Genomic DNA, 115343 nt, shown 5'->3' with positions numbered 1-115343 from the left:
GCAGACATTGTTTGATCAAACTCTGATTTTCGCTGATCAACCATCTTCCTGAAGCGAACTTCCAGATAATCCATGCGCCGCTTAATGACAAGCCGGTCAGTAAAAATGAAGCGGTATTCCCACATGTTTTTGAAAGTCAGAAACTGAACAGTAAAAGCATGTGTCATAAAGTTTTCGGTTTTCACCTGAAGTAGTTTTTGCGAGCGCATTTCTTCATCATTAAGAAATTGGTCTACAAGCTGTCTGATAATACTGTCGCGGTTTGGGAAATGATAATGAAGGTTACCCAGACTGATTCCCAGATTCTTCGCCAAGGAAGAAGTAGTCACGCGTTCCACACCCTCTGTGTTGAATTGGAGCAAAGCTTGCCTAAGTATTTTATCTTTTGTTTTCATTTTTACGCACCTAAAATTAGCTAAAAATAACTAAATGCTTATTTTTGCAAATTAGCTAACATTAGCTAAAAATGATTTTATTTGGAAACCAATAAAATACAACGGTATGGCTGTAAGACGGAAATGCCCAAAATGTCAGAATTGGAATGGATCTGAGGATTATTGTCAGTTTTGCAATGAAGTCCTTTCACCACTTATCATCGAAGAGATTCGTGAAAAGGAGCGGGAAGAAAGAAGGAGGAATGCGCCTAAAACATCCCTGGATAATTTCATAGACTCCTGGGAAAAATCCCCGTCCTTGTTTCTAAGGATCCTCTATAAAGTTTGTTATACTGTAACAGCTATCGTAATGGGAATAGCATTCTTGTTTGCTTATTTGACAGTGGGATCCAATGGTTAAATATAAAAACAACTATTATTTTTTGGGTGGGACCGTATGGGTCTACCTGCTGATAAAACATGCGGGAATCCGTTATTTACTGCCGGATTTTATGGCATATCATTTAACCGATCTATTGTTCATTCCTTTGCAGCTTTACAGCTGTTTGTGGATAACGCGAATTTTGAAAAGAGACCGGGAGTTGCTTATTCCCTTACGTCTTATTTTGTTTGTGACCGTTTCGATGAGCATTTTGTTTGAATGGTATTTACCTCATTATGGGAGAGGTACGGCAGATTTAGTGGATGTATTGATGTATTTCACAGGAGGTACCATCTTTTATTTCGCTCAGCGCGTTTTATAGTAATTTTTCGGGGTTTTGTGAAAATGAAGTGATTTTTGATTTTTTAGGGGTCAATCCCAATCTTTACCCTACATTTGCACCGAATTATTCCTGGAATAATTGAGTTGGTTTGTAAACTTTTAAGAAAGATTTCCGTAACGCTGGCGCTAACCTTGCTCTGCCGAAGTGGCTACACAAAGGCAAGAGCTTTAGCGAAGGCGCGGAGGAGTGCAACGTTTAGCGAATGAGAACAAAATACATTGACCTTATCGATCAGACATTTGATTTCCCGCAAGATGAATTTCACTTGAGAGAAGATCGTTTGATGTTTCATGGTATTGATTTGATGCGATTAATTGAAGAATATGGCACGCCATTGAAATTCAATTATTTACCTCAGATTTCGCACAATATCCAGAGGGCCAAGGGTTGGTTTCGCGAAGCAATGAATAACTTAGGTTATTCGGGGAACTATTATTATTCGTACTGTACAAAAAGTTCTCACTTTTCCTTTGTCCTGGATGAGGTCCTCAAGAACGACGTCCATATTGAGACATCTTCGGCGTTCGATATCGATATTGTAAAGAACGTTTTAAATGCAGGAAAACTGAAAGAGGGAAGCTATGTTATTTGCAATGGTTTCAAACCGCCGCAGTATATAGAGAATATTGCCGATTTGATTGATGATAAACGATTGAACGTAATTCCTGTGGTTGATAACACAGCAGAAATTCACGACTTGATCGCAGCAACGGGTGAAAACGAACTAAAGATTGGAATCCGGATTGCATCCGAGGAAGAGCCGAAGTTTGAGTTTTATACCTCGCGCCTTGGAATCCGTTACCGGGAAATAGTTCCTTTTTACAAGGCATTTATCCAGGATAATCCGCGTGTGCAAATCAAAATGCTTCACTTTTTTATCAATACCGGGATTAATGATACTTCGTATTACTGGAACGAATTAACAAAGTGTCTGCGTATCTATTCCGATTTGAAAAAAGTGTGTCCGACTCTGGATTCGCTGAATATCGGTGGTGGTTTCCCGATCAAGAAATCACTTGCTTTTGATTTCGACTATGCCTACATGGTCCGTGAGATCCTGATGCAGGTGAAACGCGTTTGTTCGGATAATGACATTCCGGAACCGAATATTTACACGGAATTCGGATCATTTACAGTTGGTGAAAGCGGTGGTGCTATCTTCAATGTATTACACCAAAAACAACAGAACGACCGGGAAAAGTGGAACATGATTGACAGTTCTTTCATGACAAACCTTCCGGATACCTGGGCAATCAACCAGCGTTTCATCATGCTGGCGATCAACCGCTGGAACGATGATTATGAACGTGTGCTGCTCGGTGGCCTGACCTGTGATTCGGATGATTATTACAATTCCGAACAGCATTCGAATGCGATTTATCTTCCTAAATTCGATAAGAATAAACCACTCTATATTGGATTCTTTAATACCGGAGCATACCAGGAAACCATTGGTGGGTACGGAGGCTTAAAACACTGTCTGATTCCGGAGCCCAAACATGTTCTTATTCAACGTGATGAACACGGGAAGATCGTGTCGGAACTGTTTTCCAAGGAACAGACTGCCGATGATTTCATGAAGATTTTGGGTTACCAGCCATAAAATGGCTAAATCGAATTAGTTAGTTGGCTCTAGGTTTTTAGTTGGAATTGTTGTATTTTTCAATCTGAATGAGCGATGTGTTTAATTGTTTCAGAATCAAATGATTTCAGGATTATTGCATTGCTAATTTGAATAAAAAGAGGAATTAAATTCGATTTTAAACGGACTTTACTAAAAGTTTACAGTATTTTTGCACTCTCTTTTAAGAAACGTAAACGAAAAATAACAAATCAGGGAAGAATGACAACACATATTCAGACCATTTACACCGAAGAAAAAACACCGTTTGCTGAATCCGTAAATTCCTGGTTGGAAGGAAAAGGCTTTCATGTTTTGCCTTTTCAGGAGAACGAAGAATTCACTGAAAAGATCGACGCTGTTGTTATTTTTCACGATAATCACAACTTTGATAAACGCACTGCCGAACTGCGAGATCTGTTTGAAGTGCACCAGGCACCTATTCATAAGATCGATTTAAGCGGAACAATGAACGTTGCTTTATCGCATTTATCTTTATTCTTTGACCGCACAAAATGTAAAGATGTATTGTTTATCGGAAGCGAAGGAGTAAAAGACCACCCGAAAATGGAGCTTTTCAAAGAAAAGTGGAACTTGTAATTATAATTATCAATTTCATAATTATCAATTATTAAGAAGTTCCTTCTTGATAATTGTACCATTCATAATTGATAATTACTTGACATAATCTTGCTTCAAAACCAACATATACTGATCACCCTCCAGTTTCGTGTACCCTTGCTCATAACAGAAGAAATAAGTATTTCCCTTTTGGGTTTGATAAGTATTGGTGTAATAATGGAAGTTGAAACCCTCTTCCGCCAATGTGATAGCGTCCACGGTCCGTTTTCCGGTCGGGTTTAAAGCGGCTAAAACACGCCGGTTCTTTCGTAGAATATTGTTGATCCGCCTTACATATTTCGTGGCGTCTTCATTCTGCCTGTTGTTATAGGTGTTCCTGCAATAGTCCGAACAAAACTTTTGATCTTTCCGGCCGCTTAATTTTTGGCCGCATTCAAGACATTTCCGATCCGTCATAGTATCCAGTGATTTCGTGAATTGATGTTGAAAAATAGTCGATTTACACAAAAAGACGATAATAATCTGAAAAATAATTGATTGTTAACTCTTTAAGAGATAGCTTTGCTACTAAAACACTACTGATTATGAAGAAAATCCACTTTTTGCTGTTCGCAATTTGTCCCCTGTTGGCTTTCAGTCAAACAAAGGAAATTGCCTTTGCTGAATTAACACCCGGAAGCGGGATGTTTTTCGGGGCAGTCATGACAACTACAGACATTACTGTAACTGTGCAGGGACCGTCCGATCGCTTTATCGCCTTTGGTTTCGGAACAGGAATGGCAACCGGGAATGACGCTATCATCTGGTCGACTTTGGGAACCGGGGCTGCACCGCTTCAATTACGTGATCACCGGATGATAGGCCAGGGAGTCGAACCCTCTGTTGATGCCCAGCAAGACTGGACCGTTTCATCGAACACAGTATCAGCCGGAAACAGAACCATTGTAGCAACACGTGCTTTAAGTACCGGAGATGCAAACGATGTGACCTTCAGTTTTGCAGCTACAACCCAGAATTTATTTTGGGCGAAAGGACCAAGTGCGACGAATCAACTGCAATATCACGGAGCGAGCAACCGGGCCAGCGGAATTGTCCGAAACTGGGTTGTTCCGGATGTAACGCCGCCAACTATTTCTAGTTTCATACCTGCAGATAATGCTGTTGGGGTTAATGTAAATACAAACCTGACGATTAGTTTTTCAGAAGCGATTTCCTGGGGAACAGGATCCGTAATTCTTTACGACGGAAATGATAACGTGATTCAAACAATCTCTAACGGAACTCCGGGTTCAACGGTTTCGGGAAGTACATTTTTCTATAATCCGCCGGTAAACCTGGTAATCAACACCCCTTACTATGTGCAAATCGACGCTACGGCTTTTAAAGACGCAGCTAATAATTTTTTCGCCGGGATTGCAGACAATGTGACCTGGAATTTCAACACCAATGATATCACTCCTCCTGCTTTGATTGCCTCGCCTTTTGTACCGGCTGATAATTCGATTGGAGTTGCCCTTACAACACCGCTATCCATTACATTCAATGAAGCAGTTCAGGCAGGTTCAGGTGAAATCCAGTTATATGATGGTTCGGGAGTACTCGTTGAAGCTTATGATGTACTTACCAGCCCGCTGATTTCGTTTTCAGGAGCTGTAGTAACTATCGATCCGACGGATTTGGTACCGAACACGAATTATTATGTGAACATCCAGTCCGGCGCAGTGAAAGATCAATTTAACAACAATTACGCAGGATTTACGAATAACACAACCTGGAATTTCAATACCAATGATTTGGTTGCTCCTTTAGCAGTTGCTCCGTTCTCACCTGCAGACGATGCGGTGGATGTTCCTGCAACGGGAAATTTCAGTATCTCGTTTACAGAAGACGTACAGATTTCCACAACCGGTATGATTGAAATTTTCACTTCCGGCGGAACGCTTGTAGAGTCATTCGTTTCCGGATCACCCCAGATTACTGTAAGCGGAGATGTGGTAAACTTTGCGACGACGAACCCACTAACTGAAAACACTTCTTACTACGTAAATATTACTCCCGGATTTATTGAGGATCTAAGTGGGAATGACTTTGCCGGAATTACAACTAATACCTTGTGGAATTTTACGGTTGGTGATTTTACTGCACCTGTAATTTCCAATCTGGACCCGGCAGATAACAGTATCAATGTTCTTTTGGATGTGATCCCGACAATTACCTTCAATGAAAATATCGTAACAGGTTCCGGAAGCTTTTATTTGGTTTGTGAGAATGACGGAACAATCCAGGAATTCAGCACAGCGCTAAGCAACATCACTGTGACTGCTAATTCCGTTGCGTTGAATCAATCCGGATTAACGATTACATACAATTACCACGTCCTGATCGATAATGATGCAGTTATGGATGCGGCAGGAAATGCGTTTACAGGAATATCGGATACAACTGCCTGGTCGTTTAAAGCTGTTTTGGAAACCGGGCTTACCGAACTCAAAAAGGATGAATATTCCTGGAATGGGAAAGAATTCGTGATTAAAACGACTTATTCCTATGGAGAAGTTTTGGATGCCGGTGGAAGAAGAGTTCGTAAACTTGAGACAAACAAAACGGTATTGGATAACCTTCCTGCCGGAATTTATACGGTTCGGATCATTCGCAATAATGAACCTGCATTCCTGAAAATTTATGTGGATTAGATTTATGATTGTTTTGGGCTTCGGCTTGCTTTTGGCAAGTCAGGCCCATTCACAGGATGTGTTCGAAGCTGCACGAACCGGAAACATCAGGCAACTGAAGAAGCTCATTGCACTGAATAAAGACACTATTCAGAAAATGAATCACATGGGATTTGATCCCTTGATGATTGCGTGTTACCGCGGACAAACCAAATGTGCTGAATTCCTGGTACAGAGTGGAGCGGATGTCAACAGACCTTCTCCTGAAGGAAGTGCATTGCAGGCGGCATGTTATCAAAATAACACGGAGCTTGCCGCTGTATTGGTGAAAGCAGGTGCTAATCTGAATGTGCAGGGTCCGGATGGAAATACGGCTTTGATGTATGCGGTTTTAAACCAAAATGAGAAACTGGTGAAAACGCTGGTTGAAGCAGGCAGTGATTTAACCAAAAGAAATACGGATAATCAAACAGCTTATTCCCTCGCAATGACTCAGCCCAATACCGAAATCCAAAAATTGGTGAAGACTGAGAGTGTCCAACCCAGTCCGGGCAAGTGACTTAACATAATTTAACAGCAATTGGAAAGCCAAAAGCCCATTCTTTCACATATTTGCGACCTTAGGCTTAAAGATGATGGATATACCTAATTTATCTCCTTCCGAACAGTTGCAGGTAGTTGCAAATGAGATCAAAACGGAAGGATTGAAATACGACTTATTGCGACGAGAAATCGGGAAAGTAATTGTGGGACAGGAGAACATGGTTCGAAGTCTCTTAATCGCTTTGCTTGCCGACGGGCACGTTTTATTGGAAGGTGTTCCGGGACTCGCAAAAACACTGGCAATCCGTACACTTTCGAGTGCTGTTTCGGGAGAGTTTTCCCGCATTCAGTTTACGCCGGATTTACTACCTGCCGATGTGACAGGAACTTTGATCTATCAGCAGAAATCCGAACAGTTTGCCGTAAAAAAAGGACCGATCTTTGCCAATTTCGTTTTGGCGGATGAGATTAACCGTGCCCCTGCAAAAGTTCAGGCAGCCCTATTGGAAGCCATGCAGGAACGCCAGGTTACTATCGGAGATTCCACTTTTGAGCTGCCAAAACCATTTTTGGTCTTAGCTACGCAAAACCCGATCGAGCAGGAAGGAACATACCCGCTTCCGGAAGCCCAGGTGGACCGCTTTATGCTGAAAGTCTTTATGGGATATCCGTCCAAGCAGGAAGAACAGATGATCCTGCGCTCAAACGTAAGGCCGGAAGGATTGGAAAAGGTGTCGCATGTGATGCACCCGGAAGACCTGATCAAAGGAAAGTACTTAACACGCTCCATTTACCTGGACGAAAAAGTAGAACGCTACATTGTAGATATTGTTGATGCTACGCGTAATCCTGCTACAGCCGGAGTTTCCGAGATTTCGAAATATTTGGCGTACGGAGCCTCGCCTCGTGCAACCATTAACCTGGCATTGGCTGCAAAAGCAAATGCATTTTTGGAACAGCGTGGTTTCGTCATCCCGGATGATGTGAGAACCGTTGCGATGGATGTACTTCGTCACAGAGTAGGCTTGAATTATGAAGCTGAAGCAGACGGAGTGAAACCGGAGCAGATCATCGAACGTTTACTGCAGCGGGTAGAAGTTCCATAAATCGGTATGGATAAGGAAGCCTTACTAAAGCGTATTCGTACCATCGAGCTTCAAACTCGCGGTATGACCGAGCAAGTATTCGCAGGACAATACCAATCTGCGTTTAAAGGACGCGGCATGTCGTTTAGCGAGGTGAGGTCTTATCAGGTCGGGGATGACGTTCGGACTATCGACTGGAATGTGACGGCGCGCTTCAGGGAACCTTTCGTTAAGATTTTTGAAGAAGAGCGGGAATTGACCGTTTTGTTGATCATTGATGTTTCCGGCTCCATGTATTTCGGTCAGGGAAAAGACTCGAAAATATCTTTGGCCGTTGAATTGGCCGCTACTCTGGCATTTTCAGCAGCAAAGAAAAACGATAAGGTTGGAGCACTCTTTATTTCGGATGAAGTAGAGTACTACGTTCCGCCCAAAAAAGGGTTCGGACATGTACATTTCCTGCTGCGGAAGCTCATTAACCTGAAACCGAAATCCGGGGGAACAAGCCTGGATACCGGGTTGAAATATGCCCGGAATATTTTCAAGCAACGAAGTATTTGTTTTGTGATCAGTGATTTCTCCCAATCGGAAATGAGCAAAGAAGGATTCGCAAATACCGCCCGGAAGCACGATGTGGTAGCTCTTGGCGTGAGTGATCCGGGAGAGGCAAATCTTCCGAATGTGGGCTTTGTACGTTGGCTGAATGCCGAAACCGGAGCTACCAATTGGATAGACAGTTCTTCCGCGCAGGTTAGAAAGGATTACGAAAAAAAATACCAGCTTCGAAAAGAAAAGAATGAAGCCTTTTTCCTGCAATTGGGAATTGATGCCGCATTCTTCGAGGTCGGGGATCATGTATATTTACCATTGCTTCAACTGTTCAAACGCCGAAAATGAGAGTACTGCTTTCCATAGTGGCATGTTGGTGTTTTGCAGCGGGATTTGCACAAACAAAACGCGTTTACTGGGCGGAAGATTCCGTTCGTATCGGTGATAAGGCAAAATTGACCATCCTGGTAAAGCACAAACCGAAGCAGTTTGATTACAATCCGATTTCAGACGTATTTATCTGTGATGTCAGCCACAAGGGTCAAATGCTATGGAAGCCGGGCGGAGAATTGGAAATAGAATCGTTTAAGGATACTACGTATACCAGCAACGGGATCACGTATTGGAAAGGAACATATACATTGATCGCCTGGGATTCTGCCAAGTACCGTTTACCGGAGTTGTGGATGAGCTGGAAAGATTCCACTTTCTCGTTTCGGGCACCGAATCTGTATGTGGGCTTCGTGAAGAAGAAGGTAAAAGACGGGATCGAAGAAATTCCCATCGAACCGGAAAACGATTATTGGAGATGGATCAAAAAATACTGGTGGGCCATTGTCATGGTGGTAATCGGAATCATCATTGTAATTCTTTGGAACAAGCGCAGAACGATCAAAAAATCGGATGAACTGAGTTTGCGGGAACGGACACTGCAGGCTATTCAGCAGCTGCGGAAAAAGGAAGATTGGCTTCATGGAAAAACCAAATCCCATTATGTGGGGTTTTCGGCGATTCTGAAACAGTATTTGAGTTCGCGGTATGAACTGAACCTGATGGAACGCACAACTTACGAGACGATCGCTTTACTGAAAATCAAAGGTCTTGACCGCGAGATAGTCCGCAGAATTGAGGTGCTGTTGAGAGAATCAGACATGGTAAAGTTTGCCAAAACGGAGTTGAATGACATGCACATTCGTTCCAGTTTATTCCGTTTAGAAGAAATAGTCACCGAATTAAGTCCTTTGGAAATCCCTGAATGAGCCGTTATTTCAACATATTTTTTTGGGAATATGATTTCTACAATCCGCAGATGCTGTGGCTCTTGCTGGCTATTCCGGTTTTGTTGTTTTTGTGGGAATACCTGCAGAAAAGCCGCGCAGGTCAGTTGAAATATGCGAATTCCGAGCAGGAACAGCTGTCCTATTCCGTTGGTTGGGTGCGCTACGTCCGCTGGGGAATCAATGCCTTTTACGCACTTTCGATGGCTTGCCTGGTTTTAACGCTGGCAGAACCTTATAACACGTCGATAGATCCTCCGAAAATTGATTACAAGAACGGAATCGACATCATTTTATCCATTGATGCTTCAGGTTCGATGCTGGCACAGGATTTTGATCCGAACCGCCTGGAAGTGGCGAAACGTGTTGCTAAAAAGTTCGTGGATTCCCGGAAAGGTGACCGCGTAGGATTGGTCGTTTATGAAGGCGAAGCTTATACGGCTTGTCCGGCAACGTTGGATTACAAATTATTGAAGGAACAAATCGCTGCAATCGAGCCAGGATATTTGGAACCCGGAACTGCAATCGGAAGTGGTTTGGGAGTTGCTGTAACCCGTTTGAGAAGTGACAGCCTGGTTTCCAAGGTGATTATTCTCTTAACCGATGGAAGCAGCAATACCGGCCCGGACCCGATGGAAGCAGCTGAACTGGCAAAAGCAAAGAACTGTAAAGTTTACACAATAGGCGTGGGAGCAAATGGTATGGCCCCGACTCCGGTCCAAACTCCTTTTGGGATTATTTACCAGAACGTTCCGGTAGAAATTGATGAAGGAATTCTGAAAGACATTGCCAAACTGACGAATGGAAAATACTTCCGGGCGCAGGACGAGAAATCACTGGTAAAAATCTATGCCGAAATTGATAAATTGGAAAAGCGGAAAATGGAAGACCAGCATTTGGCTGCAGAACCTCCGCTAACGCTGTTTCCTTTTTTTGTCTGGAGTATTTTATTTTCAATAACAGCCTGGAGCGTGCAGCGCCTCAAATTCAAACTGGATGATTAAGAAGAATACATATAGTCATTTGGTGAGGTTACTGCTCATTTCGGAAGCAATCTGGTGGTCACTGGTGCTGCTCTGCTATGTACTTGTTCCTTTCGACAGGTGGGGAGTGAAACTGCTTCACAGCGAAGTACTCGGATTGTGGATGATTATTCCCGTTTTAGCTGCTGTATCCTGGATACAATGGAATTGGAAAGCAAAAATTTATGAAGAATACTCCGGTTACGGAGCCACACGGATGTTGTGGGTGAAATTCGAACCGTTGAAAGCATTTTTGCATTATTTCCTGTTGCGGAGCACTTATTTCTTCATCGTTCTGGCTATGGCTCAGCCTGTTGCAGGGTCGCGAAAAGTGAACGGTTCAAAACGGATCCTGGATTTGGTTATCTGCCTGGATATTTCGAATTCCATGAATACCAAAGATATGGGTGGGAACCAAACCAGCCGTTTAACGGCGGCTAAACATGCCGTCGGGGAGTTGTTGAACCAGCTGAAAGGAGAAAGGATTGCAGTAGTGGTTTTTGCCAATGATGCCTATACACAGCTTCCGCTGACAATGGATTATGGTGCTGCAAAATTGTTCGTTCCGGATATTGAAACTTCCATGATTTCCAGTCAGGGAACGAATATCGGACGGGCACTGGAAGTAGCGCAGGAACAGTTTAAAGACACGGAGTCCGGGAAAGCGATCCTGGTGATTACAGACGGAGAAGATCATGAGGCGCTTTGGAAGAAACAGCTCGAAGAATTGAAGAAAAAACAGGTAGAATTGGCTTATTTAGGTCTGGGTTCCACCAAGGGAGGACTGATACCGAATAATCCGTACGATGAATCAGAAGGTTACAAACGGGAAGGAGGAGTGGCAGTTGTTTCCAAAATCGATAAAGACGGATTAAAGCGCATGGCCGGTGAGTCAGGAAGTATTTTAGTAACTTCCGATAGCCCGTTCCCGAATATCTATGATATCGCCACAAATTACAAGAACACCAAAAATAAGCAGGTCTTAAAAGTGGAATTTAAAGTAGATAAAAACTATTTTTATATCCCCGCAATACTCGCGCTTTTGTCTATGATTTGCTACTTCTTTTTACCCATCATTATTAATCCCGATAAGTCATGAAAACAGCATTGATGATCTTTCTGTGTGTTTTCGCTTTCAAGTCTTTTGGGCAGGAATGGAAAGAAACACTCAACGAAGCCAGAACTTTATACAAAAAAGGAAACTACAAGGAAGCGTTAAAGTATTATAAAAGAGCCGAACAAATAGCTCCAAATGACGTAGATTTGTCACAGGAGATTGGTCAGACTGCATACCGTGCGAACGATTTTAAGACGGCCGCAGAAAACTTTGAGCGTCAGGCGAATAACGCTGAGACGAAAGAAAAAGAGATTCGGGCCAGAACAAGTTTGGGAGAATCCCGTATGAAACAGCAGGATTTTCAAAGTGCGGTGGATAATTACAAGCAGATCCTGAGAATGGATCCTGATAATGAAAAAGCAAGACAACGATTGGTTGAAGCAAAAAGATTATTGGAACAACAACAGAAGCAGCAACAAAACAAACAAGACAAAGAGAATAAAGAACAGAATAAAGACAACCAGAATCAACAGAATCAACAGAATCAACAGAATCAACAGAATCAACAGAATAATTCAAAGGATAAACAACAAAACCAAAACCAGCAAGATCAAAAGTCTCAACAACAAAAGAGCGAACAAAAAAAATTACAGGATAAAGAAACCGAGCGCAAACTCGATGAGTTTAGCAAGCAGGAAATGAATACGAAGAAAAGATTGGATGGTTCAAAAGGTACTACAGGTGGAAAAAGTGCAAGAAAAGACTGGTAATCAATGGCAATTTTTATTGCTTTTGTTCACGCTTGTGAGCCAGGTTTCTATTGCCCAAAAACCGGTGGTTGCTCTTACTTCCGATAAGAAAGAAGTGGGAGTGAGCGAGCATATGGGCTTTACCATTACTTCCAATGTGGAAGGCTCCATGAAAATTGATTTCCCGGTAGAATTTGAAGTGGATCTGAACGTCATGCATGGAATGGAACAGAAAATGGATCCGAGCGGTAAGATCAAAACTTACTACTACATGCAGCAAACCGGTTCTTTCAAGAAAGAAGGAACCTATTCTTTCTACGCCTATACCACTTACCGGAATAAAGTCTACAGATCGAACAAAATCACGATCAAAGTCAACGAAGCTTCGGAAGATGACAACAAAGTCAATTCCAACGATCCTGTTTTCGGATTTATCCAATGTAAAAAAACAAGCGTTTACGAAGGAGAACCGATTTTACTGAAAGCGAAAGTATTCTCTTATATCAATATCGAATACCTGGAAGGTTACTCCGATTTCAAAGCGGATCTTTCCATGGAAGAGCACGCCTTCCCGAACGGACGCGTAGAAGTAGAGCAGACGCGTGTAAACGGAAAAGATGCCCTGGTATTTGAGTACGGGAAACAGCTCCTGATTCCTGTCGGAACCGGGAAATGCCACATCAAACCATACGAAATGGCCCTGCGCTGTCACGGATCGCTGTTTTCCAAGACCATACGCTTCCGTTCTTCCGGTCTAACGATCAATATTAAACCTTTACCCGGAAATGCTCCGAAGGATTTCATCGGTGCAGTAGGGGAATACCGCCTTTCTCAAAAAAATCCTGCCAAAGAAGTAAAAGAAGGAGAAGTATTTACATTGGAACTCATTGTTTCCGGTGTAGGGAACCTTCATAATTCCAACGCTCCGAAATTGAAATTGCCGAAAGGTTGTTCTATTTACGGTGATCCGGAACGAATCGAAGATATTGAGTTTACGGAAAGCGGGGCTGAAGGAATGATTACTTACCGGTTCAATATCCAGGTATTGGAAGACCACGACCTGGCATTCACGGCTCCGTCAGTGAGTTATTTCGATCCGGAAAAGGAAAGATATGTCTCTATCAAAGGAAATGCATTCCATATCAACGTGATCCCGGATAAGAGCTTTAACCCGGTAGTTTTGTCGGATCCGACTGCAGGAACACAAACAGACATGGTTGATCTGAAAACTCAGCAGACAAAAAGCTCAGAAACAAAAGCAAGCTCATCTTCCAAATCCAAATTCTGGGTAGGAATTGTTGCTCCAACCAGTTTATTGGGACTTTTATTCCTGTTTTTGGCAGTGAGAAAACGCAAGAAAAAGGAAGCCGATAAAGTGGAAATTTCGGAAACAGAAGATCTTCCGGGAAAGCCCGTTTTCCTAAACGAAGTCAAACCGGAAGTACCTGCAGCAGTGATCGATTATTGGAAAGATGCTGAAATGCACCTGGAGGACCCGAGTGTATTTGCCATTGTTTTACCTAAAGCAATCATCCAGCGCATCGAACAATGTGAAAGATGCAATTTCCAGTCGCGTGAGAAGGCTTTTGACAGGTTACTGGATACCAATCCTGAAATAGCAAAAGGTCTGCGTGAGATTATCGAAATGTGCGATCAGTACCGCTATGGATTTGGCGCTGAGCACTTAGAAACGAGAGTTATTTTGGCAAACGCGGAAAACTTACTGAGCCAATTACCTTCTTAAGGTCTTTTTTTGACAGAAAAGTTGTTTTAAAAAGATTCACTTTTGATTTTTTTACTACTTTTACCCCACAAAACACAAATTAATAGATCATGAGCATTTTTGGTATCGTATTGTTTCTTTTGATCGGAGGTATGGCATTTTGGATGTTATTATTCCTTTTGGGATTTGTACTTCCTTTTTGGATTTCATTGGGAATCAACCAACAAATGCGTCCGAAGCGTGTATTTGAAAAAGACGACACAGAAGCAAACTAATTTTTGCGCACTATATTACAAGACCCTGACTTTCGAAAGAAACGTCAGGGTTTTTTGTTTTCAATTAAAACGCATGACTAAAAAATGATGAAAGGCAGAGAACTTTTCAATTGAAGCGTTTACCTTTGTTTCACTTACTACTTGCTATAAACATGAAAGGAATCCTTCTGTTCGTTACTGCATTTGCCTGGTTGAATGCATTTTCTCAAAATATGCTGCATTGCGGAAGCGATGAAATGGAATACCAATTATTCCTGGAACATCCTGAATACCGGCAGGCGTTTGAACGTTCCAAAAAGCAATTGGAATCATTTACCAAACAGTTCGAACAAAACCCTGTAAAATCCGGGGCCACCTATATTATTCCGGTTGTATTCCACATCATTCACAATAACGGACCGGAGAATATCAACGATTCGCAGATTCACGATGCCGTGGAGCAGGTCAATCTCCAATACCGGAAATTGAACCCGGATACCAATCAAATCGTTTCGGCATTTCAATCCATTGCTGCCGATGCACAGATTGAGATCCGTTTGGCGCAGATCGACCCGGATGGAAATTGTACTTCGGGAATTACGCGGACAGTTTCCACCTTAACTTACCCGGGAGACCACCAGGTAAAAGACCTGATCCATTGGCCGCCCGAAAAATACCTGAACATCTATGTGTGTTATGATGCTGCCGGATTAGCCGGTCATGCACTAATGCCTGCCGCTGCAGATACGATACCGGAATGGGATGGAATTGTAATGCGTCATGATTATGTGGGAACGATCGGAACATCGGATTACTTCAAACGAACAGTCCTTTCGCACGAAATCGGGCATTATCTGAACCTGTACCATATTTGGGGCGGGAATAATGTTCCCGACTTCTATTATTTACCGGTGGGTAGTGCAGGAAATTGTGCCTATGATGATGAGGTAACGGATACGCCCAATACCATTGGCTGGTCTTCCTGTAATTTAAATGCGAATTCCTGCAGCAGTTTGGACAATGTACAGAATTACATGGATTACGCTTATTGCGCATTGATGTTTACCGAAGGTCAAAAAGTAAGAATGCACGCCGCTTTGAATTCCCCGGTAGCACAACGGAATAATTTGTGGACTCCTGCAAATCTTGCCGCTACCGGAACGGATGATTTAAGCAACCAGCTTTGTGAAGCAAAATTTGAAGCGGCTAAACGTGTGATCTGCCAGGGAGATTCCGTTTTGTTTAAAGATGTCTCTTCGCATGGTGTAACGAGCCGATTGTGGAATTTTGAATCGGGAACCGTCAACGGATCTTCTACCGATGATACGGCAATTGTTGTTTACAACCAGGCGGGCACATTTGATGTTATGCTTACTGTAAGCAACGGAACAGATACACTTGAGTTGACACTTTCGGATTACATAACTGTGCTTCCGGCCGTTGGTTCCGACCAGGGAATTGCGGAGGGTTTTGAAACCACCCTGGCTGATTTTTCCGACAAGTGGAATGTACGGGAAGTGGGTCAGCCCTATAACTGGGAAATTTCAAACACCGGTTTTCAAAGCAGCCAATCGGCGATGATCAACAATTTTGAAGGCGGAGCAAACCAGGTATATGAGTTCTTTTCCGACCCGGTGGACCTTTCCGGATTCACCACTTTAGCCGTGGCTTTTGACTGGGCTTATGCACAGCAGATTTCCAGTAATACCGATCTGTTTCGCATATTTATTTCGAATGATTGTGGGGAGACCTGGGTAACTAAAAAGACATATGCAGGAACCAGTACGCTGAAATCCGTGAACCAGTTTGTAACTACCCCCTTCACTCCGGTTTCTCTGGCAGAATGGGCGAGTGATACGGTGTTGATAAGCGGAGCAGCGAACTTCACCGACCATACGCAGGTGAAATTCCGTTTTGAATCGAAAGGCGGGAACAACTTCTTTTTAGACAATATCCGCATTGGAAAATTGAATGAATTGGGATTGCACGAAGTAGGTTCTGAAAGATTCATGGAAGTTTATCCGAATCCGGCAGGGGGAACCACCCTGTTGAGATGGGAAAAACAAGTGAATCCGAAACGGGTTCAATTAGTGGATGCACAGGGAAGAATTGTTTATGAAAGGAGTGATTTGAAAGATTTGAATGCCCTTTCGATTCCTCTGGAAGGATTGGATTCCGGATATTATTTGGTGAAAGTAAGCGGAATAGATGGCCTTCTTTCGTTGCCATTGATAGTAGAATAAAAGGTTTCGTTGAAGAGTGAATAGTCGTTTTTTTGTCTATTTTAGACATAAATTGACTATCCAATGAAGCACCTTTTCGTTTTTCTCTTCTTAGTTTTTGTTCCAAAGATCTACGCGCAAGACACCCTGTTTAAAGCAGATCAAATCGGAAAACCAGAATACACTCAATTGGTGAGTTCCGATCGCATTTATCCGGTGATTAAAGGAATAGAAGAATCCTACATCGAGTTGCTTCCTACTGATTATTTTCACATGAATTACCGCTATGACACGATTAAAATCGAATTAATCCGTGCAGACGGAAAACTGAAATTGAATTGTTTGAATTGCATGTATATGCAGCTTGGCTTAACTGATAGTTCGGTGTTTTACATTGAAAGCGGGGCAGACCGTGTTGAATTTGACTGGCAATTGATGGCTAAACCGAATGGTGGAAGCGGACCTCCGTTAAAAGAAAAGCAAAAGCTGGATGAAACATTTGGCTATGTAAAACTAAAAAACAGGTTAACCCGTTATGTGCAAATTCAGAAAGATCCGCCATTGTTCTTAGCATTTCTCGATCGGAATTTTAACGGAAGAATTGACTCCACCGATTATGTTTCTCTATCAGAAACAACCTATTTCCCAACTGCAATCAATTCACGGGTAAATCTGGTTGGCAGAGTAGATACAATTTCTACCGATTGGTGGGATGCCACTTTTCAATTGGTTGATGACAAAGGTCAATTTGCGTTGCATAAAATCAAAGATTCTGTATTTTCACCAGCTTTATTGTTTTCAAAGGCAATTGGAAACTTCCAACTGGATAGTTTGACCGATCTGAGTTCGTTTTTGAAACGTTCAGACAAAGATTATACAATCATAACCTTCTGGAATGAGTATTGCCCGAATTGCATCAGTGAACTGGATTCACTTGAAAAACTTCAGGAACGCTTTCAGATTCTGACGTTTTATAACAGGGATGATTTGCAGAAACAGATGGAAAAAGGATCCTGGACATTCAATACCTATCTTAGCAGCCGTTTTGCAGAAGAAGCCTTCCGGCTGAATGGAATGCCGAACTATTGGGTTCTTGACAAACAAAGAGTTTGCTTGTTAAAAACAAGAAATTATTCGGATTTGAAGGTCTTTTTAAGTCAGTCGGAGAGTTTCAGGTAAGAAAAAACCTTTCAAGATGTTGATTCTTAAAAAAGTTTACTATCTTTGCCCTCCAAATTAAATTTTAAAACATCTGTTATGTACGCAATAGTAGAAATAGCAGGGCAGCAATTTAAAGTGCAAAAAGACCAAAAGATCTTTGTACACCGTTTGGATGCTGAGACAGGATCAAAAGTAGAATTTGATCGTGTTTTATTGGTTGACAACGGAGGAAAAGTGAACATTGGCGCCCCGGCTATCGCAGGAGCATTAGTTACTGCTCAAGTGAATGATCACGTTAAAGGTGATACAGTTATCGTTTTCCGCAAAAAACGCAGAAAAGGATACGTGAAAAGAAACGGACACCGTCAATCTTTTACACAAATTACAATTACAGATATTAAAGGGTAATTCTCTGTCAGTAGACGGATAAAAAATTAGAAAACATGGCACACAAAAAAGGAGTCGGTAGTTCTAAAAACGGTCGCGAATCAGAAAGCAAACGTTTAGGAGTGAAAATTTTCGGTGGACAAATGGCAATCGCGGGGAACATCATCGTTCGTCAACGCGGAACTGCTCACCACCCTGGAAATAATGTGGGTATTGGAAAAGACCATACATTATATGCATTGACTGACGGAACAGTTGAGTTCCGTAAGAAAAGAGATAATCGTTCGTTTGTATCGGTAGTTCCATTTGAAACTGCGGAAGCTTAATCGAATAATATAGATTTTTTGAAAAGGCGAGTTCCGACAGTTTCGGGATTCGCCTTTTTTTATTTTAATTTTACCAACTCCCGGAATTTAATCCGGATTTAATTCAATTCGTATGTTAGAAATGACTAAAATCCGCGCTGAACGTGATGAAATCATCACTGCATTGAAGAAGCGCAACATGGACGTGACAGAGACTATTGATGCAATTATTGCAAAAGACCAGCAATGGCGTGCAGCAAAAACATCCATGGAATCCATTGCATCCGAATTGAATAAGATTGCCAAAGAAATCGGTGAGTATTTCAAAACCGGTAAAACGGCGGAAGCAGAAGCCGCTAAATCAAAAACTGCTGATTTAAAGCAGGAAGAAAGCCAGTTAAAAGAGCAGGTAGATGCACTGGAGAATGAAATTACAAACTTGCTTTATCAAATTCCGAACGTTCCGAATGCATTGGTTGTTGCCGGAAAGAACGAAGAAGACAATGAAACGGTTGAAGTAGTGGGCGAGCCTGCTGTTTTGCATAAGGGAGCAGTTCCGCATTGGGAATTAACCAAGAAATTCGACCTGATCGATTTTGAACTGGGGGTGAAGATCACCGGAGCCGGATTCCCGGTTTACAAAGGAAAAGGAGCAAAATTGCAGCGTGCATTGATCCAGTTCTTCCTGGAAGAAGCGGAGAAAGCAGGTTATGAAGAATTCATTGTTCCTCACGTAGTGAATGAAGCGAGTGCATATGGTACGGGACAGCTTCCGGATAAGGAAGGACAAATGTACCACATGCCTGTTGACGATTTATACATGATCCCGACAGCAGAAGTTCCATTGACAAATATCTACCGCGATGTCGTGCTTCCGGATGAGAATTTCTCCATCAAAATGACCGGTTACACTCCATGTTTCCGTCGTGAAGCGGGAAGTTACGGAGCACATGTGCGTGGGTTGAATCGTTTGCACCAATTTGACAAAGTAGAAATCGTACGCATCGAACACCCGAGAAATACGGAACGTGCCCTGACAGAAATGGTGGACCATGTAAAAGGCTTATTGGAAAAATTGGGTCTGCATTACCGTATTTTGCGTTTATGTGGCGGAGATACCGGTTTCGCTTCGGCAATGACTTATGACTTCGAAGTGTATTCCGCAGCACAGGAAAAATGGCTGGAAGTAAGTTCTTGCTCCCGTTTTGATACCTTCCAGGCAAACCGTCTGAAATTGCGTTTCAAGGGAAGTGATAAGAAAAATTACCTGGCACATACCCTGAACGGTTCGGCTTTGGCTTTGCCAAGAATTATGGCATCCATTATGGAAAATTACCAAACACTGGATGGCATTGAAATTCCGGAGGTATTGCATAAATACACCGGATTCACAAGAATCGATTAATTAAATTCAATAGTTGAATGAATCGCACGGTAGAAATATCGTGCGATTTTTTTTAGTAGCCGGTTTCGGGTAAGATCCGAATGTCAAATATTCATTTGTATACCCGAAATATTCATGCAAAAGGGTAATTGATACAACAATTGTTTTAGCGTTTTTAGTTTGATTTTAGTGGATTTACAGGTCAAATTGCACTTACTGCAAGACCAGTGCCATTTTTTCATAGATTAAATTAAATTACGATCATTTTGTTTAAAATTAGACACCTCGTCTTTTTTTACGTCATTTGAACGTTGAGTTTAATGACTGTATTATGAAGACTAAGACGCCACTCCATCGTGCGCTGAACTTATTGTTTGGTGCATGTATTTTCGTCCCTTTTATTTCCTACTCGCAGTATTGCGATTCTATTACGCCGGCTTTCGTGGTAGATTTATCCGCAACTCCTTACATGACATGGGTGAGTCCAAACACAGACAGGGACGGGTTTTGCTGTGGAGCTTCTGCTCCGGATAAATGCCTGGAATTTATCATTACTTTACATCCTAATTCGTCGGCTATTGTATTTAATATCGCCTCAGGAGCAGTTCCGCCCGGAGCATTGTTCTATCAAATCGATTGTGGGGCACCTACACCTGTCGGTTCTCCTATTTGTTTATACGGACCAGGTCCGTTCCACCTTACGTTTTGTAAGCCGGGTAACAATTTCAATACCTTTTCGATAGAGACAATACCAAACCCGATATTCGGACCGAATCTTACCCTGGGTGACGGATGTTCCGATGAATTATGGGTCCAGTTTTACGATGAAACTACGATCACCTGGAATAGCATTAATCCGGGAGCTCCCGGATCGCAGAATGGCTTGCTATCCTGCACTGCAGCTTGTGATACGGTATTGGCTTTAAATAATTCACTGGCTCCTCCGGTGGTAGATTACCTCGTTTGCGGAATGGCTGCAAACGGATGTACTACCGAACCGATCTGCGATACGATGACAGTTACTTTTGCTCCCCCTTTAAGTGCAGCAATTTTTGCTCCTGACACCATACTTTGTCCGAATGAATCAACAGTTTCCGCAACAGCTCAGGCTTCCGGAGGAACTCCCCCGTATACTTATTTATGGTCTGACGGTACGAGCACAGCAGCTGCAAATCTGGGAGTCGGGACACACACGGTAAGTGTTACCGATGCAACAAATTGCATCATTCGGCAAGCCAGCGTGACCATTACACAATTGGCACCTCCGGTGGTAGATGCAGGTGCAAATGTCGATGTGTGTCTCAATTATATCGGGGCAATTACCTTAACTGCTACGGCTTCGAATACTCAGGGTGTGCTGTGGTCAGGAGGATCCGGAACATTTTCACCGAGCGATACCTCCATGGTGGTCGATTATTTGCCGGGGGCAGGGGAATTAAATACCGGAGCCATTCAGATACAGATAGAAAGTGTGAACAATACAGGCTGTCCGGAAGCATCCGATAGTACTCAAATTATCTTTAACCCGGTATTGGAATCGGTTTTGATCGAAACGCAGGATGTTTCCTGTTTCGGTATGACCAACGGAACGGCAATGGTAACCATGTCCGGATTGACCGGGCCATATTCATTCGCTTTCGACGGTGGAGCTTATGCTTCTTCCAATTCGGCTTTGAACCTGGCGCCGGGCCAGCATACGGTAAGTATCCTGAATTCGATGGGTTGTGATACCCTGCTTTTCTTTGATATCAATGAACCGCCGCTGCTTCAGCTGAGTGAAGTAAGCCGGACAAACGTTTCTTGTTTTGGTGGTTCTGACGGATCGATCAACGTACAGGGAATAGGAGGGGTCGGCACATATTCATACAGTTGGGACACGAATCCGGCCCAAACAACCGAAACTGCAGTTGGTTTGATTGCCGGAAATTATACGGTAACTGTAACCGATCAAAATGGCTGCACCAGTAACATGGCTTTGGCGATCAGTGAGCCTTTACCGCTAATGAATTCTTTTACGATTGTCGAGCCAACCTGTAACGGGTTTAATAACGGTAGTATCCAGGCTTTGGTTTCAGGTGGAACGGCTCCTTATTCTTACAATTGGAATACAGGTGGAACCGGTACATCCATTAGCGGGCTTGCCTCCGGAAATTACAGTATCATCATTACAGACCTAAATGGCTGTTCCATGAGCCAAAGTGTTTTTGTTGCTCAGCCTGCTCTATTGGCAATACTTATTTCGCCAGACACAGCTATTTGTCCGGGAAGTCCGATAACGCTTGCAGTCCAGGTAAGTGGCGGCACAGGGGCTTATTCTTATAATTGGATGCCTCAGACAGGATCCGGATCGCAATTAGTGATTTCACCGCTCGTTCAGACAACTTATACCTGTAATGCATCCGATGCGAATGGCTGTGCGATCGGGGCTTCTGCTACAGTTTTCATGATTGCTTTGGATCCGGCAGATATTTATGCTTCTATTTCGGATCCGATTATTTGTTTGGGGGAAGAGGTCGTAATTACCGGAGCTTATACGGGCCCGGACCAAACGGTTGTACTTTCCTGGGCGCACTGTACTTCTTGTCCGGTTACACAAAACATGACACCCGCGGCAACTACCACTTACATCCTTTCAGCGGTAAACCAATGTAACCAACAAATTGCAGCAGATGTAACGGTAGTGGTTTCCGAACCACCTGTTGTCAGCCTGGACCCGGATTTGGGAGCTTATTGCCAGGGAGAGTATTTCTCGGTGTCGAATTCCGGGACGAACGATCCTTCATGGACCTACACCTGGACTTTTGAAGATGGTACAATTTCTCACGATATGTCAGCAGTACACGTGTTTAATACGCCCGGACAGTTTGAAGTTTCTTTGACAATCATTAACGAATACGGTTGTCAGAGTGCGGCTGCTTCGAGTGGTTTTTTAACGGTTAATCCGCAGGCTACTGCTTCGTTTGATTCGGATAAAATAGAAGTAACAACTATTGATCCGGTATTCCATTTTACCAACACATCTCAAAATGCTTCGGAATATGAATGGCATTTCGGGGACGGTGATATGACTTATGTGACAAGTCCGACACACAGTTATGATACTTACGGTCAGTTTACCGTTACGCTGAATGCCAATAATCAGTATAATTGTCCGGACCAGGCTCATTTGGCAGTCACTGTCAAGCCTTCTTTCGAATTGTTTGTACCGAATGCATTTACTCCGGATGGGGATGAATTCAACAATACGTTTACGGCAAGCGGATACGGGATTTTAGAGACAGATTTTAGCATGGAAATTTATAACCGCTGGGGCGAATTGGTCTTCGAGTCACACAACATGCAAATTGGCTGGGATGGTTCCTATGCCGGAACGGAGCGTGTTCAGGACGGAACATATACCTGGGTCATCCGTTTCAAGGATTTGACCAATACCTTGCATGAGAGAAACGGGCATTTGAGTTTACTTCGGTGAGTTCAGGATTCTCATGTGTTTTATAGGATCCCTTCTCGGCTCAGCCGGGGAGGGTTTGTTTATAACCGCAAAGACCGCCGAATTCGCAAAGAGAATGGGGATAAAACTTTGCGCTCTTCCATTCTTTGCGGTAAAATTAAAAGGGTGATTTTTCTGGGATGAGCATTTTATGTAATTTAGTCCATATGTTCAGAATCATGTCTTTCATTTTACTACTCGGAATCATCACTTCCTGCGAAGGCAAATTGGGGAAGTTTGAAGAAGATGTGCAGTTTACCAAAGCCACCAATGATTCTGTGCGCGTTCTTTTGCAGCAGCTCGATACCAACCAGGTGCTGAAGCTGCGGGGAAAATCCAAACAAATGCTCCTGAATTTCAACATCGAACTGGGAAGCGATACCCTCGACATTGAAACAGCAAGGGAAATAGACGGATTCATTCGGGCATACCGCGCCACGGATTTCTTTACAACCGAAATCAAACAGCTACGGGAAGCACAAACAGCCCAGCAGGAAAGACTGAAGAAATTGCAGTCGGATATTGAGAACGGATCCGGAGACCGGTCGGGTTATTACGAACATGTTCAATTCGAACGCCGGGAAGTTGCACAAATTCGGGAACATAGTTTGGTCCTGGAGAAACAATTTATGGATTTTAAACAATCTTACGAGCAATTTAAACCTACATTTGAGCGTTTTAAAGCTGTACACTAAATAAATCATGAAACAAGCGCTGATTTTCTGTTGTCTTCTTCTGTCTTTCGCACTTTCGGCACAAACCAGTACCGACCAGCAATTGGCGAATCTGTATTACAACAACGGGGAATTCGAAAAAGCACTTCCTTACTTTGAGAAAATTATCAACAAGCAGAGCACGAAATTCGACCAGCTGCGCTATGTGGATTGCCTGGAGAAAACCAACCAGGTAAAGGATGCAGAGAAATTCCTGAAGAAACTGGTTTCGGCCAATTCCAATGATTTTGATTACACCATCGCACTGGGAGATCTTTATGAACGCACAGAACGCACTTCACAAACCGAAAAACTTTATAATGAACGCATTAAACAAGTCGCTTCGAATGGCTACGAAGTAGTGGAATTGTACAATTCCTTCATCAAGAAAGGAAAAGTAGAATGGGGCTTAAAAACACTCGAAGCCGGCAGAAAGGAATTGAAGAAAAATTACCCGCTGCAGATCCAGTTTGCCGAGGTATATTCCTTACTTGGGAGAACAGATGAAATGATCGATGAGTATTTCGACGTTTTGGACCAATACCCGAATTACAGCAGCAATATCCAGAATGCATTAACGAAACAGATCGATTTCTCGGAAGATAAAACCGGAGTTTACCAAAAACTGAAAGACAAACTCCTGGTCCGCATCCAGAAGAAACCAAACGATTTTGTGTATTCCGAAATGCTGATCTGGTTGTTTATCCAAAAGAAAGAATTCAAATCCGCTTTGACACAGACACAGGCTTTGGACCGTCGTGAAAAAGGAACCGGGAACCGCGTGATGGACTTGGCAGAAACCTGCGTAGAAAACAGTGATTATGCTACAGCCCGCCTGGCATATCGTTACGTCATCGACCAGGGACCCCAAAACCCGAATTACTATATGGCATACAGTTCTTTACTCAATATCCGTTACCGCGAAATTACCATTGAGAAGAAATACCAGCCTCAGGATATTGCAGATGCTGAAAAAGAATACCGTGAAGGCTTGAAACTGCTGGGTTGGGGAAGGAACGCCGTTTATACCGCAAAAGAACTGGCAGAGATCAAAGCCTATTACGGAAACGATGCCGAAGGTGCATCCGATCTGCTTGACAGCTGTTTGGCGGTAAATGGATTATCCGACATCGAGAAAGCACAGATCAAAATGGCGCTGGCGGATGTACTCGTGCTCCGGGACGATATCTGGCAGGCATCGCTTTATTACATGCAGATCGACAAAGATTTCAAATTCGAGGCAATCGGTTCCGAAGCGAAATTCAAGAATGCACGGATTTTTTACTACGACGGCGACTTCAAGTTCGCACAGTCGCAACTGGACGTCCTCAAAGAATCCACCAGCAAGCTCATTGCAAACGACGCCATGAAACTGTCTGTCCTAATCACCGATAACCTGGGCCTCGACAGTAATTACACAGCAATGTACCAGTTTGCACAAGCAGACCTGCTCCTGGAACAGCACCAGTACGAGCGCGCATTCACTCTATACGATTCCATCAACAAAGCATTCCCGGCGCACGGTTTGGCAGATGAAATTCTGCTGCGCAAAGCACAAGCCATGCAGTACCAGGGTAAGTGGCAGGAAGCATTGGACTACCTGAACAAAATTGTCACCTACCACATGGACGACATCCTTTCTGACGATGCGATCTTCACTATCGCCGAGATCTACGAAAAGAACCTCCACGACAAGGAGAAAGCCTCAGAATACTACAAGAAAATTCTTTTCGAATGCAAAGGAAGCTTGTTGACCGTAGAAGCACGTAAACGCTACCGGGCACTCCGCGGTGATGTTACTGACCCGGAAGATCTGTAATTCCGAAAGTGAGTTTTTCTAAATGCTATTTGACTTATAAGGTCACGGAAGTTGGTGACTATTACCCGATAGTTTGGAAAAAAAAGATGATATTCCTTTATCCGATGCTTTACGATAAGCGTGAAAAAGGAAAAACCATGCATGCGGATTACTATGCGGTTATTTATGACAATTTAATCTTAGATATCCAAAATGCAAATTGCGGTGGTTCCGGAGACGTCATGTGTTTTAGAAAAAATGGTTGGGATATACAGATTTTGAAGGATCCTATTCCGGAAACTGGAGTTGTGATTATTGATATTGACTACTAGTTGTGAGTTTATGTGTTGATCAGCAATCTCAAAACTTTAAAGTACGGAAAATCGCAACTGAAATACGAAATTGTTTTCTCAAGTTTGCAAAAACAAATGAGCATGCATGTATTACTTGTTCCCTTAGTGTTCTTATGGGTATCCGCTCCGATTAATGCATTCGGTTTCACACACGAGCGGAGTGATTCTTTTCCTGCGAAACCCGAATCCAAATCAGTTTTGAAAGATAGTATTCACACTGTTTCAAAGAAAGATTTTAGAAAACTGGGTAAGTTCGATTCGTTTTTAACAGGTCCACGGATCAATTATACCCAGGGAAAACATGGTTTTTTGGGGCTTTCCGGAAGTTTTATGTGGCATGAAGTCGGATATGTCTTCCAATCGCATATCGGGTTTGCTGCCGGAATGGATTTGCGGCTTACGAAATCTATGGTTTATGCTCCCAAATTCACTTTTGAATACCGCTACGTGATCGGGTTGGTGAGAGTAGGTTATTATTACTTCACAGATCTCAAATCCGATTTTGAACACCGCGTTTCAGCAGAAATAGGACTTTCTTTCTTCAGTTTTTTGGACATCACTTACCTGCATTCATTCGGATCTTCGGGAAATCCCTTTCACCTGGATTCAGATTATCTAAATTTTACGGCAACCATTCCCTTAAACTTATAGGTGTAAGTTAGAAAAAATTTCGGCAACAGAATCTTTTAACATTTCAGATTTGAGCGAAAAATCTTTTCAACGATTCACATCAACAACCCTTTATCTTCGCTCTACAAATCCTTTTCTTCGACCAACGGTTTTACTGGGTTTTAAACTTATTTACCCGGTAATTTAGATTGAATCTAAATAGGATTTTTCGCAATTTGGTCTTGTTAAAAAGTATTAAATTCGCCTGTCTTAAAAATTAGAGATTATGTCTTCTGCAGAAGATTACTTACCGATATTGCTCCAGGCAGGCGTTGCACTGGGCTTTGTGATACTGGTTTTGGTGGTTGCCCCGATGTTGGGGCCCAAACTATTCGGAAAAAAGAAAAATGCCAACTGGGAGTGTGGTATTGAAGAAGTTGGAAACGCTCGTTTCCCAATCTCCATCCGTTATTTATTAACCGCAATTTTGTTCGTACTGTTCGATGTGGAAGTAATTTTCTTCTACCCGTACGCTGTGAATTTTAAATTCCTGCAGTCTGACGGATTGATCGCGGTAATTATTTTCGTAGCATTCTTCCTGACAGGATTTTTCTACGTACTTAAAAAAGGTGCTTTAGAATGGGAAAAGTAGAAATTATCAATGGTGTAGAAACCATTAACGGAGAAGGTTTCCAATTGACCCTGCTTGACAAGGTCATAGGAGCTGCTCGTTCGAATTCCGTATGGCCGCTGCCGTTTGCTACCTCTTGCTGTGGTATCGAATACATGGGGACCATGGGAAGTAACTACGATGTGGCGCGTTTCGGAATGGAACGTATGTCTTTCTCTCCACGCCAGGCAGATCTATTGATTGTTGCCGGTACGATCTCCAAAAAATTGGCTCCTATCCTCAAACAGGTTTATGAACAAATGGCTGAACCGAAATGGGTTCTTTCCGTTGGTGCATGTGCTTGTTCGGGAGGGATTTTTGATACATACTCGGTATTGCAGGGAATTGACCGTGTGATCCCGGTAGACGTTTACGTTCCCGGATGTCCGCCAAGACCCGAGCAAATCATCGAAGGATGTATGAATATCCACCGCCTGGTGAAAAGCGAATCACTGCGCCGCCGTTATTCGGATGAATACAAGCATTTGTTGAAGAAATACGATTTGAACGATGAGTAATTTGACAAACGAAGCGGTACTTAGCCGTATCCAGGAAAAGTTCGGTGAAGCAGTTCGCAATTCCGAAGAACCTTATGGAATGTTGACCATCGAGATTGATGCTGCGAAAGCGCACGACTTAATAAAATGGTTGAAAGCGGATGAGGTGTTGAAAGTTACTTTCCTGACACTGATCGGCGGAGCTCATTTTCCGAACGATAAAGGACGTGAGATCTGTGTAAACTACCACCTGTATTCTTTAGTGAATAATGTGCGTTTGCGCGTTCGTGCATTTCTCCCGATCGAAAATCCGACCATTCAGTCCGTTACGGATATTTATGTAGGTGCCGACTGGCAGGAGCGTGAATCTTACGATTTCTTCGGGATCATTTTCGAAGGACATCCGAATTTAACGCGAATCCTGAACGAAGACGATATGGATTACTTCCCGATGCGTAAAGAATACCATTTGGAAGATGCAACAAGAGAAGATAAAGACGATCGCTTCTTCGGTCGTTAACTAGGAAAGGAAAACTTTCGATAAGTAAGAAACTATGAGCGATACTCCAAATAACAAAAGCCTGTTTGCCGATGAAACCATCGACGGACAAATCGCGACGCTGAACCTCGGGCCAACTCACCCTGCAACACACGGGATTTTCCAGAACGTGTTGACAGTTGACGGTGAAAAAATTCTCGACTCAGTTCAAACAGTAGGTTACATTCACCGCGCATTTGAAAAGCTGGCTGAAAGAAGACCTTACAACCAAATTACACCGATCACTGACCGATTGAACTATTGTTCTTCCCCGATCAACAACATGGGCTGGGAAATGACCATGGAAAAACTGATCGGCGTACAGGTTCCGAAGAAAGTGGATTACATGCGTGTAATCATCATGGAATTGGCACGTATTGCAGACCACCTGGTTTGTAACTCGGTAATCGGTGTGGATACCGGAGCATTGACAGGATTTACCTACATGTTCCAGCAGCGTGAAGCGATCTATGAATTGTATGAAGAAGTGTGTGGTGCACGTTTGACTACAAACATCGGTCGTATCGGAGGTTTTGAAAGAGATTTCTCTCCGACATTCCACGTAAAACTGAAAAAGTTCCTAAAAGAATTCAATAAGCACTTCCAGGAATTCGACGACCTGTTATTGCGCAACCGTATTTTCATGGACCGTACCATCAAAGCCGGACCAATCAGCGCTGAACGTGCGTTGGATTACGGATTTACAGGTCCGAACTTACGCGCTGCCGGAGTGGATTACGATGTGCGTGTGATGACGCCATATTCTTCCTACGAAGACTTCGATTTCGATATTCCGGTAGGAACACAGGGAGACACTTATGACCGTTTCTGTGTACGCCAGGAAGAAGTACGCCAGAGTTTGAGAATCATCGAGCAGGCTTACACCAACATGCCGGAAGGAAAACACTTCTCACCGGATGTTCCTGAATTCTATTTACCTCCGAAAGCAGACGTTTACACGAAAATGGAAGCGTTGATCTACCACTTCAAAATTGTCATGGGTGAAACACCTGTTCCGGTCGGAGAAGTGTACCACGCAGTTGAAGGCGGAAACGGAGAGTTAGGATTCCATTTGATTTCAGACGGAGGAAGAACACCATACAGACTTCAGTTTAGAAGACCTTGTTTTATTTATTATCAAGCATATCCGGAAATGATTAAAGGACAAACCATCTCAGATGCCGTATTGACCTTAAGTAGTTTGAACGTGATTGCAGGAGAATTGGACGCATAAGATGAGTATATCAGTTACACATAATTATACAGATCAGCCTGAACCGGAGTTTAGCGCTGAAAAATTGTTGGAAGTACAACGCTTCATCAACATGTATCCGGAAGGGAAACAGAAAAGTGCGTTGATGCGTATTCTTCACCTGGCAGAAGAAGAGTTCGGAGGCTGGTTAAGCGTTCCGACCATGAATTACGTTGCCCGCTTGTTGAATATTCAACCGATCGAAGTGTACGAAGTAGCAACTTTCTACACCATGTTTAACATTGAGAAACCTGGGAAAGTTGTTTTGGAAGTGTGCCGTACAGGACCATGTATGCTGGTTGGTTCCGACCAGATTATCGAATACATCGAGAACAAATTAGATATCAAAGTTGGTCAGACTTCAGCAGACGGAATGTTTACATTGAAAACTGCGGAATGTTTGGGAGCTTGCGGTTACGGACCGATGCTTCAGTGTGGAAAACACTACCACGAACACTTGACTCCTGCGAAAGTAGATGAGTTATTGGATACCTTGCGTAAAGAACATTCAGATAAATAGGAATGGGAAGAAAATTATTATTGGAACATGCAAACGTTCCCGGAATCGAAACTTTTGAAGTCTACCGCAGAAACGGAGGTTACCGCTCTGTAGAAAAGGCTTTGAAAACGATGTCGCCGCAAAATGTGGTGGAAGAAGTTCAGGCTTCCGGACTGAGAGGTCGTGGTGGAGCCGGATTCCCGACAGGGATGAAATGGTCTTTCCTGGCAAAACCGGAAGGAGTACCGCGTTACTTATTGTGTAATGCCGATGAATCCGAGCCCGGAACTTTCAAGGACCGTTACCTGATGGAAAAGATCCCGCATTTGCTGATCGAAGGAATGATCGTTTCTTCTTACGCACTGGGATGCAACCAATCGTATATTTATATCCGCGGGGAGTACATGTGGGTGTTGGAAATTGTGGAAAAAGCAATTGCTGAAGCATACGCAAACGGATTCCTTGGGAAAAACATCTTAGGATCCGGATACGACCTGGATTTAGCTATTGCACCGGGAGGTGGAGCTTATATCTGCGGTGAGGAAACTGCCTTGATCGAATCCCTGGAAGGAAAGCGCGGAAATCCGCGTATCAAGCCGCCATTCCCTGCTGTAAAAGGTTTGTGGGGATGTCCGACCGTAGTAAACAACGTAGAATCTATCGCAGCAGTTGTTCCGATCGTTAACGACGGAGGTGCTGAATACGCGAAAATAGGTATCGGGAAAAGTACCGGTACAAAATTGATCTCAGCTTGTGGAAACCTGGTGAAACCGGGAGTTTACGAAATCGAACTGGGATTGTCCGTAGAAGAATTCATTTACTCGGATGAATGGTGCGGTGGTATCGCAAACGGGAAGAAAATCAAGGCTTGTGTTCCGGGTGGATCTTCCGTTCCGATCTTGCCTGCAAACCTGATCACCAAAACAGCCGAAGGAACAGATCGTTTGATGACTTACGAAAGTTTGGCTGAAGGAGGTTTTGCAACCGGATCGATGCTGGGTTCAGGTGGTTTCATCGTATTTGATGAAGATCAGTGTATCGTTAGAAATACCTGGAATTTCGCACGTTTCTACGCACACGAATCATGCGGGCAATGTTCACCGTGTCGTGAAGGAACCGGATGGATGGAGAAAGTACTTCGCCGTTTGGAGCACGGACAAGGTCACATGCACGATATCGACCTGTTGGCAGAGATCAACAAGAAAATAGAAGGAAATACGATTTGTCCGCTGGGTGATGCAGCAGCATGGCCGGTAGCAGCAGCAATCCGTCATTTTAGAGAAGAATTTGAATGGCACGTGACCCACCCGGATGAAGCGGTAAAACGCAACTTCGGAATTGCGTCAAATCACATGCCTTTAGTATAAAATAAGATCCATTATGGTAAAAGTTATCATTGACGATATCGAAGTAGAAGTAGAACCGGGAACAACCATCCTGAATGCTGCTCGTCAGATCGGTGGAGATGTAGTGCCTCCCGCAATGTGCTATTACAGCAAGCTGCAGGGAAGCGGTGGAAAATGCAGAACATGTTTGGTGGAAGTAGCTGCAGGTTCAGCAGCAGATCCGCGTCCGATGCCCAAATTGGTTGCATCGTGTTCTACTCCGGTAATGGACGGAATGATAGTAAAGAACAAAACATCAGAGCGTGTGTATGACAACCGTGCGGCTGTGACTGAGTTCTTATTGATCAATCACCCATTGGATTGTCCGATCTGTGACCAGGCCGGAGAATGTCATTTGCAGGATCTCGGATTCGAGCACGGAAAAGAAGGTACACGTTACGAAGAGAAGCGCAGAACGTTCGATCCGATCGATATCGGTGATAAGATCAAATTGCACATGAATCGCTGTATTCTTTGCTACCGTTGTGTTTACACGGCAAATCAATTGACAGATCAGCGTGTTCACGGTGTGATGCACCGCGGAGATCATGCTGAGATATCAACTTACATCGAGAAAGCAATCGATAATGACTTCTCAGGAAACGTGATCGACGTTTGTCCGGTAGGAGCATTAACAGATAAAACATTCCGCTTCAAGAGCCGCGTATGGTTCTTAAAACCGATGGAAGCTTCTTGCGAGTGTACGAAATGTGCCGGAAAAGCAGTTGTTTGGATGTTCGGAGATGAGATTTACCGCGTAACGGGCCGCAAGGACAAATACGGGGAGATCGAAGACATCGATGGAAAAACTGCCTGGATCTGCAACGAATGCCGTTTCGACAAAAAAGATAAGACAAAATGGACTATTGAAGGACCGCGCGTGATCAACCGTCATTCCGTGATCTCTCAAAATAAATACATCGTTGACGAGCGTCTTGAACTTAAAAAACTAACAGGAAAGTAAGATGATCATAAAATTAATCATAGTTGTTGTTTTATTCGCAGTAACACTGGGAATAGCGGCTTATCTGACTTTAATGGAGCGAAAAGTTGCTGCCTGGATGCAGGATCGTATCGGACCGGACAGAGCGGGACCATTTGGTTTGCTGCAACCTTTGGCCGATGGTGGAAAAATGTTCTTCAAAGAAGATTTCCGTCCGACAAATGCCGATAAGTGGTTATTTATTATCGGGCCGGGAATTGCCATGTTTACTTCACTCATTACGGGTGCGGTAATTCCATGGGGACCGGATCTGCAATTATTCGGTGAAACGATTTCCCTTCAGGTTGCAGATGTAAACATTGGGATTCTCTTCATTATGGGAGCGGTTTCCATTGGAGTTTACGGAATCATGATCGGAGGCTGGGCTTCCAACAATAAATTCGCATTATTCGGAGCGATCCGGGCAAGTTCCCAGATGATTTCTTACGAATTGGCGATGGGAGTTTCCGTCATCACTATCGTTATGATGACCGGATCATTGAGTATGAGAGATATCGTTGACCAGCAGCATGGTTTCTGGCAGGACGGATGGTTCTCCTGGAACGTATTCAAGCAGCCGATCTGTTTCGTGGTATTCCTTATTACAGCTTTGGCAGAATGCAACCGTGCTCCGTTCGACTTACCGGAATGTGAATCCGAGTTGATCGGTGGTTACCACACCGAATACGGTGCTATGAAACTGGGATTCTTCCTTTTCGCAGAATACGTGAACATGTTCATCTCTTGTGCGGTAATTTCTGCATTGTTCTTCGGAGGTTACAACTTCCCTGGAATGGACTACTTCTCAGGAAACACGCTAGCAATTCTTGGAACATTGGTTTTCTTCGCTAAAACATTCTTCTTCATTTTCGTATTCATGTGGATCCGCTGGACATTGCCGCGTTTCCGTTACGATCAGCTGATGCACATCGGTTGGAAAAAAATGATCCCGATTGCATTGATCAACTTGTTGATTACAGGAGTAGTGATTGCTTATACCGAAGGATGGTTCTCTAAGGACAAATCCAACGAATCTGCAAGCAATGCAAAAATCGAACAGCCGTTGGGGGTGAATACATCTCCGGAAAAGACGAAAACCGGAAATAGCTTATAAATATTCGAATGGAAAGTTTATCAAATCGTAAAAAAGTTGTTTCGAACAAGAAGATGACCTTCATGGAGAAACTCTACTTCCCGGCAATTTTGGGAGGTATGTGGATCACATTTAAGCATTTATTCAAGAAACACAATACCGTGAAGTACCCGGAAGTAAAACGCGAGTTTGCACCGGTTTACCGCGGACAGCACGTATTGAAGCGTGACGAAGAAGGAAGAGAGAATTGTACTGCCTGCGGATTATGTGCAGTTGCATGTCCGGCAGAAGCAATTACCATGACTTCCGAAGAGCGTAAAAAAGGCGAGGAGCACTTGTACAGAGAAGAAAAATATGCTTCTATGTATGAGATCAACATGCTGCGTTGTATTTTCTGCGGGCTGTGCGAAGAAGCATGTCCGAAAGAAGCTATTTTCCTGACGGATCGTATCGTTCCTACTTATTTCGAGCGCAACGACTTCATCTATGGAAAAGATAAACTGGTAGAACCGGTTGATCAGCGCGTGGATATCAGTAAAAGACAATTAACCGGAAAAAGACCTGCGTAATGAGTTTGGATATTCTATTTTACATCCTGGGCGGATTAACAATCGGAACAGCTTTGATGGTTGTTTTGAGTAAGCACCCGGTGAGAAGTGTACTTTACTTAGTACTTACGTTTTTCCTGATCTCTGCGAATTACGTGATGATGAATGCCCAGTTTATCGCAATCGTAAACATTATTGTTTATGCGGGGGCCATCATGGTATTATTCCTGTTCGTATTGATGTTGTTGAACCTGAATAAGGAAAACGAACCGAAACACTCACCTTTGATGACTATTGGTGCGGCTATTGCCGGAGGCGGATTGTTCCTGGTTGTAGTTGCAGCTATGCGTGATGCCATTCTTGCAGCTCCGATGATCGATACGAACTCTCAACAAGTGGGATTGGTAGAAAACCTGGGGAAAGTGCTCTTTACCAAGTACGTACTTCCTTTCGAAGTTTCTTCCGTGTTGTTCCTTGCAGCAATGGTTGGAGCAGTTCTTTTAGCAAAACGTGAAAAACAAACTATAGAGTAATATGTTATTAGCGACATTATTTGAATCAGGTGTAAAGATCGAACACTACATGGTCCTTGCTACGGCATTGTTCGTGATTGGTGTATTCGGTGTGCTTTACAGAAAAAATGCGATCATTCTATTGATGTGCATTGAATTAATGCTCAACGCGGTGAATTTATTACTGGTAGCGTTCTCGACTTATTTCGGGCAGGCAGACGGACAGCTTTTCGTTTTCTTCATCATGGTGGTTGCGGCCGCTGAAGCTACGGTGGGTCTGTCGATTTTGGTATTGCTTTACCGAAATACGCGCTCAACAGATATTCGATTGTTTAATAAATTAAAAAACTAAAACATGTCGGTATCACAATTACTGCCTTTGATTCTTTTGCTTCCATTAATTGGGGCGTTTATTAACGGTACAATCGGGAAATCGCTTTCAAAAGTGGTTGTAGGAACGATCGGTACCGGTGTAATGGCGATTTCGTTTGTCCTTGCTTTGATGGCTTTTATGAGCGTTCAGCACGGTGAACCGGTAACCGTTCATTTGTTCACGATGATCAAAACGAGTTCGTTCTCTTTGAATGCTCGTTTGTTTGCAGATAACTTATCCATGTGGATGACGCTTATTGTAACAGGGATCGGAACCTTGATCCACTTGTTCTCTATGGGTTATATGAAACACGATGCAGGATATTACAAGTTCTTTGTATACCTGAATCTCTTCATCTTTGCCATGTTGACATTGGTACTCGGAAGCAACTACTTCATGTTGTTCTTCGGATGGGAAGGTGTGGGTATCTGCTCTTATTTACTGATCGGTTTCTGGTACCAGGATTTCAAAAACACATTGGCTGCAAGAAAAGCATTCATCATGAACCGTATCGGGGATTTGGGATTGTTGGTAGGACTTTTCCTGATTCTTGGAAAATTCGGAACGCTGGAATATGCGGAAGTGGCTAAGGCGGTGATGACAGAAGGATTTGAGATCTCTGAAATGCTGATCTTCGGAATTACGATCTGTTTGTTCATCGGAGCAACCGGAAAATCTGCCCAAATTCCATTGTTTACGTGGCTTCCGGATGCGATGGCGGGACCGACTCCGGTTTCAGCTTTGATCCACGCGGCTACAATGGTAACTGCAGGTATTTTCTTAACGGTTCGTTCAAACTTCCTGTATGAATTGGAGGGAGCACACGTTGTGAAAGAAATCATTATGTATGTTGGTCTGGCAACTTCGATTATTGCGGCCTTCATCGCCATGCGTCAGAATGACATCAAAAAAGTATTGGCTTACTCAACGGTTTCCCAGCTGGGAATGCTGTTCGTAGCACTGGGAATGGGAGCTTACACGGCAGCCATGTTCCACGTTACAACTCACGCATTCTTCAAAGCATTGTTGTTCTTAGGTTCGGGAAGTGTGATTCACGCCATGTCTGATGAACAGGATATCCGCAAAATGGGTGGACTTCGCAAGAAGATTCCTGTAACGCACATCACATTCCTGATCGGTACTTTGGCAATTTCTGGTATTCCGTTATTGTCCGGTTTCTACTCGAAGGATGAGATCATCGGTCACTCATTCGGTGACAATAAGTTTGTGTTCGGGGCATTGATGTTCAGTTCGGCATTAACAGCAATCTATATGTTCCGCTTGTACTTCGTTACTTTCTTCGGAAAATTCAGAGGAACCCACGAACAAGAACATCATTTGCACGAAGGACCTGTATCTATGACCTTGCCTTTGATCATTTTGGCTATTCTTTCTGTTTTCGGAGGATTGTTGAATTTACCGGGAGTTTTCTTACACAAGGGAACACATTGGTTGTCGCATTATTATGCACACAATGTAGCCGGTGACGGAATGAAAGTAGCAGAACACGGAGATACGTCCATGACCTTGATCTTAATGTGTGTTGCAGGTGCTATGGCAGTTATTATTGCCGGAATTACTTACACCGTTTATGTGACTAAAAACAGCATTCCGAAAGAAGATGACCAATTGAAAGGCTGGGAAAAAGCTTCGGCTATGAAATTATACTTCGATGAGATCTACGATTTCTTATTCGTGAAGCCGGTTCTTTGGATTTCCGAAAAAGGAGCACATTATTTCGAAGGCGCATTCCTGCACCGCGGAGTAGTCAGTATCGGGAAAGTGATTGGAAAATCAGGAGATTTGGTTCGTAAGATCCAAACCGGAAGAACCGATAACTACATTTTGTGGATGGTTTTTGGAATCATCGGGTTGATCGTTTATTACATTATCTATTATAAAAACTAAAGCGTGGCACTACTTTTATTTATACTACCAGTTTTCTTTGCGTTATCGGTATTGATTATTCCGAAACAAGGAGTTCGGGCATACGGAATTATCGGTTCGCTTGCCGTTTTAGGGGTTGTAATAGCGTGTATGATGCAGTACAACAACGATGGAACAGTGCACCTGTTTGTAAATCAGCCCTGGCTTGCAGGAATTACCATGAGCTTTGGTTACGATGGAATTTCCTTGATCATGTTGTTACTGACAGCAGTTTTGGTTCCGTTGGTATTGGTTTCCAACTTCAAAAATGAATTGGCTGAGAACCGCTTGTTTACAAGCATGGTTTTCTTCATGCAGCTGGGATTGATCGGCGTGTTCATTTCCATGGACGGATTGTGGTTCTATGTTTTCTGGGAAATCACCTTGATCCCGATTTTCTTAATTTCCTGGTGGTTCGGAGCTCCGGAAAGAAAAGCGGCATTGATGAAATTCTTCATCTACACATTCGTAGGATCTTTGGCAATGCTTGCTGCATTGATCGGAATCAAGGTAAATGCACCTTCTTTCTATATCGAAGATTTGAAAGCGGTTGTCTTTACGTCTAAAACAGCTTGCTGGCTGGCGTTAGGATTCTTTTTAGCATTTGCTATTAAAATCCCGGTTTTCCCGTTCCACACATGGCAGCCGGATACTTATACGAAATCGCCGATGGCAGGAACAATGCTTCTTTCAGGTATTATGCTGAAAATGGCATTGTACGGAATGATCCGCTGGATGATCCCATTATTCCCGGAAGCAGTTGCTTGTTTGCAGTGGCCGGTAATCATCCTGGCAACTATCGGAGTTGTTTACGGTGCTGTGATCGCAATCAAACAAAAAGATATGAAGCGTGTATTTGCATTTGCTTCTATGTCGCACGTTGGATTGATCGCTGCGGCAATTATGGTTTGGGATTTTGATGCATTGTCAGGAAGTATGGTGCAGATCGTGAACCACGGGTTGGTAGCGGTAGGATTGTTCCTTGCAGTTGAAATTATCGAGCGCAGAACGGGAACCAGAAACCTGAACGATTTGGGCGGATTCGCAAAACAGGCTCCGAAATTCGCATTCTGGTTTGCAGCTTTGGCTTTTGCTTCTGTTTCCGTTCCGTTAACAAGTGGTTTCATCGGGGAATTCCTGATGTTGAAAGGGTTGGTTCAGTTTGACATGATCGTTGGTATCGTTGCCGGAACTACTCTGATCCTTGGAGCAGTTTATACCTTCCGTGCTTACCAGTTGAGCATGTATGGTCCGGTGACAAGGGATCAATTTGCCGATTTGCATTGGTCTGAATTGCTTGTTTTGGCAGTCATCATCATCGCGGTCGTGATCTTAGGAGTTTATCCGGCATTGATCACGGATTTCGTGAATCCAAGTTTAAAAATAGTATTAGAAACAATTTCAACACCTTCAGGTTTATAATATGGATGCATTATTAATTGTTTTTGCCAGTGGATTGATTTCCTTATTTGCTGCTTTTGCAAAGAAACCTTGGTTAGTTGTTGGATCTGCTATGGCAGGTTTGTTGGCTGCTATTATCGTAATTATCGGACAGCTTCAAACAGGAAAGGCATTTTTTGACTTCCTGAAGTATGAAGGATTAGCTTTTGATCAGGTGGCGTTGCTCTTTAGCTTAGCAATTTGCGTTCTGACTTTATTGATTGTCGGTATCGGTTACGAGCGATTTAAAGAGAACCCGGTGCATACGGGTGAATACATTGGTTTATTGTTGTTCTCTGCGACAGGAGCAATGATCATGACGGCTTACACAGATATGTTCATGTTCTTCCTCGGCCTGGAGATCCTTTCCATTCCGATTTACGTGATGGCGGGAAGTAATAAAGCGGACGTACGCTCTTCAGAAGCATCTTTGAAGTATTTCTTAACAGGGTCATTTGCTACAGGTGTTTTCTTATTCGGATTGGCGTGGGTGTATGGTGCAACCGGAACATTCAAGTTGCAGGAAATCCAACTGAAGATCCAGGAAATGGATACATTGAGCCCGATTTTAATGATCGGTGTGTTATTGATCATGGCATCGTTTATTTTTAAAGTAGGTGCGGCACCGTTCCATTTCTGGAGTCCGGACGTATATGACGGAGCGCCACCTGCGGTAACCGGTTTCATGGCATCTGTTGTGAAAATCGCTGCATTCTTCGCATTCCTGAAAATGTTTGCTTTTTGTTTCGGACGAGGAGAACTATATGATTTCTGGAAAGGAGCTTTGGTAGTAATGATTGTCATCACGCTTTTTGTCGGGAATCTATCCGCACTTCGCCAGGTGAAATTTAAACGTTTATTGGCTTATTCTTCTATTACCCACGTGGGTTACACACTTTTGTTGTTTGTGTCCCAGGGCGATGTTGCCGGTACTTTGTGGTTCTACATGTTCTCTTACGGTTTCTCTATCGTTGGAATTATCGCCGTTGCAATTGCTGTAAATGATTCGGAAGACCGCATCGAAGGGTTGAGAGGATTGGGCAAAAGAAACCCGTTCCTGGCAATTGTAGGAATTGTGGCTTTGTTGTCACTTGCTGGAATTCCGCCAACATCGGGATTCTTTGCGAAATACATTTTATTCTCCTCTGCATGGGAAAATGCTTCCTGGTTAGTGATCATTGCATTGATCAATTCAGGGATCAGTATTTACTACTACCTGAAAGTGCTTGTAACAATCGCTTCTCCGGCAGAACAGGAACAAGAGAAAATCAAATTGTCGCCGTTAACAATTGCGGTTTTGACAATTGCATTGGTAGGTATGCTCGGATTCAGTTTTATTCTTCCTTTCCTTTATTAAGAACTCTAATTTTTCTTAAAATAGTAGCTATGCTTCGAAATTCACGCCATTTTTGTGCTATGTTTTCGAAGTATAGCTTTTTTTTAGTTCTCCTTTTTAGCGTATCCCAATCTTTTGCCCAGTTAATTGAAAATACGAAAGGTGTAGCTTTTACGGATATTCCCTTTTTCAATACACATTTTGTAAAGGGAAGTAAGATCAAGGAAATTCACGGCAAGTTTACCTTTAAGAAACAGGGCGATATCATGCGTGAATCCAATTATGTGTATGTATTCAACTTCGACACACTTGGAAACCTGGTCCGTCATTATCAAACAGCAAAAGGAGATCAGACTACGGATACCACGGTCCGCTTCTACGATTATACTCCTGACGGCCGGATAGTTAGAAAAAGAATAAGCCAGAGACGCGGTTTTCTTTCAACCTATTATACTTATAACTCGGAGGGACAAATTGTAAAGGAAGAAGTTTACCGAGACATTGATACGATGAACAGCATTCTGAAGCCGGCCATCGAACGAAGTTTACTTTGGAATACCGAAACGATGGAATACCAGATGTATGAAGGGCAGTTCAAAAAGAAGGTATTCAATAGCTACGGGAACCAATACCTCGAAGTAACTAAGTACAAGGATAGTCTGGGATATTTGGCCCGCGAAGAGGAAGTATTTACCATCACCAGGAACCGTATAACCACCAAATACGGTTATTCGGATAAAGGATTGATCGAAAAAGTTGCTGTGTACAAGAATACGGATACAATTCCAATGTCCGAATCGCGCTTTACGTATGATACTTTTGGGAATCTCCAGGCAAAATACGTATACAAGGATGGCGTGTTTGTTACAGAATACCAAATTGTGTACAGTGGATTAACCGGCTTATTGTATTCCATTATCATGCGTGAAGTAAGCAGTAATTTTATTTCCATCATCCGTTTCTCGGAGCCTACTTTCTGGGATAAGCCTTGATTTGTGAACCACATAGAAACAATAGGACACATAGTTTTCTCTAAAATACTTGATGTTATACGTTATCCAAGAAGTATAATAAAAAAACAGATAGCTATGAGGAATTTAAATCATTCTCGTTGAAAAAATCAGAATATTGTTTTACCCCTTGAATATCATTAATTCTATGTGTTCTCTGCGCCTTCGCTGTAGCTTTAGCGCAAGCGTTGTGACCTATGTAAAAAGCAAATAAAAATCCCTTCCACCGGAGTAGAAGGGACTTCTATTTATATAAAGTTTGCTTCGGTTGCTTTTACAATTGTCCGTCGGAGTGGTAGACACCACCTTTGTAGACTTTCACTTTCAACAGGATTCCATCATTGTCATAGACATAAACTTTTCCATCCCAAAGTGCACCGTTCTTAAATTCTCCGTCCTGCCAGATTTCCCCGTCACTGTTGTAGACTTTGTTGTAACCGTTCGGAGACCATTTGACACCTTGTGTCTTAGGAGTTCCTCCGATAATTGGAGCTTTTTCTTTGGATTGTCCGGGATCTTTTACTTTCACCATCGGGTGAACAGGGTCCTTTGTTTCGGATTTTGTCTGGTTACCCGAACCATCATAATAAGAGATCTCTTTTATATCACCGTTTTCATAGTATCGTACGGCTTTTCCGGAAATAACACCATTGTTGGAATCGTATTCATATTCCAATTGACCATTCGGGTAGTAATAACGTATCTTCCCGTTCTCTTTTCCAATTTCGTTGTATTTCCCCTGGTAGGAAGGCTGCCCGTTTTCATAATAACGGATCAGGGAATCTTTATAGATATTCTTTTCGAAGTTTCCTTTTTCTTTCGGCTGGCCGTTGGCCCAATAGCGTGTAAACTGCCCTTTCGGACGGTTGTTTTCGTAATTTCCTTTGAGGGATGGTGTTATACCATCTGTATGATATTTAATCCAAATGCCTTCTTTACGGTCATCTACATACTTTCCTTCTTCTACTTTACCGTTTGCGGGAACACCGGAATCCGGGCGGTCTTTACCATAGTAAATCCACTTACCCTGCTTTCTTCCTTTCTCATCTGTAACATTCAGCTTACCATCCTGATCAGTATTTGGGGATGCCATGGCAGTCATAAGTAGTGACAGGAAAAAAACAGCGAGTCCGACTTGTTTATACTTCCACATGTTTTGAATTAGTTTTGTAGCGCAATCTAAAGATAGAATTATTTTGTTACAGTTGCCTAAATACATACAAAAATTCGCTGAAGTGCTTTATTTTTTCGATTAACAATGAATAGATAACGTTTTTTAAACGCTAGTCATAAGTTATTTAACATTTCGTGAGTAGTTTTATCTAAATCATAACATTCTTCCCACCCCCAGTTTTCACGAGCCGCAGAGTCATCAATGGATGCCGGCCAGGAATCAGCAATGGCTTGTCTGAAATCAGGCTCGTAATTAATGGTAAATGAAGGAATTACTTTTTGGATGCTCTCAAAGATCTGTTTAGGGGTAAAACTCAGGGCAGAAAGGTTATAACTGGAGCGAATCTTTACTTTTTCAGCCGGAGCTTCCATCAATTCAATAGTTGCACGAATTGCGTCGTCCATGAACATCATCGGAAGTGCGGTATCCTCTTTGAGGAAACAGGTGAAGTGTTCTCCTGCTTTTGCCTTATAGTAAATGTCTACCGCGTAGTCTGTAGTACCTCCTCCGGGAAGGCTTTTGTAAGAAATCAATCCGGGATAACGGATACTTCGAACATCCACGCCAAACTTGTTGAAATAATATTCACACCATCTTTCTCCAGCCTGCTTGGAAATACCGTAAACAGTACTTGGTTCCATCACTGTATATTGCGGGGTATTGAATCTTGGTGTCGTGGGACCGAAGACCGCAATGGATGAAGGCCAGAATATCTTGGAAATATGTCCTTCTTTTGCAAGGTCCAGTATGATGAACAGGCTTTCCATGTTCAGTTTCCACGCGAAATCCGGGTTCTTCTCTGCTGTTGCCGAAAGCAAAGCAGCCAACAAATACACATCCGAAAATTTTTGTTCTATAATATAAGAACGGACCAAATCCTTGTTTAGGGCATCTAATTGGATGTAGGGTCCGTTTGCAAGTGTTTCCGGACATTCATCTTTTAAATCGGCTGCGACAACATTTTGAGCACCGAATTTTTCTCTCAGTGCCAGTACCAATTCAGTACCGATTTGTCCGCAGGAACCTAAAACCAGAATTTTTTTCATTGGGCGTTCGATTTGAGCGCAAATATACTTTTTTTTCAATGGAATAAAAGTTTTCACTTTTGTCAAAAAACTGACAATTCTCATTTTTTATCACTCGTTTTGTCGGTAATTTTGCGTAACTTTCAGATACTATGTGGTTGGAATTGATGCTAAAACTAATGTGGTTACTTATTCGCAAACCTGAATGAGCAAACTCCCTGTTTATCGTCGAATTGTTAAAAACTAAATAAATTTAAACATGCCTTTTTACTATAAGTTGGGGAAAATTCCTCCTAAAAGACACATTCAATTCCGCAAGGAATCCGGCGATCTGTACTACGAACAATTGTTCGGTACGGAAGGATTCCATGGTTTTTCTTCTTTATTGTATCACGTACACCGGCCAACGATGGTGAGATCGATCAAAGAGCTGAAAGACCTTACGCCGGTTCCTGCCGTAAATAAGAATATCACTTCACGCATGTTGAAGGGATACAACGTAGCACCGAAAGACGATTTTTTGGAATCTCGTGAGATCGTTCTTTTCAATAATGACCTGAATATCGCTTTGGCAGCCCCGAAAAAATCGATGCAGACATATTTCTATAAGAATGCAGATGCTGATGAAGTCATCTTTATCCATGAAGGAAATGGGAAGCTGCGAACTATGCTGGGTAATATTCCGTTCAGCTACGGAGACTACCTGGTTATTCCTCGCGGGATGATCTACCAGATAGAGTTTGAAACGGAAAAGAACCGGTTGTTCATTGTTGAATCATTCTCTCCGATCTTAACGCCGCGTAATTACCGGAATAACTTCGGGCAGTTATTGGAGCATTCTCCGTTCTGCGAGCGTGATTTCAGAGGACCAACAGAATTGGAAACACACGATGAGTTGGGAAGCTTTATCATCAAGATTAAAAAGGAAAACATGCTCCACGAGCTGGAATATGCTTCACATCCATTTGATGTTGTCGGATGGGACGGATACAACTTCCCGTATGCCTTTTCAATCCATGAGTTCGAACCGATAACGGGGCGCGTTCACCAGCCGCCTCCGGTACACCAAACATTTGAAGGCCACAATTTCGTGATTTGTTCGTTCGTTCCGAGAATGTACGATTATCACCCGCTTTCTATTCCGGCACCTTATAATCACAGTAATATCGATTCGGATGAGTTGCTTTACTATGTGGATGGTGATTTTATGAGTAGAAATCACGTGGAGAAAGGATACATTTCACTGCATCCGGGGGGTATTCCGCACGGGCCGCATCCTGGAGCATACGAAAGAAGTATCGGGCAGACGGAAACAAAAGAACTCGCTGTGATGGTAGATACTTTCAAGCCCTTAAAATTAACACAGACTGCTATTGATATGGAAGATGATTCCTACGCGACCAGCTGGCTTGACAAATAATTACGAATTACGTCCGTCAGCTGACGGAACGAATTACGAATGGATTGAACTTAAGAACAGATTGTCAGGGAGACTGCTTGATAATTGATAATTACAACATTGATAATTAAAAAATATGAGTAACGAAATTAAGAACGTAGAATACGGATTAGAGAAAATTTTTGAAGGTGCACAAGACTTCTTGCCTTTGTTGGGAACCGATTATGTAGAGTTTTACGTAGGTAACGCGAAGCAGGCTGCCCATTTTTACAAGACAGCATTTGGTTTCCAGGATTTGGCTTATGCCGGATTGGAAACAGGTGTGAAAGACCGCGCATCTTATGTGTTGAAGCAGGATAAGATCCGAATTGTACTTACAACGGCTTTGAAAAGTGATTCACCGATCGGAGAGCACGTAAAAAAGCACGGCGATGGTGTTAAAGTGATTGCACTTTGGGTGGAAGACGCCAGAAAATCTTACGAAGAAACAACTAAGAGAGGTGCGAAATCCTTTTTTGAACCAATGGTTGAATCTGATGAACACGGAGAAGTTGTTCGTTCCGGAATTTACGGAGCCTATGGTGAAACGGTTTTTGTATTCGTAGAGCGTAAGAATTACAAAGGTGTTTTCATGCCTGGTTACGTGGAGCATAAAACAACATACAACCCGGCTCCTGTTGGATTGAAATTCATTGATCACATGGTAGGAAATACCGGCTGGAACAGAATGAATGAGGCTGTGAAGTGGTTTGAAGATATCATGGGATTTGTAAACTTCTTATCGTTTGATGATAAGCAGATCACGACGGAATATTCTGCTTTGATGTCGAAAGTAATGTCGAATGGAAACGGAAGAATTAAATTCCCGATCAACGAACCTGCGGAAGGTAAAAAGAGATCTCAGATCGAAGAATACATTGATTTTTACGAAGGTGAAGGTGTTCAGCACATTGCGGTTGCAACAGATGATATTATCACAACAGTTGCAGATATGCGTTCCCGTGGAGTAGAGTTCTTGTCAACTCCTCCGCAGGCATATTACGATGCAATTCCGGAGCGTTTGAAAGACCACATGTCAAAATTCAAAGAAGACATCAACGAATTGCAAAAACTGGGAATCATGATCGATGCGGATGAGGAAGGTTATTTGCTGCAGATCTTTACAAAGCCAGTTGAAGACCGTCCGACTGTTTTCTTCGAAATCATCCAGAGAATGGGAGCAAAAGGATTCGGTGCAGGAAACTTCAAAGCCTTGTTCGAATCGATTGAAAGAGAGCAGGAAAAACGTGGAACGTTATAGTAGACTTTAAGACAAAAGAGTCAAGACAATACACTAAAATTGAAAAACCTCGACAATCCATTAATTTGGAGTCGAGGTTTTCTCTTATGTGTAAGCTGTCTTTTTAGTCTTGTCTCTGAAAGTCTTGACTCTTCTTATCCGATCATAATTCCTTTACCACCCAGCTTTGGGATCTCGATGAAATTCTTCTCATCGATCGTTTCCGGAAGGAAAATGAATCGTTTGTCGTACATCACGTCGTCCGCCCAAAAAGAAACCCAGTATTCATTTGTCAAACCAAACACTTCTTCCATAATAGGCTCGATTTTCGCAGCTTCATTCGGCAGCAATACTTCCAGTGAATGACGTAAAGTAGAGGTTTTGATCTTTTCACCGGTGTTTACATCTTCGCCATAGCCACGACTCGTGATTATGATTCCTTCCATGATGTCGTCACGTAAGTTCAACAGGTAAACATAGTGCTGTGTTCCGCCTTCTTCATTGATTTCGGGAACGACCACTACTTTTACATTTTCAACTACCGGACCTTTTAATTCTTCGCGCATTGCTTCAATCGATTTTGGATTGCAAAGTTAATCATTTGCTGCTTATTCTACTTCAACGTTTCCGGAGAATGGTTTATTTGGACGTAAACTCGTAGATATCGAAAATTTCTTCGATATGGTGTTTGTTTACCTGGTTGAACTCCGCATTCAATGTGTTCAGAATGTTATTATCCGGTGCGGAAAAATTACTGGCTGCATCTACCAAAACAATGCGTTTTGCGGATTTGTAGTCAATACCTTCCAAACTGTTGATGCAGTAAAGATTACGTTCACTCAGGTTCTTTTTGGCAAGCTCAATATCCGGGTATTTGAACAACTCCCTGTTGTAATAGTAAATGAAGTTGAGCGAAAAATGAACCGGAGCTACCAAGACCAGTGTTTCGTCATTTTCGAGTTGTTTGACCAGTTGGACTGTTTCCCTGACTTCTCGTTTGTTGGTTTTATTGGGTTTTACAGTCACAATAAACAGCAGACAGATCAAAGCCGGGATAAGAAGCCGTATTTTTGGTTTTTGAAGGATAAAATCGGTGGAAACAGCAACCATGAGTGGAAAACCGATCGAAACGAACATCAGGTAACGGTCCAGGAACATGGGAATCCAAAAGGAAATCACAAACATAAACAGGAACGGAATGTAGAACCAGCATAGGATCAATCTCGTTGCAATGCGATTGGGATTTTGCCTGCGTTTGATGATCAAAAACACCAATCCGACAAGCATTCCGGCCAATGTAAACACTGCTGTTACAGGTGCATTGCTAAAAGCACGCAACATTTCATACAACGCATTGATACCGCTTGGAGGTGTTACCCAGGTTCCTCCCGCAGCGCTTGAGAACCGGTTCAAAATCAGCCATAAATAAGGCGAATAGGTAATCAGCATGACAAGCACAAAAAGAATCAGGAAGCGGTAATGTACTTTCAATAGTTTTCGCTGGAACAGGATGAAGAAGAATTGGATGAACAGGACGAAAAATCCGAAGAAGTGCGTATAGATCAACAAAGTGTTTGCCAATAGAAACCAGAATAGTTTCCAGTTATTCCTGTTTTTTTGATGAATAATCTCCAGGTAATAGAACATGGAAACAGCAGTCAGAAACCCCATCAATGCGTAAGCTCTGGCTTCATGTGCGTATAAGACCTGGTAAGTCGAAAAAGTGAATAGAACGGAAGCGATAACCGCTACACGCAGGTTGAAGAACCGTAAACCGATCCGGTAAATGAAAAGCACAGTGAAAGCGCTGAAAATAAGGGAAGGTATCCGCACCGCGATTTCAGAAATACCGAAAAATTTGATCCAGTAATGCAGCAGCAAAAAATGCAGCGGCGGATTATTTTCATGTTGGAAAATGCCGAATAAATGATCCAGCGACTGTTGCGAATGGTATACACTGAATGGTTCGTCTCCCCCCAGTGAATTAGAGCCCAGGAAAAGTCCCTTAAGCACGAAGCCCAGGAGAATAAAAAAGAGAGGTAGGTAAACTTTAGCGTAATCCCTGCGTTCCATTATTTTTACAATGCTCATTTGTTTGTGAGCATGAAAGTAATCATTTGTTGGCAGCTGCTATTGTTCTTCCCATGCGGATATATTCAAACAAATCGGATGGATGACCGATTTTCTCCTGGTTTGCTTTGGTATTTGTTTTTTCCAGGATTTTAGGATCTGTGTCCGGAGCGCGTTTGTGACCGGTTCTTACAACGATTAACTGTTCATCCGGAATGGCAATGATGTACTGGCCCTTTATCCCGCGGCAGTAATAAACCGGGTGGCCGTTACTTACATAAGTCCAGATATGAAGACCATAACGCGTATTCGGAACGCCTTCTTCTGTTGTCATGACCGGGTTTTTGACCATTTCATCGAAATAAGAAGCCGGAATGACCTGTTTATCGTTCCATTTTCCGTGATTGGCCAATACCTTTCCAATGCGCGCAAAATCACGTGTGGTGCTGTACAAACAGCAAAATGCTTTTTCATCGCCGCTTTTCTTGTCCAGGCTCCAAAATGCATCTGATTCTGCACCGATTGGCTGCCACAATTTTTCGGAAGCATACTGCGAAAGGTCTTTCCCCGTAGCTTTTTCAAGAATAAAAGCAAGCAGCTGCGAATTACCACTTTGATAAATGAATTCCTGTCCGGGAGCACGTTCCACATGCTGGCGGGTTACCAACCCTCTCAAATCCCACCCATAATAGGATTCAGCATTTTCAGATAAGGGATTTTTACCGCTTTCTGTCCAATCCAGCCCCGAAGCCATGGCCAGCAAATGCCGGATGGTGATTTTTTCTTTCCCTTTCCCCGTAAATTCCGGAATGTATTTGTAAACCGGTTCATCCAGGCTTTTGATAGCGCCTTCTTCATGTGCAATTCCTATCAGTATACTGACCACGGTTTTCGCAGCAGAAAAAGAATTGGAAACGGTTTCCGGATGGTGTTCATCCCAGTAATGCTCGTAGATTACCTGGTTATTTTTCACGACCAAAAAAGACGAAGTTCGCCAGGTTTCCATGTATTTCAGATCTTCCTGGTCAAGCACTTCATTTTTGAGCAGCTTGAAATCCCAGGCTTCACTTTTTCGAGGGGCTTTCACCGTTGAGTTGTAAAACTTGTTCAGGTCATAGATCGTTGGCGAAGTTTCTCCCTGCAAATACGTGTAATAAATTCCTTTGTAGAGGTAGAAACGACCGCTTAAAAGAATAAAAATATTGACGGATAAAAAGAGGATTAAGACAAACCATCCGATTCGTTTTAACCATTTGAGCAGGGTGCGTTTCATGACTATTGTGCGTAAGTGAATCCGAATTGGGAGGCTAATTTTTCCTTTAGGAGGTCTTTTACTTCCTGCATATCAACAGCTCTACCAAGTTCCAGTTGCAAGGAAGTTACAGATTTATCTTCAATTCCGCAAGGTACAATGTGAGAAAAATAGGAAAGATTTGAATTTATGTTGAAACCGATTCCGTGCATGGTTACCCAGCGGGAAGATTTGACTCCCATAGCACAGATTTTACGTGCTGTCGGCTTTTCAGGATCGATCCATACACCGGTGAAGCCCTGGGAACGTTCACCTTTGATCCCATAATGTGCCAATACCTGAATGACGGCTTCTTCCAGGTAACGCATGTATTTGTGAATGTCGGTGAAAAAATAATCGAGGTCAAAAAGCGGGTAAGCCACCAATTGGCCGGGACCGTGATAGGTAATATCGCCTCCGCGGTTGATCTTGTAGAACTTGGCATCGTGTTCCTCCAAACCGGTTTCGTTCAGGAGTAAATGATCTTCCGTACCGCTTTTCCCTAAAGTAAAAACATGCGGATGTTCGCAGAACAATAGATGGTTCCTGGTTTCCTCTGTGCTGGTCTCATTCCTGCGTTCGATTTTTAAGGCAATTGTTTCCCCGAAGAGTTTCTCCTGGTAATCCCAGGCCTCCTGGTAATCGATCAGTCCCAAATCCTGAAAGTGAACCTTTGGTAACATGTTTCTTTGTTAGTTTAATAGTTCAAATGTTCAAATGTTTAAATTGAATGGGTTAACTTTTTGAACCTTTTCAACTCTTTTGAACCTGTTTTTAGAATTCCAAATATACGAAAGGATGGAAGGAATTGGAAGCGGCCTGGTACAGAATCACCACGAAAATAGCAATGATTAACATTTGCACCGCATAATGCGTTTTCACGAAACTTCCCACCATGAAATCTTTCCATTTTTGAGGCATCCAGTGCAGGAAAAATCCTAACAGCATTATCAAAAGCGCAGGAGAATAAGTGTCAATTAGTTTTTGGAACGTTTCCCATTTGTAATCGAAATGATTGAAGATACGGTCCAGCATTTTGGTCGGAGCACCTTCCGTTTTCAGTCGGAACCAGATACGGGTAAAAGTGATGAAGTTGAAGGTCAGAAGGATCTTCCAGAAATGAACGATCCACCAGGAACTTTTTTCGTAAGGAGAAACTTTTTTCCAGTGGTTGTAGATCACCAAAGCCAATCCGTTCATGGCTCCCCAGATTACAAAGTTTTGGGAAGCTCCGTGCCACAATCCCCCCAGGACCATTGTAATCAGGAGGTTCAGGTCGCGGTACATAAATGTTTTCACTTTCGGACTGATGAGAATGGCAATTCCGTACAAGCTCATTAAACCGACATAGACAAAGATTAATTCATACCAGCCGGTAATGAAGATCAGGAAAATGAAAATGACAATGATTGCTATGAAGGTACCGATGGATCCTTTTTTGTTTCCGCCCAGCGGAATGTAGAGGTAATCTTTTAGCCAGGAACCAAGGGATTTGTGCCACCTTCTCCAGAAATCAGCCACACTGTTGGCTTTGTACGGAGAATTGAAATTCGGCAAAAGCTCGAAGCCCATCAATTTGGAAATCCCAATAGCAATGTCCGTATAACCGGAGAAATCACCGTAAATCTGAAGGGAATATCCCCACATGGCAATGATGCTCCAATATCCCGGATAAACCTCCGGATTGTCTACAATCGCATCAATAAAATGGGTTGCAATGAAATCGGCCAGTACGATCTTTTTGAAAAGTCCTTTCATAATCAGGAACACCGATTCGCTGAATTCTTTCTGGGTAAGTTTGAATTTCTGGTAGATTTGCGGAATGAAATCGCGTGCACGAACGATTGGTCCCATAAGTACATGTGGGAAATAAGTTACATAGAACGCGTAATCCCAAAAGTTCTTTACCGGTGCAATTTCCTTGCGGTAAATGTCGACAACATAACTGATGGACTGGAATGTAAAGAAGCTGATTCCGGCCGGCATCAGGATCATTGTTTCAAAAGTCCCGTCACCGAAGAACCCGTTGCCCCATTGCGCGAAAGAGTTGAAGATCTCAAAATCCGTATGGAACATTTTGTTGAAGGATTCCGTGAAGAAGTGGGCATATTTGAAATAACCCAGGAAAAATAGATTGAAAGTTGCGGAAAATGCAATAATCCATTTACGCCCCGCCTTGCTTTCGACCTTGAAAATCCATTTCCCAAGCAAGAAATTGACAACCACCGAAAGTGCCAAAAGTGTTACAAAGAATCCGGAAGTTTTGAAATACAGGAACAAACTTGCCACTGTAATAAACATACTGCGTACCAGCTGATGTTTGTGCAGGAAACTAAAAAGCACCATGAACGCCAGGAAGAAAATCCAGAAATCCAGTCTGTTAAATGCCAGGTCATTTGCTGACATGGGAGTGAAACTAAAAATGCGGTGCAATGATTCCATAAAGGTTTTTAAAGAGGTATTTTAATTGATTATGTATTTTCTTTTTTCCATTTGCTGAAGCCACTTCTCAAAGGCATCCATGAATAAATCAGCTTTTAAATGATATCCTGTTGCCGTAAAGTGAATCAAATCTCCACGCATCAACCCTTTAGCATTCCATGTCCTGGAAGAGCCCAATTCCCCCATGATGCCGTAGAAATCCCATACGGGGCATTCGTATTTCCGGGCCAGTTCAATAATAACTTCACGCTCGCGGGCTACATTTTTGTTGAGATATTTCCTCTTATAACCGGCATCATTCGGAACAGTGAGCAAAATGGCACATTCCGGATTTGCCGTTAAAACTTTGATCATCATTTTTTCCAGGTTGCTCTTATAAACCTCCGGGTTGAAGGAAGCATAAGGAACATTTGCGTCATTTGTTCCTACTGAGAATGCAAAGAAATCAGGGGGTGATTCTTTCAACTGCTCTTCAAAATTTGCGTTGGCAAGGTAGGTATACAATCCTGCTCCGTTGATCCCGATTGCGGTGTATGAAACACCCGGAAAGGCGTTGCTCAATTGGAAAGCATTCAGCTGTAAGCGATAAGGTCCGGCAATCAATCGTGTGAACTGCAGGTTGAAAGTATCCACCGGATCTGTAAATACTGTTTCTGTGTATCCCAGGGTTTCATTCCGGAATTTGTTAACGATCAGGATCTCGTCAGGTCCGAAATTCAGCTCATAGGGGAAAGCTCCCTTGTTGTGATAAACCCGTAAACGTGTAAATCCGGGCTTGACATCCGTTTTATCGTAATTGAACCGGATCTCAATAATGGAGTCCGGGCATTCGACAATGGCACCAAGCAGACCGAAATCGAGTCCTTCCGGACGGTTAAAATTCACGCTTCGATGCGCAATCCAGTGATTTTTGGAATGGAATTCGTAATTCCAGGGATTATTGGTCTTTGCCAGGTCGAACGGAAAGATCAGTCCGCGTTCACCCGGAAGGTTCAGCCAGTGTGTCTGCAGGTAGGTACGGATATCATGTGTATAGACATCTGCCTGTAAATGCGAACCTCCGATGTGGTAAAAATTCAATTTGCAGTTCTTGTCCGTAGTCATATTCCGGAAGTCCTCGAAAAGACGTTCCCAGTTGGCACTTTTCGGACTATAAAAACGAAAGCAGTTGTTCTCAAAATTGATGAAAGGATATTGATGTTTCAGGTTTGTGTCCAGGTGATGGAAAAGAGGATAAGTGTAAGTGTCCAGGGGTGTTTTATCACGCATAACCGCAACCTGTGACCTGCCTGTGCAGGCAATCAGAGAAGCAATGACTAATGCGGTATACAAACTAAATTTCATCCAATATTTGATTTGAGCAACGAACATGCCGTTTTTATTGAGCTCCTTGTTTCCATTTGACATACTCTGCGGCGAATGCATCGAAGAAGAGCTGCGATGCAATACTTGCGCCCCGGTTGGTGAAATGGATATAATCATTTCCGGCCAATCCTTTTTCGACCCAGCTCGGCATCGAGTTTTCTCCGCCCATTGCGCTGAAAAGGTCCCAATAACATGCACCGACTTCTTTGGATACCCGGGTCATTTCCTGTACCAGGAACGGAAGCATTTTGTAAGTGACTCTTCCTGCCGCACCCTGCATAGACATGTCGCTTGGTCCGATTACGATGATGGATGCAGAAGGTCGCAGCTTTTTCAAAGTGTATAATTGCCCTTTGAACTGCTTTGCATAATGTCGAACTGATGAAGAATCATTCATATATGGAACACCGTTCCCTCCGAATTGCATGATAACCATTTCCACATTCAGGTCCGAATACATTTTGGATGCCGTATTGTGGTCGATTTTACCGAAGAAAGTTCCGCTTGAGCCACGCATACCAATATTGTCGACTAACACTCCGTAATCACTTTCCAATGAGAAACCGATAATGGTAGGACTCACTGAAGATGCGAATTCATACCGTAATTTTCCCGGAGTATTTGGGAATTCAAGCGAAAGAACGTGATACTTCCCGTCGTTTTCCAGGCTGTCTTCGTGAATGAGGGTCGTTCCGTTATAGACTTTTATTTTACAGGGTTTGATGCAGCTGGTGTAGAACATTCTAGCATGATTGTATGTTCTTGCACGTGAATAAGCTGTTTTTGTAGGCTCAATTTCTATGAATGCTTCTTTAATAGTGGTTGAAAGGGCCATTTGTGCACTATCCATTTCAGGAGTGAAGCGTGCAGCGGTGTTCATGGATCCGTATTTTTTGGATTTCAAACGGGCACCACCGAAAGCTGTATAACGGGTAAAGTTGGGCGAACAGGTTTGTTTGAAAGTAATCGTGTTGTATTCGTTCTTTGCAGGAATGGTTCCGGGGCCGAATCCGCCGAACTGTGTCTGCAGGCGCTGACGGATGTAAGAAGTCATGCGGTCTCCTTCAATTTGCGAATCTCCGTAATGCAGGATGCGCACTTTTTTTCCTTTTGCCGCACCTTCCAGTTTTTCAAAGAAGTCATGAAGTGCTTTTTGGCCTTTTTCATTGAATTGAAGACTTGTAGCAGCTTCAGCAGACAGCGTTCCGCCTGTCGGAGCTCCCATTTTTCCATCCGATTCGAAAGTGTTTTTGATCGTGGTATCAGCGGATACGTTTTCAATATTCACGGTATCTACCTTTACAATATTGGTAATATCCTTTTTTTCAACCGGTTTCGGAGGAGTCAATGCGTCATTGAAGGTCAAAAAACGCACATCTGTTCCAAACAAATCAATCGTATCGCCTTTAACTAAAAAACTAATACCGGTCAGTAATACCAGGATTCCGGCAAGGTACATCAGCACATGAAAAGGTTGTAATTGCTTCACTTCTATTTAAAATTGAGCTACAAAATTAATCCATTTAAGGAAAAGACAAGTCATTGTTTATTATATGCAGGGAAATGGATATTATTTGGCCAGTAGGGGCGTAAAATTTTACGCCCCTACTGGTGGATTTCGTACCTTTAATCCATGGAACAATACACAAACGATCTCATTCACGAAAGCAGTCTTTACCTGCAGCAGCATGCACACAATCCGGTAAACTGGGTTCCATGGTCGAAGGAAGCCTTTGAAAAAGCTGAAAAGGAAGGAAAGTTGGTACTTGTTTCCGTAGGATATTCAGCTTGTCACTGGTGCCATGTCATGGAACACGAATGTTTCGAAGACGAAGAAGTTGCAGCGTTAATGAACAAACATTTTATCTGCATCAAGGTCGACCGGGAAGAACGCCCGGATGTGGACCAGGTTTACATGACTGCTGTTCAGTTAATGACCCAAAGAGGAGGATGGCCTCTAAATTGTTTCACCATTCCGAACGGACAGCCGATTTACGGGGGAACATATTTCCCAAAGGAACAGTGGATGCACGTGTTGAAATCTTTGAACCATACTTACACAGCAGAACCTGCAAAAGTGCTGGAATATGCCAAAGAACTGGCTGATGGCGTACAGCAGTCGGATTTGATTGCGGTTGCAGAACCCGTGAAGCCTTTTCCGGAGGATAAATTGTGGGAGCTGGTGCGCAGGTGGCAGCAGCGCATGGATATGGTAGAAGGCGGTCCCACTTCAGCACCAAAATTCCCGCTTCCGAGTAACCTGGAATTCTTATTGTATTACGGGATTTTGCAAAAGAACGAAGAGATTCAAAAATATGTCAACCTGACTTTGCACAAAATGGCATTGGGTGGAATTTACGACCAGGTTGGCGGTGGTTTTTCGCGATATTCAGTTGATATGTTGTGGAAAATCCCGCATTTTGAGAAGATGCTTTACGACAATGGACAGTTATTAAGTGTCTATGCTCAGGCTTACACGACAACAAAAATACCGGAATACAAACTGGTGCTGGATCAAACACTGGGTTGGCTGGAACGTGAAATGCAGAGTGAAGAGGGCGGATTGTTTGCTGCCCAGGATGCAGATTCGGAAGGGGTAGAAGGAAAATACTACGTTTGGACAAAGGAAGAGATTGAAGCCGCTTTAGGTGAAAATGCTTCCTGGTTCTGGAAATTTTACAATCCGGGGAATAAAGGTTATTGGGAACATCAGCAATGGGTTTTATTGAGAAATGAAACCTGGGAAGAGTTCTGCAAAAACAACCCGGAGATTGATCCGGCAAAAATCCAGTCGCAGTTGGATACCTTATTACACATCCGGAAAAAACGCATTGCCCCGGTTACGGATACGAAATGCTTAACCGCATGGAACGCACTGACGATTACAGGCTTATTGGAGGCATTCAAAGCAACGGAAGATCATGCATACCTGAAGCTGGCTTTGCAAATCGCGAAATGGGTGCGGAACTACCAAACAACAGCCGATTTCCAATTGTTTCACACCCGCCAGAACGGACGTTCGTTCATCACCGGGTTCCTCGATGATTATGCAACTACTATCCAGGCATTTTTGACGCTTTACCAACTCACTGCCGATAAAGAAGATTTGAATTTTGCCAGCGAATTATGCAGCTACACATTGGAGCATTTTTACGATGAGGTTTCAGGCATGTTCTATTTCACGGCAGATGACCACGACCTGATTGCCCGGAAAATGGAAATTAACGACAATGTGATTCCGGCTACGAACAGTATCATGGCCAATAACCTGCTGACACTTTCCTTGCTGACGGACAACCTCGATTACGAAGCGAAATCGAAACAATTGCTTCAAAACGTAATCGACGGAATGGAGCAATACGGTTCAGGTTATTCGAATTGGGCGCTGTTGTTGCTGCGTTTCCAAAAAGAAGTGCGTTTATTGACCATTCCAAAAACCGCAGACTGGAATACCTTCAGAAAGCAGAGTTCTCCATTCTTACTGGTGCGCTATACCGAGGATTCCGAAGCTACAGTCTGTGCGGCCGGTTTGTGTTCCATCCCGATGGTACATGCGAGGGAAGTAGAAGATTATTTGGAGAATTTGAATTAGTTTTGATTAAAATTTTAACCAAATGAAATATTTACTGCCTTTAATCATCATTGTTGCAGTTTCTTGTAAAAAGAAAGACATCAATCATACCCCAATATCAGTCTCAAAAGGAGTTTTTCTTGCTGTAGTTGTTTCTGATTCTGTAGAATATGCAGTAGAATATGAAGCAAATGAATTTCTATCTTTAAATGAATCTCCTCTAAATACTTCGTCAGTGTTTAATGGAACGACGGGAATAACATATTATGATATGTTTATTGATGCTTACGGTGTAGGACCAATAACACATTATAGAATGGAAGTGCCATCTTTTTATGCGATGGAATTTATTAATTTTTATGGTTATCACCTCGTTGATTCTGTCCCGGGAGAAGAATTAGATGAACACGCTGTTTACAATGTTTCATTGGATACTTCTAGAATTGATTTTATTTTTGGATCTAACTTACCCGAAGAATTGGAATTTGGCTGGAGTAAAATTCAGAATCTGAGAATTGTGTCAGAATACCGAAAGAATTACCCGGATTCCCGTATAGGATTTTTGTATTTAGAGAAAGCAGATGGGGAGTCCAGAAGATACTTTTTCATGAGCAAGTATAGACCGTAAAAAGAACAATAATCATAGTTCAAATTCAAAATATACTGCGAAAATCATTACCTGCAGATACCGAACTCCAATAGTAATTCGGCATTCGCAATTCACAATTATTTTGTTTTCAACATCTCCGGAGCCTTAATTTTAAACTGCTCCAGTCTTGGTTGTGAAACCGCCTGCACATACCCGTTGTTCGGATTGCGGCACTCGAAGTTTTGATGGTATTCTTCTGCTTTGTAAAAAGCCGTGTATTTAACCACTTCAGTAGTGATTCTCGGGAATTTTTGCTCTTTCAATAATTCATCGATATACGCTTTTGCATGATCGCGCTCGTAATTGTTCCGGTAGAAGATAGCCGAACGGTACTGTGTTCCTGCATCCGGTCCCTGGCGGTTCAAAGTAGTCGGATCGTGGGAATCGTAAAAGACTTTCAACAAATCATCGTAGGAAATAACCGTAGAATCGTAATAGATTTTCACCGTTTCGGCATGTCCGGTTGTTCCTGTGCATACTTCCTCGTAAGTCGGGTTCTCCACATGTCCGCCCGAATACCCGCTTTCTACTTCGGCCACTCCTTTCACCGATTCATAAATCGCTTCGACACACCAAAAACAACCGCTTCCGAAGTAAGCAACCTGGTATTTGGATAATTGGGCCGGAGTTTTTGAAGTCTTGTCAATTTCGGCAGATTTGGTTTTCTGACCACACGCACTAACCGAGATCAGCGTAACAATTAAGGAGAAAATAATATGTTTCATGGATAATTTTTTACAAGTTACGACAGACTTTCCTTTCCGGTTTTATTCCTACCTGATTTTAACCTTTATTAAGTTTGAAGTTCTCAATTCATCTGAACTATAAAGAGCTCTGACGAAGTGTGAGCATGAATTTGAATAATCAAAATCTGCGCTATCTGAGAAATCAGCGAGCCAAAATATTTCATCTTTAATTTAAAGTTCCGCGAATTTAAATTAGACAAATAATTGAGCCAGAAACAACAAAAAAAAGTAGAAAGGTTTAAAAAGTCGGTTCAACTCATTATATTCGCACCCTTAAAAGAAAATATAGAATGGCAATCATCGGTAGAATCAGAAACATGCGTTACCTGCTTGTAGGTATCACAGGTTTAGCTCTTTTAACTTTTATCCTTACCGGATTATTTGATAAAATCGGCTCCTCGGTAGATAGAGGAACATTAGGTACAATCGACGGAAATGAAGTTGATACGGCGGTTTATTATTCTAAATTGCGCCAGTTCGAAATGTCTGACAGACAGCAGTTCCAACAGCAGCAAAAAGAGTATACGGATAGAGATGCGGAACAGTCTGCGGATAAAGCGTGGTCAGCTTCAGTTGATGAGATCATCTTGAAAGGTGAGTACGAAGCGCTTGGATTAGCGGTTTCGGAAAAAGAATTTACTTCTTTCCTTTACGGAGAAGAAGGATTTACTTTATTGCCGGAAATCCAACAGGCATTTACAGATCCTGCTACAGGACAATTCAACGCTGCTCAATTGGAAAAATACATCCAGGACCAGGAGAAATCGACTGACCCGAATGCGATCGAAGGTTGGAAAAGAACCAAAGAAGCAATTCGCACGCAGCGTATGCAGGAAAAATACTTCCAGTACCTGGGTCAGGGAGCTTACGTTACAAAATTGGAAGCTAAGAACGAATATTTGGCGAAAAACGAATCGAAGTCTATTTCTTTTGTAATGGGTGCGTACCGCGATATCACAGAAAACCAAATGAAGGTTTCCGATAAAGAAATTCGTGCATTCTACGAAAAGAACAAAGAGAAGCCTAAATACCAGGTAATGGCAGGACGCGATGTGAAGTACTTTGATGTAACAATCGTTCCTTCCAAAAAAGATTCTGCAGTATTCAACAAAGAAATGGCAGTTATCAAGAAAGGATTCGCAGCTTCTACAAACGATTCTTTATTCATTCTGAGTAACTCAGAATTGCCAAGATTATATGCCTCAGGCCACATGATGACTTTCCGTCCGGAAGGTGACCCGAAAGCACGCCAGGGAATGACTTACCCTGCTGCTATGGATACAGTTTTCAAAACAGCAGCTATCGGTCAGATTGTAGGGCCATACAATGAGAACGGAACAACACGTATCGCGAAAGTGATGGATTTCAACTCAAACGTGATGAAAGTGCGTCACATTTTGATCAGCGCTCAAAAAGGAGATACTAAGAAGATTGCTTCTGCTAAGAAGTTGGCTGACAGTTTGGTGAAAGTAGTTAACGCTGCAAACTTCGAAGAATTCGTGAAGAAGTACTCAGAAGATCCGGGATCAAAAGACAAAGGAGGTGTTTACGAAGACTTCATGGATTACGAAATGGTAACGCCGTTCTCGGATTTTGCAAAGAGCAAGCCGGTTGGTTCAATCGGAGTGGTTCAAACAGATTTCGGATTCCACATCATGGAAGTATTGGACAGAAAAAGTGATGCAAGATTCCCGGTTTTAGCAGTGGTTCAAAAAACATTGCTTCCGTCTGAAGAGACAAAAATGAGTCTGAAAGACAAAGCATACAACCTATTGTCAAAAATGGACCGTGAGTTGAACAAAAAATCGGATATTACAGATAAGATCATCTTGTTCGATACGATTGCACGCAGAGAAGGATATTACTCCAGACCGGTACGCATGTTCGATGAGTCTCCGAGAGTACAAGGATTTACCACTAAAATGGCTGCTCAGTCTATTTTGGAATTGGCTTACAACGATGAAGCGGAAGTTGGGGACTTGTGTTCTTCTCCTATCCAGGACGACAACCGTTTGATCATCGCGATCGTTTCTTCGATCCGTGAAAAAGGAGTTCCTGCACTGGTTGATGTTTACGAAAGAATGACAACAGATGCTTTGAACGAGAAGAAAGCAAACTACCTTTTGAAGAAAATGGGATCTGTTACGAATTTGGAAGTTTTGGCTAAGAAATTGAAAACAGACGTGAAGCAGGCAGAAGTAACATTTGCATCTCCAAGCATCCAGGGTGGTGGTTACGAACCGGAATTGGTCGGAGCGTTGTTCTCCGGTAAGATCAAGGATAAAATGTCTTCTAAGGCATCAGTTGGTCAGTCGGGAGTATACGTGTTCCGTGTGAACAAAACAGTAAAAGCTCCGGCAGCGAAAAACTACGATGCTGAGAAATTACAGATGTTGGGCCAGATCAAAGGAAGCATTGCAAACTCTTCCCGTCAGGCTTTACAGAAAAAACTGAACGTACGCGATAACAGAGCTTTATTGGAAGCTGGAATAATTCGCTAATCGATTTATAGTGAAAAAAGGAAAGGTTGTCAGAAATGACAGCCTTTTTTTGGATCCTTTTCGTACCTTCGAATTCATGAAACTCATACAGGTAGATTATTCCAACCGCGTTTACGGCCTGGATTTTTTCCGGGCAACAGCCATTATTCTTGTTGTATTAGGACACGGATCATTTTTAGCTGGCAATCTCTTCAGCTTTCTTCCTTCAATACCATTGATCGATGGAGTAGAATTATTTTTTGTTCTTAGCGGATTCCTGATAGGTTCAATGCTAATTAAGAATATTGAGAAGACTGAGAAATTTGGAATCTCAGAGTTGTTTACTTTCCTGAAAAGAAGATGGTTTCGGACCTTGCCGAATTACTACCTGATCCTGGGAGTAAATGTATTGCTTGTCAAGTTTGCTATTATCTCAGGTGATTTGAAACAATGTACCTGGGAATTCCTATTTTTTCTTCAGAATTTTGCCACTGGGTTTACTGATTTTTTCTGGGAAAGCTGGAGCTTATCGATTGAAGAATGGTTTTATATTTTCTTGCCGGTATTCCTTTTTATATTTCTGCGATTCATTCCTAAAAGAACAGCCATCCTTTTGAGCATTTTATTACTTCTAATTGTTCCTGTGATTTATCGGATTTCGATCTCAGAACAGGAAGTAGACGGTTTTTGGTGGGACGTCCACTTCAGGAAAGTAGTATTGACAAGATTGGATGCGATTGGTTATGGAGTATTAATGGCATACGTTAAATTCTATCATGGATCGTTTTTCTCTAAAGCAAGAAATTGGCTGTTTCTATTAGGATTGGCGTTGATTTATCTAAACATCTATTTACCGAAGCAGCCGAATGACTTTTACAGTAAAACATTTTATTTCTGCGTAACCTCTTTTGGGGCCTCGCTGCTTCTGGCTAAAGCAGATTCCATTAAGAACTTTAGATTTCAGGCAATTGGAAGGTTTGTTACTTACATTTCAGTCATTTCTTATGCTATGTATTTGGTGAATTTATCTCTGGTTGCTAGTGTGTTTGCTAAAAACTTTATACCTGACAGACGCTTGGAAAATGCTCTCTATTATTCACTGTTTTGGTTTTTCACGCTTTTCATTTCAACATTGATTTACAAGTTTTATGAAAAACCGATTACGGATCTAAGGGATAAACTATAGGTGTAGTTTGGATTGGTTGATTTGATTTCATAGTTTGCTCTTTAACTGAATAATTAATCTTTTTCTAACTAAAATTACCTGTTTAGTTATAATGTTTTCAAAATGTTAAATTGTCAATATCAGTGTGTGAAAAGCAAGTTTGAGTGATTGTTTTACTTATTTTTAGAAAAAAACAATCACTATGAAAAAAACCATTTTAACACTGATTCCATGTTTAGTAGCCTTATTCTCAAGTTCTCAAACATGGAATACATTTACAACCACTTATGGAAACATTCAGCTCGGTCCGGCTGATGCAAATTGGGGCCACATTTACACAGATCGCTCTAAGTTTTTGTTCAACAAAGACATTTATTCGCTGACAGGTGGCTATAATTCCTACTCCGGAATCGGTCTTTCGTTAAAGACAAACGGTGCAACACGAATGTACATTGACCCTACATCAGGGAATGTTGGAATCGGAACTACTGCTCCTCAAGGGAAATTGCATGTGGCAGGAGACGTATTTATTCCAAGTGATTTCCGACTTAAATTTGGAGCAGAGAATCCAACAGACGCTGTTTTCACTATGTACAAAGCAAGTTGTTGTGCAGGTACCTTTATGGATTTTGTTGGTAATGTTTACTTCAGACGATTTACCAACGGCGGCGGAAACCAGGGTGCGATGTTCGCTCTTCAAAACGACGGAACAATTACCATGGGCGTTGCTGAAAGATACGATGGTACCGTTGTCAATACCCAAGGCCATAAATTGATGGTCAACGGAGGAATTCTTTGCGAAAAGGTCAAAGTAATTGCAGATGTACCAAATTCGGATCACGTTTTCAAAACGGATTACAAGTTAATGCCTTTGGAAGAGTTGAAATCCTATGTCAATGAGAACAAGCATTTACCGGAAATTCCTTCAGCCAAAGAATTTGCAGAAAATGGATACTCTTTAGGTCAAATGGATGATTTGTTGCTGCGTAAGGTTGAAGAATTGACTTTGTACGTGATCCAATTGCAGGAGCAGGTGAAACAGCAGCAGGCAGTTATTGAGGAAATGAAGCAAAAGTAGAGAGTATGAAAGTATTAATGCTTTTTTTGTTAACGTTTTTTGTAAGCGTTTCAAACAATCTTTTTGCACAATGTTTTGGAAGTAATATTGAAACTTTAAATATTACACCGGTTCCTTGTAACGAAATGGATTGGAAATTGTATTTTGAAGATAATTTTGATGGATCCTCTTTAGATCCATCAAAATGGATACTTCCCTATCAGGGCGTTGTCGGAGGCTATGATTTTAATGGTTGGAAAAACTGGTATGCCAATACCGGAACAACTCCGTCAAAACCCATTTCTGATAATGTAGTTGTTGAAAATGGAAATCTTAAAATAATAGCCAGAAAAGAAAGCACACCTATTTCCGGTACCTATCAAAATTGGAGTAATGGCGGGGCCCTTACAACTTCATCATTTGACTATTCATCCGGTTGGATAGAATCCAAAAAAGAATTTGGATATGGTTGGTATGAGATTCGTTGTAAAATACCAAAAGGCAGAGGGTTTTGGCCTTCATTTTGGCTTTTCGACGAACATAGTGGGGTGAGATCTGAGATAGATGTTTTTGAGTTTTGGAATGAAAGCACGTGTGTTTTTGGTTCTTATAATCCATCAATGCTTGCTAAGAATCCTCACTTTACCATTCATTCAAATCACTTGAATCCGGGTGGAAATACTAATTCATGTGGTTATGACTTATATGGATGTGCGTCAAATGGAGGAGTAGATTATAGTTCGGATTATCACGTATTTGCTTTAGAATGGGGGTTTTACAGGATAAATTGGTATATAGACGGTGCGCTGGTTCATACAATGTATCGATATAACACAATAGATTTACTGGGTGGGCAAACTCAACCAGTAGGTTGTAATACGGCTGAAGAAGATGTATCTTACTGGGCAAATGAATCCTGGCCTAAAACCGACCGAATGCAGGTACGTTTTAATTTTGCAATGCAATACGGTAACTCAAATCCAAAGAACCAAAATATAGGGTTTAATAACGCTCCGGATGCAACTACACCATTTCCTTCAGCATTTGAAATTGATTATTTCAGATATTATAAACAAAATGGCCCGTGTATAGCCAATGGAACTTTAAGTTCATTCCCTCTGGATCAAGAAATGTATCATAATTTTGTTAATCAAAACATCACTGTTACAAATCAGGTGGTCCCTAGTAATTATGTAGTAGACATCACAACAACTACGTCAGTAGTGTTAAATCCGGGATTTGAAGCGGTGAATGGATCTTATTTTCTGGCTCATATTAATCCGAACATTTGTAATACGACCCCGGCTTTAGTGGTTAACTCTGAAAACCAGGAAAGAATTGCAGATAACTTTAGCGAAAATGCAATCCAGGAAAATAGTTCTTTGGATGTGAATGATTTATCAGCCGATTCAGATGTTTTAAAAGTTTACCCCAATCCAACTTCCGATCATTTGATGATTGAATTGACTTCCGGAGGTATAAATTCCATTGAAATAACGGATAGCCAGGGTAGATCTTTGTTAAGTGATTCGAGAGAATTGAATGAAGCAATGAACCTGGATGTAAGCAGTTTTTCACCCGGAACTTACTTTATTAAAATTTTGAATAAGCAAAGCGGAAAAGTTTATTTGGAACGATTCACAAAAAATAAATAATATGAATTAGATTAAAGGTTGGGAATTTTTCCCAACCTTTTCTAGTTATAGGATCATTTTAAAAATAGAGCTTAAATTTTGTGTTATGAGAATCGTACTATTCATTTTTTTAGTGGTGACTTTTCAAGATGCTTACGCTCAGGAAAAAGAACAACCTTTAAATAAGCTCTTTAACGAATTTCACGCTTCCGTCAATCATGGAATCGGTGATGGTTCTTTTGGCGGTGGATTCGGAGTAAATCATGTTTTTCATCCGGATAAAGTAATTTCATTCAGAACAGGATTGGATTTCCAGTTTTTTAGTAATCAGACGTATTCAAACCCTCCTTCTCATTTTGGTTCTCCCTATGACTATTATTGCTCGTATGTGGATTTGACCATTCCATTCATTATGCGAATCAATATCAAATGGGTGTTTATTGAATTGGGAGGGAATTTGGTGGCAGGGATAGCCGGTCAAAAGAGAGGAATTCTCAAGGATTATTCTCAGCCTTTGAAGGAAACAACTACTAAGGATTCCTGGAATCCAGGATTCTCTGTAGGTCCGGTATTGGGAATAGGAACTCGCATCCCACTCACTGAAAAGCTGGATTTGTTAATCCACCCGGATGTGGGAGCAAGTATCTCTTTGGATCGGGAGTTTGGGAATCTTTATGGACGTTTGTGCTTAGGAATTCATTTGAAATAACCGAATAGATATGAAACAGTTACTTTTAATTACTTTAATTGGTTCTTTCACTTCTTGTTTTGCGCAGGAGAAAAAAACATTCAAGGATTATTTCAACGAATTCCACATTTCAGTGAACCATGGTGTTCCATTGAGTGCAAATGACCGGGCGTTTTTTGGCGGCGGATTAGGAATGAGTCATGTGTTCCGGGCGGACAGAACGGTAGGTGCAAGGACAGGTCTTGAGTTGGAATGTTTTCACGTAACAGATTATAATGTAGTTCCTCCCGAAAGTGATAAAGCAAGAAGTAATCAGCATTTTTACCTGACATCTTTGACCATTCCTCTAGATCTTAGAATCAATTTTGGCGAAAAGAAGAATATCTTCCTGGAATTAGGGGGAAGATTAGGATTTGTTGTTTTTGGATATTACACAGCGGATATCCTGGAAACCGGGTCCGATAACGAACCTTATTTTCAACACACGAAAACCACTAAAGCTCCCGTGGGATTGGGAACTGTTGGTTTGAATTCCGGAATCGGAACAACACTTTCACTGAATGAAAAATTAGACCTGGTTATCCATCCGGATTTTGGAGCGAACTTGTTTTTTATGGATACACATGAACGCATTTATCCGTATGGGCGTTTGTGTGTAGGTGTTCGTTTAAAATAAGGTAAAAAGAATGTATGTGAGTGCAGACCTGAAAGTTATGTGGTAATTACTCCTAAAAAAATGTTAGGTTGAATATCCTGTGATCCAACCTTTTTCGCTTCACCGCATGATCAACCGGAATGATTCAATAATTCGTTTTATCTTCATAGCATAGAATTAAACTGAAAGAATGAAACTGCTTCAACCGATGGCTGTTCTTGCATTGTCTGCTTTGGTAAGCGGAAACACTGCTTTTTCCCAATGTTTCGATAATACCTATGCTAAAATCACCCAAAAGGAACTGGTTTCCTGCAACGATCAGCAGTGGGTGCTGGAGTTTGAAGATAACTTTGACGGAAAAGAACTAAAATCCAAAGAATGGATACTTCCTTACCAGGGAGTTTTGGCCGGATTCGATTTTGAAAGGAACGGTTCCAAAGTGTGGTACGCCAATACGAATACGAATCCCAAAATTCCGATTTCCAACAACATTGTTACGGAGAATGGAATCCTGAAGATGATTGCCCGGAAAGAGGCGAATCCAATCAAGGGGAGCTATGTAGTGGACTGGTCGAAAACTCCTCCCGGAAGAGATTCTTCTTCGTTCCTGTATTCTTCTGCCTGGATCGAATCCCAGCGGATGTTTGGGTACGGGAAATACGAAGCGCGTATCAAAATCCCGAAGGGGAAAGGGTTGTGGCCGGCTTTCTGGTTGTTCAACGGTGAGAACGGAAAACACAATTACGAAATAGATATTTTTGAGTTCTGGAACGAATATACCTGCATGGGAAGGTATAAGAAGAACCGCCTGTCGAAGAATCCGCATTTCACCATTCACGGCGACAGTATCAATCGCAGCAGTTCGCAGTGCGCGGATGATCAATATCCTTGTTACGGAAACTGGGGCAATTCCAAAACAGATTACAGCGATGATTATCACATTTACACCCTGGAATGGGATTATTACAAGATCGTGTGGTACATCGACGGGAAACAGGTACATGTTTTATACCGCTATAGTTCAAAGAACGGAAACCCAACTGATTGCAATACGATTCAGGAAGGATTGGAGTACAAAGTCAATGAATCCTGGCCCTTCACCGAACAAATGCAAGTGCGATTCAACCTGGGTGTTCAGCATGGAAACAACAACGATCCCAATGAAAGCGATAACTTTCCGCAGGCAATGGAAGTAGATTATTTCCGTTATTACAAGAAAGGACCTGCTAAAGAATAGCTTCGATAAATTAATCTTAACAATATGAAAACCATCTTTATCATAATTAGTTTAATCCCTTTTGCTGCCTGGACACAAGCTCCCGGTTGGGAATTTCATGCTTCTGTAAATTATCCCGTAACCGGAGAGACCGCCTTCCCCGGGGCAGGTATTGCAACTAATATTCTTTTTGGAGAAAATAAGACCGTCAATTTCAAAACCGGTTTGGAACTCGATTATTTTCATACCTGGGCTGAAAAGAGTTATGGCGGTTCGAAGGGTGACTGTCACTATGGGGTTTTATCAGTTCCTGCAATGGTGCGTTTTTCATCTAAAAAATCAGTGAAGTTTTTTGCGGAAGCAGGAGTTTATCTGGGAATTGGATACGGACAGAAAGAGGCTCCGGGAAATGTTAAGGGTACTTATGGCTTATCTTCAGTTTCCCAACGCTACGAAAGTTATTTTCCGGGTGTAGTTATTACGCCAGCCGCTGGTTTGGGAGGAAGGTTTCCGCTTTCAGAGCGTATAGATCTAATTTTGAAACCAGAGTTCGCATTGACAATGACCGAGTTTGACCTCAGTGACAGAGCATTTGAAACATGGTATGGTTATGTGCGTTTTTGTGCTGGAATCCATCTGAAACCAAAAATCCGAAAACAGACAACAAAAAGTGGAGTGATCAAAATTGAACCGCTTCATCCTTAAATAGAGTTTTCCCGAATGTAATTGTTTGTTGAATAAGATCAATTTAGCAGATAAATCCGCGTAACAAAAAAGGAGCGATTCACAGAAACGCTCCTTTAAATATCATGGAGAAGAAATTACTTTTGAGGACTTTCTACTTCTTTTTTCATCGGGTCCGGTCCCGGAATGATGTTCAATAACTCAATATCAAACTTCAGGTCCGAATAAGGAGGAATTGCTCCCGGTCTTCCGGCTGCACCGTATGCTTTGAAATAAGGAATTACGAAAATACCTCTTGCACCTTTGCTTAACAGGGCAACTGCTTCGTCATAACCGGCAATCATTTGTCCTACGTTGTGTGTGAAATCCAACGGCTGGTTGCGGTCGCGGGAAGCATCGAATTTTGTTCCGTTCAGGAAAGTCCCGATGTAATGCGTAGAAACCTGGTCTCCTTTTTTCGCTTTTTCACCGTTTCCTTCTGTTTGGATCACATAAACCAATCCGGATTCTGTTTGCTGCGCAGTTGGGTAGGTCTTACGGATTTCTTCCAATAAATATACACGGTACTCTGCTTCGGACATTTTGGAAACTTTATCGATACGCTCTTTTTCAAGGGCATCTAATTTAGCCTGCTCAGCTTTCTTTACTTCCTCTGCAGCTTTTGCTGTTGTATAAGAAACCTTGAATATGTTTGTGGCATTCCAGGATTTGTATTCTTTCCCGTTACGGATAATGATCACTTTGGTCATTACATCGTTTTGCTCGATCTTATTCACCACGTCCTGTCCTTCAACCACATGTCCGAAAACAGTGTGCTTGCCATTCAACCACGGAGTTTCTTTGTGTGTAATGAAAAACTGGCTTCCGTTTGTTGCCGGTCCGCTGTTTGCCATGGAAAGGATACCAGGTCCGCTGTGAGTCAGATCAGGTCTTGTCTCATCGTAGAATTTATATCCCGGTCCACCCATTCCTGTTCCTTGTGGATCTCCACCCTGGATCATGAAATCTTTGATCACACGGTGAAATTTCAACCCGTCGTAAAATGGTTTTGTAATTTTGATAGAATCAAAAAGTGTGATATTCCCTTCAGCCAAACCAACAAAATTGGCAACGGTCATAGGCGTTTTTTCAGCTTCCAGTTTTACGATAATGTTTCCCTTTGTGGTAACAAAAGCAGCGTAAATACCCGGCTCCGAATCTTTCGGCAATTCAACTTTTTGTGCTAAAAGAGAAGTGGTAGTAATACATAAAAGCACCAACGCTGAAATGTACTTAAGTCCTTTTTTCATATTCAATTTATTTGGGTTTAAAAATAGCGCAATTTTGCGAACTGCATCCGAAAAATCAAAAATCAGTCCAAAAGTTCATAAATTGATACACACGACTCAGATGGATTTAACCACTAAGAAAACTAAGATGAAACGTTTTTAAAGATTTTCTCTTTGCGTTCTTGCACTCTTTGCGCCTTCGCTGTCCTTGCTTTGCTGAAGCTATGCGTAGGCAAGAGCTAAGGCGCAAGCGTTGCGGTTAACTTTTGATAACCCGACAACATTCTCTTTTGTTGAGAAATGAAAGTAGGAATAACAGGAAGAGACCATATTTGACGTTTCTTATGAGCAAAGTCATTTTTTGCGTCGAAAAATTGCCGAAATTTGTGTTACAAAATTACAGACATGCGCATTGAACAATTATATACCAAATGTTTAGCCGAAGCGGCATATTTCATTGAAAGCGAAGGAGAGATTGCTGTTATTGATCCCTTGAGAGAAGTACAGCCTTACCTGGATTTGGCAAAAGAATGGAACGGGTCCATCAAATACATCTTTGAAACGCATTTTCACGCGGATTTCGTTTCCGGGCATGTGGACCTTGCAAAACGTACCGGGGCTAAGATCGTTTACGGCCCGACTGCAAAAACAAATTTCGAAAGCATTATTGCAGAGGATAACCAGGAATTCAAAGTTGGAAAAGCAACGATCAAAGTGCTTCACACACCTGGCCATACTCCAGAATCAGTAACTTATTTATTGATTGATGAAGAAGGAAAAGAGACCGCGATCTTTACGGGAGATACATTATTCTTAGGAGATGTGGGAAGACCTGACCTGGCCATTAAAGGAGATCTTACCCAGGAAGATCTTGCAGGGATGTTATTTGATTCCCTTAGAAACCGCATTATGGTATTGCCTGATTCCTTGACGGTTTATCCCGGACACGGTGCCGGAAGTTCCTGCGGAAAGAACATGAGTTCCGAAACTGTAGGTACTTTGGGTGAGCAGAAACAAACCAATTATGCGTTGCGTGCAGATATGACACGTGAGGAATTTATTAAAGAAGTAACAGAAGGTATTTTGCCTCCGCCTCAATACTTCCCGAAAAACGCCATGATGAATAAAAATGGCTACGAGTCCATCGATGAAGTGATCTCGAAAGGGAAAACTGCATTGAGTGTGGATGAAGTAAAAAGATTGATCAGCGAGAACGTATTGGTTCTGGATGTCCGTAGCCAGGATGAATACATCAAGGGAGCTATTCCGAACAGTTTGTTTATCGGATTGAACGGAACATTTGCCATGTGGGTCGGAGCACTGATCGAAGACATCAATCAGCCTATTGTATTGATTGTTCCGGAAGGAAAAGAAGAAGAAACCGTTATGCGTTTAGCACGTGTTGGTTACGACAATTGTGTCGGCTACCTGGATGGAGGTATGAAATCATGGATTGCTGCCGGTGAGCCTATTGAAACGATCGAATCGGTAACCGCTGAGAGCATCGCTGACAAAATTGACACCCTTCCGGTCCTGGATGTTCGTAAACCGGGAGAATATGAGGCAGAGCATTTGGAACATGCAGAGCATGTAGCGCTGGATTTCATGTTGGACGATTTGGGAGATTTGAAGCCGAATAATCCATATTATGTGCATTGCGCAGGAGGTTATCGAAGCGTCATCGCCATTTCATTGTTGAAACAAAAAGGATTTAAGAACCTGATCGATATCGCCGGAGGATTCGGAGCAATTAAAAAAGCAGGAATCCCAACAACGGATTTCGTTTGCAGTTCGAAAAAGTAAAAGAAATAGAATGAAAACAGTAGGGGCGCGATTAATCGCGCCCCTACTGTTTTTAGGACCCGCAATTCGCAATTAAAAAGATATTTCGACTAAATTTGCGCCATGGAACAGAAAGAAGATTTATTAAAGGAAGTTATTTCTCACGCGAAGGAATACGGATTCGTTTTCCCTTCATCTGAAATTTACGATGGTTTGGCTGCAACTTACGATTATGGTCAGCTAGGCTCTGAATTGAAGAATAATATCAAACAGTACTGGTGGAAATCCATGGTACAGATGAATGATAATATCGTGGGAATTGATGCCGCAATCTTCATGCATCCAACAACCTGGAAAGCTTCCGGGCACGTAGATGCATTCAATGATCCGTTGATTGATAACAAAGATTCCAAGAAGAGATACCGTGCGGATGTATTGATCGAAGAGCATATCGAAAAAATCCGTCAAAAGATCAATAAAGAGGTAGAGAAAGCAGCGAAGAAATTTGCAGATGCTTTCGACGAAGCTCAGTTCCGTTCTACGAACCCGAATGTATTGCGCAACGAGGAAAAGATCAAAGAGATCGAAGACCGGATGCGAGTGACTTTGGAAAACAATGACCTGGAAGGTGTCAAAAAACTGATCGAAGACCTGGAAATCGTTTGTCCGATCAGTGGGTCCCGTAACTGGACTGAAGTGCGTCAGTTCAACCTGATGTTCTCTACCGAATTGGGTTCGGTGGCCGGAGATGCTGCTACGATTTACCTGCGCCCGGAAACTGCTCAGGGTATTTTCGTGAACTTCCTGAATGTACAGAAAAGCGGTCGTATGAAGATTCCTTTTGGAATTGCTCAGATTGGTAAGGCTTTCAGAAATGAGATCGTGGCGCGCCAGTTCATTTTCCGCATGCGTGAATTCGAACAAATGGAAATGCAGTTCTTTGTGCGTCCGGGTGAGGAAATGCAGTGGTACAACCATTGGAAAGATGCCCGTTTGAAATGGCACAAAGCGCTTGGTTTGGGTGAAAACTATTACCGCGAGCACGATCATATCAAGTTAGCTCATTACGCGAATGCGGCTTGTGATATTGAATTCGATTTCCCGATGGGATTCAAAGAATTGGAAGGAATCCACTCCAGAACAGATTTCGACCTAAAACAGCACGAACAATTTTCAGGGAAAAAGCTGCAGTATTTCGATCCGGAACTGAACCAGAACTATGTGCCTTATGTGGTGGAGACATCCGTTGGTTTGGATCGTATGTTCCTGGCCGTGATGAGCGCTTCTTATAAGAATGAGAAATTGGAAGATGGTTCGGAACGCGTTGTATTGAGCCTTCCTGCGCAGCTTGCTCCTTATAAAGTAGCGGTTATGCCACTGACGAAGAAAGACGGTTTGCCGGAAAAAGCGACAGAAATCCTGAATGACCTGCGTTTCGACTTTAATTGCCAATACGATGAGAAAGATTCTCCGGGGAAACGTTACCGCCGACAAGACGCAATCGGAACACCATATTGTGTGATGGTGGATCATCAGACTTTGGAGGATAATACGGTAACAATCCGCGATCGTGATACGATGGAGCAGGAGCGTGTAGCTATTTCCGAATTGAGAGCAAAAATCGATGAGAAAGTGAGTTGGAGAAACCTGCTTGCGAAGTAGTAAATCGTGAAAAAAAGATAAGAGTACACTTATCCGGATAAATAAAATTCTGAGATATAAAAAGCCCCGATACTTTATTTGTATCGGGGCTTTTAGCTTTGGCTTATTGAATACTTATTCTCTTGCTGCTCCCTTCATAATTCCCTGGAGCAATCCGTCAAATTTAATATCTCCGCTTGATAAGTTGTGTGTTTCGTGCACATCGAAGGTTTTTCCGAATCCCATCACACTGCCGCGAACTTTCCCATCCAGTTTCAATTCGAATTTATCGGCGCTTACCAGTTTTGCAATGCGGAACAAAGCACCGTCGCTTAAACTAAGCTGTAAAGGAACGGTGTAAACATGCTCGGATTTTCGTTTGATCTTGATCTTCTTATTCAAATCAATATCTCCGATCTCCAGGTTATTGATGGAAAGGGTTAATTCGCCTTTCTTAATCTTAAAGCCGTAACCATTGTCATTGTCAACCGTTGCGTCGAAACTCACATTCAGGGTTTTTCCTTCCAGCTTCCCAAATTTGAAATTGGAATATCCCGAAACCACCGGTTCCTCGAAATCACAGCTCGACACTGAAATTGCAAGCAGGAACGCACACGTACTTAAAAAAAAGACCTTCCTCATAGTTTTACTTCATTGCTTCATTGAAATAATGGAAGAAATACGGAATGGTTTCAATTCCTTTGTAAAAATTGAATAAACCGTAATGTTCATTCGGTGAATGGATCGCATCGGAATCCAGACCAAAGCCCATCATAACTGTTTTTAATCCCAGTTCCTTTTCGAATAATGCAATGATCGGAATACTTCCGCCGCTTCTTACCGGAATTGGAGTCTTACCAAATGTTTTTTCATATGCCTTCGCCGCACTTTTGTATGCTATAGAATCGATAGGTGTAACTACCGGTTCACCGCCGTGATGTGGATTTACAACCACTTTTACTCCTGCCGGAGCAATGGACTCGAAATGCTTGGCAAACAATTCCGTGATTTTATCCGGTTCCTGGTTTGGTACCAAACGCATGGAAATTTTAGCATAAGCCTTGGAAGCAATAACTGTTTTTGCTCCTTCTCCGGTATACCCGCCCCAAATTCCGTTTACATCCAGGGTCGGACGAATAGAACCTCTTTCCGGAGTTGTATATCCTTTTTCACCGTAAACGGCATCGATATCCAATGCTTTTTTATAATTGTCCTCATTGTAAGGAGCTTTTGCCATTTCAGCACGTTCTTCCAGGCTTAACTCAACCACATCGGCATAGAAACCGGGAATTGTAATGTGATTGTTTTCATCATGCAATGAAGCAATCATTTTGGTAAGTATATTGATCGGGTTTGCCACACAGCCGCCATAAAGACCCGAATGCAGATCGCGATTCGGTCCGGTAACTTCTACTTCTACATAACTCAATCCCCGCAATCCGGTTGTGATAGAAGGCGTATCGTTGCCCAGCATTCCCGTATCGGAAACCAGGATGATATCCGCTTTCAGACGCGCTTTATTTTCTTTGATGAACACACCCAGGTTAACAGAACCAACCTCTTCCTCGCCTTCAATCATGAATTTCACATTGCATGGAAGTTCATTCGCTTTCATCATCGCTTCAAAGGCTTTCACATGCATAAAAAACTGGCCTTTATCGTCACAAGCTCCGCGTGCAAAAATGGCTCCTTCCGGATGGATTTCCGTTTTTTTAACTACCGGCTCAAATGGAGGAGAAGTCCATAAATCGATCGGGTCTGCCGGCTGAACATCATAATGTCCGTAAACCAATACTGTAGGCAATGCTGCATCGATGATCTTTTCACCGTAAACAATCGGATGTCCGGCAGTTTGGCAAATTTCAACACTTTCAGCACCTGCTTCTTTCAGAAATTCCGCTACTTTTTCAGCACCGCGAATCACCTCTTTTGCATAAGCGCTGTCAGCAGATACTGTTGGAATTTTCAATAGTTCAATGAGTTCTTCCAGGAACTTGTCTTTTGAGTCTTGTATATATTTTTGAGTATTTTGCATAAAAATTAATTTCTGGGACAAAATTGGTTAAATCGGAACGTTTTTAATCGAATAATTGTGATTAAAATTTAACAATTAAACAAAAATTAATATTATTGACATCTAAACGCAACCTTTAACAAATTATTTGAGTCTAAAGGAAGTACGAGATTATAGGACTATGAAGAAAATTACTACAATACTGTCTATTTTATTAATGTCAGTAAGTTTAAATGCAAATGCCCAGATATCTGTTCAGACCGGGCAGCCAATTGCAGATTACGTAAATAACCATTTATTGGGTTTAGGTGTAACTGCTTCGAATATTACATTTACAGGTAACAATGCCCAGATTGGGTCTTTCAACGGGACCGCAGCAGGTTTTGGTTTTATGGACGGAACAGTTATTTCTTCAGGAGAAGTGGCCAGTTTGGTACCGGGTGCTCCAGCGTTGAATGATGATTTTTTCACGTTTCAAACTACAGGTGACTTGATTACGGTTGCGCAATCGGTTACAAGTAATCCAAATGCAGGTAGTATTGATGAAATTCATGACCAGGGTATCCTGGAATTTGATTTCGTTCCGCAGTCTGACCTGGTTTCATTTAATTTTATTTTCGGGTCAAATGAGTATACACAGTGGATCAATTCCCAGTATAATGATGCCTTTGGGTTCTTTGTAAGCGGACCAGGTATAAGCGGACCATTTAGTGCCCCTGCAGGCTTTCCGAACGGTTCGGCAAACTTGGCATTAGTTCCCGGGACGAATCTTCCTATTACAATCTCAACAATTTATCCGGCAGGTACATTTAATGGAGATCCGGCAGGTTTGAATCCTCAATATTATGTCGATAATATGAGTCAAACTTCTATTGCGTTGAACGCGTATACAGTTCCTATCAACATTTCATTTCCTGTAATATGTGGGGAAACATATCATTTTAAATTTGCTCTTGCTGATATGCAGGATGGATCACTGTCTTCAGCAGTTTTCCTGGAAGCAGGGTCATTTACATCGCCTCCGATTAACCTTTCATTGGAAAATGCAAGTGGTTCGGGAGGGAACGATATCATTGAAGCGTGTACGGATGCAAGCTTTTTGTTCACCAGAAGTTTATGCCAGTCTTTGACAGATTTGTCTATTAACTTCACTTTGACAGGTACTGCAACCAGCGGTACGGATTATTCCATTCCTCAAACCAGCCCTTTGTTCATGGCAGCAGGTGAGGATACGTTGGTAATGGACTTAACGACTTTCGCAGACGGCCTTCCTGAAGGAACAGAATCCATTACAGTGACTATTGATTATGTAGACCAATATGGTAACCCCCAAACAAGTACGGGAACGTTTTTCTTGTCGGATATTCAGCCTTTGGTTTTGAATCCGGTGGACCAAACACTGAAGTGTAACAATGACAGTACCCTGGTGGTTGTTCAGGCCAGTGGTGGTTCCGGAACTTATACATTTGATTGGGAAGATTCACCTTCTATAACCAATTCGGCTGACGTATTTGTTGGACAGAATGGAGTATATTATTTCCCTGTAACAATGACTGATGCCTGTCTGGGTACTATTACAGACAGTGTGATGGTTACAATGGACCAGACTTTGACAATTGATTCCATGCTGACTTATCCGGCATCTGCATGTACACCGGATGGTGCTGTCAGCGGATATGCATCCGGATTTACAGGTCTTCAGCAATACCATTGGGAAGGTCCGAATACGGGTGGACCAAGCCAGATTAATGCGTCTGTTATGCAGAACCTTTCACCGGGATGGTATGTGTTTACGGTTAGTGATAATGTATGTTCGGTAACAGATTCCGTTCTTTTGACCAGTGCACCGGGACCGATCGCAGATATGACTTTAAATGATGTTTCCGGATGTAATCCGTTGACTGTGACATTTACAAATAACAGTCAGAATGCAACTACTTATGAGTGGTATTTTGACAATGGAAACAATGTTACGGTAAATGATCTGAGTTCTCAAACACAAACATTTACATCCTCTGCGGATGAAATAGCTCTGATCGCCATTAACGGACCTTGCAGAGATACAGCATTTGCTTCTGTGTTGATCGTAGAATGTGGATGTACGGACCCGCTGGCAACAAACTACAATCCGAATGCACAACAAAATGATGGTTCTTGTATATTCCCTCAGCCAAGCGTGATCGTTCCGAACATTTTTACACCGAATGGCGATAAGAATAATGATGTATTTAAATTAACAACCGTTAATGCAACTGAGGTCGAAATTATGATCAATAACCGTTGGGGAACCAATGTATACACAGGTACGGGATTAGACGCTTCCTGGGATGGAAAAATCGACGGGGTTCTTGCACCGGACGGAGTATATTTCGTTCAATACACGGTAAGAGGAGTAATGGGGGATGAAATTACCGGTCAGGGATTCCTGCAGTTGATCAGATAATATTAATTCTATTATAAACAAAAGGGGCGTCTCGGTTTAACCGAGACGCCCTTCGTATTTTTTGGATGGTTCTAATGATTTAATCCTACCAGTGTTTTTCCCTGCATTTCCAGTGGAGCGGCAATGCGCATCCGGTCAAGGATAGTGGGAGCAACATCTGCAAGAATTCCCGGGTTTAAATGGATGTCCTCTTTTTGCGTTACCAGGATTACTGGGACCGGGTTTAATGAGTGTGCCGTGTTTGGGGATCCGTCCGGATTGAATGCCACATCTGCATTTCCATGATCGGCGATGATGATTAGTTCGTAGTTTAATTGAATGCTCAGGTTTACAATTTCACCCAGACAGGAATCAACTGTTTCAACGGCTTTTACAATTGCATCGTAAACCCCGGTATGCCCGACCATATCCGGATTGGCAAAATTCAAACAGAAAAAATCCGGTTCATCCGTTCTTAATTCTTCAAGAATCCGCTCTTTTACTTCCGGAGCGCTCATTTCGGGCTGCAGGTCATAAGTGGCTACCTTTGGAGATTTTACCAGGATCCGCGACTCTCCCTTAAATTCTTTTTCGCGTCCTCCGTTAAAGAAGAAAGTGACATGCGGGTATTTCTCGGTTTCCGCGATACGGACCTGGGTCCGGTCCATCTTGCTGAGAATTTCACCCAATGTATTGTGGAGATTATCTTTTTCAAAGATGACATGCACATTTTTGAATTTGGCATCGTATCGTGTCATCGTGTAATAATCAATGTGCAAAGGCTTCATTCCGTATTCCGGAAAAGCTTGCTGAGTTAATGCCTGACTAATTTCCCGAGGACGGTCCGTTCTGAAATTGAAACAGATGACGGTATCACCATCATGGATCAATCCATCGCCGGAATTGGTTACCAGCGGAAGGATAAATTCATCTGTAATACCATCTTCGTAGCTTGCTTCGATTGCTTTTACGGCGTCGGAAAAGGGTGTTCCGATTCCTTTTACCATTGCATCGTAGGCAACCCGCACACGTTCCCAACGATTATCACGGTCCATGGCATAATAACGGCCTACAATAGATCCGATTTTGCCGGTAGACAGCTTCATGTGGCCCTCCAGTTTTTGAATAAAGCCAAGTCCGCTTTTCGGGTCACAATCACGTCCGTCAGTAAATGCATGAACCCAGACATCAGTCAGCTCATAGCTTTTTGCCATGTCCAGCAAAGCATGTAAATGTTCCTGAGAACTGTGTACACCGCCGTTAGAAACAAGACCTATGAAATGCACTTTTTTTCCATTCTGTTTGGCTTTCTCAAAGCAGCTTGTTAATACCGGGTTTTTGAAAAACTCACCTTCACGAATGGATTTGTTGATACGCGTCAGTTCCTGGTAAACAATGCGCCCGGCACCAATGTTCAAATGACCCACTTCGGAATTTCCCATTTGTCCGTCAGGAAGCCCCACGGCTTCTCCGCTGGCAGTCAAAGTACTATGGGGATATTTCTCAAGCAATGAGTCCATTACAGGAGTTTTCGCATTGAAAATGGCATCTGCTTTTGATTGGTCGCCCAATCCCCAGCCATCCAAAATGATTAAACCGACTTTTTGATTATTCATCATAAGGCATTTGTATTTGGAAACATGCTCCCGGCCCGTCGACTTTAATCAGACGAAGGTTTCCGCCTAAAGTACGTGCACATTCCCTGGCTATAAACAAACCAAGTCCTGTTCCTTTGGTGGTGCGTGTTTCCTCGTTTTCTAAACGATTGAATTTTTTAAATAAAAGGTCTTGTTGTTCCAGCGGGATTCCTTTTCCATAATCCCTTACATCGATCGAAACAGAGTAATCATTCTCTTTGTGAACAGTCAAATCCAGGCCTTTTTCAGAATGCCCGTACTTGAAGCCATTCTCAATGAGATTATTGAGAATATTGGTAAATATCAGGGGGTCTGTCTCTAATTGGATATCTTCAAAGTCATTCAGACGGATAGCGCTGTTGAATCGCTTTTCCTGAATACTGATTAAATGAGTTAGGAAATCCTTCAAAGAGATGGAAGTCATTAAGCGGGGCATTGCCTGCTGCTCGAGGCGGGAAGCCGTCAGGATCTGTTCTACCAATGTTTCAAGCCTGCTTGACTCATCCAGCGCTTTTTGGATCAGTTCGACCTGCTTCTCTTCGCTTAACTTGTGCTTTTGGATTGTTTGCAGGTATAATTTGGTTGCTGCAAGCGGAGTTTTTAATTCATGGGTAACAGACAGCATGAAATTATTCTGCTGGCGTGCCATTTGGATTTCTTTCTTGATGGAACGTTTGATTTTCCACAATCCGAAAAGCAGCAATACCAGGAAAACCGAACCTTCACCGATGATCATAACAATACGTTTGGTAATCAGTTCATCGGTATGCTGCGATGCCCGGGTTAGATCAATAAGGTGATAGCCCCACCAAAGGAACTGGATCAGTACGTAAGCACCCAGCAAGTATACAAAAACAGTTGTGGGTTTTTTAAGCATTTCTTCTCTTAGTAAGCGCGTTCGTTTTTACCCTCAATATAGTTAATAAATGCCTTGTTCACCACTTTATTTCCTCCCGGAGTCGGGTAATTTCCTGTAAAATACCAATCTCCGGTATTTCCGGGACAAGCTCTGTGAAGGTCTTCCACCGTCTGGTAAACAATATTTACCTCTGCTTTGATGTTTTCAGGAGTAAGCATTTTCGCTATTTGAGCAGAGATCTCTTCAGCTGTAAAAGGGGCGTAAATTTCTTTTACGTAATTGACAATCTGCTCTTTGGGTAATTTTTCCTGCTCTTTTGATTTGCGGTAACATTCGTCAATGATATGTTGTCGACCTGATTCTTTTAACAAAGTAATGGCAGCATCGAAAGCAATGAAATCACCCATCTTGGCCATGTCAATCCCGTAACAGTCCGGATAGCGGATCTGAGGAGCAGAAGAAACAACCAAAATGCGTTTCGGGTCCAAACGGTCTAAAATGCGCAAAATGGACTGTTTTAATGTGGTACCTCTAACAATACTGTCATCAATAACCACCAGATTGTCTTTTCCGCGAACGACAGATCCGTAAGTAATATCGTAAACCTGTGCAACCATGTCATCACGGGCATCATCCTGTGTGATGAATGTACGTGCTTTGGCATCTTTGATGGCAATTTTTTCAATACGGGCCCTGCGGTTCAGGATTTCTTTCAACTGTTCCGGGCTGGGTTTCCCTTCAATGGCAGATAACTGTTCGTATTTCTGTTCGTTCAGATAATCTTCCAGTCCTTTGATCATTCCATAGAAACTGCTTTCAGCTGTATTCGGGATAAAGGAGAAGACAGAATTATCCAAATCATAATCGATAGTCTTCAATACATTCGGAACCACGAAGCGCCCTAAATTTTTGCGCTCGGAGTAAATATCATAATCATTTCCGCGGGAGAAATAAATACGCTCGAAAGAACATTTTGCAGGAGCTTTCGGTGCGTTGATCTCCACTTCGGAAACAGTACCGTTTTTCTTGATAATCAAAGCATGTCCCGGGGTCAGTTCTTTGATATCGTTGTATTTTAGATTGAAAGCTGTCTGGATAACGGGTCTTTCCGATGCTACCACACAAACTTCTTCATCTTCGAAATAAAATGCCGGCCTGATACCGTTCGGATCTCTCAATACGAATGCATCTCCATGACCAAGTAATCCGGCCATTGCATATCCGCCGTCCCAAACTTCGGAAGCTCTTTTCAGAATCTGCTCAATATCGATATTCTCGGCAATCTTGTCGTAAATTTGGTGGCTGTTGTAACCGAGAGATTGGTATTTGCTGACCATCTCATCGTTTTCGACATCCAGGAAGTGACCGATCTTTTCCAATACGGTTACCGTATCTGATTTTTCCTTAGGATGCTGTCCGATTTCCAATAACACATCGAATAGTTCGTCTACGTTTGTCAGGTTAAAGTTTCCTGCTACGACCAGGTTTCTGGTAATCCAGTTATTTTGACGTAAGAACGGATGACAGCTCTCGATTGAATTCCTACCAAAGGTTCCGTATCTCAAATGTCCCAGGAACAATTCTCCTGTGAACCCTGCATTTTTCTTTAAGTAGTCAACATCTTTCAGCAGCTCCGGGTTTTCTTCCCCGATTTCGTAAAAGCGCCTGTTGATATGGTCAAAAATATCCTGTATGGGTTTCGGATCGATGCTTCTGTAGCGTGAAATATAACGCTCCCCGGGTTCCATGTCCAATTTAATGTTTGCAACTCCGGCACCGTCTTGTCCTCGGTTGTGCTGCTTTTCCATTAAAAGATGAAGCTTGTTTAAACCATAAAAAGCCGTTCCATATTTATCAACATAATAGTGTAATGGCTTTTTTAATCGAATGAGTGCGATCCCGCATTCATGTTTAATTGCATCGCTCATGGGCATCAAAAATGAGGTGCAAAGTTACGGATTCTAAATCGATTCAGGTAAGAAATGTTCAACCAAAAAACAACTTTTTATTGATATCTTAGTCTTATTGTATAGAAGGCTGATTACTTGCAGTTTTAGCTTCTTTTAACTTAGGTGTAAGCTTTTTTGTAAATTAGATATATGTTCAGACTGATGTTGGTGTTCCTGCTCCTGATTTCGTGTGCCGTTATGGCGCAGGAATCGTCTGTGACCATGCGCCCCAACCGCGGTCAATGGGACTCAAGAATTGATTATCTAATTGGGCTCCAGGGAGGGAACATGTACCTGGAACAAACCGGATTTACTTACTTTTTTTATCAGTTCAACGGGCACGACCACGATACTGAGCACCAGGATGAAGAAATGAAGGGATATTGTGTTAAATCCCACTTTTTGAATGCGAAAAAATCGGCTTCAATTATTGAATCCAAAAAACAGAGTTATTACCGCAATTACTTCCTGGGATCTGACAAATCCAATTGGAAATCAGAGATTCATGATGTACGGGAAGTCAGATATGCCAACAAATACCCGGAAATTGATCTATTGATCTCAACAGAGGGAGAACAAGCCAAATATTCCTGGATCATCTTGCCTGGCGGAAACTCCAGCGATATTCAATGGAAATACGACGGTGCAAAAGAAACCAGTCTGCTTCCTTCAGGAGAATTGAGAGTGGAACATGGCCTGGGATATTTCATAGAAGGAAAACCAATTGCCTGGAAGTTAAAACAGGGGAGGAAAGTACCTTTAAAAGTGAGCTATCAGTCGCAGGATGGTATCTTTTCTTTTGCGTTGAACGGATCTTATACCGATTCGGATACGATCGTCATAGATCCGTCACTCACATTTTCCTCCTTTACCGGTTCACTTGGAGATAATTGGGGATTCACTGCTGCACCCGACCCAAATGGGAATATGTATGCAGGCGGAATTGTTTTTGGAAGCGGATACCCGGTAACAACCGGAGTTGTGAGTGAGACATTTAACGGCGGTACTCCTACCGACGGAGCACCGGTAACCAGCCCGTTAAGTAAAGGATTTGATGTTGGGATATCCAAATTCAACGGTTTAGGTACGGCTTTTATTTTTTCAACCTATATCGGAGGTGCCGGCAATGAAACCCCGCATTCTATAGTTTCGGATGATCTGGGAAATATGTATTTACTTGGTGTGACCTCTTCTGCCAATTTTCCAACATCGGCATTGTGTTACCAGTCTAATTTCAATGGCGGGGTAACCGTAAGTCCGGATAACCTGAAATTCAACGGCTCGGACATTTATGTACTGGAATTAAATCCAACCGGAACTTCACTTATGGCTTCTACTTATTTGGGAGGAACCGGGAATGACGGGATCAGCTTCGGAACGCTTCAGTACAATTATGGGGATAATTTCAGAGGTGAGATCATTGTGGATCAGAATTTTGTTTATTTCTCCAGTGTTACTCAATCCGCGGATTTCCCAACCGTTATTCCAAGTCAGGCATCACTCAACGGTGCACAGGATGCCGTTGTGGTGAAAATGACCAAGAACCTTGCAACGGTTGTCTGGTCGACCTATTACGGAGGTGCGGTGGATGAAACAGGAAATGGGATTGCACTTTCCGGAAACGGAAGCCTGTATGTTACCGGTGGAACCAGTTCTACGAACCTTAATTTAGGCACGGGAGGATGGGATGCAAGTTATAATTCGGGAAGAGATGGTTTTGTGACCCGTTTTAATGCATTGACAGGAGCAGTAATGACCGGTAGTTACATCGGAACCGGGGATTACGATCAGAGTTATTTCGTACAGCTTGATGACGATGACGACGTTTATGTTTTGGGGCAGACAGCCGGCAACTGGACTATTTCTCCGGGCTGTTACGGGAACGTGAACTCAGGACAGTTTATTATGAAATTTAATCCCACACTGACCTCCCAACTTTGGGTTACAACCATTGGTGCAGGTTCCGGGAATATTGAGATTTCCCCGACTGCATTTTTGATCTCGAATTGCAAAGATATTTACCTCTCGGGTTGGGGTGGTAACGTAAATTCATCGAACAGCCAGGCAACGACCAGTTCCTCGAACAATTTCCCGGTTAGCGCGGATGCGTTTCAACCGACCACGAACGGAAGTAATTTCTGGATTGCTGTTTTAAGTGAAAATGCAGCCACATTGAAGTATGCTACATACATCGGTGGTACCAGTTCGTCATTCAATCATGTAGATGGTGGAACCAGTCGTTTTGATAAGAACGGGAATATTTATCATGCTGTTTGTGGAGCTTGTGGTGGGAATAATTTTGGATTTACTACAACTCCGGGAGTAATAGGGCCTGAAAATTTAAGTGTGAATTGTAATCTTGCAGCGTTTAAATTCGAACTGAACTCCATTGAAGCGGTTGTAGCAGCACCGGATCCACTGGTTTGTTTACCTGACCCGGTTGTTTTCAATAATAATAGTGCCAATGGGAACCAATTTGAATGGAATTTCGGTGACGGACAGACTTCTAACCAGGTAAATCCATCACATGTTTACAGCGGACCGGGCCAATATACGGTTACTTTGATTGTTCGCGATACAGCTCAGTGCTATGCACCCGATACGGTCCAGTTTGTCGTCAATATCGGTGATTTTAACGGAGGAATCGTAAATCCTACCGTGCAGACTTGTGTAAATGTTCCGGTGCAAGTGGAAGCTTTCGGAGGAACAGTTTACCACTGGGAACCGGTTCAGTACTTTAATAATCCGAACATATCGAACCCGATGGTAACTACGGACCAGGACATTTCCATTTTTTGCATTGTTTCGGATAGTTGCGGAATTGATACGGTATATGCTCAAGTCAGTGTGTTGAACGGAGCACTGGATATTTCCAATGATACTGCTATATGTATTGGTAATTCCGTTAATTTATTTGCTTCCGGTGTTTCTCAAATTACCTGGAGTCCGGCGACTTATTTGGATGATCCTTCCAGTTTAACGCCGACTTCAACACCGTTGCAATCCATTACTTATACCGCATCCGGAACAACTCCGGATGGCTGTCAATTAACAGCAACGGTTCAAATTCATGTCGATACAACTATGCCGCAACCTGTCATGCAGGATTCCCTCGTCTACTGTTTGGGATCTTCCGGAACAGTTACGGTTTCGGGTGCTACTACTTATGATTGGTCACCGCAAACGGATATTACTCCTGTTACCGGGCCGCAGGTAACCATCAGTACACAAACCAGCAGGTATTATTACTGTGATTTTTTAAATGCATGCGGTGTTGCACGGGATAGTATTTTTGTCCGGGTAAATGATGCAACAATTCTTGCCGGAAATGATACGACGATCTGTCCGGGAGAAACAACACCCATTCACGCTTCAGGGGGAGTTTCCTACAGCTGGTCACCGAGTCCGTATGGATACCTTCAGTCGAACGGATCACTTGTTTTGGTGAAACCAACAGTATCCACAACTTATGTAGTTGTCGGAACAGATGAATACGGATGTAAAGATACAGCAGATGTGCGCGTTAATTTATTCCCATCACCGTTCGTTCAGACAAACCCGGATGTATATGCCATTTTTGGAGAAGAGGTCCAGTTAAATGCGGTTTCATCAACTGCGGTAAGTTATGTTTGGAGCCCTGCCGAATACTTATCCTGTAATGTTTGTCAGAGTCCGGTTACAACGCCAGACAAGCCGATGACATTTACCGTTACGATTTATGATATCAATGGTTGTTCAGCTTCGGATGTAGTACATATTTTCTACAATGCGATCATCTATGTTCCGAATACTTTTACACCTGACAACAATGGTACGAATGAAACATTTTTCGCATTGGGTGTTAATATCAAGGATTTCCGCCTGGAGATCTTCAACCGTTGGGGAGAACTTATTTACTCGGGAGATGCATTGGCTCAAATGTGGGACGGGACTTATGCGGGGATGCCTTCACCTGACGGGGTTTATACCTGGAAAATCGAATACGGTGAAATCCTGACGGGTGAAAGACACCAGATCGTGGGGCATGTTAATTTGCTGCGTTAAGCTTTCGTTTGTAAACTACTAAACTGCTATTTCGGGAGTAATCCTTTAAAATGGAGTAATCTTTGATTTGAACGAGAACTGTTTGGAACAAAATATATTCCCCTTCGAATTTAATATCTTCCCTGAAAACCTGCTGGATAGGAACCTCGTATTCCAGGCGATAATAATTGATAACAGGCTCATAGAGCCAGGTACACTCCGCTATATGAATAGATGTATCCTGAATGTCATCTCTGATCGAAAGCATGGCTGCTTTTAGATCCTGGTCTTCCGACCACGTCATGGTCGTTTTAAAATTGTAAAAGGGGATATTCACCAGGATAAACGAGACTGAACATACAATTATCAGTACTCGGATGACTTTGAATTTCAGAGGTTCGATATTCATCAGGAAAGCAAGGAGCATAACCGGATACAAATAAAGCGAAGAACGGTTGATCGGATAGAGCGATTCAAAGAGCAGGTGTTCAGCTATAAGAGCTGTAAAAATGCCGATTAAGATTATAAATGCGAAAGTACCGGGGGTGAAAAAAAGTCTCTTTCTGACCATTCGGAAACCTGCAAGAAGGATTAATCCATAAAGCAAATAACGCAAAATATCAACATGCTTAAAACCGAATCTTGAATAAAATCCCGAGCAAATTAAGTTGTCAATGGTTGTGTGGATATTATCGGTTCCGAAATAAAGTTCATTTTTGTCTCTGAGAAAGAACAACTGGTTTAGGGAAAAATACAGGATAATTCCACTTAGGAAAAGTAAAACCGCTAAAAGGACAATTCGGTTTTTAGGCTTAAATACAAGCAGACTGAATACCATTAGGGCCAGGGCGATCAAAAAATAATTGAGTGTATTCAGATTGGCACTTAAAGCTAAAACAGCAAAAATAAACCCGCAGAAATAGTGAATAGGTTTTGAATCTTTCCTGAGAGCAGCCATTCTGAAAACATAGAACAAGGATGCCGTTACAAAAGCAATAGAGAGACCATATCCGCGGCACAGGGAGAAAAAATCCAGGATAAACGGATTCCCGCAAAGGAGCAGGAGTAATGCGAGCTGGGTTGCTGAGGACTTTAAAAAAGTCTTCGCAATGCGAAAAAGAAAAAACCAAAAAATCCCGAATGAAAGGATATTCGGAAGCCGAAGCGCAAATTCCTTAGCTCCGAAAAGATGGGAACTAAGTGCGCTCAAATGTGTATTCAGCCAGTGATGATTAGCGGTTCCTTTTAAAACTTCATCTCCCTGGATAATTTTATAAGTCAATGCTTCATCGTGAGTCATTCCCACGGTAAATCCGCGGATCAAAACATAGCTGAATGCAAAGAAGAGGCAGAGGTAGTAGATTATTTTGGTTGTACGGTTCATCTTAGATGAATTCACATTTCAGAACACCGTCCCGGTCAATTTCAGTGAGCTGAACGTGTTGCATTCGATTCACTAAATCCGGGTTGAAAGGGGTTTTAACTTTTACGTAATTCTCCGTAAAACCATACATGATCCCTTCATCTTCTTCTGCTTCAAACAAGACCGTTCTTTTAGAGCCAACCTGTGATTCGTAAAAGGCACGTTTCTTCTTGTCGGAAAGAATATGAAGCTGTTTGCTTCTCTGAGCTCTGACTTGGTTCGGAACCGGATCTCCCAATTTCACGGCAGTGGTATTTGCCCGTTCGGAATAGGTAAATACATGTAAGTAGGAAACATCCAGGTCTTTCAGAAAATCAACTGTTTCCAGGAATTCTTCATCTGTTTCACCTGGGAAGCCTACGATTACATCCACACCGATTGCACAGTCCGGACGTAATTTCTTAATATGTTCTACGCGTTCTACATACAACTCGCGCAGGTATTTCCTGCGCATTGCTTTTAACAACCGGTTGCTACCGGATTGAAGCGGAATATGGAAATGCGGAACAAAGCGTTTTGAATCCTCCAATGTAAATTGAATGATCTCATCACTCAATAAGTTCGGTTCGATGGAAGAAATGCGGTAGCGGTCAATTCCGTTTACCTCGTCGAGGGCTTTCACCAGTTCGAAAAAGTTTTCATCTGATCCCTGACCGAAATCGCCAATGTTTACACCGGTAAGAACCACTTCTTTGATTTGTGTATCGGCAATTTTTTGTGCTTCTGAAACGGTTTCGGAGATACTGGCATTCCTGCTTTTTCCACGTGCCAAAGGAATGGTGCAAAACGTGCAGAAGTAATCACAACCATCCTGGACTTTCAGGAAAGATCGGGTGCGGTCTCCCATGGAATGAGAAGGAATAAAACTGGTTGTCTGCTTGATATTCTCAAACTTCACAATAGCTTCCTGTGTTTGTTCCTCATGCTCTTTCTGTTTCTCATTCTCCAATGCATCCAGGTGTTCCACGATATTGAACTTCTCATTGGCACCCAGAACGAGAGAAACTCCCGGAATTTGAGCAATTTCAGTAGGTTTCAATTGTGCATAACACCCAATGATTGCTACGTAAACCTCCGGATTGATTTTTTTGGCACGTCTGACCAGCTGCTTGCATTTTTTGTCTGCATTCTCAGTTACCGAACAGGTGTTAATCACCAGTATGTCAGGTGTTTCTTCAAAATCAACTTTTGCAAAGCCTGCGTTTTCAAAAAGCCTGGAAATAGTAGATGTCTCTGAAAAATTCAGTTTGCATCCGAGGGTATAAAAAGCGACTTTCTTAAACTGTTGCATTTTTTTGCAGAATTGAGGCTACAAAGATAGACATTTTCAAGTCTGTACAAAAATCCCCGTTCAACTAATCGTTATATTTGTTAGACTATAGACTAGCATGAAAAAGCAACTGACGATCCATTATGAATGGCTGGAGCACTGGAAAGAACTTCCTGAATCCGAACATGTTTTGATTGATAAAGCGCATGAAGCAGCGCAAAAAGCATACGCTCCATACAGCGATTTTAAGGTTGGAGCAGCCCTTTTGTTGGCAGACGGAACAATTGTGAAAGGAAATAACCAGGAAAACATTGCTTATCCGAGTGGTTTGTGCGCCGAACGAGTGGCCTTGTTCTATGCCGGAGCAACTTATCCCGGAACAGCAGTAAAAACAATTGTGGTTGTAGCTGAGGGTGATTTGATCGCAGAAGACGAATGTGTTTCTCCCTGTGGATCATGCAGGCAGGTTATGGCAGAATCGGAATCACGCCAGGAAATACCAATCCGGATTATTTTGGTTTCCCGCGATGGGAAAACCTGGGTTTTTGATAGTGTAAAAGATATTTTAGTATTTCCTTTTGGAGTAAAGTAAAAATGAACGAAAAACGCCTTGAAGAATGGTTTTCTTCCCGGAAGAAAATGCGTGAGAACCGTACGGCAGAGAAATTGTTTGAGGCCATTCGCCTGGGAGATGCTATTGCTTTGAGCGGTGCTATTACTTTACTTGAAAGTACGCGTGAAGAGGACCAGGAAACGGCTAAAGAGTTGATCCGTTTGTGTCTTCCGTTTTCAGGGAACTCATTGCGGATCGGGGTTACAGGAGTTCCGGGAGTTGGTAAAAGTTCGTTTATTGAAAAATTCGGGCAGACTATTTTAGAGAATCGCCGTAAGGTTGCTGTTTTGGCCATTGATCCGAGCAGTGAACGGACGGGCGGGAGTATTTTGGGTGACAAAACGCGCATGGAAACCTTGTCGCAAAACCCACGGGTATTTATTCGTCCATCAGCTGCGGGGAACACCTTAGGTGGTGTTGCGCGGAAAACCCGTGAAACGATTATTCTTTGTGAAGCTGCTGGCTTTGATGTGCTGTTGATTGAAACGGTTGGAGTAGGACAATCGGAAATCATGGTCCATTCCATGGTCGATTTTTTCCTGCTGCTACTCTTAGCCGGGGCCGGTGATGAGCTCCAGGGGATTAAGCGGGGAATTATGGAAATGGCAGATGGTTTGGCCGTTACAAAATCCGATGGTGACAATGTGAATAAAGCAAAACTGGCTTCCAGGGAATTGAAAAATGCGATTCATTTGTTCCCGCCGACTTCAAATGGCTGGATTCCGGAAGTAAAGACCTGCAGCTCCCTGGAAAATAATAATATCGGTACCGTTTGGGAAATGATCGAGCGTTTCGAGCGGCATACCAAACTGAACGGAAGTTTTGGTTCGAAGCGAAAGCACCAGGATTTGAACTGGATGCATGAAACTTTAAAAGATTTGTTGGTTCAGGGTTTATGGGGAAAAGAAAAAACAAGAGCCTATATCGAAGCTAAAGAGGCAGAAGTGGAGAATGGAACTATTTCCGCTTTTGAAGCTGCCGAAGAAATCTATAAGCGCTATAGAAAAAACATCGATTAATAGTGTTGTTTCTTTTGCTCCGAATAGTAATCGGATTGATTAACTTTGTGGCATGGAAAAGATCGAGTTTACCATCAACGGGGAATTTATTGAATTGCTGGGTTTGTTGAAAGCCACAGGAATAGCTCAAACCGGTGGTCACGCAAAAATGATTGTGGAAGACGAGGAAGTTTTTAGGAACGGGGAGTTGGAGATAAGGAAACGAGCAAAGTTGGTTCCCGGTGATATCATTGAAGTAGGAGATGAGGTTCGGATTGTTTTGAAATAGTTCAAATGTTCAAATGTTCAAATGTTCAAATGTTCAAATGTTCAAATAGAACCACTTAAACACTTGAAACTTTTTGAACGTCTTTGAACTCTTTTGAACCTTCTAGAATAGCTCCTGCAATTCTTTTCTCAGGTATTCCACTGTAATTTCCGTAGGAAGTTTCCCGACCTCCGCTACAATTTCAAATATTTTTGCAGCCATATCTGTTGAAAGTGCTGTTGCATCCATCTGTTGTCCGGCTAGATTGATGATCTTAATAGTTTCTTCTTTTGAATTCCGGACCATTTCCCAGGCCTGCGGAGAAATAAACATCTGCTGGGATACATTGTGATCGTATTCTTCACGAATAGCCTGTAATAAGTCTGTTTGAAGTTTTCTTGCCGGAAGTCCCGGATTGTGAAGGCGCATAACCAAACTTCCCGGATGGATTCGTTCCATTAAAAGTGCAGCACGTTGATAAGCTTCCACGCGCATCGGAAGAAAGTGTTTCTGACGCTCCTTTTTTAATTCAATTTGTGCGGCCCTAACCTCACGATCTCCTGTTTTTTTCAGAAAGAGATAAGCCATTAGTAATACTCCGCCGCCGGAAATTATTGAAATCAGTACAGGAAAGATGATAGAAGCAAAAAAGTGCATACAAGTTATTTTTCTGGGTAAATTCGTTTTTTGGTAAAAGTAACAATTCCGGTTAAATGAATTTTGGATCAGCTTCCATTTGATGACCGCAAACCGAACAAGTCCTCATTTCCTCCGAATTGTAAAACTCCTTGAATCGCGGAAGAAAATCCTTTTCGATATTATCCAGTTTGAAGCGGTAATGTTTCAATTCATGATTGCATTTTTCGCAGAACCAAAACAGACCATCCTGCATGTCTGTATTCTTCCGAACACGTTCAATTACCAAACCAACCGTGTTTGGTCCACGACGCGGATTATGCGGAATACGTGCAGGAAGTAAGAACATCTCGCCTTCTTTGATCACGATATCCTTTGCCTTACCTTCGTGCTGGATACCTACCGTGATGTCACCTTCGATCTGATAAAAAAGTTCTTCACTCTCATTGAAGTGATAATCCTTCCGGGCATTTGGACCTCCAACGATCATTACGATGAAATCACCTGCTTCCTTATAAAGGTTTTTATTCCCTACAGGAGGTTTCAATAACTCCCTGTTTTCTTCGATCCACTGATGTAAATTAAATGGCATTAACATATCCTGCGTTTTTATCAAAAGTACCAAATGAATGGCCTATTTGCAATATAAAACGCATAAAAAACCCTGAAGTGATGAGAACATCTACTTCAGGGTTTTATTATTTCGTTAGCGTTTTCGAAAGCAATGCTTCATTACTGCGCTAACGCTTGTATTTCATCGAAAGCGATACTTTCTCTTATTGAATAACTACACGGAATACTTTTTCAGCGTTCTCTGTAGAAAGTTTAAAGAAGTAAGTACCTCTTTCAACTTCTTTCAAGTTCACTGTATTTGTTCCCGCAGTAACATTCGTTCCGGTTTGAATTGTACGACCGTTGATATCAGTAACCACTAAATCAAAGTTTCCTGTAAATGTTGATTCAATAAACACAACACCTGTAGAAGGGTTTGGATAAAGAGATACTTCTTCCAACGCATTTTCTTCAACAGAAAGCGCGTTACATGACAATACAGTTACAACAACGTTTGCAGTATCATCAGGACAAACTCCGTTTCCGGAAATATAGTCGTAGTTATATTGACCAGGGAAGTTTGCAGTAACGATTTGAGAATTTGGTAAAGCAACATCCGATGGATCATACCAGTTACCATTTAGATCTGCATTTCCGTTTAATCCTGCCAACAAATCGATGTGCTCGTTTCTACAAGCGTCAATTGTACCGTCTTCTCCGGCGTTAGAAGGAGCGTAAACCTTCACTTGAGATATGATAGAATCGTAAGCACATCCGTCAGTTACACGGTACTGGAAGTCAAATGTCTGGTAAGCCAAACCATTTGATTCGAAATCAGAACCTGTGATACTTGCATTAACAGAAGGGATGTCAGAAGACCAAACACCTCCTAAATCTTCATTATTGATAGTTGTTGTAAGGTCCACATTTGTACCATAACAAACTTCAGTTAATGCGGCTGCAGTTCCTGCTTCCAATACGATCTCCGTTACATTCAGGCTAAAGTTACCTGAAGTACCATCAAATCTGTCATACATAATGTAATAAGTAGCACCCGGAGTTAAATCACAAACTGTGAAGTTCGGAGCTAAGCTCGTTCCACCGATTGCATTATCGTTTGCTGCCTGCAGGTCAAATGTATTAAAGTCAGCACAGTTAATTGCGGAGTATACAGCAGCCTGACCGTTGTATGCAAGTGCAGTTGAGTTAATTCTCACAGAACCGGAAGGAGGCGCTACGAATGTATACCATAATGTTCCGTTCAATGTAGAGTTAATCCATCCGTCTGTTTCCTGAGCTCCGGTAGCCGGAGGAGCAATGCTGGATTCGTTTACTGAAACACCCGCACCTGCGTTGTTAAATGTATAAGTCTGATCCAGTTGAATAGCTTCCTGTGAACAAACGATATCGTTTGTTACCGGCATTACGACCGTAATTGGACCTACCCAGTTAGAAGTGTCGTTTGTACCGGCACATTCAGCCTGAACATAAACCTGGTAAACACCAGATCCCATTAATGCAGTGTTATATACAGTGTCTGCGAAGTCGATACCTGTTGCAGTTGCCGTCATTCCTGATCCTAATTGGAAACCGGTCATTCCGTACTCAATGTTGAATCCTGTTACAGGGTAAGCAGGGCTTGTTTCAACCCAGTTCCATGTCAATTCCAATGAATCCGGATCTGTTGTTCCTGCAAGACCTGTGATGTCAGAACAATTTGGCTTAGTACAGAAGTTTACCAAGAAACCATCAGAAGTTAATGCGTCAGCCGCACAGTCTGAATAAATGTAAGCATCGTAACAAGTCAATTGGAGTAATCCACCGATAAATACATCAGAAGTTGCTGTAGGTAATGTTCCCAATACTTCAGAAGCAACGCTTGGATCAAATCCATCATAACCGTAGACTACTGTCCAGTTTGTTTCTCCATATAAACCAGCATCCCAGTTCAATTGAGCATCTGTTGTAGTTGTAATTGTAACGTTGTTGGTTACGTTCGGACAAAGCGCTGTGTAAAGTCTCACACAAGAGTTGTTTTGCAAATAAGTCTGGCTATTGTAAGAGATAGCTACTGTAGACATAGGTCCAATAGCTGAAATAGTAGCAAAGTTTCCGGCGTAGTCAGAAGAACTTTGAGTACCACCGAATACTTTATCCTCATACAAGTAGAAGATCTCACCTGTAGTTTGATTGAAAGCAATCTCAAACGTTACATTCTGCCCGATAACTCCGGAGAATCTAGGTCTGTTATACCATTCAACGATCACGTAGTTATCACCACCGATAGTTGTTTCTTGCCAGTATACGTTTCCTTCTTCATCATCCAGGTCAGTTTGCCATGGATTTAAAGTTACTGCACCGAATGAAACATTTCCGTTGTTGCTTACTGTAAGTGTATTTGAACTAACTCCCTGGAAAGAAACAGGGTTAGTCAATGTAATTGGAGTTGAAGCATCATCCGTTAGGTTCAATGCTGTTCCTGTTGTATGGATTGGAGTAAATCCAGGGCCACACTCGCTATCCCATGCAGAGAAAGGTACATATGTAGAGAACGCGAAAGGTCCGGCCCAGTCAGAAGATGCAATGCATCCTGCCTGAACATAGAATTCATAATCTGTATCCTCAGTTAATCCTGAAACAGGAACTGTATCATTTGTTACACCTGTCATTGGGAATCCTGTACCCGGAGTAAATCCAGCCGGTCCGTATTCTACATTCCAGGTTGTTTCGCTTCCTTGAGGAGTCCAAGTCAACATTCCGTTGAAGAAAGTTACGTTGAATGCGTTCAATGCAGTTGGAGCAGAAGGCTCAGTAATTGTGATAGGAACTATAGCAGAAGTTCCCATAGAAGCGTCACGAACAATGATGTCGTAGTTTCCAGCTCCTAAGTTGGTAGGGATTGGTCCAAAAGTCACACCGTTATCCAAAGAATATTCAAATGGAGCAGTTCCACAAGATACAGTTCCAAGGCTGAATGATCCGTCTGTCAAACCATTACAAGAAATATCGATTGGATTTAGAGTTACAAGAACCGGGTTAACGTTAACCACAACCGGTAGTCTTGTAGGACTTACACATCCACCGTTAACGGCTTGTGCATAAAATGTATAAGTTCCGGCAGTTGCAGTTGGTAATACAGATGTTCCGATAGTCTCAAGCGTGCTGTTTGTTCCAAGTGAATTTCCTGCAACAGGTGCATCGAACCATTCAAAAGTTACAGGAGGTACCGTATAAGCCACGATCAACATAACTGATCCTGCACTTGCGTTTCCACCAAAGCTGTAATTGTGGTCTACGTTTACTGTAAAAGCACCATTACTTCCGATTGTTACGTTGTTCGTATAAGGACCTGCATTAGTTACTCCGCCGATTACATTCGCAACGACAGTTGAACCCAGTGTTACGGCACCCGTGATATCAACAGAAAGATCTGAAGGCCATGTTCCACCAACTGTTGTAACATTATTAAAGCTGATAATAGAGCTTGTAATTGTTGCACCACCAGGAATGTTCAAAGTTCCGTTTAATGCTGCAGATGATCCGGGAGTCAATACAAAATTAGAAGCAAGCATGATCGTGTCAATTGCAGAAGTTGCAGCAGCCGATACACTAACAATTGCAGAAGATGCTCCTGTACAAATGTTAAGTGGGTTTGTTGAAGAAACCGGTTGATCAGGAGTATATGTACTGATAACTACCGGTAAAGCAGTGGTGTTTGACCAACAAGAAGTACCAGCTTCAAAAGCTGAAATGTAATATGTTCCTGAGCTTGTAACGTTAAGCGGAGTACTTGCGTCGTTTGCAGTACTTACACCGTTCACAATAGTTTGCCAGTAATAAGTTGTACCCATTGGAGGTGCGGCAGCTGTTAAAGTAGTGTTCATACAAGCTGGGTTTGCACCGGCAGTTGGAGCCGGAGGAGCTGCAGCTGTTGGGAAGTTCGATACCGTAATCGATGATGCAACAGACCACTGATTGTAAGTTGTATTTAAAGATCGGATATAGTAAGTTCCGTTAGCTGAAATAGCATAAGCACCTGAATAAGGCGTTGCAGTACTGGTTCCTGTTGCAGATGTCTGCCAGTACCAGGTAGTGTTTGCCTCCGGAGTTCCGGGAACTGTTAAAGATGAGCCTGTTGCACAAGTAGGTACAGTAGGATCCTGAACCGGTGCTGCCGGCGTAGATACAATAGTTCCGTCTAATGTAAACGTACCGGTACAAGGACTCGGCGGTGAAGGCCAGGTATCAAACATGATGTAATACGTCACTCCTGCAGTCAGGTTAAAAGGAGCTGTAGTTAAAGACGAACCTGAAGTGGTTTGGCTTGTAACAAGTGTTCCGCCTGAAGTAGGACAGCCCTCATAGATAAAGATACCTACCCAGTTTTGTCCGGAATAAGCAACTGTAACGTTTGCGTAATTCGATGTTGGAGTCCATGAATAAAGGGCTTCAAAGCCGTCGTCATAATCTGATACAAGATCAATGTCATTAGCTCCTCCACAGACTATCGAGGGATCTGTGTAAGGTAAGGTAGGGGTAGCAGGAAGTGCAATAGCCGATGGACAGGTAGTCGCAAAAGCAGATTGAATTCCCACTAACAGTCCTACCAGACCGAGTAGTAATTTTTTCTTCATAAAGTATAATTTATTTACGTTCAGGACAAATGTAAAGAATTAACGGTTCATTAATAATATTTTCTTTTACTTTTTATTCTAAATACGTTATGAGTTTCTTATATGTGAAGTTTAGATGGCAAATTGCTTTAACGAATCGTATTCGCTGATACAAAGGAGGTTAAAATGATGTTTTCAAACCAATGAATTTATATGACCTAACAATTGATGTGTTAATTTTCACATCAACAATTGTTTCAATAATTGATTAATCAACAAAAAAGGCCCTTATGAAACATAAGGACCTTTTTTTTAAAGTGAAGATTTTAAGTCTGTTATTGGATAACTATTCTGAAAACCTTTTGAGCATCGTTATTTGAAAGTGTGAAGAAGTAAATTCCTCGCTCTACCTCTTTTAAGTCGACACTACTTGTTCCTGCAGAAATTGTATTCTGACCGGTTTGAATTGTACGGCCGTTTACATCTGTTACCACTAAGTTGAAGCTACCTGTACTGAATGTTGATTCAATAAACACAACACCTGTAGAAGGGTTCGGGTAAACCGTTACCAGCTCAAGGGTGTTTTCATCTACAGATAACCAGTTACAATTGGAAAGTACATTGACAACTACGTTTGCCGTATCATCCGGACAAACCCCGTTTCCTGATACATAATCATAGTTATACTGACCAGGGAAATTGGCTGTCGTAATTTGCGAGTTTGCCATCAGAACATCTGACGGATCATACCAGTCACCGTTCAGGTCAGCAGTTCCATTCAATCCGGCCAATAAATCAATAGGTTCATTTTTACAAGCTGTAATCGAACCATCGATTCCTGCATTAGACGGCGCGAAAATTTTCACTTGTGAAACGATGGAGTCATAAGCACATCCGTCAGTTACACGGTATTGAAGGTTATACGTGTTGAAAGAAATAGCTTCTGACAACAATAGCGAATCAACGATACTGATGTTTACTGCCGGGATAGATGAAGACCAAACTCCGTCTGTATCATATCCTGTGATAGTATTAAATAGATTCACAGTATCCCCTGTACAAACGTTTGTTAATGGACTTGCCATACCTGCATTTAGAATGATATCAGAGATGCGGATAGCAAAGTTTCCGTTCGTAGCGGTGAATTTATCGACCATCAGGTAATAAGTAGCACCCGGAGTCAGATCACAAACCGTGAAGTTTGGAGCTAAACTGGTCCCACCGATTGCATCATCATTTGCGGCCAATAATGTAAATGTATTGAAATCAGCACAGTTTACAGCCGAGTAAACAGCTGCCTGTGTGTTGAATCCGATTGCAGTTGCATTGATACGCACCTGGCCTGTTGCAGGTGCAACAAAAGAATACCAAAGCGTACCATTTAAAGTACTGTTTACCCAACCGTCAGTTTCTTGAGCTCCGGTAGCCGGAGGCGCAATATTTGACTCGTTTACAGACACACCTGCTCCGGTTGTGTTGAAAGTATAATCGGTATCCAATAACAACGCTTCCTGTTCACAAACGATATCATTTGCAGCAGGCATGATCACAGTAATAGGACCAACCCAGTTAGAAGTGTCAGTTGTACCCGCGCATTCAGCCTGAACATATACCTGGTAAACACCTGAAGCCATTAGTGCAGTGTTAAATACGGTATCCGCAAAGTCGATACCTGTAGCGTCATCAATAAATCCGCTTCCAAGGGTGAAGCCGTTCATTCCATACTGAATATTGAATCCTGTAACCGGGTAAGCAACACTAGATTCAATCCAGTTCCATGTCAATTCTATAGAATCAATATCTGTAGTTCCTGCAAGTGCAGTGATATCAGAACAGTATGGTTTCGTACAGAAGTTTACAAGGTAGCCTTCAGAAGTTAGATTATCTGCCTGACATTCGGAATAAATATAAACATCATAGCAAGTCAATTGTTCCAATGTGTTTCCGAAGTTCACATCTGAACTATTTACACTCAATATTCCAAGTTCCTGTCCGGAAATTGTCGGATCAAATCCTTCATAACCGTAAACTACAGTCCAGTCTGTTTCTCCGTAAAGACCCGCATCCCAGTTCAATTGTGCGTCATCTGTTCCTGTAATAACAGTCATGTTCTGTACATTAGGACACAGTGCATAATAGAAATGAACACATGAATTATTTTGCAGGTATGCCTGGTTGTTATTAGAAACGTTGATATCAGTTGTAGGACCTGACAGACCGATGTCTGCATTTCCTGCATAATCATCCGCAGTTTCTGTTCCGCCGAATTCTACATCATCATAGACATAATAGATCTCTCCTGTTGACTCGTACATTTGGATCTGGAAAGTAACTGATCCGGCACCATTGCTGAAGTTGTTCTGATTGTTCCACTGGAAAATAGCGATTTGGTTCGGAGCAGTACCGGTTACCTGGTAATACACATTTCCGGTTTCATCATCCATATCATCTCCCCAGGCGAATAGGTAGTCTCCTGTGATTGTAGTCATGTTTCCGCCATAACCAACATTACCGGTTAAAGTATTCAACTGGATTCCACCGTTATTTCCAATAGTAAGATCTGTAACGGAACCTCCCTGGTATGGGAAAGCAAATGGAAGCGTAATTCCTGTTTCTGAATCATCCGTTAAGTTCAAATCAGTTCCCGTCCCTGAAATATCAAAGAATCCGATGGTCGGACACTCATTGTCCCAAGCCAGGAATCCAGGATCTGTTGAGAATGCAAAAGGACCTGCCCAATCAGAAGAAGTTGTACATCCTGCCTGAACATAGAACTCATAAGCAGTATTTTCTGTCAAACCTGTAACTGGAATGGTATCATTCGTAACACCTGTCATTGGGATTCCGGTACCCGGAGTAAATCCTGCAGGTCCATATTCCACGTTCCATGTTGTTTCGCTTCCTTGAGGCGTCCATGTTAATTGACCATTAAAATAAGTCACATTAAATGCATTCAGGTTCTGAGGAGCACTTGGTTCAACGATAACAATTGTATTCGGAGCACTCAATGCCATCGTTGCATCTTGTGCTACGATTGAGTAAGTTCCGGCCGCTAAATTTGTCGGAATAGCCTGGAAAGGACCATTATCCACTGAGTAAAGGAAAGGACCTGTACCACAATCAACACTGTCTAAAGCAAATGATCCGTCTGTTAAACCATTACATGAAATATCAATTGCACTTAAGTGAACAGATACCGGATTCACGTTAACGGTAACCAGTTCACGTACTGCACTGTAACAACCACCAAGGGTAGATGCCACGTAAAAATTGTAAGATCCGTTGGTTGCAGTTGGCATAACTGTTGTACCCACTGTTTCAAACGGGGAACCTGTTCCCACTGCGTTCCCACCGGAAGCAGCATCAAACCACGTTGCAGAAGAAGCAATCGGAATAGTATAATTAACAGTACCATTGAAAGCTCTGTTAGCATTTACACCACCAAAAAGAGAACAAAGCCCAGCTCCCGCGGTAATCGTCATGTCCGCGTTTGTGTAGTTTGTTGCTCCTGTTACTGTAGTATATTGTGCACCGTAATTTACATAAATAGCGTAAAGAGAAGATGCAGGAATTAACAAGTCTGTGATGTCAATATTTACTGGTGTTCCTGCAGTTGTAGTCACCGGGTAAGTTCCCAATGAAGTCCACGCTCCTGCGGTTGTTTCACTTCCAAGATAAGTACCTGTTTTGTAGAACACTTCAACAGTTTGTGCTCCGCCGACATTTGGAATAACATCCAAACTTGTCACGTTTACTGCATTTGAATTCGTTGTGATATTAAACATAGCTCCACCGCCACAGCCGTTTCCTCCCGCAGAAGTTGTAGAAAGGGAACCCGGAGCGTTAGAAGTTGTTGTTGCTGATATCATCGCTGTAGTTTCTCCTGTACAGATATTCAAATAAGGAGCACTTACAGTTGGGTTGTTTGGAATCTGACTGTCTACAGTTACAGTTAAACTGGTTGTCGGAGACCAGCATTGAGTAGCTGTTTCGTACGCTGCAACAGTATAAGTTCCGGTTGCAGTTACGTTGAAAGGAGCAGTTGCCGGGTCGGCATTGCTTGATCCGTTAACGGTTGTTCCTTGCCAATAGTACTCAGTGCCCGCCGGTGCAGCTGGCATGGAAATCGTTGTTCCCGGAGTACATGCAGGATTTGCTGCAGCTGTTGGTGCAGGAGGTGTCGTTGCAACCGGGAAGTTTGATACAGTAATAGAAGATTCTGTTGACCATGCATTAAGCATTGGATTGAACGCTCGTACATAATACGTTCCATTGGCAAAGACTGTCCACGGAGTGGAAGCAGGTTCTGTGGTGCTTGTTCCGGTTGGTGTTGTTTGCCAATACCAAATTTCATCTGAAATAACTGGTGATCCTGTCATACTTAATTGAGTTCCTCCCGAACAAGTTGGTGTTCCTGCTGCTTGAACAGGTGAAGGTGGAACGGTTGGGAGAAGGCCCCAAATGAAATAGTATCCGGATGTTGGTGGAGTTACTGTACCACTAATGGTAATTCCCTGGCTGTTTGCGGTACCAGCAGTTGTAGCTAACCAGGAAGTAGTGGATGTACGGTTGTTATAATCTGTTGAGGTAGTTCCTCCAAGACCTACATGCGTTGATGCGGTGGACGATGTGCCAAATACACAGTTCCCATACATAATCTGTACATAGTTGGCCGTTTCAAATAAACGAATTTGAAAGTTGAGTGTATCACCTGTTCCGGTAGTTCCGGTTCGCTTGTAATCTGACCATTGAACGACACAAATGCGGTTTGGGGCTGTACCGATTGTTTCTACGCGAATTTCCGCACCTGTCTGTGCTACTAAATTCCTAGCCATTGCTGCAATTCGATTACGCAAAGTTGCAGGTGAAGTGGCTCCGGCTGTAGACAATGCAGTGTATGAACTCGTAGAAGTAATGTCTACAGAAGGGGTCAGTGAAGATTGCCCCAGTGAGATCCATCCGTTGGCATTAATCGCCAAACGGTCGAACACAGAGCCATTGTAAGTAAAGTTAAACCCGATCGGAATACCAACCCCGGTTACTGCTGTACCTCCGGCAGGAACTGCAGGATCGACGAACCGCTGATCGTCAGTTGTTGTTGTCCCGTAAACAGTACCTCCTGTGATGGGGGTATATGTTGCGGTTGATTCATTAAACAGGTAACTCGAGACTTGTGCCTGAGCCTTTTCTCCAAAGAGGACAAATGCCCACAGCATCAGCCAGGAGAATCCCAAATAGTAATTTTTTTTCATAATTTAAATTTTAATAAATGATTTATGTGTTTGGAGGGGTTGATTACATATCAATGATTGATAAATCTGTAAATGGTTGTATTTTTTTAAAAGAATAACGCTTATTTATAGATGTAACAAGTTTTTGAACAATTAAAAATATAGTTGTAAATCTCATATAATTTTGAGTAAGAAACAAATTTTTGTAGTTAAATTTTAAACGGTAAAACCCTTCCAGTTCAGAAAGGGTTTTACCGGATATTATTGTTTTGTTAACTTACTGAATAACAATTCTGAACACTTTTTCAGCGTTCTCGGTAGAAAGTTTAAAGAAGTAAGTTCCGCGTTCTACATCTTTTAGATTTACGCTGTTTGTTCCGGCAGAAATTGTATTCTGACCGATTTGAACAGTACGCCCGTTTACATCTGTTACCACTAAGTCGAAGTTGCCAGTGCTGAATGTTGATTCAATAAATACAACTCCTGTAGATGGATTCGGGTATATGTTTACCTGCTCAAGTGCGTTCTCATCTAAAGATAAAAAGTCACAAGTCGAACTTACGTTAACAACCACGTTTGCGGTGTCATTCGGACAAATACCGTTTCCTGAGATGTAATCATAGTTATACTGACCAGGGAAATTCTCCGTAATGATTTGTGAGTTTGGTATAAGAACATCTGATGGATCATACCAATCACCATTCAAGTCAGCGTTTCCGTTCAATCCTGCTAACAAATCAATAGGTTCGTTTTTACAAGCTGTAATTGAACCGTCTTGTCCTGCATTGGATAAAGGATAGATACGAACTTGCGAAACAATCGAATCATAAGCACAACCATCTGATACACGGTACTCAAGATCAAATGTTTGGTATGCAAGTCCTGTAGTGTTAAACATAGAATCCTGGATGCTTGCATTTACTGCTGCAATTGAAGAAGACCAGTTTCCTCCGTTATCATTACCGGAAATAGTAGTGAACAGGTCAACCATTTCTCCCGTACAAACACTTGTTAAAGGACCGGCAGATCCACCTTCAAGAACGATAGCTGATACAGCAAGGCTAAAATTACCCGTAGTACCATCAAATTTATCATACATAATGTAATAGGTAGCACCCGGAGTCAGATCACAAACTGTGAAGTTTGGAGCTAAACTTGTTCCACCGATAGCATCATCATTTGCTGCCGTCAACATAAATGTATTGAAATCTGAACAGCTAATTGCAGAATAAACAGCAGCCTGACCGTTATAAGGAAGTCCTGTAGAGTTAATTCTAACCGAACCCGATGCAGGTGCTGTAAACGTATACCATAATGTACCGTTCAATGTAGAGTTAACCCATCCGTCGGTTTGCTGAGCACCAGTCGCAGGAGGTGCAATGTTTGATTCGTTCACGGAAACTCCTGCACCTACATTGTTAAAGGTATAAGTTTCGCCTAACTGTAGTGCTTCCTGTTCGCAGACGTCATCATTTGTAATCGGCATTATCACGGTAATTGGACCTACCCAACCTGAAGTGTCGCTTGTTCCGTCACATTCTGCCTGAACGTAAACCTGGTAAACACCAGATCCCATTAATGCAGTGTTATATACTGTGTCTGCAAAGTTGATACCTGTAGCATCATCAATAAATCCGCTTCCAAGCGTAAAACCTGTCATACCGTACTGAATGTTGAATCCGGTTACCGGGTAAGCCGGGCTTGATTCAGTCCAGTTCCAGGTTAATTCCAATGAATCCGGATCTGTTGCACCAGTGATTCCTGAAGGATTCGAACAGTATGGAAGGGTTGTGAAATTGTGAACCAATGCTAAAGATGTATCACCGTTTGCACAATTTGCATAAATATAGATCGTGTAATCAGTTAATTGAATTAATGAGGAAATACTTGAGAACGTGTTTGTCTCATTCATAATCGTTCCTGTACCAGGAGTAAATCCTTCGGTACCATATTCGATAATCCAGTTTGTCTCATTAGAGAATCCCGCAGTCCAGCCAAATTGAATTTCATCCGGGCCCAGGAACGTTGTTGCAAAGTTTTTAGGTTTTGGACAATCCGTATAGTAAAACTCAACACAACTGTTGTTCTGAAGGTAAGAAGCATTATCATTGGATACGTTCAAATCCTGGTTAGGTCCGGAAACCCCGATGTCAGCATTTGCAGCATAATCATCACCCGCATTTGGAGCACCAAAAACAACGTCTTCATAAACAAACCAGATTTTTCCGGTAGCCTCATCGAATTGTGCCTGGAAAGTAACCGTCGGAGCTGTCGGAGAACCGGAGAAGTTACAAATATTGTCCCACTGAACAATAAATGTTCTGTTCGGAGCCGTTCCGATTGTCTGGTGGTAAACGTTCCCGGTTTCATCATCCATATCATCACCCCAAGGGAAAATAAAGCTTCCCGGTTGAGTTGTCATGTTGCCTCCGTAACCGATTTGAGCAGTTGTTGTACCAAGTGCCATACCTCCGTTGTTACCGATCGTACAATCAGTAACTAATGTTCCCTGGTAAAGGATAGGGAATGGAAGTGTCATACCGGTTTCAGAATCGTCTGTCAATACCAGATCAGTTCCTGTTGTTGAAATATCGATAAATCCTGCAGCAGGACAATCCGTTGACCAGTCCATATAAAGCCCCTGGTTATAAGTATTGAAAGAAATCGGTCCGGTATAGTAAGATGAATCCGTAGAAGAACAAATCCCCATAACATAAACCTGGTAGAATGAATTTGGTGTTAAGTTCGTAAGCGTGAACGGATTCGTCGTTGCAACTACAGAATCACCTGTTCCAAGAGCAAATCCCGGAGGTCCGTATTGCAGCTGCCATGACAACTCTGATCCTCCTGCTGTCCATCCAAGTTCAATTTCCGTAGTTGTTGCGCCAAGATTTGTGAAAGCAGTAGGTTGTGGACATGTCGGTGCAGGAACAATGTTTACAAAGTAATCTTCTGTTTCACCCCACGTGTAAGTTCCACAAGGAGTAATACTCCCGATTACAGTGGTTTCTACGTTAATTACACGCATGCGTGTGATTCCTGTTGTAGCTGTTAGTGGAATAAGAACAGTTCCGATTTCATTGTGAGGACCAACTGTAGCAGCTGCAGAGGCATAAACTTCTTCCCCCGGATCGGAAAATAATCCGTTGTGGTTATAGTCAATATATACTTTCGTCATATTACTATAGCTACCACCACAGGTTCCTACCTGCACATTCAATCCATAACTAACTGTTTGAGCAAGATTGGTCGCAGGCAGGGAAGTGTAATTGGAATACTGGTTCTGTATAGATCCTGCTCCTCCCGTTGTTGCACAAGTTGAGCTGTTATTCAAGGTCCCGATACTTACATTGAGAATTTCTTCGTCTCCAGTGCTGGTAGCGTTGCTGTTACAATAACAGTTGATAAAATTGCTGGTATTAACAAGTAGTGCCGCACTGGTGTCAGTAAGGCCTCCACAAGTCATGTAAACACGGTAATAAGTGTCTGCAGTTTGGTTCGAAATATAAGTGCTGTTTGTTGCACCGGGAATATCAGTGAAGGAACCAACAGCACCTGTCAATGAGCTCTGCCATTGATAAGTTTGTCCTGTTCCCCCGGTTCCGCCTAAAATAGAAAGTGTATTGTTTACAGAAGGACAAATAGGGTTGTTTGCAGCCGAAACCGTTCCTGCAGTTGGTGGTGAAGTACAAGGAACTGCCGGAATAAAGGTAATTCCTCCGATAAGACCGCGCGGATAATTTGCCGGAGTGGACGGGTAAACCGTACCTCCCCAGGAAATTCCGTCACCTGTAAGGATGTTAACACCGCCGCCACTGAATGTGTTTGTTCCGGCACCGTTTGTTAATGTGGAATACTGCATGGTAGTTGCTGACAAACCAAGCTGATAAGTTGCTCCAGCAGGAATTGTTAGTGACAAAGAAGTCAAACAGGGAACAATCCCGTTTGCAGTGTTTGAATTGGAGACAACTCCGGTACCTGCGGAAATCCATCCGTTTTGACCTGATCCAACGGTACCGAAATCCCATGGGGCCGCATTGTCTATAAAAGGGGTCGTACGATAAAGTAGTTCAATGTTGTTCGTTGCAGTAGAACCTAAATGACATTGGATATCGGTAATAATAATATCGAATGCATTGGTGTTTTGAACATTGAACGTAACGGAGCCGTTTCCGTTGTTGTTAGGATGGGTGGTATTTATCACCGTCTGCCCATATATATATGAGCCAAACAGGCAGAATAAACCCAGCCAGAGTAATTTTTTAGTCATAATCTTCAGTTTTCACAAAAATATGTTAAAACCACGCTTGAAAAATGAAGTTTATAGTTTCAACTAAGTGGGTAGAGAGTTAATTAAATTGTTGTAAAAAGTGAATATTTTGTATTTCAAGTTTCCGAACGAATATTTATTATGTTTCGTTTAACAATTTAATAATTAACAGATAATGAATTTTTTATTAACATGTGTAATTTATAACAAAAAACATCTTGACTTATCAATTATTAACATTTTTAATTGAATTAGAAATGCCGTGTCTAATTAAAAAAGAGAAGTGAAGCTCTGCCAGGGCTGCAACACTTAAATCAACAGATCAAAAGTACTGTTTAAAGTATAGAATGATTAATTTTACTCCCGATGAAAGATTTGAAAGGTAAAGTTGCTCTGGTTGCTGGAAGTACACAGGGTATCGGAAAAGCAGTTGCTTTAAAATTAGCTGATATGGGTGCTGATATTGTTTTGTTGGCGCGAAATGAAGAAAAGTTGAAGCAGGTGAAGGAAGAACTTCCGCAAGAAGCAGGTCAGACTCATGAATACCTGGTAGGTGACTTTACAAATCCTTCTGATCTGAAAACCAGGATTGCAGATTTTCTTGCAAATGGAAGATCGATTGATATTTTGATCAATAATACCGGAGGACCGAAAGCCGGTCCGATCATCGATGCTGATATTTCAGAATTCCTGGATGCATTTAATCAGCATTTGATTTGCAATCATATTTTGGTTCAGGCCGTTGTTCCGGGAATGAAACAGTCTGGCGGGGGAAGGATTGTAAATATTATCTCTACCAGTGTAAAACAACCACTTCCGGGACTTGGAGTCTCAAATACGATCCGTGGTGCAGTAGGTAATTGGAGTAAAACACTGGCGAACGAATTAGGACAATTCAATATTACCGTAAACAATGTTCTCCCGGGAGCAACGAATACTACAAGACTCCAGGAAATAGCTTCGAATAAATCTGCCAAAACAGGAGATTCCGTGGACGTTATCTTTGAAGAAATGGCTGATGAATCACCGATGAAGCGTATTGCTAAGCCTGAAGAGATTGCGGCTGCCGTGGCATTCCTGGCATCTCCTGCGGCTAGCTATATCAATGGGATCAATATCCCTGTTGACGGAGGGCGTACCAAATCACTTTAACACATTCACGTGACCTACGAACTCACCGTAGATACTTGATCTGGTGGTGTATTTAATCTTGTAGGTATATGTTCCGTCAGGAACCGGTTTGTCTTTGTAGGTACCATCCCATTCCCAGCGAATACTTTTTGATTCGAATACTAAAATCCCCCACCGGTCATAGATCGTAACATCTACTTCACCGATGTTGATCATAGATGCTTTGAAGGTATTGTTGAACTGGTTTCCGTCCGGCGTAAATGTGTTTGGAACGTAGATCCAGTATTCTTCCTGGATAGTAATCGGTTTTGTAACCGTATCCTTGCATCCGAGATAGTTCGTCGCAATAAGTGTTACATAATAAGTTCCCGGAACATCATATGTATTGTTCGGATGGACCATGGTAGATGTTTGTCCGTCACCGAATTCCCATTCATAAGTGTTTCCTCCAAGTGTAAGGTTTTGGAATGTAATCGGTAAGTCTTCAAATAAAGTATTACTTGAAATAACGAAATCTGCATCAGGTTCAATAACAGTTACGGTTGTGGTTCCCTCTACGGTAAAGGTTTGACATTCATCCGACACGGAAACGGTGTAGGAAGTCGTTGTGTAAGGGTTAACAAATACCTGAGCAGTTGTTTCTCCGCTATGAAGCCAGTTGTAAAAATACTGACCGTATCCTCCGGTTGCACTTACACTGATTGGAACGGTATCCCCCGGACAAATGATTTGATCCGGTGACATCGTTAATACCAATGGCGGACTCGTAATTGTATATAAGACACTATCCAATGCAGCAACGTCACACTGATCCGTTACCTCTATATAATACATTGTACTTGTACTCGGAATTACATCCAATGTATCATTTGTTCCCAAAACATTGCCATTGGCAAGATGCCAGGAATATGTGTAGTTTCCTGCACCACCGCTTACCTGCACAGTTAATTCCTTCGGAACGTAAGGGCAAATTTCGGTGATATCGGGTGTGGATATCAATGCTATCGGCGGATATACAGGAACAGTAACTGTTGCAACAGCCTGTGCAGTTTCATTCAAACAGTTGTCAGTGACGGAGATCGTATAGTTTTGAGTCGCTGTCGGATTTACAGTAATTGTAGGCGTTGTTTCACCGGTACTCCAGAGAAAAGTGTATGGTCCGGAACCTCCGCCCGGAACAGCAGTAAGCACAGCCTCATCTTGTGGACAAAGCTTATCTACAGAGTTCACTGTGACCGTTACGGGTTCAATATCTCCGATCTGAAGACTCACCAGGTAAGGGTTGAGGTTTCCGCAGGGATCCATAAGCTGAAAATCGAGATCGATTGTTTCTATTCCTTCCGCTGCACCGTCAGCAAAAGCACTGAGGTTAAATGTTACGGTCGTTTGCCCCGGATTGAAAGTTACCGAATTGGGGATATTCGTATAATCAACTCCTTCCGTAGCAGTGCCGGAAACAAGGATAGGAACAGTTACTGTTTGCGATAGATTTTTTGTTCTTGTAAGTGTTACAGTTGCATTTACACATCCTTCAGCCATCGTTTTTCCGTCGTTGAACGGGTCTGATGACAAAGTATAATCAACCTCGATCGGAGCCTTGGATGTTAAGCTGTTTGCCTCCAGGAAAATTCCAGAGTCAAAAATCCCGTCACCGGCATCTGCAATAGCAATGATGAGGTGGTAGGTTTGTCCGCACTGAACCTTGGATACTGCCTCCAACACTTTGGTGAATCCGTCATATTGAATGGTGGTACCGCCTGTATTGTTTACATAATATGCAGGATTAGTGGCTGAGCAAGCAGGAATTCCGCTTCCTGTTCCTCCTGGATTTCCACCATTCACGTTATTGATTGTAACGGGTTGTCCGTTAGGCAGTCTGGCAATATTCACTGCTCCACCTATTCCAGGTCCGGAAATAAAGAATGCAAATGCATCATTGAACTGGGAACATACGTATTCCGGGTATTCTTCCGATCCGAAAACGTATTTGAAACGCACCGTATCTGAATAGGGAACAAAATCAAATTCCAGGATGGCTGCATTGAAAGTCGGTGCTCCTGCCTGACTGCTTAAAGCACTAAAGCCGGGGTAGTTGTTATCAACACCGGAATTGGTCGAATTATTAGGTCCCTGCGGACCGTCCCCGTTATTTGCAATGGTTCCGGTAGTAATAACAATTCCCGAGTTGATTCCCAGGTTTGTTCCGTTTGCCGTAAATCTTCCGATTGTGCCTGATGCGCCGTTATAAGTAATGTTTGAAACAGTAACCCCAGGACCAAGAAGCGTATTCTGAACTAAAGATGCAGCACTTTGAGCTGATGTAACCAATTGGCCCATCAAGGAGAGAGGTAAAAGAAGTGCTATCAGACAAATCAGCTTCATACTTAAATAACGTTCCGTAAGTGGAATAGTTGTTTGCTCAAATACAAAAAGCGAACCAAAATGGAAATATACTGATTAAACAGTAGGAATCAATGATTTATCAGTCAAAAAATCACAAATTAATTGAAGATTCCCTGGAGACCGCAAAGATTCGCGTATGTTCCTCCCAAAGCAATTAAATCCTGATGCTTTCCACGCTCAATAATCTGGCCTTTTGACAGTACTAAAATTTCATCAGCATTGATGATGGTACTCATTCTGTGAGCAATGATCAAAGAGGTGCGGTCTTTCATTAATTCATCAAGGGCTCCCTGCACAATGCGTTCGCTTTCAGTGTCCAGCGCAGAAGTTGCTTCGTCCAAAATAAGGATGGAAGGGTCTTTCAAAACTGCTCTTGCGATGCTTAGGCGTTGTTTTTGTCCGCCGGAAAGTTTGTTCCCCCGTTCCCCGATGATCGTGTCGTAACCGTTTTCCAGTTGTTCGATGAAGCTGTCTGCATGTGCAATTTTGGCGGCTTTTACAATTAATTCCATGGAAACATCTTCTCTTCCGAAAGCGATGTTATTTCGGACCGTGTCGTTGAACAAGATGGATTCCTGGGAAACAATCCCGATGTTTTTGTGGAGGTCTTCCAGTCCGTATTCCTTGATGTTGATGTCGTCAATGTAGATGGCGCCCTCATTCACGTCGTAAAAGCGCGGAAGCAGGTCGGCAATGGTTGATTTACCGCTTCCCGATTCCCCTACTAAAGCAATGGTCTTACCGCGTTTCAGATCAAAGTTGATGTTTTTCAGAACCCATTCGTCTTTGTATTTGAAACTCACGCCTTCCAACCGGATTTCATTCTTCAGTCCTTCCAGTTTCTTCGGGTTTTCAGCTTCGTAAATGGATTCATCCATATCCAAAATGGAATTGATCCGGTCACGGGAAGCTTCTGCTTTATTAAGGTTTCCTACAGCAGTTGCAATTCCCTGGATAGGTCTTAAAAGCTGGGAAAATACAATGATGAAGGTGATGAAACCTTCTCCGGTTAAACTGTTTACATCCTTATCCAGGATCATCACACCGCCAAACCAAACCAGGCAGATCATCACGGCTGCTCCCAGGAATTCATTCAATGGAGGAGAAAGGTCTTTCTTGCGGAATGTACGGGTAATTAATTGCTGATGTCTCAGGTTGATCTTACGAAAACGCTCGGTCATGAACGGAATAGCATTGAAGGCTTTAATGATTTTAATGCCGCCCAAGGCTTCTTCAATGGTCGAAAAAACAATCCCGTTTTGCTCCTGTCCCTGTTTGGCGGTACGTTTCAGGCTTTTACCTATGCGTGAAATGACAAATGCGGAAACCGGAAGAAGAATAAAAGAGATTAGCGTTAGTTGCGGGCTGATATATAACAAAGAGCCAACGGTTATGATAATAGCGAAAGGTTCCCGGTAAATCAATTCCAAAATAGCTACCACCGCAATTTCAATTTCGCCTACGTCACTGCTCATTCGTGACATCAGATCTCCTTTGCGTTCCTCCGTGTAAAAAGAAAGCGGAAGCTTCATTGCTTTGGAAAAAATCTGGTCTTTTACATCACGAACAACCGCCATTCTCAATTGTGACTGATACCAAATGGCTCCGTAACGGCTGAGATTTTTCAGGAAAAAAGCAATCAATACGGCAAAACAAACAAATAATAAGGCTTCCTTCGGATCTTCTTTCACCATTTCCTGCATGGTATAATTGAAGAGGTCTTTGCAGTAAAGAAAAAACGCAACAAATCCGCCATTGTAAATGGGTTCAGGTAAATTCGTGATCTGATCCGGTTTAAAGATCAATTGCAAAAAGGGGATAAACAAAATCATGGAAATGAGATTGAATATCACGAAAAGCAAGTTGTAAAAGATCGTAAGTATAGCCGGAGCTTTATACGAAAAAGTGTATTTGTGGAATGCTAATATCGATTTCATGCAGTACAAAGATATGTTTTTGTTGTCCTTTGTGTATGAACGAGTTTACAATTCTTAACTTTGCAGTATGAGTTCAATTAGACAAAACCGGGTTGAAGGAGTAATTCAAGAAGAATTATCGACTTATTTTCAACGCAATGCACGTGAGATTTGCTTGGGTGCAATGGTCAGTGTGACGATTGTAAGAGTAACTTCCGATCTTTCTTTGGCACGTATTTATTTATCCGTTTTCATGGGGCCCGATAAGAAAGAAGTACTAAAAAATATCCAGGAAAATTCACGAAAAATTCGCGGAGAGGTAGGAAAACGTTTGAAGAACATGCATAAAATTCCGGAGCTTCTGTTCTACATCGATGATTCTTTGGATTATGCTGAAACCATCGATAAATTATTGAAAGATTAAGGTTTCATTTTTCATAGCGAGAAGGTATCTTCGATATACCCGGAAACAGCGAAACCTGGTTAATTGGATTACGCGTATATCGGTTGTCGGAATTGCGGTTATTACAGCTGCACTGGTGATTATTTTATCTGCCTTTAACGGAATTGAGCAAATGGTTTCCAAGCTTTATTCGGATTACGATCCGGCTATCACCATGCGTTCGCTGGAAGGAAAAACATTTGATTCTACAACTGTTAAGCTGGATAACCTGCGCAAAATACCGGGAGTTATTTCCGTTTCAAAAGCTATTGAAGAAACCGTTATTATTAAGCATGGTAAGAAATGGATCAATGCACGCATGGTGGGTGTGGATTATTCGTTTACGGATGCATGCAATTTAAAAGAACACATGGTTGACGGCTATCCCTACCTGGAGGAGAACGGGCAGCCAACCGCAGTTATAGGTGCAAGTTTACTGGATAAAATTGACGGATATATTTCCGAAATGGATGGCTACGAAGAACTGATGCTCTACACACCGCTCAGGGATGCTTCGATGACCCGTTTGAAAAGTCCGTTCAAGGTCTCTCCGCTGAAAGTAGTAGGCAGAATGAATTACAATAAAGACGTAAATATGTCTGATGTATTGGTTCCGATCAACTATGCGGAAACTCAGCTGAATTATGGCTCGGACATTACATCGGTTTATATTCATGCTGAGAAGGAGAATATTGAATCTGTCAAAACGGTTCTTCAAGCTAAATTCGGGGAGAAATTCCAGGTCAAAACGGCTGCTGAAAAGAACGAACTGATCTTTAAGACAAGCGAAAGTGAAAAGAAGATCGTGGTGTTGATCCTCTTGTTTATTTTTGTTCTGGCCGCATTTAATTTAGTCGCATCCCTGAACATGCTCTTCATCGAGAAAAAGGAAAATATCGAAACCATGGAACGTTTTGGCGCTACCAGGCAGTTTATTTTCCGGATTTTCTTCTTCGAAGGAATTTTGATCGCCTTTAAGGGAATTTTGATCGGTTTGGTTTTGGGTGTGGGTGTTTGTCTGCTTCAAATGCAGTTTGCGTTCCTGAAAATGCCGAATTCCGGCGGAGAAGCTTTCCCGATTATTCTGCAGGTGAAAGACGTATTATTCATCCTGGGAATGGTTGTTCTTTTGAGTGTGTTGTCGTCCTATTTCCCGGTGCGCTATTTGGTGAAGAAAACAATAATTAGCTAAAAAAACTACCTGTTTACAGCATACATACTCCGTGGTTCAAGTGATTAAAAAAGAGAGCTCTCCGAAGGCGGAGATCGAATGAGCTCAATAAATTCTTGTGAACTTCTTGTGCCTTGGGGTAAAAAACAGCAAAGCTGCCATGACTGAGCCTGCGAAGTCCTTATTATTAAATAATCCTTTGCGTAATCGGTGAGATCAGCGGGAAATAAAACCTCGTGTAACTAGTGCCTGCCTCAGGCTATTCCTTCCCCTGGTACTTCTTCAAACCGATAATCGTTATATCATCCGTTTGTTCATGTCCTTCCGACCAATTCGACCAGGCATTTTCAAAATACTTCTTCTGTAAAGGCATCGATTCGACCTTGATTTTCTCAAGCAGCTCCCGAATGCGTTTGAAAGAGAACTTTTTATTGCGGATAGATCCGAACTGCTTCTGGAATCCGTCTGTAATCAGGTAAAGCTGATCGTCTTCTTCCAGGGTAAGGGTCTTGTTTTCATAGATCTGCAGCTCCGTATCTTTTTCGATTTTCGTATACCTGTAAAGGTTGAATTCCTCCTGATGAATGTGGATCAGGGCAACACCACTTGTTGCGAATTGGATGTCGCTGCCTTCAAAAACTACAACCAATGCATCCATTCCTTCCGTTGTTAAGGTATTATTCCCGTGATGCAGTAATTTGTGCAATTCGTTGTTAAGGCCATTCAATATTTGTGCCGGGTCATCAATTTTTCGTTCAATTACCAGTTGGTTCAGCAGGTTAATTCCAAGAATGGTCATGAAAGCTCCCGGAACCCCATGCCCGGTGCAGTCGGCCAGCACCAGGATCAGTTTATTACCGATTTTGTGTGTCCAGTAGAAATCCCCGCTAACGATATCCTTTGGTTTGAATATCACGAAATAATCCTCAAAATGACTTCCTATCTCGGATGCTTTCGGCAACAAACTGTATTGAATGCGTTTGGCAGAATTGATACTGGATGTAATGTCTTTGTTCTGCTGTTCGATTAACAGTTCATTAGCCCTTTTTTCTGTGATGTCACGTGCAAGAGCTGTAAACCCGATGATGCGTTTTCGTGAACCCGGTTCGAACACGATAGAGGCGTTTTGCCCGAGCCAGATGATACGGCCTTCTTTTGTGCGAATGGGAAATTCCAGGTAGGTATTCTGGATTCGGTTAATGATCTGATTGCGGAAGAAATCCTTCACGATCTCACGGTATTCGGGATGAACGATGGTTACGGAATCTTTTCCAACCAGGTTTTCGTGTTTGTAACCGAATGTACGGCTGCTCATCTCATTCAGATAAGTGAAGTTTCCGTCAATATCCGTATTGAAGATCATATCGTGTGCATTCTCAACCAATGATTGGTAATTGGTAGTCAAAGTCAGTTTTTCTGTTACATCCTGTCCCATAATAACTCGCACAGAGTCAGAGAAATACTTGCAGGACCATTCAATCCAGATGACTTCTCCTTTTTTATTGTACATCGGTACCAGGAATATTTTTCCGTCGGAGAATTCATCTCCCAGGGAGAATTCGCGCATTTCAGCGGAAACTACAATGGGGTTCAGGGTGGAAAGGGATTTCCCGACAATCATGTTGGAATCGATATGCAGCAAGTTGGAAAGGTTCTTACTGCAATAAGTAATGATTCCCTTTTGGTCAAAAGAAATCGCCATCATGTTTCCTTTGTTCAGGATGTTGCTGACAAAGAACAGTTTTTCCAGGGAATCGTTTCGCAGGTAGGTCACCATTACAACCAATGCCGAAGAAATACCGATCGTTAAAACAAAAAGTACCCCGTTATATATCGGGTTTTCGATCCAGATCAGCATCATTACAGATACAAGGATTTCCAGCAAGCAAATAATGATGATCGAGCGGATGTTGTTTAACAGGTAAGGTAAAGCGCTGGAAACAAGCACAATCGCCGTGATCGGATAAGGATGAATGTTGGAGATAAAGAGAATGTAGAAGAATTGGATAAAAAGCACTACCAGGGATAGATACAAACTCAGGTTGTTGATGTAATCCAGTCTGTTCCTGCGGGAAGAAATGCGGTGAACAAAATAGGCCAGTATAAGTACTGAACTCGCAATGATGTTTACCATGACATAAGCCAGCTTTTCATCTACAAAATAGTAAATGATAAGTCCGGTCAGTACATTGGTAAGCGCCCCGAACAAAAGCAGTTTCGGAACGAAGCGCGGATCCAGGGAATTGTAGCTGATTTCATAAAGATTGATGCGCATTCCGGTTCTGGTCCATTCCAGGTAGCCAATGTTCAACAATCCCAGGAACAGAATAATGATGACAATGAACCATTTGGATTGCCAGATAGGGTTGTGCACCAGAATCGGGTAATGAGCTGTTTCCGAAAAATTAATTCCGTCGAAAGTGGATCGAACTTCCAATTTGTAAGAACCATTTTCCAGTTCGGGCATTTTCATTTCACCGGAACTATTGAGCTTTACCCAAAATTTATGATACCCGTTAATCCGGTAATAGTATTCAAGTCCGCTGTTTTTGGAAAGAATAGTTTTGAAAGTCAGGTATTTCCCCTGGTCTACATCGCGTATTACCCCGTTTTGGAATAAGCGTCCTTTAATAATAATGGGCTTCGGTGGGACAGGATAGTTTTTGAGAGTTTCGGTGTTAATTAAAAACAAGCCCTCTGAAGTTCCTACGAATGCTCTGTTTTCATCCTGGAAAACAGCACGCATATTGGTTTCATATCCTTTGAAACCGTTTTTTTCGTTGTAATTTTTGTGATAAACGACTTTACCTTTCAGGTCCATTTTTAGAATATGGATGCCCAGGTTTGTTCCAATGATCAGATTTCCCAGTTTATCCGCAGTAAGTGTATAGAACAAATAGGAAGGAAGGATTTTCTGATCTTCGATAATAATCAGTCGGTGGTTCCGGTCAATGCCAGCAATTCCACGGTCAAATGAAAACCACAGGTTACCATAACGATCTGTAGTTGCGTTTCCTGCATATGCTCCAATCTTATTGAAATGAGTAAGGTGTTTGATTTCCCGGGTTGCAAGGGTTAGTTTTTTGATACCTTCATTTGTTCCGAAGTATAAGAACTTCCCATCTGCAGATTGTTGTCCGCAGTAAAAATAATCCGGAGTACCGGTCATCTTTAATTTCGTACTGGTCTTTGTTTTCGGATTGTAGGAGTAAAGGCCTTTCTGGGCAGGTGCAAACCAGAGTTTTTCACCATCCCAAATAGCAAACTTAATACGTTCACCCTTTTGGTCCGGAATAGTGGTTTCCCGGATTTCTCCGTTTTTAAATTCATAAATTCCTGTCTCGGAACAAATTAGTGTTCCCAACGGGCATTCCAATATATGATTGGCCCGCAGGTTCTTTTTCACCTGAAATTTTGGAGAATACAGAGGACCGTAATAGAGTTC

The 115343-nt window shown here is 42.3% G+C and carries 89 protein-coding genes (2 of these 89 cut by a window edge); 61 read left to right on the top strand and 28 right to left on the bottom strand.

Going from position 1 to position 115343, the window contains the following annotated elements; genetic code table 11:
- Positions 1 to 395, bottom strand: partial view of a TetR/AcrR family transcriptional regulator gene (locus QZT69_RS08470; protein WP_294673033.1) — the 5' portion only. 247 nt of this gene lie to the left of the window's left edge; only the first 395 of its 642 coding nucleotides appear in the window; its start codon is at positions 393 to 395; its stop codon lies beyond the left edge, outside the window.
- Between the two features lie 106 nt (positions 396 to 501).
- Between QZT69_RS08470 and QZT69_RS08465 the strand changes: the two genes are divergently transcribed.
- From QZT69_RS08465 to QZT69_RS08450, 4 genes are all read left to right on the top strand, one after another.
- On the top strand, positions 502 to 795 hold the full coding sequence (locus QZT69_RS08465) for a hypothetical protein (protein WP_294673030.1): 294 nt from the start codon (positions 502 to 504) through the stop codon (positions 793 to 795).
- Positions 788 to 1138, top strand: coding sequence for a hypothetical protein (locus tag QZT69_RS08460; protein ID WP_294673028.1), 351 nt, complete (start codon positions 788 to 790; stop codon positions 1136 to 1138). The genes QZT69_RS08465 and QZT69_RS08460 overlap by 8 nt, the downstream gene beginning before the upstream one ends.
- 223 nt (positions 1139 to 1361) lie before the next feature.
- A complete protein-coding gene (locus QZT69_RS08455) occupies positions 1362 to 2762 on the top strand; it encodes an arginine decarboxylase (RefSeq protein ID WP_294673025.1) in 1401 nt (466 codons plus the stop codon).
- Between the two features lie 240 nt (positions 2763 to 3002).
- Positions 3003 to 3380 carry a hypothetical protein gene (locus tag QZT69_RS08450; RefSeq protein WP_294673022.1) on the top strand — a complete coding sequence of 126 codons (378 nt, stop codon included), beginning with the start codon at positions 3003 to 3005 and terminating at the stop codon, positions 3378 to 3380.
- Positions 3381 to 3455: 75 nt separating this feature from the next.
- Here the strand turns inward: QZT69_RS08450 and QZT69_RS08445 are convergent, their stop codons facing one another.
- On the bottom strand, positions 3456 to 3818 hold the full coding sequence (locus tag QZT69_RS08445) for a hypothetical protein (protein ID WP_294673019.1): 363 nt from the start codon (positions 3816 to 3818) through the stop codon (positions 3456 to 3458).
- A gap of 128 nt (positions 3819 to 3946) precedes the next feature.
- On the opposite strand from QZT69_RS08445, the gene QZT69_RS08440 reads away from it, so the two are divergent.
- From QZT69_RS08440 to QZT69_RS08270, 35 genes are all read left to right on the top strand, one after another.
- Positions 3947 to 6055 (top strand): Ig-like domain-containing protein, encoded by a 2109-nt coding sequence (locus QZT69_RS08440; RefSeq protein ID WP_294673016.1) that lies wholly within the window; start codon positions 3947 to 3949, stop codon positions 6053 to 6055.
- A complete protein-coding gene (locus QZT69_RS08435; RefSeq protein ID WP_294673012.1) occupies positions 6045 to 6593 on the top strand; it encodes an ankyrin repeat domain-containing protein in 549 nt (182 codons plus the stop codon). Before QZT69_RS08440 ends, QZT69_RS08435 begins: the two co-directional genes overlap by 11 nt.
- A 73-nt stretch (positions 6594 to 6666) precedes the next feature.
- Positions 6667 to 7683 carry an AAA family ATPase gene (locus QZT69_RS08430; protein WP_294673010.1) on the top strand — a complete coding sequence of 339 codons (1017 nt, stop codon included), beginning with the start codon at positions 6667 to 6669 and terminating at the stop codon, positions 7681 to 7683.
- Positions 7684 to 7689: 6 nt separating this feature from the next.
- Entirely contained in the window at positions 7690 to 8559 is an 870-nt protein-coding gene (locus tag QZT69_RS08425; protein ID WP_294673007.1) for a DUF58 domain-containing protein, read from the top strand.
- The gene (locus QZT69_RS08420) at positions 8556 to 9470 is read left to right on the top strand and encodes a hypothetical protein (protein WP_294673004.1); all 915 of its coding nucleotides are present in this window, start codon (positions 8556 to 8558) and stop codon (positions 9468 to 9470) included. The genes QZT69_RS08425 and QZT69_RS08420 overlap by 4 nt, the downstream gene beginning before the upstream one ends.
- Positions 9467 to 10492: a VWA domain-containing protein gene (locus QZT69_RS08415; RefSeq protein ID WP_294673003.1), complete on the top strand. Its 1026-nt coding sequence runs from the start codon at positions 9467 to 9469 to the stop codon at positions 10490 to 10492. Before QZT69_RS08420 ends, QZT69_RS08415 begins: the two co-directional genes overlap by 4 nt.
- Positions 10485 to 11609, top strand: a complete 1125-nt coding sequence (locus QZT69_RS08410; protein ID WP_294673000.1) for a VWA domain-containing protein — start codon at positions 10485 to 10487, stop codon at positions 11607 to 11609. The genes QZT69_RS08415 and QZT69_RS08410 overlap by 8 nt, the downstream gene beginning before the upstream one ends.
- Positions 11606 to 12337 (top strand): tetratricopeptide repeat protein, encoded by a 732-nt coding sequence (locus tag QZT69_RS08405; protein ID WP_294672997.1) that lies wholly within the window; start codon positions 11606 to 11608, stop codon positions 12335 to 12337. Before QZT69_RS08410 ends, QZT69_RS08405 begins: the two co-directional genes overlap by 4 nt.
- Positions 12288 to 14060: a hypothetical protein gene (locus QZT69_RS08400; protein ID WP_294672995.1), complete on the top strand. Its 1773-nt coding sequence runs from the start codon at positions 12288 to 12290 to the stop codon at positions 14058 to 14060. The genes QZT69_RS08405 and QZT69_RS08400 overlap by 50 nt, the downstream gene beginning before the upstream one ends.
- An 89-nt stretch (positions 14061 to 14149) precedes the next feature.
- Positions 14150 to 14314, top strand: coding sequence for a hypothetical protein (locus tag QZT69_RS08395; protein WP_294672992.1), 165 nt, complete (start codon positions 14150 to 14152; stop codon positions 14312 to 14314).
- Positions 14315 to 14466: 152 nt separating this feature from the next.
- Positions 14467 to 16536, top strand: a complete 2070-nt coding sequence (locus QZT69_RS08390; RefSeq protein WP_294672989.1) for a M43 family zinc metalloprotease — start codon at positions 14467 to 14469, stop codon at positions 16534 to 16536.
- A 63-nt stretch (positions 16537 to 16599) separates the two neighbouring features.
- Positions 16600 to 17694 (top strand): hypothetical protein, encoded by a 1095-nt coding sequence (locus tag QZT69_RS08385; RefSeq protein ID WP_294672986.1) that lies wholly within the window; start codon positions 16600 to 16602, stop codon positions 17692 to 17694.
- A gap of 78 nt (positions 17695 to 17772) precedes the next feature.
- Positions 17773 to 18084 carry a 50S ribosomal protein L21 gene (rplU, locus tag QZT69_RS08380; protein WP_294672983.1) on the top strand — a complete coding sequence of 104 codons (312 nt, stop codon included), beginning with the start codon at positions 17773 to 17775 and terminating at the stop codon, positions 18082 to 18084.
- Between the two features lie 35 nt (positions 18085 to 18119).
- Positions 18120 to 18389: a 50S ribosomal protein L27 gene (rpmA, locus tag QZT69_RS08375; protein ID WP_294672980.1), complete on the top strand. Its 270-nt coding sequence runs from the start codon at positions 18120 to 18122 to the stop codon at positions 18387 to 18389.
- A gap of 112 nt (positions 18390 to 18501) precedes the next feature.
- Positions 18502 to 19773, top strand: coding sequence for a serine--tRNA ligase (gene serS, locus QZT69_RS08370; protein ID WP_294672977.1), 1272 nt, complete (start codon positions 18502 to 18504; stop codon positions 19771 to 19773).
- Between the two features lie 310 nt (positions 19774 to 20083).
- Complete coding sequence (locus QZT69_RS08365) at positions 20084 to 23224, top strand: PKD domain-containing protein (protein ID WP_294672973.1); 3141 nt, start codon at positions 20084 to 20086, stop codon at positions 23222 to 23224.
- A 185-nt stretch (positions 23225 to 23409) separates the two neighbouring features.
- Positions 23410 to 23937, top strand: coding sequence for a hypothetical protein (locus QZT69_RS08360; RefSeq protein ID WP_294672971.1), 528 nt, complete (start codon positions 23410 to 23412; stop codon positions 23935 to 23937).
- A gap of 7 nt (positions 23938 to 23944) precedes the next feature.
- The gene (locus QZT69_RS08355; RefSeq protein WP_294672968.1) at positions 23945 to 25774 is read left to right on the top strand and encodes a tetratricopeptide repeat protein; all 1830 of its coding nucleotides are present in this window, start codon (positions 23945 to 23947) and stop codon (positions 25772 to 25774) included.
- Between the two features lie 8 nt (positions 25775 to 25782).
- Positions 25783 to 26085 carry a hypothetical protein gene (locus QZT69_RS08350; protein ID WP_294672964.1) on the top strand — a complete coding sequence of 101 codons (303 nt, stop codon included), beginning with the start codon at positions 25783 to 25785 and terminating at the stop codon, positions 26083 to 26085.
- Positions 26086 to 26187: 102 nt separating this feature from the next.
- Entirely contained in the window at positions 26188 to 26757 is a 570-nt protein-coding gene (locus tag QZT69_RS08345; RefSeq protein ID WP_294672961.1) for a hypothetical protein, read from the top strand.
- Between the two features lie 244 nt (positions 26758 to 27001).
- Positions 27002 to 27367, top strand: coding sequence for an NADH-quinone oxidoreductase subunit A (locus QZT69_RS08340; protein WP_294672958.1), 366 nt, complete (start codon positions 27002 to 27004; stop codon positions 27365 to 27367).
- A complete protein-coding gene (locus QZT69_RS08335) occupies positions 27355 to 27903 on the top strand; it encodes an NADH-quinone oxidoreductase subunit B (RefSeq protein WP_294672955.1) in 549 nt (182 codons plus the stop codon). The genes QZT69_RS08340 and QZT69_RS08335 overlap by 13 nt, the downstream gene beginning before the upstream one ends.
- Entirely contained in the window at positions 27896 to 28402 is a 507-nt protein-coding gene (locus QZT69_RS08330) for an NADH-quinone oxidoreductase subunit C (RefSeq protein ID WP_294672951.1), read from the top strand. Before QZT69_RS08335 ends, QZT69_RS08330 begins: the two co-directional genes overlap by 8 nt.
- A gap of 34 nt (positions 28403 to 28436) precedes the next feature.
- Positions 28437 to 29654 carry an NADH-quinone oxidoreductase subunit D gene (locus QZT69_RS08325; protein ID WP_294672946.1) on the top strand — a complete coding sequence of 406 codons (1218 nt, stop codon included), beginning with the start codon at positions 28437 to 28439 and terminating at the stop codon, positions 29652 to 29654.
- 1 nt (position 29655) lies between these two features.
- On the top strand, positions 29656 to 30192 hold the full coding sequence (nuoE, locus tag QZT69_RS08320) for an NAD(P)H-dependent oxidoreductase subunit E (RefSeq protein ID WP_294672943.1): 537 nt from the start codon (positions 29656 to 29658) through the stop codon (positions 30190 to 30192).
- A gap of 2 nt (positions 30193 to 30194) precedes the next feature.
- On the top strand, positions 30195 to 31538 hold the full coding sequence (nuoF, locus tag QZT69_RS08315) for an NADH-quinone oxidoreductase subunit NuoF (protein ID WP_294672940.1): 1344 nt from the start codon (positions 30195 to 30197) through the stop codon (positions 31536 to 31538).
- Positions 31539 to 31551: 13 nt separating this feature from the next.
- Positions 31552 to 32520, top strand: a complete 969-nt coding sequence (locus tag QZT69_RS08310) for a 2Fe-2S iron-sulfur cluster-binding protein (protein ID WP_294672938.1) — start codon at positions 31552 to 31554, stop codon at positions 32518 to 32520.
- Position 32521: 1 nt separating this feature from the next.
- The gene (nuoH, locus tag QZT69_RS08305; protein WP_294672936.1) at positions 32522 to 33652 is read left to right on the top strand and encodes an NADH-quinone oxidoreductase subunit NuoH; all 1131 of its coding nucleotides are present in this window, start codon (positions 32522 to 32524) and stop codon (positions 33650 to 33652) included.
- Positions 33653 to 33660: 8 nt separating this feature from the next.
- On the top strand, positions 33661 to 34200 hold the full coding sequence (locus QZT69_RS08300; RefSeq protein ID WP_294672934.1) for an NADH-quinone oxidoreductase subunit I: 540 nt from the start codon (positions 33661 to 33663) through the stop codon (positions 34198 to 34200).
- A complete protein-coding gene (locus QZT69_RS08295; RefSeq protein WP_294672932.1) occupies positions 34200 to 34712 on the top strand; it encodes an NADH-quinone oxidoreductase subunit J in 513 nt (170 codons plus the stop codon). Before QZT69_RS08300 ends, QZT69_RS08295 begins: the two co-directional genes overlap by 1 nt.
- Position 34713: 1 nt before the next feature.
- Complete coding sequence (gene nuoK / locus QZT69_RS08290; protein ID WP_144332466.1) at positions 34714 to 35043, top strand: NADH-quinone oxidoreductase subunit NuoK; 330 nt, start codon at positions 34714 to 34716, stop codon at positions 35041 to 35043.
- Between the two features lie 3 nt (positions 35044 to 35046).
- A complete protein-coding gene (gene nuoL, locus QZT69_RS08285) occupies positions 35047 to 36972 on the top strand; it encodes an NADH-quinone oxidoreductase subunit L (RefSeq protein ID WP_294672927.1) in 1926 nt (641 codons plus the stop codon).
- A 3-nt stretch (positions 36973 to 36975) separates the two neighbouring features.
- Positions 36976 to 38412 (top strand): NuoM family protein, encoded by a 1437-nt coding sequence (locus QZT69_RS08280; RefSeq protein ID WP_294672925.1) that lies wholly within the window; start codon positions 36976 to 36978, stop codon positions 38410 to 38412.
- A 1-nt stretch (position 38413) separates the two neighbouring features.
- Positions 38414 to 39787 (top strand): NADH-quinone oxidoreductase subunit N, encoded by a 1374-nt coding sequence (locus QZT69_RS08275; RefSeq protein ID WP_294672912.1) that lies wholly within the window; start codon positions 38414 to 38416, stop codon positions 39785 to 39787.
- A gap of 29 nt (positions 39788 to 39816) precedes the next feature.
- Positions 39817 to 40758: a hypothetical protein gene (locus QZT69_RS08270; RefSeq protein ID WP_294672909.1), complete on the top strand. Its 942-nt coding sequence runs from the start codon at positions 39817 to 39819 to the stop codon at positions 40756 to 40758.
- Positions 40759 to 41050: 292 nt separating this feature from the next.
- On the opposite strand, the gene QZT69_RS08265 is transcribed toward QZT69_RS08270, so the two are convergent.
- Positions 41051 to 41929: a hypothetical protein gene (locus tag QZT69_RS08265; RefSeq protein WP_294672906.1), complete on the bottom strand. Its 879-nt coding sequence runs from the start codon at positions 41927 to 41929 to the stop codon at positions 41051 to 41053.
- 134 nt (positions 41930 to 42063) lie between these two features.
- Entirely contained in the window at positions 42064 to 42996 is a 933-nt protein-coding gene (locus QZT69_RS08260; protein ID WP_294672903.1) for an NAD-dependent epimerase/dehydratase family protein, read from the bottom strand.
- A 238-nt stretch (positions 42997 to 43234) separates the two neighbouring features.
- Here QZT69_RS08260 and QZT69_RS08255 point away from each other — a divergent pair, with 238 nt between their 5' ends.
- Positions 43235 to 44395 (top strand): homogentisate 1,2-dioxygenase, encoded by a 1161-nt coding sequence (locus QZT69_RS08255; RefSeq protein ID WP_294672900.1) that lies wholly within the window; start codon positions 43235 to 43237, stop codon positions 44393 to 44395.
- A 115-nt stretch (positions 44396 to 44510) separates the two neighbouring features.
- Positions 44511 to 45674, top strand: coding sequence for a 4-hydroxyphenylpyruvate dioxygenase (hppD, locus tag QZT69_RS08250; protein ID WP_294672897.1), 1164 nt, complete (start codon positions 44511 to 44513; stop codon positions 45672 to 45674).
- Between the two features lie 134 nt (positions 45675 to 45808).
- Here hppD and QZT69_RS08245 read toward each other — a convergent pair whose 3' ends face one another.
- The 7 genes from QZT69_RS08245 to QZT69_RS08215 form a co-directional block, all read right to left on the bottom strand.
- On the bottom strand, positions 45809 to 46219 hold the full coding sequence (locus QZT69_RS08245) for a hypothetical protein (RefSeq protein ID WP_294672896.1): 411 nt from the start codon (positions 46217 to 46219) through the stop codon (positions 45809 to 45811).
- Between the two features lie 73 nt (positions 46220 to 46292).
- Positions 46293 to 47744 carry a glycosyltransferase family 39 protein gene (locus QZT69_RS08240; protein ID WP_294672893.1) on the bottom strand — a complete coding sequence of 484 codons (1452 nt, stop codon included), beginning with the start codon at positions 47742 to 47744 and terminating at the stop codon, positions 46293 to 46295.
- Positions 47745 to 47766: 22 nt separating this feature from the next.
- Positions 47767 to 48996, bottom strand: coding sequence for a serine hydrolase (locus tag QZT69_RS08235; protein WP_294672890.1), 1230 nt, complete (start codon positions 48994 to 48996; stop codon positions 47767 to 47769).
- Positions 48997 to 48998: 2 nt separating this feature from the next.
- Positions 48999 to 49697 (bottom strand): lipoyl(octanoyl) transferase LipB, encoded by a 699-nt coding sequence (lipB, locus tag QZT69_RS08230; RefSeq protein ID WP_294672887.1) that lies wholly within the window; start codon positions 49695 to 49697, stop codon positions 48999 to 49001.
- Positions 49698 to 49788: 91 nt separating this feature from the next.
- Positions 49789 to 51456: an MBOAT family protein gene (locus QZT69_RS08225; protein WP_294672885.1), complete on the bottom strand. Its 1668-nt coding sequence runs from the start codon at positions 51454 to 51456 to the stop codon at positions 49789 to 49791.
- A gap of 21 nt (positions 51457 to 51477) precedes the next feature.
- On the bottom strand, positions 51478 to 52800 hold the full coding sequence (locus tag QZT69_RS08220) for a GDSL-type esterase/lipase family protein (RefSeq protein ID WP_294672882.1): 1323 nt from the start codon (positions 52798 to 52800) through the stop codon (positions 51478 to 51480).
- Positions 52801 to 52834: 34 nt separating this feature from the next.
- Positions 52835 to 54310: a hypothetical protein gene (locus QZT69_RS08215; RefSeq protein ID WP_294672878.1), complete on the bottom strand. Its 1476-nt coding sequence runs from the start codon at positions 54308 to 54310 to the stop codon at positions 52835 to 52837.
- 144 nt (positions 54311 to 54454) lie between these two features.
- On the opposite strand from QZT69_RS08215, the gene QZT69_RS08210 reads away from it, so the two are divergent.
- Both QZT69_RS08210 and QZT69_RS08205 read left to right on the top strand, forming a co-directional pair.
- Positions 54455 to 56413 carry a thioredoxin domain-containing protein gene (locus QZT69_RS08210; protein ID WP_294672875.1) on the top strand — a complete coding sequence of 653 codons (1959 nt, stop codon included), beginning with the start codon at positions 54455 to 54457 and terminating at the stop codon, positions 56411 to 56413.
- 22 nt (positions 56414 to 56435) lie between these two features.
- The gene (locus QZT69_RS08205; RefSeq protein ID WP_294672872.1) at positions 56436 to 57020 is read left to right on the top strand and encodes a hypothetical protein; all 585 of its coding nucleotides are present in this window, start codon (positions 56436 to 56438) and stop codon (positions 57018 to 57020) included.
- Positions 57021 to 57118: 98 nt separating this feature from the next.
- Here QZT69_RS08205 and msrA read toward each other — a convergent pair whose 3' ends face one another.
- Positions 57119 to 57766 (bottom strand): peptide-methionine (S)-S-oxide reductase MsrA, encoded by a 648-nt coding sequence (gene msrA / locus QZT69_RS08200; protein ID WP_294672869.1) that lies wholly within the window; start codon positions 57764 to 57766, stop codon positions 57119 to 57121.
- Between the two features lie 311 nt (positions 57767 to 58077).
- Here msrA and QZT69_RS08195 point away from each other — a divergent pair, with 311 nt between their 5' ends.
- From QZT69_RS08195 to QZT69_RS08160, 8 genes are all read left to right on the top strand, one after another.
- The gene (locus QZT69_RS08195) at positions 58078 to 60288 is read left to right on the top strand and encodes a peptidylprolyl isomerase (RefSeq protein ID WP_294672866.1); all 2211 of its coding nucleotides are present in this window, start codon (positions 58078 to 58080) and stop codon (positions 60286 to 60288) included.
- 76 nt (positions 60289 to 60364) lie between these two features.
- Entirely contained in the window at positions 60365 to 61453 is a 1089-nt protein-coding gene (locus tag QZT69_RS08190) for an acyltransferase (protein WP_294672863.1), read from the top strand.
- Between the two features lie 181 nt (positions 61454 to 61634).
- A complete protein-coding gene (locus QZT69_RS08185; RefSeq protein WP_294672860.1) occupies positions 61635 to 62510 on the top strand; it encodes a hypothetical protein in 876 nt (291 codons plus the stop codon).
- A 5-nt stretch (positions 62511 to 62515) separates the two neighbouring features.
- Positions 62516 to 64144 carry a family 16 glycosylhydrolase gene (locus QZT69_RS08180; protein ID WP_294672857.1) on the top strand — a complete coding sequence of 543 codons (1629 nt, stop codon included), beginning with the start codon at positions 62516 to 62518 and terminating at the stop codon, positions 64142 to 64144.
- An 85-nt stretch (positions 64145 to 64229) separates the two neighbouring features.
- Positions 64230 to 64832, top strand: a complete 603-nt coding sequence (locus QZT69_RS08175; protein ID WP_294672854.1) for a hypothetical protein — start codon at positions 64230 to 64232, stop codon at positions 64830 to 64832.
- Positions 64833 to 64842: 10 nt separating this feature from the next.
- Positions 64843 to 65487: a hypothetical protein gene (locus QZT69_RS08170; protein ID WP_294672851.1), complete on the top strand. Its 645-nt coding sequence runs from the start codon at positions 64843 to 64845 to the stop codon at positions 65485 to 65487.
- A 169-nt stretch (positions 65488 to 65656) separates the two neighbouring features.
- Complete coding sequence (locus tag QZT69_RS08165) at positions 65657 to 66703, top strand: glycoside hydrolase family 16 protein (protein WP_294672848.1); 1047 nt, start codon at positions 65657 to 65659, stop codon at positions 66701 to 66703.
- A gap of 24 nt (positions 66704 to 66727) precedes the next feature.
- A complete protein-coding gene (locus tag QZT69_RS08160; RefSeq protein ID WP_294672845.1) occupies positions 66728 to 67387 on the top strand; it encodes a hypothetical protein in 660 nt (219 codons plus the stop codon).
- Between the two features lie 116 nt (positions 67388 to 67503).
- On the opposite strand, the gene QZT69_RS08155 is transcribed toward QZT69_RS08160, so the two are convergent.
- Entirely contained in the window at positions 67504 to 68655 is a 1152-nt protein-coding gene (locus QZT69_RS08155; protein ID WP_294672842.1) for a peptidylprolyl isomerase, read from the bottom strand.
- A gap of 384 nt (positions 68656 to 69039) precedes the next feature.
- Between QZT69_RS08155 and QZT69_RS08150 the strand changes: the two genes are divergently transcribed.
- Positions 69040 to 70437 carry a rhodanese-like domain-containing protein gene (locus tag QZT69_RS08150; RefSeq protein ID WP_294672840.1) on the top strand — a complete coding sequence of 466 codons (1398 nt, stop codon included), beginning with the start codon at positions 69040 to 69042 and terminating at the stop codon, positions 70435 to 70437.
- A 102-nt stretch (positions 70438 to 70539) separates the two neighbouring features.
- Positions 70540 to 72078 carry a glycine--tRNA ligase gene (locus tag QZT69_RS08145; protein ID WP_294672837.1) on the top strand — a complete coding sequence of 513 codons (1539 nt, stop codon included), beginning with the start codon at positions 70540 to 70542 and terminating at the stop codon, positions 72076 to 72078.
- 114 nt (positions 72079 to 72192) lie between these two features.
- Here the strand turns inward: QZT69_RS08145 and QZT69_RS08140 are convergent, their stop codons facing one another.
- Entirely contained in the window at positions 72193 to 72699 is a 507-nt protein-coding gene (locus tag QZT69_RS08140) for an LEA type 2 family protein (protein ID WP_294672834.1), read from the bottom strand.
- Positions 72700 to 72703: 4 nt separating this feature from the next.
- On the bottom strand, positions 72704 to 74092 hold the full coding sequence (locus tag QZT69_RS08135) for a dipeptidase (RefSeq protein ID WP_294672831.1): 1389 nt from the start codon (positions 74090 to 74092) through the stop codon (positions 72704 to 72706).
- 196 nt (positions 74093 to 74288) lie between these two features.
- Between QZT69_RS08135 and QZT69_RS08130 the strand changes: the two genes are divergently transcribed.
- On the top strand, positions 74289 to 76514 hold the full coding sequence (locus QZT69_RS08130) for a choice-of-anchor L domain-containing protein (protein WP_294672828.1): 2226 nt from the start codon (positions 74289 to 74291) through the stop codon (positions 76512 to 76514).
- Between the two features lie 71 nt (positions 76515 to 76585).
- On the opposite strand, the gene gpmI is transcribed toward QZT69_RS08130, so the two are convergent.
- From gpmI to QZT69_RS08115, 3 genes are read right to left on the bottom strand one after another with little or no spacing between them, the layout of a single operon-like run.
- Positions 76586 to 78112 carry a 2,3-bisphosphoglycerate-independent phosphoglycerate mutase gene (gene gpmI, locus QZT69_RS08125; protein WP_294672826.1) on the bottom strand — a complete coding sequence of 509 codons (1527 nt, stop codon included), beginning with the start codon at positions 78110 to 78112 and terminating at the stop codon, positions 76586 to 76588.
- Positions 78102 to 79007, bottom strand: coding sequence for a sensor histidine kinase KdpD (locus QZT69_RS08120; protein ID WP_294672823.1), 906 nt, complete (start codon positions 79005 to 79007; stop codon positions 78102 to 78104). The genes gpmI and QZT69_RS08120 overlap by 11 nt, the downstream gene beginning before the upstream one ends.
- 8 nt (positions 79008 to 79015) lie before the next feature.
- Positions 79016 to 80917 carry an amidophosphoribosyltransferase gene (locus QZT69_RS08115; protein WP_294672820.1) on the bottom strand — a complete coding sequence of 634 codons (1902 nt, stop codon included), beginning with the start codon at positions 80915 to 80917 and terminating at the stop codon, positions 79016 to 79018.
- Between the two features lie 171 nt (positions 80918 to 81088).
- Here QZT69_RS08115 and QZT69_RS08110 point away from each other — a divergent pair, with 171 nt between their 5' ends.
- Entirely contained in the window at positions 81089 to 84982 is a 3894-nt protein-coding gene (locus QZT69_RS08110) for a PKD domain-containing protein (protein WP_294672817.1), read from the top strand.
- Here QZT69_RS08110 and QZT69_RS08105 read toward each other — a convergent pair.
- The gene (locus QZT69_RS08105) at positions 84966 to 86345 is read right to left on the bottom strand and encodes a glycosyltransferase family 39 protein (RefSeq protein ID WP_294672815.1); all 1380 of its coding nucleotides are present in this window, start codon (positions 86343 to 86345) and stop codon (positions 84966 to 84968) included. The two genes, QZT69_RS08110 and QZT69_RS08105, sit on opposite strands and share 17 nt — an antisense overlap.
- A 1-nt stretch (position 86346) precedes the next feature.
- Positions 86347 to 87675, bottom strand: a complete 1329-nt coding sequence (gene mtaB / locus QZT69_RS08100; RefSeq protein WP_294672812.1) for a tRNA (N(6)-L-threonylcarbamoyladenosine(37)-C(2))-methylthiotransferase MtaB — start codon at positions 87673 to 87675, stop codon at positions 86347 to 86349.
- Positions 87676 to 87772: 97 nt separating this feature from the next.
- Here mtaB and QZT69_RS08095 point away from each other — a divergent pair, with 97 nt between their 5' ends.
- From QZT69_RS08095 to QZT69_RS08085, 3 genes are read left to right on the top strand one after another with little or no spacing between them, the layout of a single operon-like run.
- Entirely contained in the window at positions 87773 to 88246 is a 474-nt protein-coding gene (locus QZT69_RS08095; RefSeq protein WP_294672810.1) for a cytidine deaminase, read from the top strand.
- Between the two features lie 2 nt (positions 88247 to 88248).
- The gene (meaB, locus tag QZT69_RS08090) at positions 88249 to 89286 is read left to right on the top strand and encodes a methylmalonyl Co-A mutase-associated GTPase MeaB (protein ID WP_294672807.1); all 1038 of its coding nucleotides are present in this window, start codon (positions 88249 to 88251) and stop codon (positions 89284 to 89286) included.
- 52 nt (positions 89287 to 89338) lie between these two features.
- A complete protein-coding gene (locus tag QZT69_RS08085) occupies positions 89339 to 89554 on the top strand; it encodes an RNA-binding S4 domain-containing protein (protein WP_294672804.1) in 216 nt (71 codons plus the stop codon).
- A gap of 102 nt (positions 89555 to 89656) precedes the next feature.
- Here QZT69_RS08085 and QZT69_RS08080 read toward each other — a convergent pair whose 3' ends face one another.
- The 5 genes from QZT69_RS08080 to QZT69_RS08060 all read right to left on the bottom strand — a co-directional run bounded on the left by QZT69_RS08080 (position 89657) and on the right by QZT69_RS08060 (position 104835).
- Positions 89657 to 90190, bottom strand: coding sequence for a hypothetical protein (locus QZT69_RS08080; protein ID WP_294672801.1), 534 nt, complete (start codon positions 90188 to 90190; stop codon positions 89657 to 89659).
- 52 nt (positions 90191 to 90242) lie between these two features.
- Complete coding sequence (locus QZT69_RS08075) at positions 90243 to 90767, bottom strand: 3-hydroxyanthranilate 3,4-dioxygenase (RefSeq protein ID WP_294672798.1); 525 nt, start codon at positions 90765 to 90767, stop codon at positions 90243 to 90245.
- Positions 90768 to 90945: 178 nt separating this feature from the next.
- Positions 90946 to 95355: a T9SS type A sorting domain-containing protein gene (locus QZT69_RS08070; protein ID WP_294672797.1), complete on the bottom strand. Its 4410-nt coding sequence runs from the start codon at positions 95353 to 95355 to the stop codon at positions 90946 to 90948.
- 314 nt (positions 95356 to 95669) lie between these two features.
- Positions 95670 to 100586, bottom strand: coding sequence for a T9SS type A sorting domain-containing protein (locus QZT69_RS08065; RefSeq protein WP_294672794.1), 4917 nt, complete (start codon positions 100584 to 100586; stop codon positions 95670 to 95672).
- 256 nt (positions 100587 to 100842) lie between these two features.
- On the bottom strand, positions 100843 to 104835 hold the full coding sequence (locus QZT69_RS08060) for a GEVED domain-containing protein (protein ID WP_294672791.1): 3993 nt from the start codon (positions 104833 to 104835) through the stop codon (positions 100843 to 100845).
- A 366-nt stretch (positions 104836 to 105201) separates the two neighbouring features.
- Here QZT69_RS08060 and QZT69_RS08055 point away from each other — a divergent pair, with 366 nt between their 5' ends.
- On the top strand, positions 105202 to 105987 hold the full coding sequence (locus QZT69_RS08055) for an SDR family oxidoreductase (RefSeq protein WP_294672788.1): 786 nt from the start codon (positions 105202 to 105204) through the stop codon (positions 105985 to 105987).
- Here QZT69_RS08055 and QZT69_RS08050 read toward each other — a convergent pair.
- Positions 105979 to 108348 (bottom strand): choice-of-anchor L domain-containing protein, encoded by a 2370-nt coding sequence (locus QZT69_RS08050; protein WP_294672785.1) that lies wholly within the window; start codon positions 108346 to 108348, stop codon positions 105979 to 105981. The genes QZT69_RS08055 and QZT69_RS08050 overlap by 9 nt on opposite strands.
- A gap of 119 nt (positions 108349 to 108467) precedes the next feature.
- Positions 108468 to 110306, bottom strand: coding sequence for an ABC transporter ATP-binding protein (locus tag QZT69_RS08045; RefSeq protein WP_294672782.1), 1839 nt, complete (start codon positions 110304 to 110306; stop codon positions 108468 to 108470).
- A gap of 67 nt (positions 110307 to 110373) precedes the next feature.
- Here QZT69_RS08045 and rbfA point away from each other — a divergent pair, with 67 nt between their 5' ends.
- Together rbfA and QZT69_RS08035 are read left to right on the top strand one after the other, a co-directional pair.
- Complete coding sequence (gene rbfA, locus QZT69_RS08040) at positions 110374 to 110709, top strand: 30S ribosome-binding factor RbfA (RefSeq protein ID WP_294672779.1); 336 nt, start codon at positions 110374 to 110376, stop codon at positions 110707 to 110709.
- Positions 110705 to 111919, top strand: a complete 1215-nt coding sequence (locus tag QZT69_RS08035; protein ID WP_367242104.1) for an FtsX-like permease family protein — start codon at positions 110705 to 110707, stop codon at positions 111917 to 111919. The genes rbfA and QZT69_RS08035 overlap by 5 nt, the downstream gene beginning before the upstream one ends.
- A 238-nt stretch (positions 111920 to 112157) precedes the next feature.
- Here the strand turns inward: QZT69_RS08035 and QZT69_RS08030 are convergent, their stop codons facing one another.
- Positions 112158 to 115343, bottom strand: partial view of a PAS domain S-box protein gene (locus tag QZT69_RS08030; protein ID WP_294672776.1) — the 3' portion only. 1017 nt of this gene lie beyond the right edge of the window; the window shows 3186 of its 4203 coding nt (coding positions 1018-4203); the start codon falls outside the window, past its right edge; its stop codon occupies positions 112158 to 112160.

This window comes from uncultured Fluviicola sp. (assembly GCF_902168135.1).
Lineage (GTDB): Bacteria > Bacteroidota > Bacteroidia > Flavobacteriales_D > Crocinitomicaceae > Fluviicola.
This window is presented reverse-complemented; position numbering and strand designations above follow the sequence as displayed.

What these genes read in the sequence shown, in the direction of transcription:
- QZT69_RS08165 (WP_294672848.1), top strand. Translation starts at nt 65,657, where the DNA reads ATGAAACTGCTTCAACCGATGGCTGTTCTTGCATTGTCTGCTTTGGTA.
- QZT69_RS08170 (WP_294672851.1), top strand. Translation starts at nt 64,843, where the DNA reads ATGAAACAGTTACTTTTAATTACTTTAATTGGTTCTTTCACTTCTTGT.
- QZT69_RS08065 (WP_294672794.1), bottom strand. Translation starts at nt 100,586, where the DNA reads ATGAAAAAAAATTACTATTTGGGATTCTCCTGGCTGATGCTGTGGGCA.
- QZT69_RS08410 (WP_294673000.1), top strand. Translation starts at nt 10,485, where the DNA reads ATGATTAAGAAGAATACATATAGTCATTTGGTGAGGTTACTGCTCATT.
- QZT69_RS08395 (WP_294672992.1), top strand. Translation starts at nt 14,150, where the DNA reads ATGAGCATTTTTGGTATCGTATTGTTTCTTTTGATCGGAGGTATGGCA.
- nuoE (WP_294672943.1), top strand. Translation starts at nt 29,656, where the DNA reads ATGAGTATATCAGTTACACATAATTATACAGATCAGCCTGAACCGGAG.
- QZT69_RS08190 (WP_294672863.1), top strand. Translation starts at nt 60,365, where the DNA reads ATGAAACTCATACAGGTAGATTATTCCAACCGCGTTTACGGCCTGGAT.
- serS (WP_294672977.1), top strand. Translation starts at nt 18,502, where the DNA reads ATGTTAGAAATGACTAAAATCCGCGCTGAACGTGATGAAATCATCACT.
- QZT69_RS08420 (WP_294673004.1), top strand. Translation starts at nt 8,556, where the DNA reads ATGAGAGTACTGCTTTCCATAGTGGCATGTTGGTGTTTTGCAGCGGGA.
- QZT69_RS08205 (WP_294672872.1), top strand. Translation starts at nt 56,436, where the DNA reads ATGAAATATTTACTGCCTTTAATCATCATTGTTGCAGTTTCTTGTAAA.
- QZT69_RS08195 (WP_294672866.1), top strand. Translation starts at nt 58,078, where the DNA reads ATGGCAATCATCGGTAGAATCAGAAACATGCGTTACCTGCTTGTAGGT.
- QZT69_RS08325 (WP_294672946.1), top strand. Translation starts at nt 28,437, where the DNA reads ATGAGCGATACTCCAAATAACAAAAGCCTGTTTGCCGATGAAACCATC.
- QZT69_RS08240 (WP_294672893.1), bottom strand. Translation starts at nt 47,744, where the DNA reads ATGAGCATTGTAAAAATAATGGAACGCAGGGATTACGCTAAAGTTTAC.
- QZT69_RS08385 (WP_294672986.1), top strand. Translation starts at nt 16,600, where the DNA reads ATGAAGCACCTTTTCGTTTTTCTCTTCTTAGTTTTTGTTCCAAAGATC.
- mtaB (WP_294672812.1), bottom strand. Translation starts at nt 87,675, where the DNA reads ATGCAACAGTTTAAGAAAGTCGCTTTTTATACCCTCGGATGCAAACTG.
- QZT69_RS08220 (WP_294672882.1), bottom strand. Translation starts at nt 52,800, where the DNA reads ATGAAATTTAGTTTGTATACCGCATTAGTCATTGCTTCTCTGATTGCC.
- QZT69_RS08440 (WP_294673016.1), top strand. Translation starts at nt 3,947, where the DNA reads ATGAAGAAAATCCACTTTTTGCTGTTCGCAATTTGTCCCCTGTTGGCT.
- QZT69_RS08095 (WP_294672810.1), top strand. Translation starts at nt 87,773, where the DNA reads ATGAAAAAGCAACTGACGATCCATTATGAATGGCTGGAGCACTGGAAA.
- QZT69_RS08265 (WP_294672906.1), bottom strand. Translation starts at nt 41,929, where the DNA reads ATGTGGAAGTATAAACAAGTCGGACTCGCTGTTTTTTTCCTGTCACTA.
- QZT69_RS08455 (WP_294673025.1), top strand. Translation starts at nt 1,362, where the DNA reads ATGAGAACAAAATACATTGACCTTATCGATCAGACATTTGATTTCCCG.
- msrA (WP_294672869.1), bottom strand. Translation starts at nt 57,766, where the DNA reads ATGAAACATATTATTTTCTCCTTAATTGTTACGCTGATCTCGGTTAGT.
- QZT69_RS08245 (WP_294672896.1), bottom strand. Translation starts at nt 46,219, where the DNA reads ATGCGCGAAGAATTAAAAGGTCCGGTAGTTGAAAATGTAAAAGTAGTG.
- QZT69_RS08335 (WP_294672955.1), top strand. Translation starts at nt 27,355, where the DNA reads ATGGGAAAAGTAGAAATTATCAATGGTGTAGAAACCATTAACGGAGAA.
- QZT69_RS08130 (WP_294672828.1), top strand. Translation starts at nt 74,289, where the DNA reads ATGTCAGTAAGTTTAAATGCAAATGCCCAGATATCTGTTCAGACCGGG.
- QZT69_RS08235 (WP_294672890.1), bottom strand. Translation starts at nt 48,996, where the DNA reads ATGAAACGCACCCTGCTCAAATGGTTAAAACGAATCGGATGGTTTGTC.
- QZT69_RS08080 (WP_294672801.1), bottom strand. Translation starts at nt 90,190, where the DNA reads ATGCACTTTTTTGCTTCTATCATCTTTCCTGTACTGATTTCAATAATT.
- QZT69_RS08115 (WP_294672820.1), bottom strand. Translation starts at nt 80,917, where the DNA reads ATGAGCGATGCAATTAAACATGAATGCGGGATCGCACTCATTCGATTA.
- QZT69_RS08435 (WP_294673012.1), top strand. Translation starts at nt 6,045, where the DNA reads ATGTGGATTAGATTTATGATTGTTTTGGGCTTCGGCTTGCTTTTGGCA.
- meaB (WP_294672807.1), top strand. Translation starts at nt 88,249, where the DNA reads ATGAACGAAAAACGCCTTGAAGAATGGTTTTCTTCCCGGAAGAAAATG.
- QZT69_RS08445 (WP_294673019.1), bottom strand. Translation starts at nt 3,818, where the DNA reads ATGACGGATCGGAAATGTCTTGAATGCGGCCAAAAATTAAGCGGCCGG.
- nuoF (WP_294672940.1), top strand. Translation starts at nt 30,195, where the DNA reads ATGGGAAGAAAATTATTATTGGAACATGCAAACGTTCCCGGAATCGAA.
- QZT69_RS08430 (WP_294673010.1), top strand. Translation starts at nt 6,667, where the DNA reads ATGATGGATATACCTAATTTATCTCCTTCCGAACAGTTGCAGGTAGTT.
- QZT69_RS08365 (WP_294672973.1), top strand. Translation starts at nt 20,084, where the DNA reads ATGAAGACTAAGACGCCACTCCATCGTGCGCTGAACTTATTGTTTGGT.
- QZT69_RS08105 (WP_294672815.1), bottom strand. Translation starts at nt 86,345, where the DNA reads ATGAACCGTACAACCAAAATAATCTACTACCTCTGCCTCTTCTTTGCA.
- QZT69_RS08460 (WP_294673028.1), top strand. Translation starts at nt 788, where the DNA reads ATGGTTAAATATAAAAACAACTATTATTTTTTGGGTGGGACCGTATGG.
- QZT69_RS08175 (WP_294672854.1), top strand. Translation starts at nt 64,230, where the DNA reads ATGAGAATCGTACTATTCATTTTTTTAGTGGTGACTTTTCAAGATGCT.
- QZT69_RS08120 (WP_294672823.1), bottom strand. Translation starts at nt 79,007, where the DNA reads ATGCTTAAAAAACCCACAACTGTTTTTGTATACTTGCTGGGTGCTTAC.
- QZT69_RS08185 (WP_294672860.1), top strand. Translation starts at nt 61,635, where the DNA reads ATGAAAAAAACCATTTTAACACTGATTCCATGTTTAGTAGCCTTATTC.
- QZT69_RS08110 (WP_294672817.1), top strand. Translation starts at nt 81,089, where the DNA reads ATGTTCAGACTGATGTTGGTGTTCCTGCTCCTGATTTCGTGTGCCGTT.
- QZT69_RS08425 (WP_294673007.1), top strand. Translation starts at nt 7,690, where the DNA reads ATGGATAAGGAAGCCTTACTAAAGCGTATTCGTACCATCGAGCTTCAA.
- nuoL (WP_294672927.1), top strand. Translation starts at nt 35,047, where the DNA reads ATGTCGGTATCACAATTACTGCCTTTGATTCTTTTGCTTCCATTAATT.
- QZT69_RS08260 (WP_294672903.1), bottom strand. Translation starts at nt 42,996, where the DNA reads ATGAAAAAAATTCTGGTTTTAGGTTCCTGCGGACAAATCGGTACTGAA.
- nuoH (WP_294672936.1), top strand. Translation starts at nt 32,522, where the DNA reads ATGATCATAAAATTAATCATAGTTGTTGTTTTATTCGCAGTAACACTG.
- QZT69_RS08155 (WP_294672842.1), bottom strand. Translation starts at nt 68,655, where the DNA reads ATGAAAAAAGGACTTAAGTACATTTCAGCGTTGGTGCTTTTATGTATT.
- nuoK (WP_144332466.1), top strand. Translation starts at nt 34,714, where the DNA reads ATGTTATTAGCGACATTATTTGAATCAGGTGTAAAGATCGAACACTAC.
- QZT69_RS08340 (WP_294672958.1), top strand. Translation starts at nt 27,002, where the DNA reads ATGTCTTCTGCAGAAGATTACTTACCGATATTGCTCCAGGCAGGCGTT.
- QZT69_RS08225 (WP_294672885.1), bottom strand. Translation starts at nt 51,456, where the DNA reads ATGGAATCATTGCACCGCATTTTTAGTTTCACTCCCATGTCAGCAAAT.
- QZT69_RS08400 (WP_294672995.1), top strand. Translation starts at nt 12,288, where the DNA reads ATGGTTCAAAAGGTACTACAGGTGGAAAAAGTGCAAGAAAAGACTGGT.
- QZT69_RS08050 (WP_294672785.1), bottom strand. Translation starts at nt 108,348, where the DNA reads ATGAAGCTGATTTGTCTGATAGCACTTCTTTTACCTCTCTCCTTGATG.
- QZT69_RS08255 (WP_294672900.1), top strand. Translation starts at nt 43,235, where the DNA reads ATGCCTTTTTACTATAAGTTGGGGAAAATTCCTCCTAAAAGACACATT.
- QZT69_RS08270 (WP_294672909.1), top strand. Translation starts at nt 39,817, where the DNA reads ATGCTTCGAAATTCACGCCATTTTTGTGCTATGTTTTCGAAGTATAGC.
- QZT69_RS08210 (WP_294672875.1), top strand. Translation starts at nt 54,455, where the DNA reads ATGGAACAATACACAAACGATCTCATTCACGAAAGCAGTCTTTACCTG.
- rplU (WP_294672983.1), top strand. Translation starts at nt 17,773, where the DNA reads ATGTACGCAATAGTAGAAATAGCAGGGCAGCAATTTAAAGTGCAAAAA.
- QZT69_RS08045 (WP_294672782.1), bottom strand. Translation starts at nt 110,306, where the DNA reads ATGAAATCGATATTAGCATTCCACAAATACACTTTTTCGTATAAAGCT.
- QZT69_RS08135 (WP_294672831.1), bottom strand. Translation starts at nt 74,092, where the DNA reads ATGCAAAATACTCAAAAATATATACAAGACTCAAAAGACAAGTTCCTG.
- QZT69_RS08465 (WP_294673030.1), top strand. Translation starts at nt 502, where the DNA reads ATGGCTGTAAGACGGAAATGCCCAAAATGTCAGAATTGGAATGGATCT.
- QZT69_RS08330 (WP_294672951.1), top strand. Translation starts at nt 27,896, where the DNA reads ATGAGTAATTTGACAAACGAAGCGGTACTTAGCCGTATCCAGGAAAAG.
- QZT69_RS08055 (WP_294672788.1), top strand. Translation starts at nt 105,202, where the DNA reads ATGAAAGATTTGAAAGGTAAAGTTGCTCTGGTTGCTGGAAGTACACAG.
- QZT69_RS08180 (WP_294672857.1), top strand. Translation starts at nt 62,516, where the DNA reads ATGAAAGTATTAATGCTTTTTTTGTTAACGTTTTTTGTAAGCGTTTCA.
- hppD (WP_294672897.1), top strand. Translation starts at nt 44,511, where the DNA reads ATGAGTAACGAAATTAAGAACGTAGAATACGGATTAGAGAAAATTTTT.
- QZT69_RS08360 (WP_294672971.1), top strand. Translation starts at nt 23,410, where the DNA reads ATGTTCAGAATCATGTCTTTCATTTTACTACTCGGAATCATCACTTCC.
- lipB (WP_294672887.1), bottom strand. Translation starts at nt 49,697, where the DNA reads ATGTTACCAAAGGTTCACTTTCAGGATTTGGGACTGATCGATTACCAG.
- rpmA (WP_294672980.1), top strand. Translation starts at nt 18,120, where the DNA reads ATGGCACACAAAAAAGGAGTCGGTAGTTCTAAAAACGGTCGCGAATCA.
- QZT69_RS08310 (WP_294672938.1), top strand. Translation starts at nt 31,552, where the DNA reads ATGGTAAAAGTTATCATTGACGATATCGAAGTAGAAGTAGAACCGGGA.
- QZT69_RS08300 (WP_294672934.1), top strand. Translation starts at nt 33,661, where the DNA reads ATGGAAAGTTTATCAAATCGTAAAAAAGTTGTTTCGAACAAGAAGATG.
- QZT69_RS08405 (WP_294672997.1), top strand. Translation starts at nt 11,606, where the DNA reads ATGAAAACAGCATTGATGATCTTTCTGTGTGTTTTCGCTTTCAAGTCT.
- QZT69_RS08415 (WP_294673003.1), top strand. Translation starts at nt 9,467, where the DNA reads ATGAGCCGTTATTTCAACATATTTTTTTGGGAATATGATTTCTACAAT.
- QZT69_RS08150 (WP_294672840.1), top strand. Translation starts at nt 69,040, where the DNA reads ATGCGCATTGAACAATTATATACCAAATGTTTAGCCGAAGCGGCATAT.
- QZT69_RS08390 (WP_294672989.1), top strand. Translation starts at nt 14,467, where the DNA reads ATGAAAGGAATCCTTCTGTTCGTTACTGCATTTGCCTGGTTGAATGCA.
- QZT69_RS08140 (WP_294672834.1), bottom strand. Translation starts at nt 72,699, where the DNA reads ATGAGGAAGGTCTTTTTTTTAAGTACGTGTGCGTTCCTGCTTGCAATT.
- QZT69_RS08355 (WP_294672968.1), top strand. Translation starts at nt 23,945, where the DNA reads ATGAAACAAGCGCTGATTTTCTGTTGTCTTCTTCTGTCTTTCGCACTT.
- QZT69_RS08160 (WP_294672845.1), top strand. Translation starts at nt 66,728, where the DNA reads ATGAAAACCATCTTTATCATAATTAGTTTAATCCCTTTTGCTGCCTGG.
- QZT69_RS08345 (WP_294672961.1), top strand. Translation starts at nt 26,188, where the DNA reads ATGCATGTATTACTTGTTCCCTTAGTGTTCTTATGGGTATCCGCTCCG.
- rbfA (WP_294672779.1), top strand. Translation starts at nt 110,374, where the DNA reads ATGAGTTCAATTAGACAAAACCGGGTTGAAGGAGTAATTCAAGAAGAA.
- QZT69_RS08295 (WP_294672932.1), top strand. Translation starts at nt 34,200, where the DNA reads ATGAGTTTGGATATTCTATTTTACATCCTGGGCGGATTAACAATCGGA.
- QZT69_RS08085 (WP_294672804.1), top strand. Translation starts at nt 89,339, where the DNA reads ATGGAAAAGATCGAGTTTACCATCAACGGGGAATTTATTGAATTGCTG.
- QZT69_RS08450 (WP_294673022.1), top strand. Translation starts at nt 3,003, where the DNA reads ATGACAACACATATTCAGACCATTTACACCGAAGAAAAAACACCGTTT.
- QZT69_RS08075 (WP_294672798.1), bottom strand. Translation starts at nt 90,767, where the DNA reads ATGTTAATGCCATTTAATTTACATCAGTGGATCGAAGAAAACAGGGAG.
- QZT69_RS08275 (WP_294672912.1), top strand. Translation starts at nt 38,414, where the DNA reads ATGGATGCATTATTAATTGTTTTTGCCAGTGGATTGATTTCCTTATTT.
- gpmI (WP_294672826.1), bottom strand. Translation starts at nt 78,112, where the DNA reads ATGATGAATAATCAAAAAGTCGGTTTAATCATTTTGGATGGCTGGGGA.
- QZT69_RS08070 (WP_294672797.1), bottom strand. Translation starts at nt 95,355, where the DNA reads ATGAAGAAAAAATTACTACTCGGTCTGGTAGGACTGTTAGTGGGAATT.
- QZT69_RS08145 (WP_294672837.1), top strand. Translation starts at nt 70,540, where the DNA reads ATGGAACAGAAAGAAGATTTATTAAAGGAAGTTATTTCTCACGCGAAG.
- QZT69_RS08060 (WP_294672791.1), bottom strand. Translation starts at nt 104,835, where the DNA reads ATGACTAAAAAATTACTCTGGCTGGGTTTATTCTGCCTGTTTGGCTCA.